96 protein-coding genes and 2 riboswitches (2 of these 98 only partly in view) are annotated in these 115,343 nt (G+C 37.1%); of the genes, 57 read left to right on the top strand and 39 right to left on the bottom strand.

Annotated elements, in window-relative coordinates; all coding sequences use genetic code 11:
* The 4 genes from B5X55_RS14485 to B5X55_RS14470 all read right to left on the bottom strand — a co-directional run.
* Window positions 1-802 carry the 5' portion of an aminodeoxychorismate synthase component I gene (locus tag B5X55_RS14485; RefSeq protein ID WP_079513349.1) on the bottom strand. The gene continues 173 nt to the left of window position 1, outside the view, so 802 of the gene's 975 nt are visible here — the first part of the coding sequence; it begins with the start codon at window positions 800-802; its stop codon lies beyond the left edge, outside the window.
* Between the two features lie 26 nt (window positions 803-828).
* Window positions 829-1,443, bottom strand: a complete 615-nt coding sequence (locus B5X55_RS14480) for a deoxynucleoside kinase (protein ID WP_079513348.1) — start codon at window positions 1,441-1,443, stop codon at window positions 829-831.
* Window positions 1,444-1,586: 143 nt separating this feature from the next.
* Complete coding sequence (locus B5X55_RS14475; RefSeq protein WP_394332847.1) at window positions 1,587-2,255, bottom strand: response regulator transcription factor; 669 nt, start codon at window positions 2,253-2,255, stop codon at window positions 1,587-1,589.
* An 8-nt stretch (window positions 2,256-2,263) separates the two neighbouring features.
* Window positions 2,264-3,700 (bottom strand): sensor histidine kinase, encoded by a 1,437-nt coding sequence (locus B5X55_RS14470; protein WP_079513346.1) that lies wholly within the window; start codon window positions 3,698-3,700, stop codon window positions 2,264-2,266.
* A 125-nt stretch (window positions 3,701-3,825) separates the two neighbouring features.
* Here B5X55_RS14470 and B5X55_RS14465 point away from each other — a divergent pair, with 125 nt between their 5' ends.
* From B5X55_RS14465 to B5X55_RS14430, 8 genes are all read left to right on the top strand, one after another.
* Entirely contained in the window at window positions 3,826-4,194 is a 369-nt protein-coding gene (locus B5X55_RS14465; protein WP_079513345.1) for a hypothetical protein, read from the top strand.
* A 260-nt stretch (window positions 4,195-4,454) separates the two neighbouring features.
* On the top strand, window positions 4,455-5,711 hold the full coding sequence (metK, locus tag B5X55_RS14460; protein ID WP_079513344.1) for a methionine adenosyltransferase: 1,257 nt from the start codon (window positions 4,455-4,457) through the stop codon (window positions 5,709-5,711).
* Window positions 5,712-6,164: 453 nt separating this feature from the next.
* Entirely contained in the window at window positions 6,165-6,371 is a 207-nt protein-coding gene (locus B5X55_RS14455; protein ID WP_079513343.1) for a hypothetical protein, read from the top strand.
* 406 nt (window positions 6,372-6,777) lie between these two features.
* Complete coding sequence (locus tag B5X55_RS14450) at window positions 6,778-8,718, top strand: CocE/NonD family hydrolase (protein ID WP_079513342.1); 1,941 nt, start codon at window positions 6,778-6,780, stop codon at window positions 8,716-8,718.
* 91 nt (window positions 8,719-8,809) lie between these two features.
* Window positions 8,810-10,432 (top strand): sulfatase family protein, encoded by a 1,623-nt coding sequence (locus tag B5X55_RS14445; RefSeq protein WP_079513341.1) that lies wholly within the window; start codon window positions 8,810-8,812, stop codon window positions 10,430-10,432.
* A gap of 302 nt (window positions 10,433-10,734) precedes the next feature.
* Window positions 10,735-10,838: riboswitch (SAM riboswitch) on the top strand.
* A 119-nt stretch (window positions 10,839-10,957) separates the two neighbouring features.
* Window positions 10,958-12,232 (top strand): O-acetylhomoserine aminocarboxypropyltransferase/cysteine synthase family protein, encoded by a 1,275-nt coding sequence (locus tag B5X55_RS14440; RefSeq protein ID WP_079513340.1) that lies wholly within the window; start codon window positions 10,958-10,960, stop codon window positions 12,230-12,232.
* Window positions 12,233-12,332: 100 nt separating this feature from the next.
* The gene (gene thrA, locus B5X55_RS14435) at window positions 12,333-15,719 is read left to right on the top strand and encodes a bifunctional aspartate kinase/homoserine dehydrogenase I (RefSeq protein WP_079513339.1); all 3,387 of its coding nucleotides are present in this window, start codon (window positions 12,333-12,335) and stop codon (window positions 15,717-15,719) included.
* Window positions 15,720-15,787: 68 nt separating this feature from the next.
* Window positions 15,788-16,960 carry a trans-sulfuration enzyme family protein gene (locus tag B5X55_RS14430; protein ID WP_079513338.1) on the top strand — a complete coding sequence of 391 codons (1,173 nt, stop codon included), beginning with the start codon at window positions 15,788-15,790 and terminating at the stop codon, window positions 16,958-16,960.
* A gap of 67 nt (window positions 16,961-17,027) precedes the next feature.
* Here the strand turns inward: B5X55_RS14430 and B5X55_RS14425 are convergent, their stop codons facing one another.
* On the bottom strand, window positions 17,028-17,555 hold the full coding sequence (locus tag B5X55_RS14425) for a hypothetical protein (RefSeq protein WP_079513337.1): 528 nt from the start codon (window positions 17,553-17,555) through the stop codon (window positions 17,028-17,030).
* Between the two features lie 88 nt (window positions 17,556-17,643).
* On the opposite strand from B5X55_RS14425, the gene B5X55_RS14420 reads away from it, so the two are divergent.
* From B5X55_RS14420 to B5X55_RS14320, 21 genes are all read left to right on the top strand, one after another.
* On the top strand, window positions 17,644-18,057 hold the full coding sequence (locus tag B5X55_RS14420) for an RrF2 family transcriptional regulator (protein WP_079513336.1): 414 nt from the start codon (window positions 17,644-17,646) through the stop codon (window positions 18,055-18,057).
* A 198-nt stretch (window positions 18,058-18,255) separates the two neighbouring features.
* Entirely contained in the window at window positions 18,256-18,519 is a 264-nt protein-coding gene (locus B5X55_RS14415) for a DUF2061 domain-containing protein (protein WP_079513335.1), read from the top strand.
* Between the two features lie 14 nt (window positions 18,520-18,533).
* Complete coding sequence (locus B5X55_RS14410; protein ID WP_079513334.1) at window positions 18,534-19,157, top strand: phosphoadenosine phosphosulfate reductase domain-containing protein; 624 nt, start codon at window positions 18,534-18,536, stop codon at window positions 19,155-19,157.
* Between the two features lie 45 nt (window positions 19,158-19,202).
* Window positions 19,203-20,153 carry a sulfate adenylyltransferase subunit CysD gene (gene cysD / locus B5X55_RS14405; protein ID WP_079513333.1) on the top strand — a complete coding sequence of 317 codons (951 nt, stop codon included), beginning with the start codon at window positions 19,203-19,205 and terminating at the stop codon, window positions 20,151-20,153.
* A 105-nt stretch (window positions 20,154-20,258) separates the two neighbouring features.
* Complete coding sequence (locus tag B5X55_RS14400) at window positions 20,259-21,506, top strand: sulfate adenylyltransferase subunit 1 (protein WP_079513398.1); 1,248 nt, start codon at window positions 20,259-20,261, stop codon at window positions 21,504-21,506.
* A gap of 116 nt (window positions 21,507-21,622) precedes the next feature.
* Complete coding sequence (locus tag B5X55_RS14395; protein ID WP_079513332.1) at window positions 21,623-23,713, top strand: ferredoxin-like domain-containing protein; 2,091 nt, start codon at window positions 21,623-21,625, stop codon at window positions 23,711-23,713.
* 1 nt (window position 23,714) lies between these two features.
* Window positions 23,715-24,569 carry a uroporphyrinogen-III C-methyltransferase gene (gene cobA, locus B5X55_RS14390; RefSeq protein ID WP_079513331.1) on the top strand — a complete coding sequence of 285 codons (855 nt, stop codon included), beginning with the start codon at window positions 23,715-23,717 and terminating at the stop codon, window positions 24,567-24,569.
* A 121-nt stretch (window positions 24,570-24,690) separates the two neighbouring features.
* Window positions 24,691-25,752 (top strand): NAD(P)/FAD-dependent oxidoreductase, encoded by a 1,062-nt coding sequence (locus tag B5X55_RS14385; protein WP_079513330.1) that lies wholly within the window; start codon window positions 24,691-24,693, stop codon window positions 25,750-25,752.
* 156 nt (window positions 25,753-25,908) lie between these two features.
* A riboswitch (SAM riboswitch) is annotated at window positions 25,909-26,017 on the top strand.
* An 80-nt stretch (window positions 26,018-26,097) separates the two neighbouring features.
* Window positions 26,098-27,099, top strand: coding sequence for a homocysteine S-methyltransferase family protein (locus tag B5X55_RS14380; RefSeq protein WP_079513329.1), 1,002 nt, complete (start codon window positions 26,098-26,100; stop codon window positions 27,097-27,099).
* A gap of 14 nt (window positions 27,100-27,113) precedes the next feature.
* Entirely contained in the window at window positions 27,114-29,825 is a 2,712-nt protein-coding gene (gene metH, locus B5X55_RS14375; RefSeq protein WP_079513328.1) for a methionine synthase, read from the top strand.
* A gap of 183 nt (window positions 29,826-30,008) precedes the next feature.
* The gene (metF, locus tag B5X55_RS14370; RefSeq protein ID WP_079513327.1) at window positions 30,009-30,962 is read left to right on the top strand and encodes a methylenetetrahydrofolate reductase [NAD(P)H]; all 954 of its coding nucleotides are present in this window, start codon (window positions 30,009-30,011) and stop codon (window positions 30,960-30,962) included.
* 122 nt (window positions 30,963-31,084) lie between these two features.
* Window positions 31,085-32,182 (top strand): acyloxyacyl hydrolase, encoded by a 1,098-nt coding sequence (locus B5X55_RS14365; protein ID WP_079513326.1) that lies wholly within the window; start codon window positions 31,085-31,087, stop codon window positions 32,180-32,182.
* A gap of 1 nt (window position 32,183) precedes the next feature.
* Window positions 32,184-33,017: a head GIN domain-containing protein gene (locus tag B5X55_RS14360; RefSeq protein ID WP_079513325.1), complete on the top strand. Its 834-nt coding sequence runs from the start codon at window positions 32,184-32,186 to the stop codon at window positions 33,015-33,017.
* Entirely contained in the window at window positions 33,014-34,147 is a 1,134-nt protein-coding gene (locus B5X55_RS14355) for a serine hydrolase domain-containing protein (protein ID WP_079513324.1), read from the top strand. The genes B5X55_RS14360 and B5X55_RS14355 overlap by 4 nt, the downstream gene beginning before the upstream one ends.
* 73 nt (window positions 34,148-34,220) lie before the next feature.
* Window positions 34,221-35,543: a hypothetical protein gene (locus tag B5X55_RS14350; RefSeq protein ID WP_079513323.1), complete on the top strand. Its 1,323-nt coding sequence runs from the start codon at window positions 34,221-34,223 to the stop codon at window positions 35,541-35,543.
* A gap of 67 nt (window positions 35,544-35,610) precedes the next feature.
* Entirely contained in the window at window positions 35,611-36,108 is a 498-nt protein-coding gene (locus B5X55_RS14345; RefSeq protein WP_079513322.1) for a hypothetical protein, read from the top strand.
* A 271-nt stretch (window positions 36,109-36,379) separates the two neighbouring features.
* Complete coding sequence (locus tag B5X55_RS14340; protein ID WP_079513321.1) at window positions 36,380-37,207, top strand: prephenate dehydratase; 828 nt, start codon at window positions 36,380-36,382, stop codon at window positions 37,205-37,207.
* Complete coding sequence (locus tag B5X55_RS14335) at window positions 37,204-38,349, top strand: pyridoxal phosphate-dependent aminotransferase (RefSeq protein WP_079513320.1); 1,146 nt, start codon at window positions 37,204-37,206, stop codon at window positions 38,347-38,349. Before B5X55_RS14340 ends, B5X55_RS14335 begins: the two co-directional genes overlap by 4 nt.
* A 4-nt stretch (window positions 38,350-38,353) precedes the next feature.
* On the top strand, window positions 38,354-39,214 hold the full coding sequence (locus B5X55_RS14330; RefSeq protein ID WP_079513319.1) for a prephenate dehydrogenase: 861 nt from the start codon (window positions 38,354-38,356) through the stop codon (window positions 39,212-39,214).
* A gap of 10 nt (window positions 39,215-39,224) precedes the next feature.
* On the top strand, window positions 39,225-40,307 hold the full coding sequence (locus tag B5X55_RS14325) for a bifunctional 3-deoxy-7-phosphoheptulonate synthase/chorismate mutase type II (protein WP_079513318.1): 1,083 nt from the start codon (window positions 39,225-39,227) through the stop codon (window positions 40,305-40,307).
* A 157-nt stretch (window positions 40,308-40,464) separates the two neighbouring features.
* The gene (locus B5X55_RS14320) at window positions 40,465-42,555 is read left to right on the top strand and encodes a DUF5723 family protein (protein ID WP_079513317.1); all 2,091 of its coding nucleotides are present in this window, start codon (window positions 40,465-40,467) and stop codon (window positions 42,553-42,555) included.
* A gap of 62 nt (window positions 42,556-42,617) precedes the next feature.
* On the opposite strand, the gene B5X55_RS14315 is transcribed toward B5X55_RS14320, so the two are convergent.
* Window positions 42,618-43,058, bottom strand: a complete 441-nt coding sequence (locus B5X55_RS14315; protein ID WP_079513316.1) for a hypothetical protein — start codon at window positions 43,056-43,058, stop codon at window positions 42,618-42,620.
* Between the two features lie 188 nt (window positions 43,059-43,246).
* The gene (locus B5X55_RS14310) at window positions 43,247-44,059 is read right to left on the bottom strand and encodes a hypothetical protein (protein ID WP_079513315.1); all 813 of its coding nucleotides are present in this window, start codon (window positions 44,057-44,059) and stop codon (window positions 43,247-43,249) included.
* Window positions 44,060-44,159: 100 nt separating this feature from the next.
* On the opposite strand from B5X55_RS14310, the gene rsgA reads away from it, so the two are divergent.
* From rsgA to B5X55_RS14245, 13 genes are all read left to right on the top strand, one after another.
* Complete coding sequence (gene rsgA, locus B5X55_RS14305; protein WP_079513314.1) at window positions 44,160-45,113, top strand: ribosome small subunit-dependent GTPase A; 954 nt, start codon at window positions 44,160-44,162, stop codon at window positions 45,111-45,113.
* Window positions 45,110-45,562: a D-aminoacyl-tRNA deacylase gene (dtd, locus tag B5X55_RS14300; protein WP_079513313.1), complete on the top strand. Its 453-nt coding sequence runs from the start codon at window positions 45,110-45,112 to the stop codon at window positions 45,560-45,562. Before rsgA ends, dtd begins: the two co-directional genes overlap by 4 nt.
* Complete coding sequence (locus B5X55_RS14295) at window positions 45,562-45,888, top strand: nucleotide pyrophosphohydrolase (protein ID WP_079513312.1); 327 nt, start codon at window positions 45,562-45,564, stop codon at window positions 45,886-45,888. Before dtd ends, B5X55_RS14295 begins: the two co-directional genes overlap by 1 nt.
* Window positions 45,889-45,925: 37 nt before the next feature.
* On the top strand, window positions 45,926-47,155 hold the full coding sequence (locus B5X55_RS14290) for a 3-phosphoshikimate 1-carboxyvinyltransferase (protein WP_079513311.1): 1,230 nt from the start codon (window positions 45,926-45,928) through the stop codon (window positions 47,153-47,155).
* Between the two features lie 79 nt (window positions 47,156-47,234).
* The gene (gene queA / locus B5X55_RS14285; RefSeq protein ID WP_079513310.1) at window positions 47,235-48,284 is read left to right on the top strand and encodes a tRNA preQ1(34) S-adenosylmethionine ribosyltransferase-isomerase QueA; all 1,050 of its coding nucleotides are present in this window, start codon (window positions 47,235-47,237) and stop codon (window positions 48,282-48,284) included.
* Window positions 48,285-48,382: 98 nt separating this feature from the next.
* The gene (gene rlmN, locus B5X55_RS14280) at window positions 48,383-49,426 is read left to right on the top strand and encodes a dual-specificity RNA methyltransferase RlmN (RefSeq protein ID WP_079513309.1); all 1,044 of its coding nucleotides are present in this window, start codon (window positions 48,383-48,385) and stop codon (window positions 49,424-49,426) included.
* Between the two features lie 168 nt (window positions 49,427-49,594).
* The gene (locus B5X55_RS14275) at window positions 49,595-50,572 is read left to right on the top strand and encodes a polyprenyl synthetase family protein (protein WP_079513308.1); all 978 of its coding nucleotides are present in this window, start codon (window positions 49,595-49,597) and stop codon (window positions 50,570-50,572) included.
* A 149-nt stretch (window positions 50,573-50,721) separates the two neighbouring features.
* On the top strand, window positions 50,722-51,285 hold the full coding sequence (locus tag B5X55_RS14270; protein ID WP_079513307.1) for an RNA polymerase sigma factor: 564 nt from the start codon (window positions 50,722-50,724) through the stop codon (window positions 51,283-51,285).
* Window positions 51,272-52,021, top strand: coding sequence for a hypothetical protein (locus tag B5X55_RS14265; protein WP_079513306.1), 750 nt, complete (start codon window positions 51,272-51,274; stop codon window positions 52,019-52,021). The genes B5X55_RS14270 and B5X55_RS14265 overlap by 14 nt, the downstream gene beginning before the upstream one ends.
* A gap of 115 nt (window positions 52,022-52,136) precedes the next feature.
* A complete protein-coding gene (locus B5X55_RS14260) occupies window positions 52,137-53,210 on the top strand; it encodes a porin family protein (RefSeq protein WP_079513305.1) in 1,074 nt (357 codons plus the stop codon).
* Between the two features lie 313 nt (window positions 53,211-53,523).
* Window positions 53,524-53,775 carry a transposase gene (locus B5X55_RS19315; protein ID WP_079513304.1) on the top strand — a complete coding sequence of 84 codons (252 nt, stop codon included), beginning with the start codon at window positions 53,524-53,526 and terminating at the stop codon, window positions 53,773-53,775.
* Between the two features lie 634 nt (window positions 53,776-54,409).
* Complete coding sequence (locus tag B5X55_RS14250; RefSeq protein ID WP_159447552.1) at window positions 54,410-64,447, top strand: SdrD B-like domain-containing protein; 10,038 nt, start codon at window positions 54,410-54,412, stop codon at window positions 64,445-64,447.
* Between the two features lie 24 nt (window positions 64,448-64,471).
* Window positions 64,472-72,598 carry a malectin domain-containing carbohydrate-binding protein gene (locus B5X55_RS14245; RefSeq protein WP_234999749.1) on the top strand — a complete coding sequence of 2,709 codons (8,127 nt, stop codon included), beginning with the start codon at window positions 64,472-64,474 and terminating at the stop codon, window positions 72,596-72,598.
* Window positions 72,599-72,768: 170 nt separating this feature from the next.
* Here B5X55_RS14245 and B5X55_RS14240 read toward each other — a convergent pair whose 3' ends face one another.
* The gene (locus B5X55_RS14240) at window positions 72,769-73,011 is read right to left on the bottom strand and encodes a zinc-ribbon domain-containing protein (protein WP_079513302.1); all 243 of its coding nucleotides are present in this window, start codon (window positions 73,009-73,011) and stop codon (window positions 72,769-72,771) included.
* A gap of 75 nt (window positions 73,012-73,086) precedes the next feature.
* Here B5X55_RS14240 and dnaG point away from each other — a divergent pair, with 75 nt between their 5' ends.
* Complete coding sequence (dnaG, locus tag B5X55_RS14235; RefSeq protein WP_079513301.1) at window positions 73,087-75,066, top strand: DNA primase; 1,980 nt, start codon at window positions 73,087-73,089, stop codon at window positions 75,064-75,066.
* 70 nt (window positions 75,067-75,136) lie between these two features.
* On the opposite strand, the gene B5X55_RS14230 is transcribed toward dnaG, so the two are convergent.
* Together B5X55_RS14230 and nadE are read right to left on the bottom strand one after the other, a co-directional pair.
* The gene (locus B5X55_RS14230) at window positions 75,137-75,766 is read right to left on the bottom strand and encodes a response regulator (RefSeq protein ID WP_079513396.1); all 630 of its coding nucleotides are present in this window, start codon (window positions 75,764-75,766) and stop codon (window positions 75,137-75,139) included.
* Between the two features lie 162 nt (window positions 75,767-75,928).
* Window positions 75,929-76,717 (bottom strand): NAD(+) synthase, encoded by a 789-nt coding sequence (gene nadE, locus B5X55_RS14225; RefSeq protein WP_079513300.1) that lies wholly within the window; start codon window positions 76,715-76,717, stop codon window positions 75,929-75,931.
* A 70-nt stretch (window positions 76,718-76,787) separates the two neighbouring features.
* On the opposite strand from nadE, the gene gldB reads away from it, so the two are divergent.
* Both gldB and gldC read left to right on the top strand, forming a co-directional pair.
* The gene (gldB, locus tag B5X55_RS14220; RefSeq protein ID WP_079513299.1) at window positions 76,788-77,765 is read left to right on the top strand and encodes a gliding motility lipoprotein GldB; all 978 of its coding nucleotides are present in this window, start codon (window positions 76,788-76,790) and stop codon (window positions 77,763-77,765) included.
* Complete coding sequence (gene gldC / locus B5X55_RS14215) at window positions 77,766-78,101, top strand: gliding motility protein GldC (RefSeq protein ID WP_079513298.1); 336 nt, start codon at window positions 77,766-77,768, stop codon at window positions 78,099-78,101.
* Window positions 78,102-78,111: 10 nt separating this feature from the next.
* On the opposite strand, the gene B5X55_RS14210 is transcribed toward gldC, so the two are convergent.
* On the bottom strand, window positions 78,112-78,771 hold the full coding sequence (locus B5X55_RS14210; RefSeq protein ID WP_079513297.1) for a hypothetical protein: 660 nt from the start codon (window positions 78,769-78,771) through the stop codon (window positions 78,112-78,114).
* A 359-nt stretch (window positions 78,772-79,130) separates the two neighbouring features.
* Between B5X55_RS14210 and B5X55_RS14205 the strand changes: the two genes are divergently transcribed.
* Entirely contained in the window at window positions 79,131-79,367 is a 237-nt protein-coding gene (locus B5X55_RS14205) for a hypothetical protein (RefSeq protein WP_079513296.1), read from the top strand.
* A gap of 26 nt (window positions 79,368-79,393) precedes the next feature.
* Here the strand turns inward: B5X55_RS14205 and B5X55_RS14200 are convergent, their stop codons facing one another.
* The 16 genes from B5X55_RS14200 to B5X55_RS14130 form a co-directional block, all read right to left on the bottom strand.
* Complete coding sequence (locus B5X55_RS14200) at window positions 79,394-79,981, bottom strand: hypothetical protein (protein WP_143814507.1); 588 nt, start codon at window positions 79,979-79,981, stop codon at window positions 79,394-79,396.
* Between the two features lie 48 nt (window positions 79,982-80,029).
* Window positions 80,030-80,890, bottom strand: coding sequence for a phytanoyl-CoA dioxygenase family protein (locus B5X55_RS14195; RefSeq protein WP_079513294.1), 861 nt, complete (start codon window positions 80,888-80,890; stop codon window positions 80,030-80,032).
* 97 nt (window positions 80,891-80,987) lie between these two features.
* Window positions 80,988-81,623, bottom strand: coding sequence for a transglutaminase-like domain-containing protein (locus tag B5X55_RS14190; RefSeq protein ID WP_079513293.1), 636 nt, complete (start codon window positions 81,621-81,623; stop codon window positions 80,988-80,990).
* Window positions 81,624-81,777: 154 nt separating this feature from the next.
* Window positions 81,778-82,164 (bottom strand): hypothetical protein, encoded by a 387-nt coding sequence (locus B5X55_RS14185; RefSeq protein ID WP_079513292.1) that lies wholly within the window; start codon window positions 82,162-82,164, stop codon window positions 81,778-81,780.
* Window positions 82,165-82,203: 39 nt separating this feature from the next.
* Complete coding sequence (locus B5X55_RS14180; RefSeq protein ID WP_079513291.1) at window positions 82,204-82,608, bottom strand: group III truncated hemoglobin; 405 nt, start codon at window positions 82,606-82,608, stop codon at window positions 82,204-82,206.
* Window positions 82,609-82,617: 9 nt separating this feature from the next.
* The gene (locus B5X55_RS14175; protein WP_079513290.1) at window positions 82,618-82,962 is read right to left on the bottom strand and encodes a cupin domain-containing protein; all 345 of its coding nucleotides are present in this window, start codon (window positions 82,960-82,962) and stop codon (window positions 82,618-82,620) included.
* 103 nt (window positions 82,963-83,065) lie between these two features.
* Window positions 83,066-83,449: a DoxX family protein gene (locus B5X55_RS14170; RefSeq protein WP_079513289.1), complete on the bottom strand. Its 384-nt coding sequence runs from the start codon at window positions 83,447-83,449 to the stop codon at window positions 83,066-83,068.
* A gap of 160 nt (window positions 83,450-83,609) precedes the next feature.
* Window positions 83,610-83,690, bottom strand: coding sequence for a DUF2314 domain-containing protein (locus B5X55_RS19310; RefSeq protein WP_394332849.1), 81 nt, complete (start codon window positions 83,688-83,690; stop codon window positions 83,610-83,612).
* Between the two features lie 10 nt (window positions 83,691-83,700).
* Window positions 83,701-83,883 carry a hypothetical protein gene (locus B5X55_RS14165; RefSeq protein ID WP_079513288.1) on the bottom strand — a complete coding sequence of 61 codons (183 nt, stop codon included), beginning with the start codon at window positions 83,881-83,883 and terminating at the stop codon, window positions 83,701-83,703.
* 100 nt (window positions 83,884-83,983) lie between these two features.
* Window positions 83,984-85,264 carry a dicarboxylate/amino acid:cation symporter gene (locus B5X55_RS14160; protein ID WP_079513287.1) on the bottom strand — a complete coding sequence of 427 codons (1,281 nt, stop codon included), beginning with the start codon at window positions 85,262-85,264 and terminating at the stop codon, window positions 83,984-83,986.
* A gap of 270 nt (window positions 85,265-85,534) precedes the next feature.
* Window positions 85,535-86,041: a YegJ family protein gene (locus B5X55_RS14155; protein ID WP_079513286.1), complete on the bottom strand. Its 507-nt coding sequence runs from the start codon at window positions 86,039-86,041 to the stop codon at window positions 85,535-85,537.
* Window positions 86,038-86,220: a hypothetical protein gene (locus B5X55_RS14150; protein ID WP_079513285.1), complete on the bottom strand. Its 183-nt coding sequence runs from the start codon at window positions 86,218-86,220 to the stop codon at window positions 86,038-86,040. Before B5X55_RS14150 ends, B5X55_RS14155 begins: the two co-directional genes overlap by 4 nt.
* Window positions 86,221-86,313: 93 nt before the next feature.
* A complete protein-coding gene (locus tag B5X55_RS14145; RefSeq protein WP_079513284.1) occupies window positions 86,314-87,057 on the bottom strand; it encodes a zinc-dependent peptidase in 744 nt (247 codons plus the stop codon).
* A 6-nt stretch (window positions 87,058-87,063) separates the two neighbouring features.
* Window positions 87,064-87,558: a P-loop nucleotide/nucleoside kinase family protein gene (locus B5X55_RS14140; protein WP_079513283.1), complete on the bottom strand. Its 495-nt coding sequence runs from the start codon at window positions 87,556-87,558 to the stop codon at window positions 87,064-87,066.
* Window positions 87,559-87,649: 91 nt separating this feature from the next.
* Complete coding sequence (locus tag B5X55_RS14135; protein WP_079513282.1) at window positions 87,650-90,892, bottom strand: DEAD/DEAH box helicase; 3,243 nt, start codon at window positions 90,890-90,892, stop codon at window positions 87,650-87,652.
* A 161-nt stretch (window positions 90,893-91,053) separates the two neighbouring features.
* Window positions 91,054-91,923, bottom strand: coding sequence for a DUF4145 domain-containing protein (locus B5X55_RS14130; RefSeq protein WP_079513281.1), 870 nt, complete (start codon window positions 91,921-91,923; stop codon window positions 91,054-91,056).
* Between the two features lie 191 nt (window positions 91,924-92,114).
* Here B5X55_RS14130 and B5X55_RS14125 point away from each other — a divergent pair, with 191 nt between their 5' ends.
* Complete coding sequence (locus B5X55_RS14125; protein ID WP_079513395.1) at window positions 92,115-92,492, top strand: GTPase; 378 nt, start codon at window positions 92,115-92,117, stop codon at window positions 92,490-92,492.
* On the opposite strand, the gene B5X55_RS19305 is transcribed toward B5X55_RS14125, so the two are convergent.
* The 6 genes from B5X55_RS19305 to B5X55_RS14095 all read right to left on the bottom strand — a co-directional run bounded on the left by B5X55_RS19305 (window position 92,485) and on the right by B5X55_RS14095 (window position 98,822).
* Window positions 92,485-92,964 (bottom strand): DUF2975 domain-containing protein, encoded by a 480-nt coding sequence (locus tag B5X55_RS19305; protein ID WP_079513394.1) that lies wholly within the window; start codon window positions 92,962-92,964, stop codon window positions 92,485-92,487. The genes B5X55_RS14125 and B5X55_RS19305 overlap by 8 nt on opposite strands.
* Before the next feature lie 357 nt (window positions 92,965-93,321).
* On the bottom strand, window positions 93,322-94,437 hold the full coding sequence (locus B5X55_RS14115) for an FG-GAP repeat domain-containing protein (RefSeq protein WP_079513280.1): 1,116 nt from the start codon (window positions 94,435-94,437) through the stop codon (window positions 93,322-93,324).
* A gap of 51 nt (window positions 94,438-94,488) precedes the next feature.
* Window positions 94,489-95,283, bottom strand: coding sequence for an ATP-binding protein (locus B5X55_RS14110; RefSeq protein ID WP_079513279.1), 795 nt, complete (start codon window positions 95,281-95,283; stop codon window positions 94,489-94,491).
* A 92-nt stretch (window positions 95,284-95,375) separates the two neighbouring features.
* The gene (locus B5X55_RS14105; protein ID WP_079513278.1) at window positions 95,376-96,971 is read right to left on the bottom strand and encodes a serine hydrolase domain-containing protein; all 1,596 of its coding nucleotides are present in this window, start codon (window positions 96,969-96,971) and stop codon (window positions 95,376-95,378) included.
* A gap of 182 nt (window positions 96,972-97,153) precedes the next feature.
* Window positions 97,154-97,831: a DUF6090 family protein gene (locus B5X55_RS14100; RefSeq protein WP_079513277.1), complete on the bottom strand. Its 678-nt coding sequence runs from the start codon at window positions 97,829-97,831 to the stop codon at window positions 97,154-97,156.
* Window positions 97,832-98,045: 214 nt separating this feature from the next.
* A complete protein-coding gene (locus tag B5X55_RS14095; RefSeq protein WP_079513276.1) occupies window positions 98,046-98,822 on the bottom strand; it encodes a DUF6090 family protein in 777 nt (258 codons plus the stop codon).
* A gap of 223 nt (window positions 98,823-99,045) precedes the next feature.
* On the opposite strand from B5X55_RS14095, the gene B5X55_RS14090 reads away from it, so the two are divergent.
* Window positions 99,046-99,963: a hypothetical protein gene (locus tag B5X55_RS14090; protein ID WP_079513275.1), complete on the top strand. Its 918-nt coding sequence runs from the start codon at window positions 99,046-99,048 to the stop codon at window positions 99,961-99,963.
* Window positions 99,964-100,092: 129 nt separating this feature from the next.
* Here the strand turns inward: B5X55_RS14090 and B5X55_RS14085 are convergent, their stop codons facing one another.
* The 6 genes from B5X55_RS14085 to B5X55_RS14060 form a co-directional block, all read right to left on the bottom strand.
* Complete coding sequence (locus tag B5X55_RS14085; RefSeq protein ID WP_143814505.1) at window positions 100,093-100,869, bottom strand: hypothetical protein; 777 nt, start codon at window positions 100,867-100,869, stop codon at window positions 100,093-100,095.
* 231 nt (window positions 100,870-101,100) lie between these two features.
* Window positions 101,101-101,862 (bottom strand): DUF6090 family protein, encoded by a 762-nt coding sequence (locus tag B5X55_RS14080; RefSeq protein ID WP_079513273.1) that lies wholly within the window; start codon window positions 101,860-101,862, stop codon window positions 101,101-101,103.
* Window positions 101,863-102,021: 159 nt separating this feature from the next.
* Entirely contained in the window at window positions 102,022-103,185 is a 1,164-nt protein-coding gene (locus B5X55_RS14075) for a serine hydrolase domain-containing protein (protein ID WP_079513272.1), read from the bottom strand.
* A gap of 240 nt (window positions 103,186-103,425) precedes the next feature.
* Window positions 103,426-103,986: a hypothetical protein gene (locus B5X55_RS14070; protein ID WP_143814504.1), complete on the bottom strand. Its 561-nt coding sequence runs from the start codon at window positions 103,984-103,986 to the stop codon at window positions 103,426-103,428.
* Window positions 103,987-104,527: 541 nt separating this feature from the next.
* Window positions 104,528-105,145: a ribosome biogenesis GTP-binding protein YihA/YsxC gene (gene yihA / locus B5X55_RS14065; RefSeq protein ID WP_079513270.1), complete on the bottom strand. Its 618-nt coding sequence runs from the start codon at window positions 105,143-105,145 to the stop codon at window positions 104,528-104,530.
* 12 nt (window positions 105,146-105,157) lie between these two features.
* Complete coding sequence (locus B5X55_RS14060) at window positions 105,158-105,922, bottom strand: alpha/beta fold hydrolase (RefSeq protein WP_079513269.1); 765 nt, start codon at window positions 105,920-105,922, stop codon at window positions 105,158-105,160.
* 261 nt (window positions 105,923-106,183) lie between these two features.
* On the opposite strand from B5X55_RS14060, the gene B5X55_RS14055 reads away from it, so the two are divergent.
* The 9 genes in view from B5X55_RS14055 to murG are tightly spaced (at most 32 nt apart) and all read left to right on the top strand, a layout consistent with a single transcriptional unit that may run on beyond the window.
* The gene (locus B5X55_RS14055) at window positions 106,184-106,657 is read left to right on the top strand and encodes a division/cell wall cluster transcriptional repressor MraZ (protein WP_079513268.1); all 474 of its coding nucleotides are present in this window, start codon (window positions 106,184-106,186) and stop codon (window positions 106,655-106,657) included.
* Window positions 106,647-107,549: a 16S rRNA (cytosine(1402)-N(4))-methyltransferase RsmH gene (gene rsmH, locus B5X55_RS14050; protein WP_079513267.1), complete on the top strand. Its 903-nt coding sequence runs from the start codon at window positions 106,647-106,649 to the stop codon at window positions 107,547-107,549. Before B5X55_RS14055 ends, rsmH begins: the two co-directional genes overlap by 11 nt.
* Window positions 107,536-107,877 carry an FtsL-like putative cell division protein gene (locus B5X55_RS14045; RefSeq protein ID WP_394332845.1) on the top strand — a complete coding sequence of 114 codons (342 nt, stop codon included), beginning with the start codon at window positions 107,536-107,538 and terminating at the stop codon, window positions 107,875-107,877. Before rsmH ends, B5X55_RS14045 begins: the two co-directional genes overlap by 14 nt.
* Window positions 107,878-109,884 carry a PASTA domain-containing penicillin-binding protein gene (locus B5X55_RS14040; protein WP_079513266.1) on the top strand — a complete coding sequence of 669 codons (2,007 nt, stop codon included), beginning with the start codon at window positions 107,878-107,880 and terminating at the stop codon, window positions 109,882-109,884.
* Window positions 109,881-111,344, top strand: a complete 1,464-nt coding sequence (locus B5X55_RS14035) for a UDP-N-acetylmuramoyl-L-alanyl-D-glutamate--2,6-diaminopimelate ligase (RefSeq protein ID WP_079513265.1) — start codon at window positions 109,881-109,883, stop codon at window positions 111,342-111,344. Before B5X55_RS14040 ends, B5X55_RS14035 begins: the two co-directional genes overlap by 4 nt.
* 32 nt (window positions 111,345-111,376) lie before the next feature.
* On the top strand, window positions 111,377-112,597 hold the full coding sequence (gene mraY / locus B5X55_RS14030; protein WP_079513264.1) for a phospho-N-acetylmuramoyl-pentapeptide-transferase: 1,221 nt from the start codon (window positions 111,377-111,379) through the stop codon (window positions 112,595-112,597).
* Window positions 112,598-113,932, top strand: coding sequence for a UDP-N-acetylmuramoyl-L-alanine--D-glutamate ligase (gene murD / locus B5X55_RS14025; RefSeq protein WP_079513263.1), 1,335 nt, complete (start codon window positions 112,598-112,600; stop codon window positions 113,930-113,932).
* 1 nt (window position 113,933) lies between these two features.
* Window positions 113,934-115,136 carry an FtsW/RodA/SpoVE family cell cycle protein gene (locus B5X55_RS14020; protein ID WP_079513262.1) on the top strand — a complete coding sequence of 401 codons (1,203 nt, stop codon included), beginning with the start codon at window positions 113,934-113,936 and terminating at the stop codon, window positions 115,134-115,136.
* Window positions 115,123-115,343 carry the start of an undecaprenyldiphospho-muramoylpentapeptide beta-N-acetylglucosaminyltransferase gene (murG, locus tag B5X55_RS14015; RefSeq protein WP_079513261.1) on the top strand. 868 nt of this gene lie beyond the right edge of the window, so only the first 221 of its 1,089 coding nucleotides appear in the window; the start codon lies at window positions 115,123-115,125; the stop codon falls past the right edge of the window. The genes B5X55_RS14020 and murG overlap by 14 nt, the downstream gene beginning before the upstream one ends.

Raw genomic sequence — 115,343 nt, 5'->3', positions numbered from 1 at the left:
CAGTGTAAAATCCGCGAGGCATAATTTCAACATGCTCAATAATATCTATCGTTTTCTTTTTTGGAGCTCCGCTTATAGATCCAGCGGGTAAAGTCTTCAGTAACAAATTTGCGAAATTATCTTTCCAGTTTTTGGGTAGCTCACCTTGTATCTCGGAGCTAGTTTGCAGTAGTTCTTGATTGCCTTTTTTTATTTTTTCAATATATCTAAATTTATTGACCTTTACTTTTTTAGCAATTATAGAAAGATCGTTTCTAATTAGGTCTACAATAGTATTGTGTTCGTATTGTTCCTTTTTATTAGAAAGTAGTAATTCTTTTGCGTTTGGTATAGCGCTATTTATTGTCCCTTTCATGGGGTACGAGAAAATAGCATCGTTCTTGATTATTAGATAACACTCTGGTGAGAAAAGCACGAATTTATCTTTGTATAGTAGCTTGTATGGCGCTGATGCTTTTCGATAAATCTCTTTTAAATTTGCTGTTGTATTAAGAGTAGTTGGGAATGTAAGGTTTAGTAAAAAGCTATTGCCAGTATTCAATTCCTTTTTAACCGTGTCAAAAGCTTTCTGATAGATTTCTTTTGAGATAGGTTCAGGGTGTAAATTTATCAGACTGTCATCTAGTATTCTAGAGTCTAGATGATTGTCGTTTCCTTTTCCTTTAATATTGAAATAGATGTTTTGTTCGGCTGCTTCCTCAAGTGAATACACCAGTTTTTTAGACTTATTAAAGTCTATTATAAATAAAAATGGTTTTTCTTCGTGAAGAAAGTCGGTAACCTTCTTTTCAAAATCTTTCAATGAATTTGAGCTTAGATACGGTGAGTTTAAAAAAGGCCGTTGATTTCAGCGTCAATTTTGTTTAGTATAATTCCTAAATCTTCAGGGTTGTCAACGAAATCTAAATCATCAACATCGATGATAAGTAAGTTTCCTTTTTCATAGCCATGAACCCATGCTTCATATCGCTCGTTCAAACGGCTTAGGTAGTCAATAGAAATAGTGTTTTCGTATTCACGACCACGCTTATGTATTTGTTTTACCAAATTAGGAATAGAGCTTCGTAAATAGATAAGAAGATCTGGCGGTTCAACAAAACTCTCCATCAAATCGAATAGACTAGAGTAGTTTTGAAAATCACGATTTGTCATCAAGCCCATGGCATGAAGGTTGGGGGCGAAGATATGTGCATCCTCGTAAATGGTTCTATCCTGTATAACTTCTTTGCCGCTTTCTTTAATTTGTAAGATTTGGCGGTATCGACTATTTAAAAAGTAGATTTGAAGGTTGAAACTCCATCGTTCCATTTGATTATAAAAATCATCTAAATATGGATTCTCGACAACATCCTCAAAATGCGCTTCCCACTTATAATGTTTTGAAAGTAATCTGGTTAGGGTTGTTTTACCTGCACCAATATTTCCAGCTACGGCAATATGCATTTTGAGTTTATTTAACGGTTAGTTAAGTGAAAATTATAACGCACAATATACAAAGTAAATTATGCATTAAGAAAAATAGTATGTCCTTTTGGACGAATGACATGTTTAGTATTTAATCACTAATAATGAACAGGCTTGTCTAATCAGCAAATCAGTTTATATCCGATACCACGTATGTTGATTATTTGTATAGTATTATCCTTTTTTAGTTTTTTTCTTAACTTAGTGATAAAGACATCCATACTACGGGCATTATAGAAATCATCATCTCCCCAAATTTTATTTAAAATAAAAGTTCGCTCTAAAATATCATTTCTGTTTTTGCATAAATAAAACAATAATTCTGACTCTCTGTGTGTAAGGCTTATAGAAACTTCATCCTTTACTAATTGTTGTTTTATGTGATTAAACGTATAGCTGCCAATTTTTATGTTTTGTTCTATAGATTTCCTCGTTCTTCTGTTTAATAAAGAATGTATTCTAACAATAAGCTCTTCGATACTAAAAGGTTTTTTTAAGTAATCATTGGCACCCAATTCAAAACCTAGGACCACATCTTTTGTTTGAATTTTTGCGGTAAGGAAAATAATGGGGACATTTTTGTCTTTTTGTCTTATTTCTTTAGCCACGGTAAATCCATCCTTTTTAGGCATCATGATATCTAGAACAATAATGTCTGGGTTTTTAATATCGAAAATTTCCAAAGCATCATCCCCATTATTACAATGAAGTACCTCAAAATCTTTAGACTCTAAGCTCTCTTTGACTATTAAGGCTAATGATTCTTCATCTTCAGCATATAGTATTTTCATCTTTTGATTCATATGGTGATAATAAATTCAGTAAAATCTTCCATAACTTTTAGAGTAATTGTACCACCATGTTTTTCGACAACTTTTTTAGAGAAATAAAGTCCAATACCGCTACCCGCTGCATCATGATTGTTTCCCGTTGCTTTTCGTGAAAATTTATCAAAAATATAAGAGGAGTCAGTTTGATTTAAAGAATTTCCATTATCTCTAATAGAGATATTAGTTGAATTAACATTTTGAGTAATTTTTATTTCAATTTTTCGACCTCCATATTTTTCAGCATTATCTAAAAGATTAGAAATAGCACTAGAAAAGTAGAATGAATCAACTTTCAGTTTTAGAGAACTTACATTGGTATTTAATTTAAATTCTTTCGTGTTTGTTATTAGTTCGTATTTAGTCAATAGTTTTTCGATAAGGGGTACAATGTCAACTACGTGTTTATTTAGTTTGACATTATTTTCATCAAGTGCCGAAGTCTCAAGAAGTTTTTCTACCATAACATCTAACTTTTTTAATTGTTGGTTAGATATAGTTAAATAGGTGTTAGTTTTTTCTTTATCCTGTATAACGTTAAAGCTACCTAATGCCTCAATAGCTGCAGAAACCGTTGCTATTGGTGTTTTAAATTCATGAGTTATATTACTGATAAAATCATCTTTTATTTTTGAAAGTTGTTTTTGTTTATTTATCGTTTTAATTAAATAGTAGATGCTGAAAAGAATACCAAGAGATAAAATTAAAGAAAGGATAATACCAGTAAGACTTTTAAAAAATGCTTGTTTTTCAGTATTATTGAATTCAAGTTCTAAGTTTTGAAGATTGGGGATGTAATTAGAAGTACTAGAATATTCAATTAGACCTGTTTTGTTTGTTAGAACAATATCACTTCCAAAAATTGTATCTTTTTTGTAGTGTAGCACGTTATAAATGCTTTTTATTTTCTCTTTTAGAAAAATACTATCTGTGATTTTCCTAAGTAATTTAAAATCTATAGAGTCTCGAGTTTGAGTAACTGTAATATTGTTGAATTTTAATTCTGCTAAAACATTATCATCCATTGCAGATTTTCCTGTAACTAATAAAAAGTTATTTTCAGTCTGTGAGGAGTCAATTATTTCCCTAAAGTCAATTGATTCTGTATTGGAGTTTTTTTTAAAGAATGTAGACATTTCCTTTAAAGGGTTTTTATTTAAAAACTGTACTCCGCTTAAGCTGTCATTTTTATTAGTAAAATCGGTGTCCAAAATGGTTAACACATCAGATTTGCCTAGCTCAAAGTAGTATGTTTCAATAGCATCTTCAAAAGCTTTTTCAACTTTGAAAACATATTGTGATTTGTTAGACGCAAACATTTCAAAATTCCAATACAATTGCATTGCAACGATTAAGAGAGTGATAATTATGGTAACTAAAAAGAAGGGCTTGTAGTTTTTATTGTCCATATAGTAAAGATAAATCCATTTTCGAGGTTAAATAGCTTTGTGTTAACACTCGTTAACGTTAATTAACCAAATGTGTTCGTCCTGATTGCCATATTTGTGAAATAATAATTAAAAAACAGATATAGATGAAAACCTTACAAGCACTTTTTACAGTAATTGCTTTGTCAATCACTTCTACTATTTTTTCTCAAACCAAAAGTTCAAAAATTGAAAGATTTGAAATTCACGAAATAGGGATTACGGTTAATTCTCTTGACGAATTGAAAACGATTGATTGGGATGATTTTTTTAGCGTTTTTGAATTAGATGAAATTAATTCAAAAATCACCTTTTTTATTGAATTAAAGGATGTTGATGTTCAAGATAAAAGTAATAACGATGTGCATTTTTCTCAATTAAAATTTACAGTTTCTGGCTATGAAAGTGAAAAATATGAGATGCAAAAACAAATGTTAACTATCACGAAAAAACTATTGAAAAATTATAAAAGTTAAAATAATTCTAAGCTATTCTATAAACCTTTTTTTTAATAGGTTTATTAGTAGATATGTTGCAAGCAAGCTTAAATTACATACTTTTGTGTCATTATTAAAGAGGAAGGATTTGTCTGATTGCAACCTCGGGGCCTTAAGCTAGTTTTAAGGATAAAAATGCTAAAGCAGTTTATTCCAAATATAATTTGGATTCTCTTTCATAGAGACTCATAAACTTCTTCCCGTATATCACCAAATCCATTACTGTCAAAAATATTGTAATGGCTTATTTATTTACATCAGAATCTGTTAGTGAAGGACATCCGGACAAAGTTGCGGATCAAATTAGTGATGCATTATTAGATAATTTTCTGGCATTTGATCCAGAAAGTAAAGTTGCTTGCGAAACCTTGGTGACTACTGGTCAAGTAGTATTGGCTGGGGAAGTGAAGAGTGATACCTATTTAGATGTGCAGAATATTGCCCGTGAGGTCATCAATAAAATAGGGTATACGAAAGGAGAGTATCAGTTTAGTGGTGATTCTTGTGGCGTTATCTCCTTAATTCATGAGCAATCGCAAGATATCAACCAAGGTGTTGACCGTGGTTCTAAAGAGGAACAAGGTGCTGGAGATCAAGGTATGATGTTCGGGTATGCGACGAGCGAAACCGAAAACTATATGCCTTTAGCATTGGATATATCCCACAAAATTCTGCACACATTGGCAGAAATTAGACGCGAGAATAAAGAAATCACCTATCTAAGGCCAGATGCTAAAGCTCAGGTTACGATTGAATATTCCGATACCAATGAGCCACAACGTATAGATACGATTGTTGTGTCAACACAGCATGATGCCTTTGATAAAGACGATGAGAAAATGTTGGCTAAAATTAAGTCAGACATTATTTCTATACTTATTCCGAGAGTAAAAGCTCAATTGCCTAAGGAGACGCAAAAGTTGTTTGATAACCAAATTAAGTACCATATAAACCCCACCGGAAAGTTTGTAATTGGTGGTCCTCATGGAGATACAGGTTTAACAGGTCGTAAGATTATCGTTGATACTTACGGTGGTAAAGGTGCTCACGGTGGTGGCGCTTTTAGTGGAAAAGACCCAAGTAAGGTAGACCGTAGTGCGGCTTACGCCGCACGTCATGCAGCAAAGAATTTGGTTGCTGCTGGGGTAGCAGATGAAATTTTAGTACAAGTGAGTTACGCAATTGGGGTAGTAGAACCAACTTCTATTTATGTAGATACATACGGAACAGCAAAAGTACAATTGAGCGATGGCGAAATAGCAAAGAAGGTGGCTCAGTTATTTGATATGCGACCATTTGCGATTGAAGAGCGTTTGAAGTTAAGAAACCCTATTTATTTAGAAACTGCAGCTTACGGACACATGGGGAAAACACCAGTAACCATTACTAAGGTTTTTGAATCACCATATAATGGCCGTATTGAAAGAGAAGTGGAATTGTTCACCTGGGAAAAGCTGGATAAGGTAGACGAGATAAAAAAGGCATTTAATATTTAAGATCATTGCCAGCATTGCGAAGCAATCTGTTGATTATTGTTTAGTATATAAATGCTTCGTGTTTCACGAAGCATTTTTTTTGCCATCTATGTAGACTTATACATTAAGCTTCATTTTGAAAATACTAGAGTAGGCTATGTAGAGTAGCAATCTTTAAAGCACGAAATTTAAATTTACATCACAAGCCAATTAACATCCCTTCACAACAACTTATAATCATTTGACCACAAAATTTTATTTGTAGGAAAAAGATTACATACATTTGAAATGTAATAATTGGAGAATCCCAAATCTCGCCACCTAAAAGATGAAATATATAGTACGAGTACAAACAAAAAATGGATAGTAACAAATTCAAGTTGAAGCCCCAAAATTCAGCTTAATTTTAATCCTGTTTAAAGATATGGAGTCTTTGAAAAACCTATTTAGAAAATAACTTAACCTACAAATGCCATGTTAAAACCCCACAGAATTCCCTTTGCAATTTTAGTATGCATTCTATTGCAATCTTGCTCAAAAGAAACTGACCTAATTTCTGAGTTTGTTGTTTTAGATGCTACAAAGACCGAGTATCGTTCAATGAAATTTAATCTAGATTTTGAAATTGAAAAATCTAAAAGGGCTGTTGAAACAGTGAGTATATTTCCCTATTTTGACTAAATATTAATCCTACCTAAAAGCCCTTTTAATGAAAAATCAAATACTCAAAGATTCTAAAATTCAAGTATACAACAACGATTTCTTCTCAGGCATTCTAATGCTGGCAAGAAAGTTATTCATGATATAGTGTTAAATTTAATTGCGAGCAATGCTGCCGTTAGGCTCTATATTGAGAAGCAATATGTCTATTTAGAACACGCCATTTTCTTTTATGTCAAACTAAGCCTGTTCACATTGTTTAGGGCGTATTCTAAAGCCTACTGCTTCTATTTTTGGCAGACTAATTTGTGTTGTATTGAGCGCAGTCGAAATGCTTTTGTTCTTTTTTCTATCGTAATTCCAAGCATTTAAAAAACCTAATAATCAAGTAAACTTTCTTAGCTTTAAGAATTCAAAATCTTAAGCCATGCCGAAGTTTACCATCAAACACCTTTTCACCCTTATTTTTCTTTCTACACTAATTATTTCCTGTAGAAAAACACCCAAAGTAGCAGATGCTGAAATCTCAGAAACTTATGTTTCGGATAACTACACTAAAAGCGAGGTCGACATCACCATGCGTGACGGCATAAAACTCCACACCACAATTTATTCGCCAAAAGATAGTTCAAAAGAATATCCTATAATCATGCAGCGAACGCCTTATAGTTCGCAGCCTTACGGTGCGGGTAACTTCAAGGAGAAAATTGCACCAAATATCCATATGATGAAAGATGGCTACATCGTCGTCTACCAAGATGTTCGTGGTCGTTGGTTGAGTGAAGGGCATTATGAAAATATGCGTGCTTATAATCCAAATAAAACTACGGATGCCGATATCGATGAAAGTTCAGATACCTATGATACCATAGATTGGCTGGTGAATAACGTTGAAAACAATAATGGTAATGTAGGTATTTGGGGAATATCTTATCCTGGGTTTTACGCCACATATGCGGTAGTAGATGCACATCCGGCATTGAAAGCGGCATCGCCACAAGCGAGTATAGCAGATTTCTTTTTTGATGATTTTCACCATAACGGAGCCTATTTATTGAGTTATTTTAGAGCGACCTCTTTATTCGGTACACCAAGACCAAATGGCGATAAGCCAATCGATACCGCTTGGTACGTGTTGCCAGAATTACCGACCGAAGATCAGTACCAATTCTTTTTAGATGAAGGTCCGTTAAAGAATTTAGACCATTTCTTTGAATATGAAACTGCTGATACGCCACGTATGGCGAAAGAAGGTGTTACCGATGATTACTTCTGGAACGAATTAAAAGAACACCCCAACTACGATGAGCTTTGGCAGAGTCGCGGATTGATTCAGCATTTAAAAAATGTAAAGCCTACAGTGGCGACCATGGTGGTTGCAGGGGAGTTTGATGCAGAAGATTTATACGGACCGTTAGAAACCTATAAGAATATTGAAAAGTACAATGCCGATAATTATAACACCTTGGTTTTCGGACCGTGGGATCACGGTGGATGGGCTCGAAGTAAAGGTCAGAATACCGTTGGGAACTATTACTTCGGAGATTCTATTTCTGAGTTTTTTCAAGAGAAGATAGAAAAGAAATTCTTTGACCATTTCTTAAAAGGAAATGGTGGTAAGAATAGCGGATTGCCAGAAGCCTATGTTTTTGATACCGGAAGAAAAGACTGGAAAACTTATGATACATGGCCTCCAAAAGGAGTTGTAAAAAAGGACATGTACCTATCTGCAAACCAACAATTGACTACAGAACCCAAGAAGGTCGAAGGCGTTCAGTTCATTAGTGATATTAAAAAACCGGTACCGTATTCTGAGGATATTAAAACCGTATTCACGCCAAGAAAATACATGACCGATGACCAGCGTTTTGCGGCTCGCCGTAGTGATGTATTGGTTTTTGAAACTGAAGTTATGGAAAATGACTTGACTTTAGCGGGTGATATTCTAGCCAAGTTAAAAGTCGCAACTACAGGTACAGCGGCAGATTGGATTGTAAAAATTATCGATGTTCACCCAGCCGATGAGCCGGATTATGAAGGCATGCAAGACCATTTAAAAATGAGCAATTACCATTTAATGGTACGTAGCGAAGTATTGCGTGGGCGTTTTAGAAATAGCTTCTCAACCCCAGAACCTTTTGTGCCGAACCAAAAGACCGATGTTACCATTAAATTGCAAGATGTTTTTCATACCATTAAAAAGGGACACAAATTACAGGTACAGGTACAAAGTACTTGGTTTCCACTTATAGATTTAAATCCGCAAACCTATGTTGAAAATATTTTTGAAGCAGATGAGTCGGACTTTAAAACCCAAACCCATACCGTATTTACAGATTCTAGTATTGAGTTTTCGGTATTGGAGTAGGGGTTTTGTAGCATCAGGAAATATCTAAGCCCATAACTCAGGAATTATATACTTTTAGTAGAAATCAAACTTACCAAACAACAACAACAAAATGAAAAAAGTAATCCTAGCCGTAGCAGGTATTTTGTTCCTTTTACCACTAAACACAAAAGCGCAAAAAAGTAAAACCAAAAGGCCAAATATTATTTTCATCATGTCAGATGATCATGCGTATCAAGCGATAAGCGCGTATGATGATAAATTGATACATACACCAAATATAGACCGACTGGCAAAAGAGGGTATGCTGTTTACCAATGCGAGTGTCACCAACTCTATTTGTGCGCCTTCAAGAGCTACAATTCTCACAGGTAAGCACACGCATATTAATGGAAAAGTAGATAACTATTTTCCGTTCGATACTACGCAAGTGACTTTTCCACAAATCTTTAAAAAGAACGGCTATAAAACGGCAATGTTCGGCAAGCTTCATTTTGGGAACAACCCCAAAGGAGTAGATGAATTTATGATTCTACCAGGTCAGGGAAATTATATTAATCCCGATTTTATTGTGACCAACGGTGATACCATTAGAAAGGAAGGTTACGTAACCGATATCATAACCGATGTATCCCTCGATTGGTTGAAGAAAGAAGCAGCCGACGACGAACCTTTTATGATGATGTATTTGCATAAAGCTCCTCATCGCCCATGGTGGCCAAGAGCAGATAAGTTTAAAGAGTTTACTAAGAAAAGATTCCCAGAGCCAGCTACCCTTTTTGATGATTATAAAAATAGGGGTACAGCTGCTAAAACAGCCGAAATGAATCTGTTGACCCATATGATGTACAGTCATGATAGTAAAATAAGACCAGAGACTTTGGCGAAAATGGAGGGGAAAGTATTTCCGGTAGTGGAGGAATATCCGAATGGATTTTATGGTCCGTATAATCGAGCTACGGCAGAGCAAAAAGCATTGTATGATCCTGTACTGGATTCCATCAATGATTTTTTCTATGAGAATTGGCCAAAAATGAACGATACCGAGAAAATGAAATGGAAATACCAACGATACATGCAAGATTACTTGGGTAGTATTTCTTCGGTGGATGATAATGTAGGTAGGCTTTTGGATTATTTAGATGAATCTGGATTAGCAGCGAATACCATTGTTATCTATACATCTGATCAAGGTTTTTATTTAGGTGAGCATGGTTGGTTCGATAAGCGATTTATTTATGACGAATCTTTTAAAACTCCGTTATTGGTACGTTGGCCAAATGTAGTGAAACCAGGTTCTGTTGAAAATGAAATGGTGCAGAATTTAGACTTTGCACAAACCATGTTAGAAGCTGTTGGTATTAAACCACCAAACGATATGCAGGGCGAAAGTCTAATTCCGCTACTAAAAGGAAACAAAAAAGACTGGACACGTGATGCGGTGTATTATCAGTATTATGAATATCCATCGGTTCATATGGTAAAGCGGCATTACGGCATTGTAAGCAAAGAGTTTAAGTTAGTTCATTTCTATTATGATGTTGACGAATGGGAATTGTACGATAGGTTAAACGACCCTAATGAAATGAACAATGTATACAACGACCCAGCCTATGCAGACACAGTTAAAAAATTGAAGAAAGATTTAATCGCACTACGTATAAAATACAAAGACTCCCCAGAGCAGGATCAAAAATATATTGATAAGTACAAAAGTGCGGGGATGATTAAATAGCTGAATTCGCTATGCTTTTTATCTAAACGTATTATCAGTTCGAGTAAGTTCTTTCTAATTGTCAATTTAGAAAGAACGTGCCTACCTGCCGTATAGCAGGTATCGAGAACCATTCGAGGTTAAGATGTTTTTCTGAAAGATGAACAAAAAACTAGCGATATTGAGCGATTATTTACACAATTAGTTATAAACAGCCCCTTAAAATACACAACTTGTTATTTTATATGATTTTTTAAAAATCATTAGGTTTTTAAAATCCTCTGCCCTTATATTTGCAGGGCAAAGTTCAAACACATATTGAATAGTTATCAAGAAAGGTGGAGGGATTAGACCCTTTGAAACCTTAGCAACCCTTTGTTCCATACAAAGAAGGTGCTACATTCTACCCTTACGGGAAGGATAACAGTAATCGATTTTTTTTCGATATTACTTTCTTATAACTTTTTGATTTTACCTACCCACATTTTATGTCGGTCGAGGATGAGCTTTTTAATTATTTAAATAATATTTAAAAACAACAAAATCATGAGTGATTACAAATTAGCAACAAACGCATTACACGCAGGGCACGACACAACTACCAATGGTGGTACTAGGGCTGTGCCAATTTACCAGACATCATCGTATGTATTTAAGGATACGGATCATGCCGCCAATCTTTTTTCGTTAAAAGAACTTGGTTTTATTTACACTCGTTTAAACAACCCAACAAATCAAATTCTACAAGATAGATTAGCCGCTGTAGAAGGTGGTATAGGTGCGGTAGTGTTTGCATCAGGTACGGCAGCAATCTCAACAGGATTATTAACCTTGTTAAAAGCAGGTGATCACATCGTAGCATCGAGCAGTTTATATGGTGGTACGTTCAACTTATTGAATGTGACACTACCAAGATTTGGTATTACAACAACATTTGTAGATGCTTCAGATGCTAAAAACTTTAAAGATGCGGTACAAGATAACACGAGGGCGTTTTTCGTAGAATCTTTAGGGAATCCGAAATTAGATGTATTGGATTTGAAAGCAATTTCAAAAGAAGCAAAAGCAGCTGAGGTACCTTTTATTGTAGATAACACAGTAGCTACTCCAGCATTGTTGAATCCGATTGAACACGGTGCCAACCTTGTAATTCACTCTTTGACAAAATATATTGGCGGACAAGGAACTTCTTTAGGTGGGGCCATTGTAGATGCCGGTACTTTTGATTGGACCAACGGAAAATTCCCAGAATTTACAGAGCCATCTGCCGGATACCACGGTTTAGTATATAGCGAAGCATTAGGTGCTGCTGCTTTTACCTTTAAATTAATATTAGAAGGATTGCGTGATTTCGGAGGTGCATTGAGTCCGTTTAACGCATTTCAAATCATACAAGGTTTAGAGACTTTACCGGTGCGTATTAAGCAACATAGTGCAAATGCATTAGAATTGGCTACGTGGTTAGAGGGTAGAGAAGAAGTGGCATGGGTAAATTACCCAGGATTGAAGAATAATAAATACAATGCTTTAGCTAAAGAATACTTGCCAAAAGGACAAAGTGGATTGGTTACCTTTGGGGTAAAGGGAGGCTTTGAAGCTGCGAAAAAAGTGACAGATGCTACCAAAATATTTTCATTGTTAGCGAATATTGGTGATACCAAATCATTGATTATTCACCCGTCTAGTACAACACATCAACAGTTGAACGCAGAGCAACAGGCTAGTGCAGGAGTTGGTCAAGATTTAATTCGTTTGTCTGTTGGTTTAGAGGACATCGAAGATTTAAAATCAGATTTGGCACAGGCATTCGAAAGCCTTTAATAATTCTATTTATTTTTATATAATAAGTTGGCATTGGTGGAGAAAAGGAAACTTTTACTTTTTTCCACCGATTAACACATACTAGTAATTTTTTCTACGGATGCTACATCAATTACAAATTAAAAAATACAAGACACTAAGCGGTGCAACTCAAGATATACAGTTATCGTATCAGTTGTTCGGGAAGAAATTACATACGGCACCCATAATCTTGGTGAATCATGCCCTGACGGGAAATTCGAATGTAACCGGAGAAGATGGTTGGTGGTCTGCACTTATAGGTGAAGAAAAATGTATCGATACTCAGAAATACACCATACTAGCTTTCAATATTCCTGGTAACGGACATGATAAATTTGTCATTGAAAATTACAAGGATTTTGTTGCGGGTGACGTGGCGAGACTCTTTTTATTGGGTCTGGAGCAACTAAAGGTTGAACGTTTATTTGCTATTATAGGTGGGTCATTAGGAGGAGGGATTGCTTGGGAAATGTCTGCAATAAAGCCTAATCTAGCTGAACATTTAATTCCCGTAGCATCCGATTGGAAATCTACTGATTGGCTAATTGCCAACTGCCAAATACAAGAGCAGTTTTTGGTGAATTCGAAACAACCTGTTCATGATGCTCGTATGCATGCGATGTTGTGTTACCGAACGCCAGCGTCCTTTAAAGAGCGTTTCAAAAGAAGCACCAATGAGGAGCTAAAGGTTTTTAATGTAGAAAGCTGGTTGATGCATCATGGCGATAAGCTTCAAGAGCGTTTTCAACTATCGGCTTATAAACTGATGAACCAGTTGTTGAAGACTATAGATGTAACAAGAAGTGGAGAACAGAATTTTATCAATCTTCAGAATAGTAATACGAACATTCATATTATAGGTGTGGATTCTGATATGTTCTTTACCGCACAAGAAAACAAAGATACCTTCAAGCAATTGGCACAAGCGAAAAGCAATGTTACATATGGGGAGGTACAATCCTTACATGGTCATGACGCTTTTTTAATTGAGTTCGACCAGATGGAAAAATTGCTGACAGGTATTTTCAATACCAATGGCAATATCAAGAAAATTAAAATCTTGAAGTTTGGGGGTAAATCATTAAGCAATGGTGAGGGACTTGAGCGCGTGTTGGATATTGTTCAGAATAAGGTGAATAATGATGAGAATGTAGCCATCGTGTTATCCGCAAGAGAAAAAGCTACGGATCAGTTAGAGAATATTCTAGAGAAAGCTGCCAAAGGCAAAAATTACAAAAAAGATTTTGAAGCATTAGAAAAGTATCAAAAGCATACCTACTCTAATATTAGCCTATCGGCAGAGTTTAAAGGCTTGGCGAAGTTATATGAGGGTGTGTCGTTATTGGGAGATTATAGTGCTAAAATTAAAGATGAGGTTTTGGCTTATGGGGAGTTGATTTCTGCGAAATTGGTAACCAAATTATTGATTGGAAAAGGCATAAAAGCCAAAATGGTAGATACCCGAGATATTTTAAAAACGGATAATACCTTCGGTGATGCTAAAGTGTTGGAGGCTGAATCGAAAGAAAAGGTCTTATTGAAATTTGCAGAAATTCCAAAAGATACCGTAGCTGTAGTTACGGGATTCATCTCTTCTACAATGGATGGTGAGACGACCACATTGGGTAGAAATGGAAGTAACTATTCCGCAGCTTTATTGGCGAATTTTTTAGATGCAGAAGAATTACAGAACTATACCCATGTTGATGGTATATACACTGCAAATCCTGATTATGTGCCTGAAGCGAAAAAGCTTGCTAATCTTTCTTATGCAGAAGCTAATGAGCTTGCGAATTTTGGAGCGACAATTTTACACGCCAAAACCATTATTCCACTTATAGAAAAGAACATTCCACTGCGTATTTTGAATACGTATAATGATGATAATGAAGGAACCTTAATTAGCGCGAAGTCAAGTAAGGAAGGTATAAAATCACTTTCGGTTATTGAAGATGTAGCGATGATTAATATCGAAGGACGTGGGTTGCTTGGTAAAGTAGGTGTCGATGCCCGTATTTTTAAAGCTTTAGAAGCTAGCAATATTAGTGTCAGTATTGTGTCTCAAGGTTCTTCGGAAAGAGGTATTGGACTAGTAGTAAAAAAGGATAAAGCGAAGAGGGCCAAATTGGCTTTGGAAAATGAGTTTAGTCACGATTTTGAGTCGAAAGATGTGAATATGATTACGGTTATGGACGATGTATCTATTATATCAATTGTAGGTCAAGATTTAAGTACGTTTCATAAACCGTTCAATTCTCTGATTAAGAATCAAATTGTACCCTTATTATTCAATAATACAGTATCGGGCAAGAATGTAAGTTTGGTCGTTAAGAAAGCTGATTTGCACAAGGCAGTCAATGTAATGCACGGGCAAGTTTTCGGTATCAGTAAGAAAATCAATGTTCTTGTATTCGGACATGGTAATGTTGGTGGTACGTTGATAGACCAAATATTGAAGTCTACCAAAACAATTAAGGAGCGTAAGAAATTAGACCTTAGAGTATTCGGTATCGCCAATTCTAAAAAGATTTTACTGAATGAAAAGGGAATCACGAAGAGTTGGAAAACGAATCTAAAACATAAGGGGAAATCGTATAAAATTCAAGATGTTTTTGATTTTGCAAAGCGTCATCATTTGGAGAATCTAATTGTTATTGATAATACGGCAAGTCAAGATTTTGTAGCCAATTATTTTGACTTCGTGGATCATGGTTTTGATATTGTATCATCCAATAAAATAGCAAATACATTGCGTTATGATTTTTATCAATTGTTGCGTGAAGAATTGCAGAAGAACCAAAAGCAATATTTGTATGAAACAAATGTAGGTGCCGGTCTTCCATTAATAGATACAATTAAATTATTGCATTTATCCGGAGAAAACATCACTAGAATCAAAGGGGTATTTTCAGGTTCGTTAAGTTATATTTTCAATACGTTTTCTGAAGTAGATGTGCGATTTTCATCAATATTAAAGGATGCGATGCAACAAGGATTTACAGAGCCCGACCCAAGGGAAGACCTATCGGGTAATGATGTGGGTCGTAAATTATTGATTTTAGCACGTGAACTCGACTTGCATAATGAGTTTTCAGATATTCATATTGATAACCTTATCCCGAAGAAGTTACAAGAAGGTGATGTGGATTTCTTCTTGGAGAATTTAGAGGTATTGGATGCGAAGTTCGATGAAATTAAAAAGAATCAAAAACCTAATCATGTACTTCGCTATGTAGGTGATTTGCATGGAAATCTGCAAAAGGAAAAAGGGGTGTTAGATGTGAAACTAATATCTGTACCAAAAGAAAGTGCATTGGGGCAGGTAAAAGGTTCAGATTCTATTATAGAGATTTACACGGAATCATATGGCGAGAATCCGCTTGTTATTCAAGGTGCTGGTGCCGGTGCAGCTGTAACTGCACGAGGAGTATTTGGAGATATATTGAGAATTGCTGAGAAAGGGTAACTTCGGCTAAGTTCAGTTACTGAATAGTGAAATAGTAAGAGGTTTTAAGAAGAGGAAAGAAAATAGAGATGAAAGAGAACAATAATAAGTTTGAAACAAACGCAATACGTACACAATTAAAACGAAGTGAGAATCTGGAGCATTCTGTTCCGTTGTATTTGACCTCTAGTTTTGTATTTGAGGATGCGGAAGATATGCGGGCATCATTTGCAGAGGAGAAAGAGCGTAATATTTATTCGAGATACTCCAATCCGAATTCATCTGAGTTTATAGAGAAGGTATGCCAAATGGAAGGTGCTGAAAACGGATTCGCATTTGCATCGGGTATGGCAGCAGTTTTTTCAACGTTGGCAGCATTGCTGAATAGTGGAGACCATATCTTATCTGCTAGAAGTATATTCGGTTCAACGCATTCATTGTTTAACAATTTCTTTCCAAAATGGAATATTGATCATTCGTATTTCAAGATTGATGAATTAGAGACGATTGAGAGTCTTATAACTCCGAACACCAAAATACTGTATGCGGAAACACCTACAAACCCTGGTGTAGATGTATTGGATTTGGAGGAATTAGGTAAGATTGCTAAAAGAAACAATCTTATTTTAATCATTGATAATTGTTTCGCTACACCTTATTTACAGCAACCAATAAAATTCGGCGCCGATTTGGTTATCCATTCTGGTACTAAGTTGATGGATGGTCAGGGTAGAGTTTTGGCGGGTATTACAGTGGGTAGTGCTGAGTTGATGGATAAAGTATATCGTTTTTCTCGTATTACAGGTCCGGCATTATCACCATTTAACGCATGGGTACTTTCCAAAAGTTTGGAAACTTTGGCGGTTCGTGTTGATAGACATTGTGAGAATGCATTGAAATTAGCAGAATATTTAGAAGGAAACGAGAATATTAATTGGGTTAAATATCCATTTTTAAAATCGCATCCTAAATATGAGATAGCCAAAAAGCAAATGAAGGCTGGTGGTTGTGTAGTCGCATTTGAGGTAAAAGGAGGTTTAGAAGCTGGTAGGGAATTTTTCGATTCCATTAAATTGTTATCCCTTTCGGCCAATTTAGGAGATTCAAGAACGATAGTTACGCATCCGGCATCAACTACGCATAGTAAATTGAGTGTAAAGGAGCGTGCTGCTGTTGGTATTTCAGATGGAATGGTACGTATATCAGTAGGATTAGAGCATATCGATGATATTATTGCAGATATTGAGCAGGCATTGGGTTAACTTCGATTTTAATCATAAAAAAGCCCGGTATTGACCGGGCTTTTTTATATACTAAACTGGGAATAGTTTACTTTGTCAATGTCATATTATAAGTCGCGCTAACACTTGTTGTTGCTCCAAATATTTCTAGAGTCTCATCTAATTTATAGCGAAGTGACATTTTAGAATCGGTAAGTGCTATAATAGTAAAACCTACTTCTTCTTCACCAGTACCAAAATAAAGGGTACTGCCATCTAATCTCCATTCATCAGATTGAAAAAAGTCTTCACCTTCTTCCTCCTCTGTTGATGTTTCGCCCATTATTGTAGTTGTAAGTACTGTGGTGTACGAACCTTCACTTGTTACAATTTGTGGTTCTTCTGAAAACGTGACAATCGAATTGAAATCTTTTCCTACTGCACTAAAAGTTGTAGGGATAGAAGTTCCATCAAAATTCGTATCAGATCTTCCATCTGTTGCTTCTAATGCTGTTAAATTCCATGTGCCAATAATTGAGGCTTCGCTAGCGTTAGAAACACCATCTTCATCTTTAGAACATGATGAGAATACCAGTGTTAATACGGTGAAAATTGATAATAATAAATATTTTTTCATGAATTGTTTTTATGGATGAATGTATGAACGTTAAAATTGTGCCCTAAAGTATATAAGCGATATTTTTATATTTGGTTATCTTAGCATTATGCTCTCCAAAAAGACAAAATACGGGTTAAAAGCCCTTGCTTATTTAGCTTCACAGAAAGATAAAAAGCCTGTACAGATTTCAGAAATTGCTGAGAAGGAGAACATATCTCAAAAATTCTTAGAAAGTATTCTGTTAAGTCTTAGAAAAACTGGCTTTTTAGGTTCTAAGAAGGGAAAGGGTGGAGGCTATTATCTATTAAAGACACCAGAAGAAATTTCAATGACCGATGTAATGCGTGTCTTAGAAGGTCCTATTTCAATGGTGCCGTGTGTAAGTTTGAATTTCTACGAAACATGTGATGACTGCCCCGATGAACAAGCCTGTTCGGTGCATAAATTGATGCTTCAGGTGCGTGACAGCACTTTAGAGGTTTATCGAAATAATACTTTAAGAGATATTATATCCAAGTAATTCCTATTTAATTTAATCCTTCCGCAGGTAATATATACCATATTGCGAATTATTAAATTTTCAGTCCTATTTATTATTAATCTACTAAATCTATAGGGTAATTTATATTTTTTGAAATTTAATGCACCTACTTTGAAAATATATGCTATTTTTGAAAACTCTATTAATTTAGTAGGGTAATAAAAATTGATTTAGAAGATGATTGCGGATCAACTTATTTTAAATAATAAAGAGAACAAAACAACGTATCAAGATGATAAAACGTCTGAAAAACCTATACGTAGTATCGCCAAAGCTTTTAGTTGGAGAGTGATAGGTACTGTAGATACGTTGATAATATCTTATATACTTACTGGTGAATTTTCGGTTGCTGCCTCAATAGCATCGATAGATTTTGTTACAAAAATGATATTGTACTTTTTTCATGAGCGTTTTTGGAATTTAATTAAGTGGGGTAAATAATAAAGAATAACAAAATGGCATTAACAGCAGCACAAGTTCAAAAATTAAATGTTCAGTTTAAAGGTATACCGCCAGAAGAAATTATTTCATGGGCGGTGAAACATGGTCAAACTCCTGTAGTGACTACCAATTTCAGACCTTATGAAGTTGCTATTCTACATGCGATATCTGAAGTTAGAGGTGATATTCCGGTAGTTTGGTGCGATACAGGCTACAATACGCCAAAGACCTATAAGCATGCTGAAGAATTAACAAAAAGATTGAACTTGAATATTCAATTGTATGTTCCTAAACAAACAACGGCGCATAGAGATGCGGTTATGGGAATTCCACAAATTGATGATCCTCGCCATGCGGAGTTTACTGAACAAGTAAAGTTGGAACCTTTTAAAAGAGCAATGGCAGATTTTAAGCCAGATGTTTGGTTTACGAATCTTAGAAAAGGCCAGACAGCTTTGCGTGATAGCCTTGATATTTTAAGCTTAAGTAAAGATGGTGTTCTAAAGGTGAGTCCTTTTTATCACTGGAACGATACACAGCTAGATACCTATTTAAAAAAATATAAACTCCCTAACGAGCATAACTATTTTGACCCGACAAAGGTGTTAGAGAATAGAGAATGTGGATTACATAGTTAATACAAGGGAAAAAAAGAATAAAGATAATTTATCTAAAAAAGCATAATGAGTAATACAAGCACGGAATTGGAAGTAACACCAACCCAAAAACTTTTAAAAGATACATCCCTTATAAATGCACTTGAGAATGAAGCTATTTATATTATAAGAGAAGTTGCAGCTCAATTTGAGAAGCCTGTTCTTTTATTTTCTGGTGGTAAAGATTCTATTACATTGGTTCGTTTGGCTCAAAAAGCATTTTGGCCTTCAAAAATTCCTTTTCCTTTAATGCATATCGATACAGGGCATAATTTTCCTGAAACAATAGAATTTAGAGATCGATTGGTAAAGGAGCTAGGCTTGGAGTTAATTGTGCGTAATGTGCAGGATTCTATTGACCAAGGTAAGGTTAAGGAAGAGTCCGGTAGATATTCTAGTAGAAACAGTTTGCAAACGACCACTTTGTTAGATGCTATCGAAGAATTCAAATTCGATGCCTGTATAGGGGGCGCACGTAGAGATGAGGAAAAAGCAAGGGCCAAAGAGCGTATATTTTCGGTACGTGATGATTTTGGTCAATGGGATGAACGTAATCAGCGTCCAGAATTATTCGATATGTTGAACGGTCAAATAGAATTAGGTCAGAATGTGAGAGTATTTCCAATATCTAATTGGACGGAATTAGATGTTTGGTCCTATATCAAAGATGAGGCTTTTGAAATCCCTTCTATATACTTTGCACACAAACGTAAAACCTTTTTAAGGGATGGTATGATTTGGTCTGCTGAAGATGATATTGTTTTTAGAGAAGATGATGAGGTAGTAGAAGAACGTTTGGTTCGTTTCCGTACGGTAGGTGATATGTCTTGTACAGCGGCAGTATTGTCTGATGCGGTAAGTATAGATAAAGTGGTTGAAGAGATTCGAGATTCTTCAATTTCTGAGCGTGGCGCACGTATAGATGATAAGCGCTCTGAAGCAGCCATGGAAAAAAGAAAACAACAAGGATATTTCTAGAATTTTATTCTGAAAATTAAGCCCTTAGCTTTTAGAGAATGGGTACTAGTAAAAAATAATATTTAAAAAGCCAATAGCGTTTAGCGAATGGCGAACAGCTTTAGAATGGAAGTACTGAAAATAGCAACAGCAGGTAGTGTAGATGACGGTAAAAGTACCTTGATTGGGAGAATACTGTACGACACAAAATCATTGACCAGCGATAAATTAGCCGCGATTGAAAAGACAAGTAAGCAAAAGGGATATGATTATTTAGATTTCTCTTTGGCGACGGATGGTTTGGTAGCAGAACGTGAGCAGGGTATAACTATAGATGTTGCCCATATTTATTTCTCTACAACAACGAAAAGTTACATCATTGCAGATACACCTGGTCATGTAGAATATACGCGTAACATGGTTACGGGGGCTTCTACTTCTCAAGCGGCGATTATTTTAATCGATGCACGTAAAGGAGTTATTGAGCAGACGAACAGACACTTTTTTATTAATAATTTATTACGCATTAAAGATGTTGTAGTGGCGATTAATAAAATGGACTTGGTCGATTATTCTGAAGAAACGTATAATGCGATTAAAGCCGATTTTGAAGAATTGATGGCCAAGCGCGATTATCAAGATCAAAAAATAACCTTTATCCCTGTGAGTGCTTTGAAAGGCGATAATGTGGTAAATAAATCTGAAAAGATGGCTTGGTATAAAGGTCAGTCACTTTTAGAGCATTTTGAAGCTTTGGATAGAAAAGATATTTTTAATGTGGGTACACCTCGTTTTCCTGTGCAATATGTTATTCGTCCAAAGACTGATGAGCATCACGATTTTAGAGGATTCGCCGGTAAAGTGTATGGTGGAGAATTAAGTGTAGGTGATGATGTTGTTGCGCTTCCGTCACAAACGCGCTCTAGAATAAAAGATATTTATTTCCATGACAAGAAATATAAAACTGCCTCAAGAAGGTCGTCGGTGACGATAACATTAGATGATGAAATTAATCTAAGCCGTGGCGACATGTTAGTGAAAGTTGGTGACTTACCTACTGTAGATAAGCATTTTACTGCCACTATCTCTTGGATGGATTCATTGCCTTTGGCGGCTGGAAATAAATATATCGTGCAGCACGGTGTCAATAAAGTATTGGCTAAGGTTGAACAGGTTCATCATAAAATTGCGCCAGATTATTCGGGTATCGATACAGAAACCGATTCGTTGGGCATGAATGATATTGCCCAAGTAAGTTTCCGTTTAAATAAACCAATTTTTTATGACCAATTCAAAAATCATAGAACAAATGGATCATTTATCTTGATAGATACAAAATCAAATAGTACCGTAGGAGCAGGTTTTATTAGTTAATAAACGTATTAAACGGTTTATAGTAAGCAAGACTTTTAATTTTAACCTATTTAGTCCATAGGTAAAATAGATAATAAACTTAGTACAGATTATTCAGTACTAAATACTAGAAAAGAATGCAGAGTTTTAGAACAGAAATAGAAAATCAAGTAGTTGCAAAAGATATTCTTGAATTAGAACGAAAAATTCATGAGTTTCATGGCGGCAAATTAGATGAGGAAAAGTTTAGGAGCCTTCGTTTGGCACGTGGTGTATATGGCCAACGTCAAGAAGGGGTTCAAATGATTCGTATAAAATTACCCTATGGTAAAGTGACTTCTAAGCAATTGCTGCGTATTTGTGATGTGTCTGACGAGTATTCTACCGGTAGATTGCACATTACGACACGTCAAGATATTCAAATTCATTATGTGGATTTGAACAGAACTCCTGAGCTTTGGTCACAATTAGAAAAGGATGATATTACGCTAAGGGAAGCTTGTGGTAACACGGTTCGTAATATAACGGCTAGTGAAACGGCAGGAGTTGATGTAGATGAGCCTTTTGATGTATCTCCATATGCGCATGCCTTGTTCCAGTATTTTCTAAGAAATCCTGTGAGTCAAGAAATGGGACGCAAGTTCAAAGTTTCTTTCTCTGCAAGTGATGCCGATACCGGACTTTCATACATGCATGATTTAGGATTCATAGCTAAACTTCAAAATGGAGAGCCAGGCTTTAAGGTAATGTTAGGCGGTGGTTTAGGTTCTCAACCTAGGCATGCTGATGAATTATACAGTTTTTTACCTGCAGACCAAATTATTCCTTTAATGGAAACGGTAGTGCGTGTTTTTGACCGTTATGGTGAGCGTAAGAGTAGGGCTAAGGCTAGAATGAAATTCTTATTAAAGGATTTAGGGTTAGACGGATTCAAAGAATTATTGGCTGCGGAGAAAACAGCAGTTCCTTTTGATTCGTTTCCGATTGATGCAGATGCGTATCCGAAAATCAAGGTTTCTAATCTAGAAGTTCCAGCCGTAGAGATTACAGATGCTAAAGAATTTGAGCAGTGGAAATCTACCAACGTGGTGCCACAGAAACAACTAGGCTATTTAGCTATCGGTATCAAGGTTTTATTAGGAGATTTTTATACGGATAAAGCTAGATTATTGGCAGGTTTGGTTCAGAAATATGCTGCCGGAGAGATTCGATTATCATTACGTCAGAATATTTTAATTCCGTTTGTAAAGGAAGAGAATATAGAGTTTTTCTATACTGAATTGAAAAAATTTGGTTTCACGGAAGCTGGTTATAACAAGGCGTTGGATATTACAGCTTGCCCAGGTACAGATACATGTAATTTAGGTATTTCAAGTAGTACAGGTATTGCAGAAGAATTGGAACGTGTAATCAAAACAGAATATCCAGATTATATTAATAACGAAGATGTCGTTATTAAAATTAGCGGATGTATGAATGCTTGTGGTCAACACAACATGGCCAATATAGGTTTTCAAGGAATGTCTGTTCGTACAAAAGATAAATTAGTTGCACCTGCGCTTCAAGTATTATTAGGAGGTAGCAATGATGGAAATGGTCAAGGGCGTTTTGCTGATAAAGTAGTAAAAGTGCCAAGTAAAAGAGGCCCAGAAGCATTACGTTTAATCTTGAATGATTTTGATGCCAATGGTGGCGATTTATCGTTCCCTGATTATTACGCGGAAAAAGGTCAAATGTATTTCTATGATTTTCTTACGCCATTATCTTCCGTTGATGATTTAACGGCAGATGATTTTATTGACTGGGGAAATTCAGAACGATATGAAAAGGCAATTGGTGTTGGTGAATGTGCCGGAGTTGTAATTGATTTGATTGCAACCCTACTTTTTGAAAGTGAAGAAAAAATTCAGAATGCACAAGATATGTTAGACGCTGAAAAATGGTCGGCAAGTATCTACCACGCATATTCTTCTATGGTGAATTCAGCGAAAGCGATGTTGACTTCAGAAAATACAAAGGTCAATACACATGCAAGCATCATTAAAGATTTTGATGAGAAGTTCGTAGCCGATGGAAGAATAGCCGTTGCTCGTGGATTTGAAAATATGGTGCTTCAGTTGAATAAAAACGAACCTACAAAAGCTTTTGCGGAATCGTATTTGAGTGATGCAAAGTTATTTTTAGAAACTGTCGCAAAATTCAGACAACAAGAATTAGCAGAGGTATAATATGCAAATCAATAATTTATCCAATCAAAAAACAATCAATTCAATAGTTGACACTCCCTCGCAGCACAAAGGGAGGTTAACTGTTGTTGGCGCAGGGCCTGGCGACATAGAACTCATCACTTTAAAAGCCATCAAGGCTCTAGAAAATGCAGATGTAGTGTTGTATGATGCCTTGGTGAATAAAGAGCTTTTAGAGTATGCTAAGAATGCAGAATTGATTTTTGTAGGCAAGCGTAAAGGATGTTATGCATACCAGCAAGAGCAAATTAATGAACTTATTATAAGTCGAGCAAAATCTCACGGACATGTCGTACGATTAAAAGGAGGTGATCCTTTTGTTTTTGGTCGTGGGTCAGAAGAAATGGAATATGCAGCTTCCTTTGGCTTAGAAGTAGCTATGGTGCCTGGTATTTCATCTAGTTTGAGTGTACCGGCATATCAAAATATACCAGTAACAAAAAGGGGTGCATCAGAAAGTTTTTGGGTGATTACAGGTACAACCAAAGAACACAAATTATCAACCGATGTTGCATTGGCTGCTAAAAGTAGCGCAACCGTTGTAATCTTAATGGGGATGTCTAAACTACCGCAGATTGTAGCATTATTTAAAAGTGAAGGCAAGGCCGACACACCAATTGCCATCATTCAAAATGGTACACGGGAAAATGAAAAATTAGGAATAGGCACTATAGAAACAATTGTTGAGGTTGTGGCGAAAGAAGAATTATCTAATCCGGCTATTATTATAATCGGGGAAGTGGTGAGGCATAGAGAATCATTGATGAAGGCAAAGCTTGAATATTCAAGTGATGAAAATGTCAGGTTGAGCGCAGTCGAAACCTTTAATGGTAAATAGTGAAAAGTATTAAGTAAGTAGAATATAAAGTCGTAAGTAAAATAAAGAGTAGTAGTAAGCGAATGATTTTTGAGTGGAGGCTCAGTACTCAAGACTAACTACTCAATACTAAAGAAGAATTATGATTAAAACAGATATGCTCATAATAGGAGCGGGACCAACCGGATTATTTACGGTGTTTGAAGCGGGATTATTAAAATTAAAAACGCATTTAATCGATGCCTTGCCACAACCAGGTGGTCAGTGTTCAGAGATATATCCTAAAAAACCTATTTATGATATTCCGGCGTACCCAGAAATTTTGGCGGGTACTTTAGTAGATAATCTAATGGAACAGATTAAGCCTTTTGAGCCAGGATTTACTTTGGGTGAAAGAGCGGAAACCTTAGATAAATTAGAAGATGGTTCTTTTGTGGTTACTACCAATAAAGGAACTCAACATAATGCACCGGTAGTTGTAATTGCTGGTGGATTAGGTTCTTTTGAGCCAAGAAAGCCACCCATTTCCAATATTGTAAATTTTGAGGATACTGGTGTTTCTTACATGATTAAAGATCCTGAGGTGTATAGAGATAAAAAAGTAGTCATTGCCGGTGGTGGTGATTCTGCTTTAGACTGGGCAATTTTCTTAACCGATGTAGCTTCTGAAGTTACGTTGGTGCATAGAAGAGATGAGTTTAGGGGAGCATTAGATTCTGTTGAAAAAGCATCAGAGTTAGCGAAACTGGGCAAGATAAAATTGGTAACCAAAGCTGAGGTAAAGGAGTTACATGGTAAGGATCAGCTTGAAGCGGTAGTGCTGAAGCATACCGATAAAGAAAAAGCAGATACTTATTTAGAAGTTGACCATTTTATTCCCTTATTCGGACTTTCTCCTAAATTAGGACCAATAGGTGGATGGGGATTAGAAATAGAGAAAAATGCAATTAAGGTCAACAATGCAAGAGATTACCAGACCAATATACCTGGGGTGTATGCGATTGGTGATGTGAATACGTATGAAGGCAAATTAAAATTAATTCTTTCAGGTTTTCATGAAGCTGCAGTAATGTGTCAGTTTGCATATCAGCAAATCAATCCAGGAAAACGTTATGTCATGAAATATACTACCGTAGGTGGTGTTGAAGGATTTGACGGTTCTAAAAAAGAAGCTAAAAAAGAAGTCGTACAAAGTATAGCATAAGACTTTGATAGTATAAAAGAAACTTCTGATGCTTTAATGTTTCAGAGGTTTTTTTATGACATATTTATAAAATTTCGTTGGCTAAAAAGTCCAGCGAAGTTTTGGATTAGAACGGGTAGTGCCGTTACTTTGCAATTCGTTCATAAATAGATTGAAACGTTATCAAGAAAGGTGGAGGGATTAGACCCTATGAAACCTTGGCAACCCTTTCCCTAACGGATAAGAAGGTGCTACATTCTATCCCTTTTTTTGGGACAGATAACTCAAGAAAGAACACTTTCCTATCCTTTCCTTCCTTGGTATCGTATTAATTTTTAATGAACGTAGAACTTTTTACAGCGTAAAATGAAGGATATTAGGGAAATTTTAAAAGAACGAATTTTAGTGTTAGATGGTGCAATGGGCACTATGCTTCAACGCTATAAGTTTACCGAAGAGGATTTTAGGGGAGAACGCTTTAAAGATTGGAAACACCCTTTACAGGGTAACAATGATTTATTGTCCTTAACACAACCCGAAGCAATTGCTGATGTTCATCGCAAATATTTTGCTGCTGGTGCTGATATTGTAGAAACTAATACATTCTCAAGCACCACCATTGCCATGGCAGATTATTACATGGAAGATTTGGTGTACGAGCTAAATTATGAGTCAGCCCGTATTGCTAAAATGGTTGCCGATGAATTCACCGAAAGAGAGCCGAATAAGCCACGTTTTGTAGCTGGTAGTATTGGTCCGACGAATAAGACAGCAAGTATGTCGCCAGATGTAAATGATCCTGGCTATAGAGCAATTTCTTTTAACGAATTAAGAATAGCTTATAAACTACAGGTTGAAGCATTGTTAGATGGTGGGTCAGATTTACTGCTCGTTGAAACCATATTCGACACCCTGAATGCAAAAGCAGCTTTGTTCGCCATTGAAGAAGTGAAAGAAGAACGAAATATCGATGTTCCTATCATGGTTAGTGGAACGATTACCGATGCATCGGGTAGAACATTATCTGGACAAACAGCAGAAGCATTTTTAATTTCCATTTCCCATATTCCAATTTTATCCGTAGGCTTTAACTGTGCCTTAGGAGCCAGTCAATTAGTGCCGCATTTAGAAGTGTTGGCAACGAAAAGCGAACATGCAGTTTCTGCACATCCAAATGCCGGTTTACCTAATGCTTTTGGCGAGTATGATGAAACTCCGGATCAGATGGCAGAACAAATTAGGGAATATGTGGAAAAAGGTTTGGTGAATATAGTGGGAGGCTGTTGTGGTACCACACCAGAGCATATTACTGCGATTGCCAATTTGGTAAAAGATTTCAAACCTAGACAATTTTCTGTTTTACATTAAGAACATTAGAAGTTATGAGCGGAAAAAACGAACAACGATTTCTAAAGTTAAGTGGCCTTGAGCCATTGATTGTAACCCCTGAAACGAATTTTATTAATGTTGGTGAACGTACCAATGTTGCTGGTTCTAAAATGTTTCTTCGATTAATTAAAGAAGAGAAATTTGAAGAAGCTTTAGTCGTAGCGAGGGAGCAGGTAGAGAATGGAGCACAGGTAATCGACATTAACATGGACGATGGTCTGATTGATGGTAAAGAAGCCATGGTCAAGTTTTTAAACCTTGTAATTGCCGAGCCCGATATTTCTCGAGTTCCTATCATGATTGATAGCTCTAAATGGGAAATCATAGAGGCTGGTTTGCAAGTGGTTCAAGGAAAATGTGTAGTGAATTCCATTAGTTTAAAGGAAGGTGAAGAACAATTCATGCATCAGGCTAAATTGATTAAACGCTATGGCGCCGCTGTAATAGTTATGGCTTTTGATGAAGTAGGGCAAGCCGACAATTATGAACGTCGAATCGAAATTGCTAAGCGTTCGTATGATGTTTTAGTTGATAAGGTGGGTTTCGCACCAGAGGATATCATTTTTGACCTTAATATTTTCCCCGTTGCTACGGGAATGGATGAGCATAAGCTCAATGCCTTAGATTTTATAAAAGCTACTAAATGGGTACGCGAAAATCTTCCTCACGCAAGTGTAAGTGGTGGAGTGAGTAATGTTTCTTTTTCATTTAGGGGAAATAATCCTGTTCGTGAGGCTATGCATTCAGTATTCTTATATCACGCTATTAAAGCGGGAATGAATATGGGTATTGTAAACCCGAGTATGTTAGAGGTTTATGATGATATTCCTAAGGATTTACTGGAGCGTGTAGAAGATGTCATTTTAAATAGGAGGGACGATGCAACGGAACGTTTACTCGATTTTGCGGAATCGGTTGTAGGTAAAACAAAAGAAAGTAAGATTGATTTATCATGGCGAGAGGAGCCATTACAAAATAGAATTACACGTGCCTTAGTAAAAGGTATTGACCAATATATTGTTGAAGATGTTGAGGAAGCAAGACTAGCTGCAGATAAGCCAATTCAGGTAATTGAAGAGAACCTGATGACTGGTATGAACGTTGTCGGAGATTTATTCGGAAGCGGAAAAATGTTCTTGCCACAGGTAGTAAAGTCTGCTCGGGTTATGAAAAAGGCCGTGGCGTATTTGTTGCCGTATATAGAGGAAGAGAAATTACTGAATCCGCAAGAAGGAGATTCTGATAATGCCGGTAAAATTTTGATGGCAACCGTAAAAGGAGATGTTCATGATATCGGTAAGAATATCGTGGGTGTTGTTCTGGCGTGTAATAATTATGAGATTGTTGATTTAGGGGTTATGGTGCCACCAGAAAAAATAATCGCAGCCGCCATTGAACATAATGTAGATATTATAGGGTTAAGCGGGTTAATAACACCCTCTTTGGATGAAATGGTACACATGGCCAAAGAGATGGAACGAAAGAATTTTAAAATCCCCTTATTGATTGGTGGTGCAACAACGAGTAAGGCGCATACAGCGGTAAAAATAGATACGCAATATAACGAAGCTGTGGTTCATGTAAATGATGCTTCAAGGGCAGTTACTGTAGTAGGCGATTTACTTCAAAAAGAAACGTCTGTCGGATATAAAAAGAGAATAAAGGAAGATTATGATGTTTTTAGAGCCAAGTTTTTAAACCGCTCTTCCAGTAAAACATACAAGACGATTGCTGCTGCGCGCAGAAATAAGTTTAAGATAGATTGGAACAAAAGTGAAATTTTTAAGCCTAACAAATTAGGAATTCAAGTTATTGAAGATTTAGATTTAAATCTTTTGGTGCCTTATATCGATTGGACTCCATTTTTTAGAAGTTGGGAACTGCATGGTAAATACCCTGCAATATTAACCGATGATGTAGTAGGCGCTCAAGCGACCGAATTATTTGCCGATGCAAAAGAAATGTTGAAGCAAATTATTAGGGAGAAGCAGTTAAAGGCAAAAGGAATTTTTGGGCTATTTTCTGCCAATTCAATCAACCAAGATGATATCAATGTTTCCTTGAGCTCAGTTCAAGGGCGAGATGAAGAAAGCTACATATTTAGAACACTGCGTCAACAATTACAGAAAAGAGAAGGGGTTGCGGATTATGCTTTGGCAGATTTTATTGCACCTCAAGAAAGTCGAAAGCAAGATTATATAGGTTGTTTTTGTGTGTCCACCGGTTTCGGTACTGCAGAGTTGGCTGGGAAATATGAAAAGAATTTAGACGATTATAACTCCATTTTGGTAAAAGCATTGGCAGATAGGTTGGCCGAAGCATTCGCTGAATACTTACATAAAGAGGTTCGTATGAAACATTGGGGTTATGCGGCTAATGAAGAATTGAGCAATGAAGAATTGATTCACGAATCCTATAAAGGTATTCGTCCGGCACCAGGCTATCCTGCTTGTCCGGATCACTTGGAGAAATTGACCATTTGGGATATTTTAAAAGTTAAGGAAACAATAGGTGTAGAACTAACGGATAGTTTGGCGATGTGGCCTGCGGCATCAGTTAGTGGGTATTATTTTGGAAACCCCGAAGCACGTTATTTTGGATTAGGTAAAATAAAGGAAGACCAGGTGAAAGACTTTGCGGATAGAAAGGGAATAGCTTTCGAAAAAGCTGAGAGATGGTTGTCTCCAAATATTGTAGATGCCTAATTTGCGTTAGGGATTGAAGCGGCATCTTTTCTATTTTTGCTCATGTTTGCCAAAATGAAAATAGGGTTTAGAAATAGAAAAAATATAGCGTAAAGCCCGACCGTTAGGTAACGCCCAAAAAAGGAATAAAATAAAAGTTTAGAAGTAAAGTCGATTACGTATAAAACGACCAACTTAATTAAAATGAAAGTAACAGACCATATCACCAACGCACAAGGAAAGACCTTATTTTCTTTCGAAATTGTACCACCTGTGAAAGGGCGAAATATACAAGAACTGTATAATAACATAGATCCATTGATGGAGTTTAAACCTCCGTTTATTGATGTGACCACATCTAGGGAAGAGACTATATATGTACAGAAAGAGGGACTTTTAGATAAGAAAACAACACGTATGCGACCTGGTACCGTGGGTATTTGTGCATCAATTCAACATAAGTATAATGTTGATACCGTGCCGCATGTTATCTGTGGTGGTTTTACCCGTGAAGAAACGGAATATATGTTGGTTGATTGTCATTACCTAGGTATCGAGAATGTAATGGCGTTACGGGGAGATGCACGAAGTGAGCAAAAATATTTTGAACCTACAGATGGCGGACATCCATTTGCAATTGACTTGGTGAAACAAATTCAAGATTTAAACTGCGGTAAATATTTACATGAAACAATAGAGAGCGAATACTCAAGCGAATTCTGTATTGGTGTAGCAGGTTATCCTGAAAAACATCTAGAATCACCTTCCTTACAATCAGATTTAAAACGATTGAAGGAGAAGGTAGAAGCAGGTGCCGATTATGTAGTTACACAGATGTTTTTTAACAACCAGAAATATTTTGAATTTGTTGAGGCTGCGAAGAATATAGGGATTACAGTTCCAATTATACCAGGTATAAAACCTATTGCGGTAAAGCGTCATTTGCAATTGTTACCACAGGTTTTTCGAATAGATATTCCTCAAGATTTAATTGAGGCGGTAGACGGTTGTACTTCAAATAAAGATGTGCGTGCTGTTGGTATAGAATGGGCCATTCAACAATCTAAAGAATTGAAAGAAGCTGGCGTGCCTGTTTTACATTACTATTCAATGGGAAAATCAGATAATATAAAGGCGATTGCTAAAGAACTTTTTTAGTTATAAAATAGAATCGGGTAAGGAGTACAAGGTATATGTCGGTATTGGTTTGAAGATGATAGAATAAAAGAACTTAATACTAAATACGCTCTACTAAATTCTAATATCTATTTTTGCTTTCAATGAATTTTAAGTTTCTTTTCTTCTTACTCTTTTCTATAACCTTTTGCTTTTCACAAGAAAGGTCAGAGCTTAATAAATACACGCTAGACGTAAATCAATTTTACGGGTCTATTATCCTGCATAATCCAGATATTTCGCATTTGATTGAAGAACACCCAACTGGTGTAATATTGAGCTATAATCGTAAGACCTACGGCTCTAAGGATTGGGAAGAACTATATAATTATCCTGATTTAGGGTATTCTTTTATTTACCAGGATATGGATAATGAGACCTTAGGAAAGAACTATAGCTTATATGCCCATTATAACTTCTATTTTTTTAAACGAAATATACAACTAAGAGTAGGTCAGGGAATTGCTTACACAAGCAATCCGTATGATAAAACAAGCAATTTTAGGAACAACGCCTATGGGTCCGATTTTTTGAGTTCGACCTATCTAATGTTTAATTATCATAAAGAGAATATTTTTAAAGGATTAGGTTTTAAAGCGGGTATTTCAATAATTCACTATTCTAATGCTAATTTTAGGGCGCCTAATACATCGACAAATACCATGGCGTTAAATGCTGGATTGGTGTATGACCTTGATGGCGGTACGGAAATTGAATATATCCACAGAGAAAAGGAAAAGGTCACGGAACCTTTACGATATAATTTTGCAATTAGAACCGGATTGAATGAAAGTGATGTTATAAATTCAGGTCAATATGGTTTTGTTGTACTTTCTACTTATGCTGATAAGCGCTTAGGGCGAAAAAGCGCTATTCAGATTGGAGCAGATGTCTATTTCTCAAATTTTTTAAAGGAATTGATACGCTATCAAAGTATCGCGTTTCCTGAAAATAATGTTGCTGCAGATGACGATTATAAAAGGGTGGGAATTTTTGTAGGTCATGAACTGTTCATTAATAAAATGTCTATAATATCTCAATTGGGATATTACGTGTATTATCCTTTTGACTTTGAAGGGCGTATGTATAATCGTATGGGACTAAAGCGTTATTTTGGTGATAATGTTTATGGGGCAATAACCTTGAAATCGCACGGAGCAAAGGCAGAAGCCGTTGAACTTGGTGTTGGAATAAGATTATAAGATGTCAGAAATTAGAATTCATACTATTGTAACTTGTCAAATCGAGTCAGTCTTGAAGGTCGGAAGGCGCAGTAGATACCTTTTTGTTTTGTTTACTATTCTATTCTTAAGTATATCCTTCAATTCCTGCGACTCTGAAAATGCAGCGGATTGTTTTCAAGATACTGGAGAAATTATAAGGAATGAAGTTGAGGTACAGGAGTTTGAAAAGATTACTGTTTTTGAAAATGTAACCTTAGTAATAAAGCAAGGAGATACACAAAAGGTAGAAATTGAAACCGGTGAAAATTTGCGAGTTGAAGTTGATGCCGTCGTTGAAGATGGCCGTTTACTGCTTACGGATACGAACGATTGTAATTATGTACGAGCTTACGGCACAACAATAGTCTTTGTGACAACACCAAATTTGACAGAAATACGCAGTAGTACAGGTTTTCCTATTCGTAGCGATGGCGTTTTAAGCTTTGATCGTTTAAACTTACTATCTGAAAGTTTTTCGAATCCTGAAGCAGAGACTACAGATGGGGAGTTTAATTTAGATTTAGATATTACATCTTTAAGTATTACAGTCAATGGAATTGCCTATTTCAACTTAAGGGGAAATGTAGAAAATTTGAATATCAACATTGCAGCCGGAGATTCTAGAATCGAGGCTGAAGAGTTGGTAGCCCAAAATGTAAATATTAATCATAGAGGCTCGAACGATGTACTTATTAATCCGCAATTAAAAATTTCGGGTGTGCTTCGAGGTACAGGCGATGTTTTAAGTTATAACAGACCTGCTGAGATCGACGTTCAAGAATTGTATAATGGCAGGCTTATTTTTGTGGAATGAATCCCATACTTAGATATTTAAAAAATGTATTTGCTGCTAAACGAGTTTTAGGCGAAAATCTTGAATTGATGGGTTTGGTAAAAGCAGATTCGCTTTTACAAGAGATGTATGCAAAAAATAAGTTTCCAGGTTTAGCAATTACCGTTCTAAAAGAAGGAGAGACCATTTTTCAAAAAGGGTTTGGTTATGCCGATACAGAGCAAAAACAGTTCATAGATCCACGAAAATCTATCTTTAGAATAGCTAGTGTTTCCAAACCTATTGCTGCAACGGCATTAGCACATATGGTGCAAGATGGATTAATTGATATTAATGAGTCTTTCTACACCTATGTTCCTGATTTCCCTAAAAAACGTTGGGATTTTACAATACGACAATTAGCAAGTCATACTGCGGGTATTCGAGCCTATAAAGGAAAAGAATACGGATTGAATGAGCCGTATAGTATAAAAGATAGTTTAACCGTTTTTAAAAATGACCCTTTGTTATTTGAACCGGGTAAAGGATACTTGTATAATAGTTTTGATTGGGTGATGATTTCAGCAGCAATGCAAGAAGCAAGCGGTATTCCTTTTGAGGAATATGTTCAGGAAAAAGTATTGAATCCTTTGGGTATGATAAATACATGTATTCCAAAGTGTCATCCTGAGGGCAGTCGAAGGTATGATGGTACTAAGGTGAAAGAGATTACAGAAATCAAAGCGACTAAAAACGTTGCTACCTTTTACACCAAATGTTTGGCAGGTTTTAGAAAAGCAATTCCTGTAGATAACTTTTACAAACTAGCAGGTGGCGGATACCTTTCCACATCAAAAGATATTGCCAAATTCGGACAAGCATATTTAGAAAAGAGAATTGAGGTTAAAGCAGAATTCCTTGATCAATTTTTAACTTCTCAAGAAGTTAACGGTAAACCGACATACTATGGTTTGGGTTGGCAGGTTAGTGAAGATACTAAAGGAAGAAAATTTTATGGACATGTAGGTAACGGAGTAGGAGGCTATTCTAATTTCTTTGTATATCCAGAAGAACAGCTAGTTTTTTCAATTCTGATTAACTGCACGGACCCTAAAATTCAGCCGGAGTTAGATGCTGTTATCACTTGTTTTTTTAACGAGGTTGATGCTTAGTGATTTAATTATTTTTTAAGTTTTAAAGAAAGGGTATATTAGTCTCACCAACTATTGAGATTTTGAATACCCTATGAGTCAACCAACAGAGACCTCCCAAGTTTTAGAAAATAAAAAAACCATAAAATGGCTTCAGCGGTTAAAAGACGAAAGCTGGGAAGCAGAATTATTGGTCTCCGCCATTGCCATATTCGGTACGTTTCAATTATTCGGTCTGGTAGAATGGATTACGAACAGGTACATTGAACTTTTGCCAGTAGAGCAATATAAATATGGATATTTCATAGTCTTTATGGGGCTATTGGCCGTTAGTATATTGGTTTCAATGTTTGTTATTCACTTTTTTTTACGAGCCTATTGGATTGGGTTAGTAGGTCTTAATTCAGTTTTTCCGGAATATGGAGTAGAGGATAGTGCCTATTCTAAAATCTACACTGAAAAAATATTAGGGATATTACCTAAACAAGAAGAAACAATTCAAAAAGTAGATGAGCTGTGTAGTGTCATATTTTCTGCTGCTTTCACCATATTACTGATATATTCTTATTTAGCGCTTACACTAAGTATTTATATGCTGATTTATAATTTGTTGTCAGAATATGTGAATACGTATATACTTTTAGCACCTGCGGTATTAATTGGTGTATTATTAGTATTCCAAACCATCTTCGGTATTATTGGAAATTTAAAGCAGTTTAAGAATAATGTTGTTATTCAGACTTGGTTGTTTAAGGTAGTGAAATGGGTGTCAATGGTAACTTATGGTCCGTTATACAAGTATTTGTTGCAGGTTTCAATGGTTTTTGGTTCAAACTTTAAGAAAAAGAAGTCATTGGTGTATTTGGTTTTATTGTTTTTTGTTTCAGGAATGTGTGTAGCAGTTGTTAAAGTGAATGACACTAATATTTTCTATTTGATTAAACAGGATGTCCACTATGCGGATCAAATGCATTTAAGCTATTATTATGACCAAAATCCAGACAATTTCTTTTTGGTCACACCACAAATTCAGTCCGATATTATAGAAGGTAAGACAGTTAAATTATTTATTCCCATTTTTAATAATGAGCGTAATTATCAAGATAATGCCTGTGGAGAATATGTTGATGATAAACAACAACAGATGGTAAAAAATAAGATTCTTGCTCGTAAATTTTATTTAGAACGCTACCACAAATACCATACAGTCAAGTTGAATGGTGCTATTGTAAATATCAATTTTCTTAAGAAGAATCATCAGACTTCAGAGCAATTTGGTATGGTTGGTTTTATCGATAAGGAGCTATTGCAAAAAGGGAAAAATACAATTGAAGTAACCAAAACCTTAGGAGATGTTCGAGAGTATAATTGGTCTATTCCGTTTTATTTTCAACCGAGTTCAGGTATTTCTCAATAGATTTATGCGAGATTATTTTTAATAGTAATTTTTGATTTATTTTCTACTTTAGATAAAAATTAAAACTATGAAATATTTAAAAGTGAAACTCTTTTTGGTCCTGTTTGTAGTCGTAATTGCGAATAGCATGGCGCAAGAGATTACGTCTTTTGCAAGCATGTGGGGTATGGAATATTATCAAGATGATCAAAAAATAACCAAAAAGGATGTTAAAGACCTTTTCTCCAAAAACGAGGAAGTATATATGCACTGGAAAAAAGCAGACACCAAGGAAGTGGTGGCTGGCGTCGCTTTACTTGGTCAATTTGCAGTCGGTATTTGGGGTATATCAGAATTAATTAACGATGACCCTAATTTATCGAACCGTGACAAAGCTAAAAATGCAATAGGACCATTAGCGGGTAGTTTGGGTGCTGGTATAATTGGAGCTATTTTTTTGAATAGTGCCAATAAATCTAGAAAACGAGCAATCCTATCTTATAATAAACAGTTCGATAAAAAAACAACATTTAGGTTAGAACCGGTTGCTAATGGATCGGGGTTTGGTTTGGCAATCAAGTGGTGATAATTTTAGGTATTTAACACAAAAGCTTCAATATTTGAAACAGAAATTGAATTTTTCAAAAAAATAATAGCTAAAACAACCATTTTTAAATATAATTACTACTTTAGCCAAAGTTTACAAGAGCAATGACAAAACAATATTTCTGGACAGGTTTTTATTTCTACTTCTTTTTTAAGAGAGGTACGGGACTGTTCTAGCATATTTTAAAAATAAAATAGAATTAAGTTCCGATATATGTCGGAACTTTTTTTTTGAAATTAATTGAGTAAAAGTGAGTTTAAAAATAGCCATACAGGGAATTAAAGGTTCCAACCATCACCAAGTAGCAAAAGATTGTTATGGAGATGATATAGAGCTTGTCGAATGCCTTTCGTTCGATGAGTTGGTTGATAAATTATTATCGAAAGAAGCGGATCAAGGGGTGATGGCTATAGAGAATTCGATTGCCGGATCAATTATCCCAAATTATGCTCTTGTCAACCATAACGACTTACATATTATAGGGGAATATTACTTAAACATTCATCATAATTTGATGGTGCTGAAAGGGCAAAAAATTTCAGATATTTCTGAAGTGAGTTCACACCCTATGGCATTATTGCAATGCAAGGAATATTTTAGACAATATCCGCATATTAAATTGGTAGAAGATGTCGATACTGCTGAAACGGCAAAACGTATTCAAGAACAAAAATTAGCGCATGTAGCAGCCATTGCACCAAAAGTTGCGGCAGAATTATATGGTTTGGACATCGTAGCAAATGACATACAGACTATTAAAAATAATGCAACCCGTTTTATCATTGTACAAACAAAAAACGATGCGTTGCCAGAGGCCGAAATTACGAAGGCTTCCATTCGTTTTATTACCGACCATAAAAGGGGCAGTTTAGCTGCTGTGCTTAATGTTATGAGCGATTGCAGATTAAATTTAACGAAAATACAATCATTGCCAGTTATAGAAACACCTTGGAAATATGCCTTTTTTGTGGATGTAACTTTTAACGATTTTGCAGATTTTACAAAGGCAAAAAGTCTATTGAACATCATGGCAGAAGATTTTAAGGTTTTGGGTGAATATAAAAATGTGAGAGGATGATACAGACCGCTGATAGACTTAAGACTGTTCAGGAATATTACTTCTCTAAGAAATTAAGAGAGGTGCGCGGTTTAATGGCGCAAGGTAAACCTATCATTAATATGGGGATCGGGAGTCCAGATTTGACTCCTTCAGAACATGTATTGAAAGCGATACAGAATTCTGTGTTTGAAGCTGGTGCACATCAGTATCAAAGCTACCAAGGCTTACCTCAATTAAGAGAGGCTATAGCAAGTTTTTATAACAAGAGATTTGACGTAACTGCAGATCCTGCCACTGAAATTCTCCCATTAATGGGGTCTAAAGAGGGTATTATGCACATTAGTCTTGCATTTTTAAATGCAGGTGATGAGGTGTTGATTCCGAATCCTGGGTACCCGACATATACATCGGTAACTAATTTGGTAGGGGCTGTCCCAACATATTACGACCTTACAGAAGAGAATGGTTGGTTTCCAGATTTAGAGGTGTTGGAGGAGCAAGATTTGTCTAAAGTCAAAATTATGTGGTTGAGTTACCCACATATGCCAACAGGTGCTACCGCAACTAGAGAACAATTTGTGAAAATTGTAGCCTTTGCAAAAAAGCATACTATTCTGTTGGTAAATGACAATCCATATAGTTTTGTGCTGAATACAGACCCAGCAAGTATTTTAAGCATACCTAATGCTAAAGATGTTTGTTTAGAATTGAATTCATTAAGCAAAACCTTTAACATGGCTGGTTGGCGTGTAGGTTTTGTTCTAGGAAGCGAAGAACATATCAATGCTATTTTAAAGGTCAAGAGTAATATGGATTCGGGTATGTTTTACGGCATTCAGAAAGGAGCAATAGCGGCATTGGAGAGCAGTGATGACTGGTTCGTTGAATTGAACAAGGTATATAGTGCACGTAGAGAATTGATTTTTCAATTGGCAGATACGCTTGGCTGTTCTTATGATAGAGATGCTGTTGGCTTGTTTGTTTGGGCAAAATTACCTGAAGGTAGTGTGGCATCCGAAGCATTTATAGATCAGATATTATATAAAAAGGATTTGTTCATAACACCAGGAACCATTTTTGGTAGTAATGGCGAAGGGTATATCCGCTTTTCACTATGTATTACTGAGGATAAAATTAAAGAAGCAATCGCAAGATTTTAGTTTAATGAATGTATTTGTAATCGGTATAGGTTTAATTGGAGGTTCTTTAGCGAAAGACATAAAGTCTACGCAAGAAGATGTTACCGTGTATGGTATAGATTCTAATGACACACATTTGGCAGAAGCCAAAGAATTAGGAATTATCGATAAGAAAGCGACCTATCAAGATTTACAATTGGCAGATATGGTGATTGTAAGTATCCCTGTAGATGTGATGGTGACCGAGATTCCAAAAATATTGGATGCCGTACCTGAAGATTGTGTTGTATTTGATGTGGGGTCAACGAAAGCTTTAATTTGTAAAACGTTGGAGAGCCATCCGAAGAGAAGAAATTTTCTAGCATGCCACCCAATATCAGGAACAGAATTTTCTGGTCCGTCGGCAGCGATAAATGATCTGTTCAGAGATAAGACGAATATTATTTGTGAAGTTGAGCTGACTGCCTTTAAGTTACAAGAAAAAGCTTTGCAAATTTTTCAAGCGATAGGTATGCGTATTCGCTATATGAACCCTGAAGCGCATGACAAGCATATCGCATACGTCTCTCATTTATCGCACATAAGTGCTTTTATGTTGGGTAAGACAGTAATTGAGAAAGAGAAAAACGAACGTGATATTTTTGATATGGCGGGCAGTGGATTCGAAAGCACGGTTCGTTTGGCAAAAAGTTCGCCGGCAATGTGGACTCCAATTTTCAAACAAAATAAGGAGAATGTGGTCGAGACATTAGATGAGTATATTCAAAATCTAACAGCATTTAAAGAGTTGTTGTTACAAGATGATTACGAAGGCATTTACAATGAAATGAACAATACCAATAAGATAAAAGGAATATTAAAAGGAATACCGTTAAACAAGAAATAGAATAATTAAAATGGAAAATTCAAAACAAATGAGAACATGGTTGGATGATTTAAAACTAGACCATCCACTAGTAATAGCAGGGCCATGTAGTGCGGAAACAGAGGAGCAAGTGTTAGGAATAGCACACTCCCTAAAAGATACCGATGTAAATTATTACAGAGCAGGTATTTGGAAACCACGTACTCGCCCAGGAAATTTTGAAGGTGTAGGCGCATTGGGCCTTAAATGGCTTCAAAAAGTTAAAGCAGAAACTGGCATGAAAACTGCGACGGAGGTTGCAAACCGTGCACATGTAGAATTGGCTTTAGAGCACGATATCGATTTATTATGGATTGGTGCAAGATCAACTGTTAGTCCGTTTATCGTTCAAGAAATTGCAGATGCATTAAAAGGAACTGATAAAATTGTGTTGGTAAAGAATCCTGTGAATCCAGATTTAGCTTTATGGCTAGGAGCTGTTGAACGTTTGGCTACTGCAGATATAAAAAATTTAGGGGTAATTCATAGAGGTTTCTCAACGTATGAGAAAACTAAATATAGAAATATTCCAGAATGGCAAATGCCAATTGATTTGCAGACTAAATTTCCAGATTTACCTATCATTAATGATCCTTCTCATATTACAGGGAATAGAGATATGATCTTTGATGTATCGCAAACTGCTTTGGACCTTAATTTTGATGGTTTAATGATTGAAACTCATCATGATCCAGACAATGCTTGGAGTGATGCTGCACAGCAGGTGACACCATCTGTATTGGTGCAAATCATGAAAGATTTGAAAATACGTAAAGAGGATAACACTGAAACGGAATACAAGGCTAAATTGAACAACTTAAGAGCGAATATTGATATTTTCGATAATCAATTACTTGAGACTTTAGGTAAGCGTATGAAAACTTCAGATGCAATTGGCGCTCTTAAGAAAGAGAAGAATGTTGCTGTTTTACAGAGTACACGGTGGAACGAGATTTTAGGAGCAATGATTTTAGAAGGGGAAACCAAAGGACTTAGTGAAGAATTTGTTCTTCGTATGTTTAAAGCGATTCACCAAGAGTCTATTCGCCATCAAGAGAAAATAGTGAACGGGTAAGTTCTGCTTAACTTTTAGATAAAAAAACATCCGTGACACACGGATGTTTTTTTTTGCTTAAATACTATAAAGTAGGAAAAATTACACAAAATTACAATATGAAGAAAAGTCAGTCGTTAGGGCTATAATAAACCGATAAATAATCAAACTTTAGAGTATGAAAAAATATTTACTTATTACGATTATGCTGATAGTATCCTTACCAGCAAAAGCACAATCTTATATAGGGTATTTGACTGACAATTATAGTGGTGTTAATGGTGTAATTGCCAACCCGGCAAATATTGCCGATTCACGTTTTAAAACCGATATCAATTTAATAGGCGCAAGTGCTTTTTTTGCAAATGATTACTTAGGTGTAGGGTTTTCAGATTTAACATCAAGTAATTTTGAATATGATACAGATGCAAAATTGTCGCTATCAAACAATAATAATTTTTCAGGAACAGTAGATGTTTTAGGTCCTTCATTTATGTTTAATGTGGGTAAAAAATCTTCAATTGCCATATTTACTAGAGCAAGAACGGTTATTTCGGGTAATGAATTTAATGGTAAAAGTATTGATGACCTTGATGATAGTATAGATGAAAGTCAAGATTTTTTAGTAGATGAAGGTGATTTCTATGCGGCTGGTAATGGTTGGGCTGAAGTAGGGTTTACCTATGCCCAAGAGTTAATGAATAAAGAACAACACTTTTTAAAAGGCGGTCTTTCTTTGAAATATCTAAAAGGATTCGGAAACGCATATGTTACTGGTAGAAATGTGACTATTAATTATGATGCCAGTGGCGCTACATTACCTGATAGTTCAACAATCGGTACATTAGAATCAACAGGCGATTTGTCTTATGGTCGTGCAGATGGTTATGATAGCGATAATTACGATTACGAAGTACCTGATGCTAAGGGTTTTGGAGTCGATTTAGGCTTTGTTTATGAATGGAGGCCTGATTATGCCGATTATGTAGTTACTGGTACTGATGGCGTAAAAACCGTCATGAAGGATAAGAATAAGTACAAGCTTAAGCTAGGGTTGTCTCTTACAGATGTTGGATCGGTAAATTATAAAGGTGGTTTAATTGATAGCTACAATATCAATAATACGATTACCCAAGATGATTATGACAATATCGAAGATTCTGATGATTTGCAAAACTTATATACGTTTACGCAGGCAACTGAAGATATTAAAGCTGGTTTACCAACAGCGCTTCATTTTAATGCAGATTGGAATATTAAGAATCATTTTTATTTGAATTTGAATACAGATTTGTCAATGCGCTCTGCAGGTGAAAATGTAATGAGAACTGCTAATGTAATCTCGTTAACGCCTCGTTTTGAGAGTAAGTGGTTTAGTTTTTACTTGCCAGTAAGTAGCTATCAATATAGCGGAATGCAAATAGGAGCAGGTTTAAGAGCAGGGCCACTTTATATAGGTTCAGGGTCGCTAATTTCTACATTAACGAGAAGCGAGATTAAAGGCGCAGATATTTATGCAGGTTTAAAAATACCTGTTTATTACAGCCAGCCAAAAGATTCTGATGGAGATGGAATTCCGAATAAAGAAGATAGTTGTCCTAAAGATTTCGGACCTATTGAAAATAATGGCTGCCCTTGGGGAGATACAGATGGTGATACGGTTTTAGATAATGAAGATGATTGTGTTGATGAAGCCGGTCCAGTTGAAAATGGTGGTTGCCCTTGGATTGATACCGATGGAGATTCTTTAATGGATAATGAAGATGAATGTATTAATGAAGCGGGACCAGTTGAGAACAACGGATGTCCTTGGCCAGATAGTGATGGTGATTCAGTTCTTGATAAAGATGATGAATGCCCTAACGAAATGGGAACGGTTGCTAATAACGGTTGCCCAGAACCCGAAATGACTGCTGAGGTTCAAAAATCATTGAATGAATATGCACGTACCATTTTATTTACTACGGGTAAGTCAACTATAAAAGATGAATCTACTCCGGTGTTAGTTGATATTATTAGCATATTGAATGAGTACCCAAATGCAAACTTTACAATTGAAGGTCATACCGATAGTATAGGTTCTGTTCAAACCAATCAGAAATTATCAGAAAACAGAGCTCAGTCTGTATTGAAGTTTTTAATTGATGGAGGTATTGCACCCGCCCGTCTTAAAGCGGTAGGTTATGGAGAGAGCAAGCCTATTGCTACAAATATGTATAAAGATGGAAGACAGAAAAATAGACGTGTAGAAATCAACTTGGTGAAGTAAATTGAAACAATCTTAATAAAAAAAGCCCGGTCTATTGACCGGGCTTTTTTTTATTTTGTTTTTTATCTCTTAAAAATATATCGGGTAATAAATATACCAGAAGAATCACCTTTACCGCCATCACTTTCTACAGCACTGGTTACAAAGGCTAGTTCCCAACCATCTGCTACCATTGCGTTGATTTTAGAGGTGATTATGGCATCATTAGCGGCAATATTTTGAAAACGGATACCACCAATATTAAAGAAATTCAACAACTTAGTTTCATCAAAGTCTTTTACCCTAATCTCGTCTCTTTTCGATTTGTTACGGGTATTGTCATCTTCGGTTTGGGTAGAGGTAAATTCTGCATAGTCCTTTTCCTCATTACCATCTATAATTCTAGAGCGACCTAATCCGCTGGATACTATAGATTCAACGCTAGTAATTACTTTAAACTCCTGTGCACTTAAACTTAGTGCGCCACTAAAAATTAATAAAATACTAAAAATGCTTTTTTTCATGATTTTGGTTTTTTAATAATTGGTCATCTTTTAGATGATTATAAAATACTAACACTTCAAAACATGTTAAATTGTATAAAATAGTCTGAAATATAATAATGTATCAATTTGTGACTAAGCAAAAATGAGCTTAAGAAATAAAAAAACCCGATGTATTTACATCGGGTTTTTTATAAGAAGTGTATTTTTTATTGAATAGAGAAATCAAATACAGATTGATTATCTCTTCCTTGTGGTACTTGTCCTTGGTAGATAAAGCAATATTCACCTGGCTCTAAAGAATCAGGAGTAACCTTAAACTTGTTACCTTCAATTTCTTCAATTGCAAAGTTCAAAGCATATTTTGGGTCAATGCCGCTACTGCTAGTAATCCAGCTTTCTTTTCCTGTAATAACTTCTCTAAGGTTTTTCTTTTCTTTTACAGTAAGTTTTACCAAAACAAATTCGTTCGGGTTACTAGCCATTCTAAACCACCAGTTAAAAATACCAGAATCACTACCTTGGTTGTTTTGCATATTGTCAACTTCAGTAACACTTGGGTCAAAAATAAAAGTAAACTCAGGCTGACTTTGACGTATGATATTATTCGATTGAGTTTTTGGTAGTTGTGCTTTTTGTTTTGAGTTTATTAAACCAGAAACTAATTTTTGTGCTACAGCATTTGAATTTGCTCCAGAAAATACACTTGGTTGAACCAATTTGTCTTCTCCACTAGCATCAGTAAAATAAATTCCCGTTTTAGATTTTGTGTTCTGTTTAGATTTCTCCATAATTAAGGACAAAATTTCAGAAGAAACACCTGCATTTTTCATTTCACCTAAAGCAGAAATAGAAGCATCGAATTTTACATCAGAGGTGTTTATTTTATCGATGATCATATAATCGTCGAAACCTAACTCTACCATCTGTACTACAGATTCGTTCGTGATTGTTTCTTGTGCGAAGCCGATAGTGGTAATCGCAAATACCGTAAATAAGAATAGTTTTTTAATCGTTTTCATTTTCAAGTTATTGGTTAATGTTCTACGTTGTAATTCAAATTTATAGTATTTTTTGTATTGAAAGCAGTTACTTTGTATAAATGGAAGGTATTTTGCATAAATGGTAGGAATTGTATACAAATCTACAGGTAGTTGGTACACGGTTAAATCAAATAATGGTGATTTCTATAACTGTAAGATTAAGGGGAAATTTAGAATAAAAGGTATAAAAAGCACGAACCCAGTGGCAGTGGGTGACCGAGTTCACTTTGAGGTGGAAACTATTGGAGATGATACTATTGGGATAATTCATGAAATTGAAAAACGTAAAAATTATATTATACGTAAGTCGGTAAACCTTTCAAAACAGACGCATATTATAGCGGCTAATCTTGATCAGGTTTTTTTGTTGGTTACATTGAATAATCCACCAACCTATCCTGTTTTTATAGACCGATTTTTAATTACGGCAGAAGCTTATGAAATTCCCGCAGTACTTCTTTTTAATAAAGTAGATACGTATACTCCCGAGGAAACTGACGAAATTAAATTTTTAGCGGCGCTATATCGAAATATTGGGTATACCTGTATCGGTATTTCTGCGGTTACAGGAAAAAATGTAGATACGGTAAAAGAGATGATGATAGGGAAAACTTCCATGTTTTCTGGTCATTCAGGTGTAGGCAAATCGACATTGGTTAATGCAATAGAACCTACTTTAGATATTAAGACAAAAAAAATATCAGAACAGCATCTACAAGGCCAGCATACTACCACCTTTGCCGAAATGTTCGATTTAAGTTTTGATGCACGTATCATAGATACCCCAGGTATTAAAGGTTTCGGTATTGTAGATATGGAGAAAGAGGAAATAGGAAATTATTTTCCTGAATTTTTTAAATTAAAGCAGCACTGTAAGTTCAATAATTGCATACACATAGATGAACCTAAATGTGCTGTAAAAGATGCCCTAGAATCTGGCGATATAGCATGGAGTAGATATCAAAGTTATTTGCAAATGGTAAAAGGCGAAGATGAGAATTATAGGGTTGATATACATGATGAGAAAAAATGAGGGTAGTTATACAACGTGTTACCAAGGCTAGTGTTACAGTAGATGAAAAGCAAATTAGCGCTATAGAGTCTGGGTTACTTATTCTTGTAGGTATTGAAAATTTAGATTCACAAGAGGATATTGACTGGTTATCAAATAAAATAGTAAACCTACGTATTTTTAATGATGACCAAGGTGTAATGAATAACTCACTTCTTGAAAGTAATGGCGATGTAATTGTTGTGAGTCAATTTACACTGCATGCGTCTACTAAGAAAGGAAATAGACCCTCGTATATAAATGCTGCTAAACCAGAAACAGCTGTGCCAATCTATGAAGCTTTTGTAAAGGCTTTAGAGTTGAAACTTGGTAAAAAGGTAGGTACTGGTATATTTGGTGCAGATATGAAAGTAGAGTTGTTGAATGATGGTCCGGTGACTATAGTTATTGATACAAAAAACAAAGAATAATGAACATTGAAAATGCACAAGTAGCCGTAGATGATTGGATAAAGGAACATGGCGTTCGTTATTTCAACGAATTAACGAATATGGCACAATTGACCGAAGAGGTGGGCGAGGTTGCCCGTATTATTGCTAGACGCTACGGAGAGCAAAGTGAAAAAGAATCTGATAAGAATAAAGATTTAGGTGAAGAATTGGCCGATGTACTATTCGTAGTGTTGTGTTTGGCGAACCAAACAGGTATCGATTTACAACAAGCTTTTGATAAAAAGTTAGATTTAAAAACAAAGCGTGATCATGACCGCCACCACAGCAATAAAAAGTTGAAATAGCCGTATATTTGGCGTTCTATTTTTAATTCTATACGCTTTGAAACTTCACTTAACTGGTCCATCAGATAAACATCTAAACGAAACTATTACTATAACGGGTTCTAAAAGTGAATCTAACCGTAGTCTGCTATTGGCTGCGTTGTATCCAGCGATTAGCATAGAGAACTTATCGAATTCAGATGATGCTCAGGTGATGGAGCAAGGGTTGAAAATTACGGAAGGCACCGTAGATATACATCATGCAGGTACTGCGATGCGTTTCTTGACAGGGTATTTTGCTTCACAAGAAGGGAAGGAAGTTGTGCTTACAGGGTCAAAAAGAATGACCGAAAGACCCATTGAAATTTTAGTCGATGCTTTAAAATCGTTGGGCGCAGATATCTCTTATGTGCAAGATGAAGGGTATCCGCCTATAAAAATTAAAGGGAAGCGTATTGTTAAGGATAAAGTTAGTTTGCCTGCTAATGTAAGTAGTCAATATATTTCGTCTTTATTACTGATTGCACCAAGTCTAGAAAACGGATTAGAATTAGAGTTGGTTGGTAAAATTACATCAGTACCTTACATAAAAATGACATTGGCATTGCTTGAAGAGATAGGCGTGAAAACTTCATTTGAAGGCAATAGAATCAAAGTTTCATCTCAAGATAAAGTTGCGTCTAGCACACTTGTTGTAGAATCTGATTGGAGTTCTGCTTCCTATTTCTATAGCATATGCGCACTTTCAGACCCAGGCACCGAAATAACCTTATCCGCATATAAAAAAGAAAGCCTTCAAGGTGATAGTGTGCTAGCTAAAATTTATACCTCTTTTGGTGTTGAAACTACTTTCGGAGAAAATATAATCACTTTAAAGAAGACAGATAAAAAAGTTTCCACAGAAAATGAGTTCGATTTGGCTAATGCGCCAGATATTGCCCAAACCATTGCAGTTACCTGTTTTGGTTTAGGTGTTGGTTGTCATTTAACAGGATTGCATACTTTAAAAATTAAGGAAACCGACCGATTAGAGGCATTGGATACCGAACTTTCAAAATTAGGGGCATCTATTTCGGTAACCGATAAAACACTTACTCTTTTGCCGACCAAAGCAATTACTGCTGATGTTTCCATTGACACCTATAATGATCATAGAATGGCTATGGCATTCGCTCCGTTGGCAATGCGCACCACTCTTTTTGTGAACAATGCAGAGGTGGTTTCTAAGTCATATCCAGATTTTTGGAATGACCTTAAACAGCTTCATTTTACCATAAGAGAATTATAATTAGCGTTTTACTTGACAAGGCCTATCTGCAGATTGTATCTTTGCAGCCGCAATTTGCTACATTAACAAAATCAGCTACATGAAATTATCAAATTTTAGTTTTGAGCTTCCAAAAGAATTATTGGCAGAGCATCCTTCTGAAAATAGAGATGAGTCCAAATTAATGGTAATCCATAGAGATACTGGAAAGATTGAGCATAAGATGTTCAAAGACATGATCGATTATTTTGAGGAAGGCGATGTCATGGTTCTGAACAATACAAAAGTATTCCCAGCCCGTTTATATGGTAACAAAGAAAAAACCGGTGCACGTATCGAAGTTTTTCTTTTACGAGAATTGAACGAAGAGCAACGCTTATGGGATGTTCTTGTAGATCCAGCACGTAAAATACGTATTGGTAATAAACTATATTTTGGCGATGATGAAACTCTAGTTGCTGAGGTTATTGATAATACAACATCAAGAGGAAGAACTTTACGTTTTTTATATGATGGTGCATATGTTGATTTTAGAAGAAAACTTAGGGAATTAGGTGAAACACCTTTGCCAAAGTATATAAAAAGAGAAGTTGAAGCTGAAGATGAATCACGCTATCAAACTATTTATGCTAAGCATGAAGGTGCGGTTGCTGCCCCTACTGCTGGTTTACACTTTTCTAAACACTTATTAAAGAGATTGGAAATTAAGGGAATCGACTTTGCAGAATTAACATTGCATGTTGGTCTTGGTACTTTTAATCCAGTAGAAGTTGAAGATCTTTCTAAGCATAAAATGGACAGTGAAGAACTGTTTATTGATGAAAAAGCTACACATATTGTAAACAATGCGAAGTTGAAAAAACGTCGTATTTGTGCAGTAGGTACCACTGCTATGCGTGGTTTAGAAAGTGCAGTTTCTTCAAAACATACATTGAATACCTTTGAAGGTTGGACAAATAAATTCATTTTCCCTCCGTATGATTTTAGCCTTGCCAATGCCATGATAACCAATTTCCATTTACCTAAATCAACATTATTGATGATGGTATCTGCATTTATGGGTCATGATTTAATGAACAAAGCTTACAAAGAAGCTATTTTGGAAAACTATAAGTTCTATTCTTATGGTGATGCCATGTTAATTATATAAGTACGAGTCATTCCTTATACTTAAGGAAATAATATTGAATCCCGCTTTATCTAACTATTTAGAAAGCGGGATTTATTTTAATAACTACCTTTAAAACTATGGAAGAGATAAAGAAAAAAGATATCCGAGCACTAACGCGTGAGCAGCTTAGGGATTTTTTCGTTTCCAATGGGGATAAGGCCTTTCGCGGAAACCAAGTTTACGAATGGCTTTGGCAAAAGGCGGCCTATTCTTTTGATGTGATGACAAATCTATCAAAAGAAACTCGGGATATGCTAGAGGCTAATTTTGTTATCAATCATATCAAGGTAGACCAAATGCAACGCAGTTCAGACGGTACTATTAAAAATGCGGTACGTTTGCATGACGATTTAATTGTAGAATCAGTACTGATTCCCACAAAATCAAGAACTACGGCGTGTGTATCTAGTCAAGTGGGTTGTAGTTTAGATTGTAGATTCTGTGCTACTTCTAGGTTAAAAAGAATGCGAAATCTAAATCCTGATGAAATTTATGATCAGGTAGTGGTCATTGACAATGAAAGTCGTCTTTATTTTGACCGACCATTAAGTAACATTGTGTTTATGGGCATGGGAGAGCCTTTAATGAACTACAATAATGTGTTGAAAGCGATAGATAAAATAACATCTCCAGATGGGTTAGGTATGTCGCCAAAACGTATCACGGTATCAACATCAGGTGTGCCTAAGTTGATTAAGAAAATGGCCGATGATGAAGTTAAGTTTAAGCTGGCTGTTTCACTTCACTCTGCAATAGATGAAATTCGTACTTCTATTATGCCGTTTAATGCCAAGTTTACTTTAAGTGATTTACGAGAATCATTGCAGTACTGGTATGAAAAGACTAAAAGTAGAATTACCTATGAGTATGTTGTTTGGGAAGGAATCAATGATGCCCAAAAAGATGTAGACGCTTTGGTAGCTTTCTGCAGATTTGCACCTTCTAAGGTGAATTTGATAGAGTATAACCCTATAGATGATGGTGAGTTCAAACAAGCATCAAATGCAGCTATAGATCGTTACGTAAGTACGTTAGAAAAAAACAACATTGTAGTCACTGTCCGTCGTTCTCGTGGTAAGGATATTGATGCTGCCTGTGGTCAGCTGGCGAATAAATCTTAAATAGAAGCAAGTAATCACAATCGCTTTTTTCAAAATCATATTTTTCTTAATTACAATCAAACCCTTTATTGAGCGTAGCCGAAGTAATCGACCAATAAACGATAACTGCCTGCTGAGTACTGTTAACTGCATGCTTTTCGCTAATTTTGAGATTCTAAGAAAGAACACCTGAAAATAGTATCACAAATAAAGGAACCTGTCTACCAGGAAATGGAGTTGTTTGAGTCCAAGTTTAGGGATTCAATGTCATCTAAGGTTGCGTTACTTAATAGAATTACCCATTATATAGTCAATAGAAAAGGGAAGCAAATGCGCCCCATGTTCGTATTTCTCACCGCCAAATTATTGAATAATGGCGAGGTTAATGAACGAACGTATCGAGGAGCTTCAGTAATTGAGTTAATCCACACCGCTACTTTAGTTCATGACGATGTTGTTGATGAAAGTAACAAACGCAGGGGTTTCTTCTCTATAAATGCACTTTGGAAAAATAAGATTGCTGTTTTAGTGGGTGATTATTTATTGTCTAAAGGACTTTTGTTATCGATTGATAATAATGATTTTGATTTGTTAAAAATCATATCGGTAGCCGTACGTGAAATGAGTGAGGGTGAGTTGCTTCAAATAGAAAAGGCAAGACGACTAGATATTACGGAAGACATCTACTACGAAATCATCCGCCAAAAAACAGCTACACTTATTGCTGCCTGTTGTTCGCTAGGTGCTTGTTCGGTAAAACCGGAAAGTGTTGATGTGGAAACTTTTCGAAAATTCGGAGAGCTTTGCGGTATGGCCTTTCAAATCAAAGATGATCTTTTCGACTATGGTGCTCAGAAAATAGGAAAACCTACAGGAATTGATATTAAGGAGCAAAAAATGACACTCCCTTTAATATATGCCCTTAATCATTGTACTAAGAAGGAGAAAAACTGGGTTATCAATTCCATTAAAAATCACAACAAAGATAAACAGCGGGTAAAAGAAGTTATTTCTTTTGTCAAAGAAAAAGGCGGATTGGATTATGCGGTTAGTAAAATGCTACACTATAGAGATGAAGCCTTAAAGATTCTTAGTGCCTATCCAGAATCAGATTATAAAAGCGCTCTAGAGTTGATGGTGAATTATGTGGTTGACCGTAAGAAGTAATCTCGACCATAACCTTATATTTTAATTTTTAATTCATTTTAGAGAGCTGATATACAGCGGTTTGAAAATAAATTTTAAAATTTATTTATATTCAGGCAACTATTGTAACTACTTCTGCGTCTAGTATAATAGAAGACCAAACCATTATTTTGAAAATAATTCCATTTTATAAAAACGAAAAGCAGCTCATTAAAAGGGCAATCTCAGGTAATAGAGATGCTCAAGAGCGTTTGTATAAAAAGCATGCTCCAAAAATGTTGGGTGTCTGTAGACAATACATCAAAGATGTTCATTTCGCCGAAGATGTAATGGTTCAAGGCTTTTTGAAAATGTTCACTAAACTTGAAACATTTAAGTTCGAAGGTAGCTTTGAAGGCTGGTTAAGAAGAATTATGATTCGAGAAAGTATCTCTTATTTAAGAAAGCAACAATTTGTAGTGTATGACGATGAGATTTACGAAAAAAACCAATCAGAAGAAATCTCTCAAAGTACCGATTTAGATACAGAACATATACAGCAACTGATAGATGCGTTACCGCAAGGGTATAAAATGGTTTTTGTTTTGTATACCGTAGAAGGGTATAAGCATCAAGAAATAGCAGAAATGCTTTCTATCTCAGAAAGTACTTCAAAAACACAATTATTAAAAGCCCGAAGATTGTTACAAGATCAATTAAGGCAACAAAATATTATAGGGTATGGAAACCGATAAATTTGAAAAACATATAAAGTCCCAGTTTAAGGATCGAGAAATTCAACCGTCAAAGAATGCTTGGGAAAAAATTTCATCTGAATTAAATTCAGATACCTCAAAAAAGAAACCTGTGTATTTATGGATGGGTATTGCGGCCAGTGTTATGGTTTTAATAGGTATTGCACTATTCTACTTCAACGGTAGCGATGATGTAAATGAGATTCAGTTCGAAGTTGTTGAAACTGATAAAAAAGAAGCATTAGAAGAGAAAAAAAGTACTGAGTCCGCATCATTTTTAGAGAAAGAGCCAGAAGTAGTAGTAAAAAATGATGTTGAGAAAATTAATAGTGGTGTAGCTATGAAGCAAGAGTCAATAAAAAATAAAGAAATCATAACTGTTGAAGATGAGATTGAAGTTGCTTCTTTAGAGCATATAGTGCTTGAAAAGAAAGGTGATGAATTAGAAATTTCTGATGATATTATAAACACAAAAGTGGCGGGTATCGTTGCTCAACTTGATGTCTTAGAACAATATAGTACTGTGACTGATGCAGAAGTAGATTCGTTATTGAAAAGGGCGCAACAAGAAATATTACAGGAGAAAATTTTTAAAACAGATAAATCTGTCGATGCTTTGGCTTTGTTGACAGAGGTTGAGGGTGAACTTGATCAATCCTTCCGAGACCAAATATTTAACTCATTAAAAGCCAGTTTTATCAAAGTGCGAACGGCTGTCGCTGACCGCAATAATTAATCAAACAAAAATCGTTTTATCCTTCATCGCTATAAATTACTATGGGGACAGGGACTGGAGTTTTATTCATCAACTGATGCTGAGGTTAAACAAGGTGTCATAAATCAAAATCGAAATGAGAACAATTACAATGTATTTATTGGGTTTAGTAACCCTACTTATGATTCAAAATTTATCTGCTCAAGAGGAGTATGAAAACAAAATTGAAATATTAAAGGAGCAAAAAGCTAAAATAACCCAACAAGAAAAGGAAGCTTTAAAGTACGAAGTTGAGAATATTAATCAGCGCCTACAAGATGGCAACCTAACTGAAGAAGAAGCTAATTTGTTAAAACAAAAAGCAGCTGAGAAAAGGGCGTTAAATATAGAGAACAGAATTGCTATTGTTGATAATCAAATAAATTTATTAGAGCGTAACCAGGGTAAAATGCTGGTGTTAATGGAGTTAGATACGCTTACGGGACAAGGTATTCGTTTAGGGGTTGATATTAATGGCAAACCTGCAATTTTATTCAAAACAAATAATTGGAAAAGGGAAATCGTTTATGATAGAAGAACCTATTCAGATTTTGTAATGGCAGTGGGGTTAAATAATGCCATTGTAGAGGGGAAATCTCTTAATGATTCACCATATAAAATAGGAGGAAGTCGATTTTTTGAAATGGGATGGCAATGGCGTAGGCGACTATTTAAAAATTCAAATTTTGTGAGGTTGAATTATGGATTTTCATTCCAATTTAACGGATTGAAACCTAAGGATAATCAATACTTTGTTGCGCTTGACAATGGTCAGACCGAATTACAAGAATTTGAGTTTGATTTGAATAAATCAAAATTTCGTATGGATAATCTTGTGTTTCCAATGCATTTTGAATTCGGACCATCAAAATTGAAAACTACTGAAGAAACCATGCGCTATTCATTACGAAATCAGTTTAGATTAGGATTAGGTGGCTACGCTGGTTTTAATATGGGTACACGACAAAAATTGAAGTATGATCGTAATGGAGACAACGTCAACGATAAATTAAAGCGTGGTTATAACACCAATGATTTAGTGTATGGTTTAAGTGCCTATGCTGGCGTTGACGGAGTTCTTCTGTATGTGAAGTATGATTTGAACCCTATTTTTAAAAATGCAGCTGTGAATCAGCGTAATGTCTCTTTAGGACTTCGATTCGATTTGTAATTCGCGGAATATTTGATATAAAAAATGGTCTATTTATAACCATAGGCCACATCGAGCTAAGTCAAGATGCTTTGAACCTTACTAGTATGTTCTTCTCGAGTATTATTGAATTCAGATTTGAATGGGCTTTTTAGAAAGCTTCTTTATTTTAGAATAATAATCGCCCCAAGACTTACTTTTGCATATAGAAAAACAGCAATATTTTACTTAAGTTCAAGTGCTAATAAGCATAGGAGCCATAGGGTTTCGCTACTGTTTTATCATTTAGTTTGTTCCAGTAAATTTTGTAGTTAGGATATTGTTCTGAACATGTTTGGATATCCAATACAATTATAAAATTCAGTTTTTGAAAAGAGAAACTCACAAGGACCATTTACATTTTTTGATTAGGAGTGTTACCATTAACAGTTTTAAGAAAATCGTAAGGATATTGAAAAATATAGCCGCCATCGAGATATTCTTTCATGCCCTTGAAGTTAGTATGGTATTAGGCGGAGGCTCGTTTGGCGAGGTATTTTACTACAAAGTTAGGAGTAGCTATAGTGATGAAAAGAGCATATTGTAGTAAAGAAAGAAAGAAAAAGGAGTTTAAAGTTTTACCTAAGAATAGAAAACTAAGATAATCTCCTAAAAAATCGGTCAATTAACCGAAAAAAGCAGCGCTTAGTCGAAATTATTGGTAGTTATATGCGTGTTGTCCAATTTAAAAATGAACTTCAATAATTATAAGAATCAAAAATTGGAGTAATTAAAAGTGTTTAATATTTTTTTCTAATTTTCCTACAGATTAGCCTAAAAATAAAAATATTTTAAGTTCCCCCCCCCCCCCCCCCCCCCCCCCCCCCCCCCCCCCCCCCCCCCCCCCCCCCCCCCCCCCCCCCCCCCCCCCCCCCCCCCCCCCCCCCCCCCCCACCATTTTTTGTACTTTTTAATAGAGATTTATACCCCAAATCCCTATGAATATCTGCTTGGTTATAGTTGAAACCAAACTGAGTTTATATGATTGAAAATTACTTTAAGTAACATTTAGAATTGTCTTCTAATTCGTCTCACGTCTTTTACAGATTGTGGATTGAAGTTGCATTTTCATTTCTATATATCAGTTTCGGTACACTTAGGAAAAAAGGAAACTTTCCCCTATGGTTAAGAATATTTTATATGTCAAAAAAAAAGTAGTAGCCAAACTAACATCCCACATTATGCAGATTTTTACATCCAACTACATTACCAAGTCAATAAGTTCGTTGATACTTGTTATTCGCCATTTAAAGACCCTTGTTTTATTAAATAGTACGGGTAGGCAGGAACCTATACCCAGGAAATCCTGGCTTTTTGTATCAGGAATGAAAACACTTTCCCTGTTACTGCTTTGTTTGTCTTTGGGCTTTACTGGTTCTGTTTTTGCGCAGGCTAATTTTGTAGCTTCACCGGCCTCCGTCTCAATTAATCCCGGAGACCCTTTCTCTGTGACCATAGCATTACAAACAGTGAATGATCAAGCGGTAGATGGTGCAGAAATACATTTGGATTTTGAACCTTCCATATTACAGGTAACCAATGTAACCGCTTTGAGTAATTCTCAGCTTCCAACCGAAATATTAGGAGCTCCAACATTTGACAATTCTACGGGTACCATAAGCTATGTAGCAGGGAATGTTTCATCTCCTCCTCTGGCCAATTTTGATTTTTTACAAATTGATTTCCAAGCCATTGGAAGTGTAAATACAAGTATTGATTATGATTTTACATTTCCTTTTAGTTTTACAGATATTACATTGGCAGGATCCAGTGTATTCGGAACAGCGGCGAGTATTCCGGTAACTATCGTAGGGATTAACCAACCTCCTGTCTTTAATAATACCATAGCGAATCAAACAAATAACGAGCAAGATATTGTTGTTGCACTTGATGCGAGCGCTAACGATCCAGATGGAAATTCTATTAGCTACGAAGCTACGAACCTACCTGCCGGGCTCTCCATTGACGCCAATGGATTCATATCTGGAACAATTGACCTAGGAGCCTCAAATGGCGGTTCTCTTAATACAGGGGTTTATGCCGTTGTTATCACTGCGACTGACGATGGGGCATCACCTTTAAGCAATTCACAAAACTTTCAATGGACCGTAACTACGCCTACAGTTCCTACTTATACAATCACGGCAAGTGCTGGGGATAACGGGAGTATCGATCCTTTAACCGCGACGGTAAATGAGGGGAGTGATCAAACATTTAATTTTACTCCGGATGCTGGTTTTGAGGTTTCCGAAGTTTTGGTTGGTGGCACCCCTGTTTCTCCTATTCCAACTACTTCTTATACTATTACAAACGTAACTGCAACCACAAATATTAGTGTGAGTTTTAGTTTAATAGCAATAGATACTGCACCAGAAATTACGTTGGCTGCAACAGCCACTTTAGGTGAAGGAGGAACTATAAATGTACCCTTATCCATTTCCGACGCGGATGGGGATAATCTTACGGTAAGTATTACTTCTGTATCTAATGAGCCACAGGAGTTACAGACAACAAATGCAGGAGTACAAACCGATCCTTATCCTTTTGATGCGACTAATTTTTTAACTGAGTCTTCGGTGAGTAATGCTCCGGGAAGTTATTCTTCATCCCTTGATTTTACACCTCAGTTTGGGGATGGTGGGTCAAATGGGGATGGTAGTGGCGTTTATACGGTTACGGTCCAGGTAGACGATGAAGATGGGAATAGTATAACAAAAAATATTGATGTTACGGTAACTGATGTAGCACAATTTATAACGGATACAGGTATAACCCGGCTTGAAGCTGAATCCTATGACGATCAGGGGAATTCAGCCGGAGGAGATGGTATTGGCGTAGAAGTAGGAATAATTACGAATATTGGATTTACCACCAATGGCGATTTTGCGGAATACATGATTGATGTGCAAACTGCCGGGACCTACCAATTTGATTTTTACGTTTCAAAAAATAGTGCTACCACGCATACGATGACTATAAATGGTGGCCCGGCATTCATTACAGTACCTAATTATAACGATTGGGCAGATTATAGCAATGTGGTAAGTGCTAATGTTATTCTGTCGGCAGGATCCCAGACCTTAAGATTTGATTGGACGGGAGCAGCAGGTAATTACTTTAATATAGATTATTTTGAGGCAACCAAAGTAACGGACGAGCCTTTTCAATTATGTATCGCCTCGGGAAATAACGACCTAACGGCTTATGGACGCTCATTTATAGGAGATCCAAACGATACGCCTCCAACAGGTCTTGGATTTGCCCGTACCAATGGAAAAGCTTTTGGCAATGGTGGTGCCATTGTTGCCGGGACTACCCCTGGGAGTGGAGAGGAAACCCTGTACCGTCAAGAGATCTACGGGGGTGCTGGCGTAGGCAACCCAAGTTATACATACGATATCCCGGTGACTAACGGGGTTTATCAGATTGATCTATATTTTGCTGAGGTTTATGGGCCAATTACCAATCCAGGGCAACGCGTTTTTGATGTTATTTTGGAAGGGAACCCGATTCTAGATGAATATGACCTCTTAGACCCGATCAAAGATGGCTTACCCAACAAGCTTACGGCAATTATCCGTACTTACAATGTAGAAGTGACCGATGGCTCTTTAAGCTTGCAAATGGGTCCTGCGAGTGTTGATAACGGAAAACTTTCTGGAATCTGTGTTACTGAAGTTAGTAGTGCGAACCTGCATCCAGTAACCGCCATAGGGGATCTTACGTATGATGCTTTGGTAGCTGTTGCAGACCCGTTAAATATCGTGGATCCTGAAAATGATGAGCTTAGTATCGTATTCAATGGTTTGCCCGCTTCTTTATCTTATGATCCAACTACAAATCAAATTCAGGGAACACCATTGGCTACGGATGCCAATACCTATACCATAAATGCCATCATTTCTGATGGTACCAATTCTCCGGTAACGGAAGAGTTTACTTTGGTCATAAATCCGGTGGTAGGAGATAATCCCCCAACTATAGATGCCATTGCAGACGTGGAAGTAAATGAAGGAGAACTGTTATCTCAGGCCATTACGGTGACGGACGATAATCTTCCAGCTGCAACCATTGAAGTATTTGATGTGAGCGCTGGAGGTACCAATAATCCTTTTAATCCAACTACATCAGTAGCCGTAGGTACTTTAGATGACAATACCGGTGGTAGTTATACCTTCAACTGGACCCCTGATGCAGGAACAGGCCGGTCTTACCTGGCCAGGGTAACTGCTGCTGATGGTGTGAACGCCCCTGTAATCGAGGAGTTTAGAATAAACGTAGCCCAGCAACTACCGGGAACAATTTTAGCGCGCACTTTTAATAATCCAGTTCCTTGGTACGGCTCTTCCGCCCCTGACGCTAGTAATGGATATAGTGTGGCAATAGAAACTTCCCCAGCCCAAAACATTGGTTATATAGATAATGGAGATTTTGTAGAATACCTGGTAAACGTACCCGTACCGGGACTTTTTGACCTGGAAGTCCAGGCCGCCAAAGGGAATGCCGGTACCACGACCGTAACTTTTTCTGAAAATTCTGGCGGTGGATTCACTCCGATCGGATCTGTCGGGGTTGTTAATAACGGTGCAGGCTGGCAGGACTTTGCGGCCTATACCACCCAGGTCACTTTCCTGAATGCGGGATTGCAGACGTTGCGCCTCGATTTTAGCGCTGGTGCAAACATTGCCCAATTTAGCTTTACCGCGGTTAGCGGCAATACGGCTCCGGTGGTGGCGATCACCAGCCCAGCAGACGGTATATACGCTACTTCCGACGCGGGCCTGAGCTTTACCGGAACAGCCAATGACCTGGATGACGGGAACCTTTCGGCCAGTATCAATTGGGATTCCGACCTTGATGGATCCCTGGGTACCGGTTCGACAATAACTCCCACGCTCTCAGTGGGAACCCATGTCATCACCGCCTCGGCGACTGACCTGGATGGTTCCAATCCGCAGACCGGCCAAGCGAGTATCACGATCAATATCGTCGATCCTGCGCCTTTCTGTGCCATGCCGAGTTTCCGCGTGAATGCGGGTGGGCCCATTGTATTCTCGGCCAATGGGGATTTTGAGGAAGACCAGAAAGCGACCGGCCCGACCAATGGGACGGCCCAGCTCGGAACACCCTCGCCCTACCTGGACCTTACCGCTCCCGCTGAGGATACGACTTTTGGTTCTAACGCACCTCTGGTATCTAATGATACTGGGTACCCAGACTATCTGTTTCAGACCGAGCGTTACAGTCAGGTTGCCAATCCGGACAACATGAACTGGACATTTCCTATCGGGAACGGGGTATATGAAGTCAAGATGTTGTTCAATGAAAACTGGACCGGGGAGATCAACAGCCCTAGGGTCTTCGATGTGGAGATCCAAGGGAATCTCGCTCTGGATGATTATCGCCCGTCGGGCCCAACCGGGTCTGATGTGAACGTTGCGAAGGTGGAGACCTATACCGCCACTGTCACTGACGGTGTTTTAAATATCAATTTTATCAAAGGAACCCAGAATCCTTCTATTAAAGGATTTGATATTTGCTTTGTGTCAGATCTACCAACAGATACCCCTCCGGTGGTTAGCATTAGTTCACCAACGGATAATACAACTCCTATTAGCATTAACCGTCTGGTTTCAAACACTTTTACTGCTGCAGTAGTTGATGCGGAAGATGATGATACCACGCTAACAAATGCACTGGTATGGAGTATAGACCCTTTTGAAGCAAATTTTGCAGGAAACGGTGGTACTTTTGACGAAACCTTATTTGTGCCTGGCGTATACACGATTCGGGCAACTAGTACGGATATCGACACCAATGTAGCCTTCGACGAAATTCAAGTAACTGTACTTGGGCCGGATGTGAATTTCACATCTCCTGCTGAGAATGCAGATGTAGCTACCACAGACGTTCAAGTAACCTGGTCGGCCACTAACATGAATTATGAAGGTACTACACCAGAACATTTTCACCTTTGGGTGAACCCGGCGGATCCTAATAACTTGGTTGCAGAAGACCGAATTTCAACAGCAAGTGTTCCAGGACAATTATTCTGGGACCTGACCGCTGCAGATGGTATCGTGGAAGGACCGAACAAAGTAGTTATTATCGCGGCCGATAATGGGCATTTAGAGTTTTTAAATGCTGAAGCAAGGGATGAAGTAAACTTTACTGTGTTAGGGGATACTACTGATCCAACCATTACTTGTCTAGCGAACATTGTAGTGGAAAATGATCCTGGTTTATGTGGAGCAGTTGTTACGTTTACGGCACCTTTAGGCGAAGATGATCGCCCAGGGGCCATTACCACACAAACAGCAGGTTTGGCCAGCGGAGATACTTTCCCAGTTGGTACAACCACACAGACTTTCCTGGTAACAGATGCTGCGGGTCTTACAGCCACATGTAGTTTTGATGTTACGGTAAATGATACCGAAGATCCAGTTTTGACATGTCCTACAGATGATGCGGTTGATGTGGATATAAACGGAGAGTTTATATTGGCAGACTACACTAGTCTTGCTGCGGTGAGTGATAATTGTGACAATAGTTTTACGGTTACACAATCTCCGGTTGCAGGAACTACACTTTCTGCTGATACCCAGGTAACTTTGAGTGTAACTGATAACGCAAGTAATACAGGTAGCTGTATATTCAATGTGACCATTTCAGATGATACTACAGATCCGGTTATTTCATGTCCGGCTAATATTGTAGTGGACAATGATCCTGACCAGTGTGGCGCAGTGGTTACGTTCACAGCACCGGTAGGAACGGATGATCGCCCGGGAGCAATTACTATACAAACAGTAGGTTTGGCCAGCGGAGATACTTTCCCTGTTGGTACAACCACACAGACCTTCCTGGTAACAGATGCTGCTGGTCTTACAGCCACATGTAGTTTTGATGTTACCGTTAATGACGAGCAGGCTCCGGATATTACTTGTCCGGCAAATATTACTCGAACCAGTCTAAATGGAAACCCATTAGTGATTTCTGATTTAGGAACTGCCACTGCCCCGGACAATTGTCCTGGTGCAGTAAACATAGCCGGTGTGACTCTAATAGGTGATCTGCCAATACCGGATACTTTCCCGGTAGGGACTACACAAATTAAATGGACTGCGATAGATGCAGCGGGTAATGTTGCACAATGCATTCAAAATATCACAGTAAACTTTACAGCATCTTCCGAGAAAGCCATTACTGCTTTTTCACTACCAAGCCAGGTTGGACCGGAGGTAATAGCTGGGACTTCAGTTAATCTTACTGTGGCAGCGGGAACAGATCTATCTGTGCCAATTGTCCCGGAAATTTTTGAAATCTCTCTAAATGCGACAATAAGTCCTGCCGCCAATATCCCACAAATTTTTAATGTGCCTGTTCAATATACAGTTACTGGCCAGGATAATAGTGCTCAGATTTGGACGGTAAATGTTATGGTTGAACCTGATACAGAAGACCCTGTAGTTACTTGTCCTGGAGCTATAACAGTAGCCAATGATGCCGGAGTTTGTGGCGCAGTGGTTACATTCGATGATGCAACTGCTACCGACAATGTGGGAGTGGTATCGCTTAGCTATTCTGTACCTAGCGGATCCTTGTTTGCTGTAGGAATCACAACGGTTGTCGTAACAGCAACAGATGCTGCAGATTTAACCGCAACATGTAGTTTTGATGTAACGGTGAATGATATGGAAGCACCAGTTGTTAGCTGCCTCGTAGATCAAACCGAGCTAGGGGATATCAACGGTAGTTTTGCAATTCCGGATTATACTGGTCTTGCAAATGCACTGGACAATTGTGATAGTTCAACCTTGATAACTCAAAACCCGTTACCAGGAACAATAATTTCGGGGACAACCCTAGTAACGTTAACTTCAGAAGATACTGCAGGAAACTCTGGTTCATGTACATTTAATGTGGTTGTAGGAGCATTATCAGCGGCTTCCCTTGGTAGTTTCGTATGGAATGACCTTGATGCCAATGGTGTACAAGACGCAGGCGAGCCTGGTATTCCAGGAGCATTGGTAACGCTGTTGGACGGCGCCGGTAACCCAACGGGTCTGACCGATACAACGGGTCCTAACGGTGAGTACCTCTTCTCTGGCCTTGCACCAGGTGAATACATTGTACGATTCGGTACGCCTACCGACTTTAATTTCAGCCCTGCCAATCAGGGTGGTAATGACGCCGCAGACAGCGATGCTGTTGGCGGTGAGACAAGCGTAATTACGCTGACATCTGGTGAAAATGATCTTACGAACGACGCTGGCTTTTATATGTTTGCTTCTTTGGGCAACTACGTTTGGGAAGACACGAACAGAAATGGTATCAACGATGAACCAGCTTCTGCTGGTGTTGAGGGGGTAACCGCTAACCTGCGAGATGAAAATGGCAACGTAATTGCTACTACCACAACTGGAATAAGCGGTTTATACGAATTCACTGCTTTGACTCCTGGTACTTACAGCGTTCAATTCTTGTTACCTAATGGCTTTAATTTTAGTCCTTTCAATCAGGGTGGTGATGATGCTCTAGACAGTGATGCGGATCCTGCAATGAATGGAGGTACCGCAGATACTAACTTAGAGTCTGGTGAGAATAATGAGACCGTAGATGCGGGAATTAGGTTGTCTACGCCATCACAACTAATTATTACGCCATCTTCGATCTCCCGAACTTTAAATGTTGGGGCATCTACTATGGTAACTTATGTGGTGGATTCAGATGATGCAAGTACCTTACTAACACCAGCGGCAATGTCTATTATTGATAATGCAACTAATAATCCGGCGACTTGGGCATCAACCACAAGTGCTGCAAATCAAGCAACTTCTTATGAAGTGAATTTAGACGCCACAGGATTAGCACCAGGTACCTATAACGCAACACTTACCGCAGGTCCGGTTAGCGGATATACAGATGCCAGTATTCCAATTACATTGATAGTGGAAGCTATACCAACGGTACTTTCCGTGACGAGTTTCACCTTGGTAAATGCAGATAATGAGCAGGATATCATGACCATTACTAATGGGATGACAATTAATGTTGCTACATTACCTACGCTAAATTTGAATATCAGGGCAAATACTACTGCAGATGTAGAGAGTGTTCAGATGCAACTTACTGGTTCATTGTCTCAAACCGTAACCGAAAATTTTGCGCCATATGCCTTATATGGAGATAGTTCGGGTAATTATGCGGCTAAGGCCTTTGTAATTGGTAATTATAGCTTAACCGCTAACCCATATTCGGGCAGTAGTCTTGGGGGAACGCTTGGAAATGTGTTAACCGTTAGTTTTGAACTTTCAGATCAGAATACACTTTGCACCAGTTTCAACGCCAGTTTAACGGCTGTTACGAGTCCATCCACATGTTCAGGGGTTGGAAGTGCCACCGCTGTGCCTTCGGGGGGCGTTTCACCGTACACCTATCAATGGGATAACGGGGCAACTTCTGCTATAGCGAATAACTTATCCGTAGGGCCGCATAGTGTTATTGTTGGGGATGCCAATGGCTGTACCAAAACACTGACCTTTAATTTGACGGGTCCTACACTTCCTACGGTAACTTTGGCACCATTTGCAAATGTGTTGAATACGGATCCTGCATTCACATTGACCGGTGGTTTGCCTTCAGGCACAAACGGGACATATTCAGGTCCAGGGGTTGGGGTAAACGGTACTACCTTTAACCCTGCTAACGCCGGGGTTGGAACGCATCCTATCACCTATAGTTATACTGATGCGAATGGTTGTACTAACTCGGCCACTCGTAACATAACCGTTACCACCGCAATCGGCAATTCTGCATTGATAGTGCTTGATGCCACTACGGATCTGCCTTTGTTCGCCTTGACCAATGGCTTACAGATCAATAAAGCAGATATTGGAAATACGCCATTAGGGATCATATATAAAGCAAGCCTCAATCCTAGCGGGGTACAATTTAACCTTACAGGACCTATTAACGAAAGCAGGTATGAAGGTCCGTCTCCTCATTCTTTGTTCGGGGATATAGGTGTTAATATTCTGGGGAAACCCTTCCCAATAGGCAATTATACGTTGATAGCCACTCCTAAAATAGGTTCAAAGATTACGGTGAATTTCTCTGTAACCGATGTGAACCCGCTTTGTGCCAACTTTGACGCAAGCCTATCCGGTGTCACGAACCCATCCACATGTTCAGGTGTAGGAAGTGCTACGGCAGTTCCGTCCGGTGGTGCCTCACCGTTCACGTATCAGTGGGATAATGGAGAAACTACTGCTACGGCCAACAATTTAGTTGTAGGGCCGCATAGTGTGATCGTTGGGGACGCCAATGGTTGTGCTAAAACATTGACTTTTACCTTAACGGGACCACCGCTGCCTTCTGTAACGTTAACACCTTTTGCAAGTGTGTTGAATACAGATGCAGCATTCACCTTGACCGGAGGGTCGCCTGTAGGGGGAACTTATTCAGGTCCCGGGGTAATCGGTAATACGTTTAACCCGGCTATTGGGGTTGGTACGTATGCAATCACCTATAGCTACACCGATTCAAACGGTTGTTCTAACACCGCGACTCAGAGCATAACAGTGACGACAGAAACCAGTAATTCGGCCTTATTAGTGCTCGATGCAACAGATGATTCCGTGTTATTTGCATTGACCAATGGTTTACAGATCAATAAAGCTGATATTGGAAATACACCCTTAGGTATCATTTATAATTCTAGCCTTAATCCAGGTGGCGTGACTTTTAGTCTTTCAGGACCTATCAACGAAAGTAGGTATGAAGGCCCGTCTCCTCATTCATTGTTCGGGGACATAGGTGAAAATATTCTGGGAAAACCCTTCCCAATAGGCAATTATACGTTGATAGCCACTCCTAAATCAGGTCCAGTGCAGACGATTAGTTTCTCTGTAATTGACGGTCTGGCAGGCAATCAGTCACCTTTGGTCGCTAAGAGGGTAGTAAATGAGATGAGTATTGCTCCAAACCCAGCCAATGTGGCGGTTACCATATCTTTTGATGAACCCATTCTGGTAGAAGAAATTTTAATCTTTGACGTAACTGGAAGACTCATCAAGACTATTAGGGAACCCTTGGGGCTTGACAGTAGAACGATTGACTTTAATGTAATTGACCTTCCTATTGGAACGTATTTCATAAAAACTATGGATAGCAAGGGAACGTCATATCAAGAACAAATGTTAATAAATCGATATTAACTGACCAAAGAAAATTTATAGGAAATGAAAAACTATTTTTTAAATAATAGGATGGAAGTTAATGTCCAGAAAGAAGGAATCCAATATCGAGATTCAATTAAAACAGGAGGTTTAATTACAAGTATAACACTGCTGTTGTTTCTCTTTCTTGCATTGCATATGCAAGCGCAGAGTTTTACGCAAACTAACTTGGATTTAAATGGCCAAGGCTCCATTGACAGTGGAACATCTTTGATGTATGGCCCTGATGGTCGTCTTTATGTCTTAAGTCGTAATGGGAATGTTGATATCTTCACAATTCAGAAAAATGGCGATAACGATTACATCGTAACTAACGGCGAAGAGCTTACCCAAGTAGCTAATATACCCAACCATAACGATTTCGGCGCAAGTGCTGGAGGTGGGCGACAAGCCACAGGACTAACGGTAGCTGGTACAGCAGCTAGTCCTATTATTTACGTAACGTCATCCGATGCGGAAATTGGGGGACCTAGTGGAGATGAGGATTTAGATACCAACTCAGGCGTTATTACCCGATTTACTTGGAATGGTTCATCTTGGGCGGTAGTGGATATTGTTAGGGGTTTACCGCGTTCTGAAGAAAATCACGCTACCAATGGTTTAGAGTTCGTAAAAGTGAATGGAAATGACTATCTGATTGTAGCTTCGGGAGGGTTTACAAATGCAGGTGCACCTTCTGATAATTTTGCGTGGATTTCGGAATATGCACTTTCAGCGGCAATTTTGTCCGTAGATCTTACTGCTATTGAAGCTTTGCCAATTCAAACCGATCCCTCATCAGGTCGATTTTTTAGTTATGATATTCCAACACTGGATGATCCAACGCGCCCTAACGTTAATGGAGTGATTGATCCCGACGATACAGATTATGACGGAATTGATGTTGGCGATCCGTGGGGAGGAAACGATGGCCTTAACCAAGGAATGATTGTTATAGACGAGCCCGTTCAAATATTTTCCGCAGGATACAGGAACAGCTATGATTTGGCAATTGGTCCTAATGGAAAGGTATATGCGACCGACAACGGAGCCAATGGTGGTTGGGGTGGATTACCTTTGAATGAAGGGAACCCCGCAACGGTAAGTAACGATTACCCTCCCGGAGAACCTGGTAGTTCCTCACCTCAAGATGGTGAACAGGTAAATAATGCAGATCATTTAACCAAAATCACTGACAATATTTCATCCTATTCATTTGGAAGTTTTTATGGGGGTCATCCAAATCCGGTAAGAGCAAATCCCGCGGGCGCAGGACTTTTCACAAATCCAGGAACCTTAGGTAAAAACACCCTTTCTGGTGCTGTTTTTAGAACTCAAGTTTATGATCCTAATGGGTCAACTCCCGGGTCAACAACTGATCCAGATATAGGTTTACCCGCCAACTGGCCTCCCGTGCCATTGTCATTGGCAGACCCACAACAGGCAGATTGGAGAGGCCCTGGCAGTGATAACCTTGACGGCCCTAATGATGTACTCATCACTACATGGGGAACTAACACAAATGCATTGGATGTATATACCTCTTCAGCTTTTAATGGTGCCATGCAAGGTGACCTTATTGCAGGTAAGAATGGTGGCGTATTGCGTCGTGTAGATTATGATCCACTCGATGGAAGCTATACGCTTATTAACACGTTTGCTTCGAACCTTGGTGGAAACGCACTCGGCGTAACGTGCAACAGTGATACTGATCCTTTCCCTGGCACGATTTGGGTGGCCCCTTTCAACGGAAATATTATCGTTTTGGAACCAGATGGATTCGTACTCGAATGTTTTACCTCCGCTGATGGTGAATTTAATGAAAATGAAGATTATGACTTCGATGGCTACACCAATAAAGACGAAATTGATAATAAGGACGACATACAAACAGAAGCTGAAGTTATCTGTAACGGTGGTTCACAACCTAACGATTTTGACAAAGCTGCAGGCGGGACCTTGGTTTCTGACTTCAATGATCCAGACGATGATAATGATGGAATTGATGATGTTAATGATCCTTTCCAATTAGGAGATCCCCTTGATTCAGGAAGCGATGCGTTTGATCTTCCGGTTTTGAATGAACTCGATTCAGATAATCCTATCCTGAAAGGATATTTAGGTCTTGGATTTACGGGACTAATGAACAATGGGGATCCCAATGATGACTGGTTGAATTGGCTTGACCGCCGAGACGACCCGAGCGATCCCAATCCCAATGATCTTCTTGGTGGTGCCATTGGTGCTATGACCATGCAAATGACTGCAGGAACTGCTTTGGGAAGTTCCAATACTCAAGAAAAAGCGTTCCAATACGGTGTTAATGTTGATCAAAGTACAGGCGGCTTTGCTATTGAAGGAGCCCTACTAAGCTTTGATGACCCACTTCAGCTCTATGGTGCTTCTGCACCAACTACGGGCGAAATTGGCATCTTCATAGGCGATGGAACACAGAGCAACTACATTAAATTTGTGATCAACCAATCAGGACTTCAGGTTCGCCAGGAGGTGGGCGATGTAGCTCAAACACCAATTGATGTGGCCATCGCTATCGGAGATAGGCCCATAGCAGTACAATTTCGCTTCAGTGTGAACCCCACAAATGGGGAGGTAAGTGCCGACTACCGATTTGATAATGTGGGTAGTTTTCAAAATGCAGGAACCATCACCGCTACAGGTTCCATTTTATCCGCCATTCAAACGGCCAACGAGCCTCTTGCTGTAGGATTAATTGGATCATCGAACCAAGCAGGTACCGAAGTAGAAGGTACCTGGGACTACCTATATGTACAGACGAGTCAACCTACTGTGGAACAAGAAATGCCTAATGTGGCCGCACTAATTGATGGTCCTAATGTCTTTTTTGAGCTTGACGAGTTTTTTACCGATGACGGTGGTGATGAGAATTTTACTTTTTCGGTGGCAGGCAATACAAATCCTACTGCGATTGATGCCTCCATTAGCAACAATACGTTGACTATCGTAATTCCTTCATCTGCGGCAACCGCTGACATTACCATTAGAGCTACCGACGCAAACGGCTTCTTTGTTGAGCAAACATTTACCGTTAACGTTAACGATGAACCGGTACCTATTTTACGTATCCGTGCAAATGGAGCAGCGATTACCGCTACAGACGCACCAAATCCCAATTGGATCGCAACAGGAGGTACTGGAGCTCAAAGTGGAACCTTCAACGGAATAAATTGGAGCGTTAATACAGGAAATTCATCAACGCAAAATATTTCGGGACGTGATGATTCCGTACCGGCTTATGTTCCGCAAGAACTTTTTGCTGTAGAGCGATGGGATCCTGCTGGTGCAGCTCCGGCAATGGAATGGACTTTTGAATTACCAAACGGTAATTACATCATTCGCTGGTATGCCGGAAATGGTTTTGCTGGAACCAGCGCTCCCGATCAACGCGTGTACGACATATTGATAGAAGGTGATTTGGTACAAAACGACCTTGACCTCTCTGCTACCTACGGGCACCAAGTCGGTGCAATGCTAGAATTCCCCGTGACTCTTAATGACGGAATCTTAAACATTAGTGTCGCCGCGGTTACGGAGAATCCAACCATGAACGGAATTGAAATTTTGCAGGTTGGAGGAGAATTTACGCCACCGGTGGTGGTAGAAGCGATACCAAATCAAAATAGTGAAGCAGGAGACTTGATAAACTTAGCTGTTTTGGCATCGGGTGGTGTTACTGGTGAACCCTACCAATTTTCGGCTACAAACTTGCCACCTGGGTTACAAATAGAACCTACAACAGGTTTGGTCTTCGGAAACATTGACGCAGGTGCCGAAACAAATAGCCCATACTCCGTTACCATTAGTGTTGGTCAAGCATCCAACGTTGCTACTGACATTGCATTTCTTTGGAATGTTGGTTCCCAAGATTTTTGGAACGACCAGACCGATGATGAAAATTATACGGCCCGGCACGAATGTTCTTTCGTGCAAGCCGGGGATAAATTTTATCTCTTTGGCGGAAGGGAAAATCCGACTACCCTAGATGTTTATAATTACCAAGCTAAGACCTGGAGTCAAATTCCTAATTCCGCTCCCCAGGAGTTTAACCATTTCCAGGCATTGGAGCACAAAGGATTGATTTGGGTTATTGGCGCTTTTAAAACCAATACCTTTCCTAATGAACTTCCAGCGGATAATGTGTATGCCTATAACCCGGTAGAAAATGTTTGGATTCAGGGCCCTGAAATTCCATCAGGAAGAAAGAGAGGATCAGCTGGATTAGTAGTTTACAATGATAAATTTTATATAATTGCTGGGAATACAATAGGGCATAATGGCGGTTTCATTCCTTGGTTCGATGAATTTGATCCTGTTACCGGAGTATGGACTAGCTTACTGGACGCTCCAAGGGCAAGGGACCATTTTCATGCTACCGTTCTTGACGATAAATTGTACGTGGCTGGTGGACGCCTATCAGGAGGAGATGGTGGTACCTTTGCGCCGTTGATTGCCGAAGTAGACGTCTACGATTTCACCACGAAAACCTGGTCTACCATACCAGATTTGCCTACACCCAGGGCGGCAGCTTCCGTAGCCACATTTGAAAATGAACTATACGTTATTGGTGGGGAAATTCAAGTAGACTTGCAAGGTAATTCCGTTGGTGACGCCGTAAATGTTACCGAGGCATTTAACCCTTTAACGGGAAGCTGGACGACAAAATCTAGTTTGCTTATAGAACGCCATGGTACTCAGGCCATAGTATCTGGAGATGGTATTCATGTTGTAGCTGGATCTGCAAGCCTTGGTGGCGGTGGCACTATGAAAAATATGGAATTCTACGGTAGCGATAATCCGACAGGAGTAGTACTTACAGCCAGCCAGCTGGTAGTTTCAGCGTCAGAAACTATTCCAACGGGAGGTGGTTTAAATGTTCCTGTATCAAATACGGGCGGAAATGTAGGAATTATCATTACAGATGCGCAATTAACTGGGGCCAATGCGGCAGCTTTTAATATTGTAACCGATGCATCATTTTTACTTATTGGACCTGGCGAAACTTCAAATATTGTAGTAAATCATAGCGGGGCGGCAGAAGGAGAAGTTGCATCCCTTACGCTAAGCTATGATGATGGTTCCACCTCAGTGGTTTCCCTTGTCTCTGGAGTAGCTACACCAAATGTTTTATTCCGTGTGAATACTGGAGGAGCGTTAGTAGCTGCAACGGACGCGCCTAATCCAGATTGGACAGAAGATCAGTCTACCGCAACTGCCAATGGCACCGCCAACGCCGGTACACCATCTTCCTATATTAATCTTGTTGCGCCGGCGGCTGATATTACTTTTGGAGTTGCAAGTTTTACAGGCACAAATAATACGGGGTATCCAAATAATTTATTTACAACGGAGCGCTACAGTAACGTCGAAAACCCAAATAACATGCAGTGGAACTTCGATGTTCCCAATGGCGATTATACCGTAAATTTAATTTTTGCCGAAGTCTGGACAGGAGCCCAAACCAATGGAATACGTGTATTCGACGTAGAAATTGAAGGTAATCCAGTATTGACTGATTTTGACCAAACAGCTGCTTATGGCTGGAATACAGCCGGAGTAGAAACATTTAACGTAACTGTTACCGACGGAAATTTAGATATTGATTTTATCAAAGGCATCGAAAATCCAAATATAAAAGCTATCGAAATTTTAGGTGGTACGATATTAACAACAAATTCACCGCCTATTGTAAGCAATCCTGGAATACAACAGAGTATAGAAGGTGATGTGGTAGGCTTACAGGTTATTGCCACTGATGACGATTTGGATGAATGTGGGGATATTACGTTTTCGGCAACAGGGTTGCCCCCTAATTTAAGTATTGATCCAACTACCGGACTAATTGCCGGTACTTTGTTAGAAGGTACGGGTACAGGAACTGCCGGAGCATTTATTGAAGAGAATGGATGGGTTACCATAGAAGCTGAGACTGATTTTGAGGATACGGCCGGAGGGTGGGATATATTAGATGAATCTGGTAATGTTTATATGGTGGCGAGCTCAGATCACTTTGGGAATACAAACGGACAAGCTGTACCATATGATATGGTCATAACCACTCCAGGTGTATATCGCTTCTATATGAAAAGTGCGTTTTCGGGAACGAGTAGTTCGGATGCCAATGATACCTGGTTTAAAATTGAAAACACGCAGGATGTGCACTTTTTTAGTGTGCAAGGTACAGGTGGTACCGCTACGCATACGTTGGATAATACATCGCAGTTTGAGGATATTCTAAACGGAATTAATCCGGCAAACAAAAGCATCTATTACCCAGCTGGTAATTCTGAGGGAAGACCGGATCACGGTACTGAAAATCCGGGGGTAAATGGGTATTTTAAAGTATTTCGTACTGGTGGTACACCAGGTACAACTAATTGGATAACAAGAACTATAGACAATAACAGTTTCACCGTCTATGCTTATTTCCCTAATCCAGGTACTTTTACTATATCGATGTCTGAACGATCGGCTGGCCATAAAATTGATCGTTTTGTGCTGGCTCATATAGATGATGTTTCAACCAATGCATCCAATACTGCATTAGATAATGCTCCGGAATCACAACAAGTTCTGGGCGGTACTCCCGGAGCTGCTGATAATAGCCCTTATAATGTTACGGTTTCTGCAGCAGACGCATGCACACCTTCGCTAAACTCAGAAGTTGAGTTTATCTGGAATGTGTCAGATACGCCTGCATCGGGTAGCCCCGCGGCCCTTATTGAAATAACACCTGATGGTCCACTTGGTGCGAGTACTTATGGAGGCAGTAGCCTTCAGCTCACCAATACCTCAACGGGTAATGTTAAAATAACCGGAATAACCATAGATATCAGTACAAGTATATTGCCCGATATGGTTTTTGACCCGGTTGGGGCAGGGGGAGACGAAACTGCAAGTTGTCTCACAGCCAATAGTGGAGCAGCAACTGTAGGTTTTGTTAGCCCGGCTAATCCATGTGTAGATCCGTTTACAGGACTGCGAAATGGAGGTTATGATGTAATGGCAATGAGTTTTACAGATTTTGATCCTGCTGAAAAGTTTGATTTTACAGTAGATATTGATCCAAATAGTATCAAGGATGTCCCCGGAGCTGGCGGGGCAGGTGCCGTATCTGGTTTTGAGTTAATAGGAGCGACAATAACAATAACCTTTAGCGATGGTTCAACCGTGGTATCTAGCTTGTACGAGGATGGAAGTCTTGGTGGTGGGCAGGCTGTAGTAGCTCCAAATGCCTTAGCAACGCCTTCAATTGCAGCAGTAGGTATTCCTGAATCACCGTCATGTGTGGAAACGCCTACTCAAACAATTGAGGTGAGCGGGACACCTGGTGCTAATGTTTCATTACTGGTAATGGACAGTCGTTTGTACATTCAATCCGGTGCACCTCCATTTAATGTGCCTGATGATACCTATTATGCCAACGAAGCTATAGCAAAAGCTCTGTTTACTGGTATTATTGGGAATGATGGGACAGTACAGATACCCGTAACGCTATTGGAAACTGTTGGAGCAACAGGTACGCCTAACGGAGGGTTGAATTATATTGTTGCTGTCGTGTCAAATACGCCATATGCAGTAGACCAACAAGTAAGCAGGACTTCTAATGTACTAGTATTAAAAGTTGATCCGCCATGTGCAGGAACAACGGCTGATATAAACATATCTACAACCTTGCAATCCAGAACCGATCATAGCGGGGACTATAGCGTTAAATTATATGATGTTGGTTCAACAACAGCGGTTTATGACTTAACGGCAACGGCTGATGCAGCAGGTAATATGACAATTGATGGTACGGTTAATACTATTGCCCCGGGGACCTATCAATTAGCCGTAAAATATCCGAATTCGTTACAAGTTGTGCAAACTGTGACTTTAGCGGCCGGAGCTAATTCGGTATCCATGGGTATATTGCCGATGGGAGATGCCAACGATGACAACTTTGTAACTTTATTGGACTTCTCACTATTGGCAAGTACATTTAATACGGATGTAAGTGAGACCCTGGATGGTAGGGCTGATTTCAATGGAGATGGCTTTGTAACACTTCTGGATTTTTCCATACTAGCTTCTAACTTTAACACAGGAGGACAGGAACCAAGTACTCCGTAAGAGTGAATGAAATCAATTAAATGTCAATAAAATGAATAAGGAGGCCCCTAATAGGGCCTCCTTTATTTAAGAGGGTAAACGTCAATACGTGTCTCACCTGAGGAAAATTAGTTATCTTAATCGGTAACTGTTTTATCCAGAAACAAAAATGTCAAAACGTTTTTGTTGCTTTACTTTTTTAAAGCCCTGATCATTTCTTCTGTAAACTCATTTTCATAGTATGTACGTTTACAATGACTACATTCAATAATGGTGTTACTAGAAATTTTAAAGAGTTTTATCCAAAATACATGAATAAAGTTTTTTTGAGAAACTGCTGTTAAAGTTCCTTGTTGATGACAAAAGGAGCAACTACTGTTTAAAAGCGTTTTAGTTTCTGGCTTTCCGGGTCGAGTTCCAAAGAAAAGAATCATATATTATTAATACATTTGATATGCTAAATTAAGTAATTACAAATTCCCTTTTTTTAGGGATTGCAGAACGCCCAAATGATTTCAAAAAATACCATAGATCAAGTTTATGAAACTGCTCGTTTAGAGGAGGTAATTGGTGATTTTGTACAATTAAAGAAATCGGGTTCGAACTTTAAAGGATTGAGTCCGTTTACAGATGAGCGTTCTCCAAGTTTTATGGTGTCTCCGGTAAAACAGATTTGGAAAGATTTTAGTAGTGGAAAAGGTGGTAATGTAGTAGCCTTTTTAATGGAGCATGAACACTTTACCTATCCTGAGGCTATAAAATACCTAGCTAAAAAATACAATATAGAAGTAGAGGAGACAGAGCAATCTAATGAAGATAAAGAGCACGCCAATGAGCGCGAAAGCATGTATTTGGTATCTGAGTTTGCCCAAACACATTTTAAACAAATGCTTTGGGAGTCAGAGTTAGGAAAAGCGATAGGTCTAAGTTATTTTAAAGAGCGTGGTTTTACAGATGAAACCATCAAAAAATTTGAATTAGGATACTGTTTAGATCAGTGGGATGGTTTTACTACCGCTGCCTTAGACAAAGGATATAAATTAGATTATCTAGAAAAAACCGGATTAACCATTGTTAAGGAGGATCCTAACAATCCGAATAGTTCTAGAAAGTTCGACCGTTTTAAAGGTAGGGTGATGTTTCCTATTCATTCATTAAGCGGCCGCGTATTAGGTTTTGGTGGTCGTATTTTAACGAATGATAAAAAGGCGGCTAAATACCTGAATTCGCCAGAAAGTGACATCTACCATAAGAGTAAAGTCCTATATGGAATCTACAATGCCAAACAGTCAATAGCCAAAGAGGATAATTGCTATTTAGTAGAAGGCTATACCGATGTTATTCAATTTTATCAAAGAGGAATCCATAATGTGGTGTCATCGAGTGGTACGGCTTTAACTTCAGAACAAATTCGGTTAGTTAACCGATTGACCAAAAATATTACGGTACTATTCGATGGTGATGATGCAGGGTTAAGAGCTTCGTTAAGAGGTATAGATATCATCTTAGAGCAAGGTATGAACGTACGGGTTTGTACGTTTCCGCAAGGGGAGGATCCAGACAGTTTTGCCAAGAATAATGAATTAGAAGATATAGTTTCTTATTTAGAAAAAAACTCCAAAGATTTTATTCAGTTTAAGGCATCGTTATTAGTAAAAGAAGCATCTAACGACCCTATAAAAAGAGCAGATACGGTAAGAGATATTGTAAATAGCATTGCAAAAATTCCTGATCGTATAAAAAAGGAAATTTACATACAAGAGTGTGCGCAGATAATGAATATTTCTGAAGCTGTGTTATTTAATACCTTGGCACAAATAGGCAAGAAAGAGACCGCCGATGTTCAAAAGCAACAAAAGGAAGAGCAGAAAGCTTTTGAAGTTGTCCGTAATGAAGAGGAACGTGAGAAGGTAGATGTTCAATATATATTAGAGCGAAAAATTATAGAATCGCTTATGCTTTATGGTACCCATAAAGAAGAATTTGAAGATTTGGTACTTAAGGAAAATGAATCGGGAGATTTGATATTGGAGCCTGAATCCATGCAAATAAAGGTGTACGAGAAAATTTATTTAGACCTGCAAGAAGATGAGATTGAGTTGGCAAATGAAGATTTTCGTAAAATGTATACCAAGCTCATAGAAGCATTGAACGAAGAAGAAGAATTTTCGATTACAAATTTTGTAAATGGGCTTGATCAAGAAATGGCAAATCAGATTTCTTCTATCTTAATGGAAGAGGAGCGCTATAAGTTAGATAATTGGGAGAGCAAGGAAATTTATCCGAAGAAAAAGGAGATAGGGGTGGCCCAGTTGGTAAGTGAAACTATTTTGACCTTACGCTGTTATCTTATTAAAAAGCGAATGGGCGCGTTGCAGAAAACAACTGAACAGTCGAATGATGATAATCGTGAAGCTCTTGAAGAGATTATGAACTACATTCAATTGAACAAGCTTCTAAATCAGAAACTAAATAGAGTATTGTCATAATATAAAAGCACCATAAAAAAAAGACCCACCATTGGTGGGTCTTTTTTTGTTTTATAACAGTTGTAAGAATTTAGTACAATTCAAGCGCTTTTGCCTGTTGTAGTAAATCTACCATATTATCCACATTTAATTTTTTCATTAAACGCGCTTTATAGGTACTAACTGTTTTTTCGTTTAGGTTTAAACCTAAAGCAACCTCTTTATTTCGTTTACCACTAGCTAAAAGTTTTAAAACTTCTATTTCTCTAGTAGACAGTTTTCTAAAGAATCTTCTTGGTTTTTTAGTGCCTTCATCAAAAGCTAAGCGTTGTGCCAATTCATTGGTGATGAACATGCTACCTTCACTTACTTTTGTTACTGCTGCTGTAATATATTCTATGCCAGATGATTTTGATAAATAACCAAAAGCACCAGCTCTAATAGCACTAAGGGCATATACATCTTCAGATTGACCGCTATACATAAGCACTTTTACGTCAGCGTAATCTTTTTTGATTTTTCGTAATGCTGCTATTCCATTTATTTCAGGAATATCCATTTCTAGCATGACAACATCGGGGGTTGTGTCTTTAAGTTTTTCGAAAAGTTCATCGGTAGTTGCTACCTCATCAATCAATTCAAAACCCTCAGCGGCTTCTAGAACCTTCCTAATTCCCATTCTTATTATAGGGTGGTTGTCCGCTATTAAAACTTTAATCATTAATTTTATTTTTATAGATTTTAGGAACCTATGTGTCAAAAAGACTACATGCAATGTAAGGTTTAAAATTCTAAATTAGAAGGCTAAGTTGCACTATTTTGCTGCTAACGAATAATTTAACGTATTTTATTCGACTTAATTACTTGATTCTTAGTTGAGTTGTTATTTAAGGTGTTTTGGAATCTCACAAACAGGTATTGGTAGCATCTTATGTTGGTTTATAGTGTTCAGTCTCATGAAGATAGCAAAGACTTCTTGTTTTCTACCTTCAAAATCATCGATTGTTTTGCCTTCATCTTTCATGTTCATAGCCCATTCTAGTTCAGGGTACGAGGCACCAATTTGGTCTTCATCAGTTCTATCATCACCCCATAGTCCGTCTGTAGGTGCTGCCTTAATAATTTCTTCATTAATGCCTAAAACTTTGGCGATGTTATATACTTCAGTCTTCATTAAATCGGCTATCGGACTTAAATCAACACCACCATCACCATATTTAGTATAGAAACCTACCCCAAAATCCTCCACTTTATTTCCTGTACCTGCGACTAAATAGCGCTCTAATGCGGCAAAATAATATAAGCTCGTCATACGAAGTCTTGCCCGCGTGTTGGCTAAAGACATAAAACGTTCTTCTTCGTTCTCAACAGATGGGAATGCATCAACAAGACTGTCGAATACAGGAGTAAGGTTTATCTCACGTCTAGTAACGTTTTTGAAATTTTTCTGTAACCATTCAATATGTCTTGATGCTCTGTCAGATTGGTTTGCTGCTTGGTGTATCGGCATTTCTAAACATAATAGGTCTAAACCTGTTTTGGCGCAAAGTGTTGAAGTGACTGCAGAGTCTATTCCTCCAGATATACCGATGACAAAACCTTTTTGTTTTGCATTCGTAGCATAATCCTTTAACCATTGTACAATGTGGTCAATTACCTTTTCAGTCTGCATACCGTTCCAATTATTTATTAAAATCAATTAACTTTGCCTTAAAAATAAGTTGAACACCGTGAATAATAAAATGTATTGTAAAATACTTGCTAGGGTCAAACCTATTTTTATACTATTATCAGTTTTTCTCATTCTTTTTAGCTGTAATGATAGTGATAAGGTAGCGCAAGAAATAGAAGCTGTACCGATAGACCTTAAAATCGCGAGATTTGATCGAGAGTTTGCATCGGCAGGTGAAGAAGGTTTGCCAGCATTACGCAAAACGTATCCATATCTATTTCCAGCGCCAGATAGTGTTTGGATTGCTAAGATGGAAGATTCACTTCAGGTAGAACTTTTTCAAGAAGTAGGTAATGCATTTCAGAGTTTTGAAGAAGAGGAAAAAGGTTTGGTGCAACTATTTAAGCATATCAAATACTATTTTCCTGAATATGCTGTACCAAAGGTTATTACGGTAACTAATGATGTCGATTACAATAACAGAATTATATTAATTGACAGTATATTATTTGTGAGCCTTGACAATTACTTAGGTCCTGAGCATAAGTATTATGGAGGTTTTCAGCGTTACATAGCGCAATCTTTAGATCGTAATTATTTGGTGAGTGATGTTGCCAGTGCGTTTGCTAAACAAGTAGTACCACGACCAAGAGATCGAACTTTTCTTGCCCGAATGATTTATTTCGGTAAAGAATTGTACTTGAAAGATAAGTTGATGCCTAATGTAGAAGAGCGTAAAAGAATTGGCTATTCTGAAGAAGATTTAACATGGGCAATTGCCAATGAAGAACCGATGTGGCGAAATTTCATTGAAAACGAATATTTATATAGTACTGATAATAAATTGAACCAACGATTTTTAGAGCCTGCTCCGTTTTCTAAATTCGGATTAGAGCTTGATAATGAATCTCCAGGAAGACTGGGGAGATATGTTGGCTGGCAAATTGTGAAGGCGTTTATGGAAAACAATTCTGTGACCATGAAGCAATTACTGACAATGCCAGAGGATGAAATATTTAAGAAATCAAATTACAAACCAAGAAATTAAATGGCAGATTTACATACATCAGAAATTACATTACGTGTAGGATTAGATGAAAATAGAATTCCTGAATCATTGAACTGGTCTGCTCAAGATGGTGGTATCGAAAATGAAGAGGTAAAAGCAATGCTATTGTCTGTATGGGACAGTAAGAATCAAGAGTCCTTGAAAATTGACCTTTGGACGAAGGATATGCCTGTTGATGAAATGAAAACTTTTTTCCATCAAACATTGGTTTCTTTAACCGATACTTTTTTGAAGGCTACACAAGATGAAAAAATGACTGCTACCATGAAAGATTTCTGTGATTACTTCGCAGAGAATTTAAACCTGAAGGAATAGGAACAGCGTATTACGCTTTTTTCGGCTTCAATTTTCCTTTTACTTTTTTAATCCAGTAGATAATATAGATGGTTCCTAAAACGGTAGGGATCATCCATGCCCATAAATTGTCGTATTTCATACCCGCTACTAAGAATGCGGTGATAGATGCTATAAGGGCGCCCAGCATTCTACTTAAATGGGTAATCAGCCAAAGCTTTCTGTTTTCTAAAGTTTTAGAGAACAATTTATAATCACCGTAAGGCAAGAATATGCCGAATGCTCCAAAGAATACGAACAGTATACTTTGTGAATACCCATGAACGAGTCCGTTGATACCAAAACCGAGCATAAATAATGCACAGACGACCATAACACCTGAAACCATTTTGTCAATTAGGTTAGCCTCTGTTTTTTTAGTTGATTTAAAAGTAAGTGCCCTATTACCTGCTAATACCATATAAATGGTGAACATGCCTATTAAAAATAAAAAGTTGTTGATGTGATTGGGCATTCTTGCGACTACCAAAGAAATGACCGAACTGATGATCATAGACCAGGTAAACCATTTACCTAAACGTTTGTGATTTAGATTTCCTTTTCTTACTACAATACTTCCTATTCCGGTAATAAGTCCTAATCCCCCAAAAAAGGCGTGAATGTAAATGAAAATTTTAATGGTGTTCTCCATGGTCGGTTGGTTAATTGTTACTCAAAGATGTAGATTTCTCAAGAAGTATTGAAATCTAAAAAACTGAACTGTTGATTTTGGTGGCTGAAATGGAATTTAGATATGTCGTAAATTCATTTGAATAGATTTATGTTCATATACTCTTTCCAGAAGCCCTTATATGATTAGAAACCTTCATAGCAGTATCGATTAACGACACCTTTTATCGCTATGGTGATTTATGGCCCTATGTCGTTTATCGACAAGATTTTGCACTTTAACTAGGTACGTGTAACGTAACGAGTAAAAAGTGTTTTTGGGCGGTTTACAACCTAGTATAAGAAGGTCTGCTGCGTTCTATAAGTGTAACAACGCAAGTCATGAAAACAATAGCAACAATCATCTTTATCATCTTCTTAGGAATCACTGCTCAAGCACAAACAGCTGGTACCGATGTAAAAGTTGAAACTGTTGAAATGACTATCGCTACTGAAAAAACATACGAGTTAAGCCTTGAAGCTAAAACTGAAGTAGCTCGTTTATACAAATCAAAAGATTCTAAAATAAAAAAGGAATTGAATTTCATTACTAAGGCTAACAAACCTAAAATGGCTTAATTCAATAGAAGTTGATTAATAAGTACTTAGTCTTTTGATTTTTTAGGCTTACAATTAAGGCAGAAATCTGATAACGATTTTATCTCTTGTTTTACCTTTTCGTGTTCTTTTTTCAGCATCACATCATCTTTACCAAAATTGGTGGCTTTGAAAACTTGTGCGCTAACCATGTTCATTTCTTCTTGAAGTTCATTGAAAATGGGTTGAAAAAACTTCACATCTGTAAAGGCTCCTTTTTCCTCATATATTTTCTTGCGAATTTTACGGGAATACAGCTCTACCAAATCAAAATCGTAACGCCCAAAACGAAGCAACTGATTTGCGGTCAAAGAATCAGGAGCAATCAATACCGCCAAGTTCTTCTGAAAAACAGCTTTTATTTTACTATTGAAATTTTTGGTGAACATAAATGACACCGAGTTCATATTAAAACTGAAATCGATTTTAGAACCTGAATAGATAGAATAGGAGGTAAGCGTTGAATCAATCTCCGAATCGGTAGATTGGTAATCGCTAAGTTGTAGTTCATAATCTGAATTCCATTCCATCGGTTCTTGGCCGAAAAGGAACACAGTAGAACATAAAAAGTATAAGAATAAAGTATATTTTTTCAAGGAATGAAGCTTTTATATATGTGCCGAAAATACAGAAAAAGGACATCCCTAAATGATAATATTATCCCAATTCACTATGTCGTTATGTGAATGCGTAAAGCCAATGGAACGTTCTTTTGCTATGGTGTCAATATCTCTATATGCAGCAACATAGGTCTTACGCCATTCTTTCGATTCATTACCTGCAGAGCCATGTACAATACGTTCGTCATGTATGGTAATGCTACCTCTTTTTACGGGTAGGTATACAATTTTATCATCTTCACGTTCTTCAATCACTAAGGTGTGACTTTCATCTCGTGAAACCTTACCATCTTTTCTTTCGTTACTATACGATTTTGGGAAATGCTTACGCAATTCTGGCTCTTTATTTGTGCCAGGTAATACCTGTAAACATCCATTGATAAGGTCAGAATCTGTTAGCGCTAAAGAAAAGGTAGCTGTCCAGGTATTTTCTGTTTTAGGCCAATAGCCCAAATCTTGGTGCATGGCAAATTCAGCACCTTTTTTACTTGGTTTTTTAGCTAAGAATTGCTCATAATCCATCGCCGATTTTCCATTTTTATATAATTGGTCGGCTAAAAGTTGAGTGATTTTATGGTAGACATTATTTTTTAATTCTTTGCAGTAGGTACTAGGTAGCATAGCATTTACCAGTTGAAAATCTTCCATGGGTGTACCGTAGGGTTGCGACATATCACAGAAATCTTTCTTCATATCTGCTGCTTCTTTGCCTAAAACGAAATGGTCGAACCATGGGTCTAGAAACTGCATCTCTTCTTCGGTCAATACATCATTTAAAACCACATAGCCGAGCTCATTAAACTGCTCAATTTCTTTTTCATTAATAATATAATTGTTGCCTATTCTGCGATGACTTCCAGAATCTGGATTGGTAATGCGTTCCATGCCAAGTATTTTTTTAGTTGAGGATTCTAAAGTTACGAAATTTGAGATTTCATTTGTATGGATTATAAATTTTTTAGTGATGAAGGTCTGTCAAAACCTACAATTCAAATTCCGTTTGGGTGGGGTTTGCATCAAAAATATGGGGGTAGTGTTCACGAGCATTTTTAACCATAAACTCAATAGGCACATCTTCAAAATGGCCATAATCTTCTAAGTATTCCATAAACAAGTTGCCTTCCTTATTGAATTCTTGTAAAACAGCATCTTTTTCGCCGTCGAAATCTAAAGGGGCTACGTTGAGCATGATACATAAAGATGTATTAAAAGTAGGTGAAAGTTTAAGCCACTTATCATTGATATAGGCATCTACCATACCGTGAGGCGTTAATTCGTTAGAGCCGAATTTTTCAGTTAGGCGTTCTACTCCAATATGATTTTTGACCTTAGCCAAGTGAATTCTTGCAGGGATACCCACAGCGCGAAGGCAAGCAATTAGAATAATAGATTTATCGATGCAATGCCCTTTTGTTCTTTTAGCAATTTCACTAGCTCTGTAATTCTCTTTGGTGAAACTTAAGCTATAGGGATTATACAGCCATGAATCGCGAACTTTTAAATAAAGTTGTATGGCTTTTTCTTGTTCAGTAACGGAGTCTAATTTAACATCGGCAACTAGATTTTGAATCTCTTTGGTTTCGTAATCAAAGAAATAGGTAGGTGCTAGATATTTCATGGTACTGGTTTTAATCTTTGGTTACATAAAACTAGGAAATCTTACCGTTGTAGCGATACATATGGTCTACTTTTTAAAAAAAAGCTGTTTAAATCTATAGCCCATTTGCTTCGAAAGGCTAAATTTTTTAGGTCATGAAACGCTAGGTTGATTTTTAAATAGTACTGTAAATAATCAATACACCCAATAGTAATGCGAACGGAGCCAGTAACTGCATAACTAATGGCTTTAGTAGGTTGGCGCATTTCATTGAAAACGCATGGTGCAGTTTTTTAGGCGCCAAATAAAGCAATAGCGCAGTAATACTCATAAACCAGCCAAAAATTGAAAAAGCTTCTGGGAATTTGGCATTTGCCGAGTATGCCACAAGAGCGATACCAATAATCAATCGAAACGTTATTTCACCATAGTTGATGAAGTTCGTGCTTCCCGCTTTTTGCAACATTAATCTTGCTTTCTCGGGTGTGAAAAGCATACGAAAACCAACAGCTATAATAAATCCTCCAAACAAGAGAATAATCAATTTAGCAGCTGTTATCAATGTTCTGGTTTTTTATGTTACCCTACAATATATGTAGAATTACCCATTTCTATATTCCTCAGGTCTATTTTGCCAAATATGAATATACTGACCCGTAGACATTCTGCGAGCCATATCTTTTGCATTAGTGGCCAATTCACCTTCGTATAGTTCGTCAATCGTTTCAAACCAAAGCTGTAACCATTGTGCAAAATGGTCTTGCGAGATGGTGTGGTTGAGGTTTTTATCGACGTTAACATGTTTGGCAGACGGACTCCCTCTAAACGTGCGGACACCAAAAAGGTTCGATTCCCAAAAATCAGTGAGTTTGCTCAGGTGGGCCGGCCATTGTTCATCAGTAATGTGGCCATTAAAAATAGGGCCTAGCATTTCGTTTTCTCTTATTTTGCCGTAAAAAGCATGTACCAATATGCCTACATCTTCTCTATTGGTGATATCGTTCATAGTATTCGTTTATGAGTGTGCTACAACGTCTTTTACACGGTCGGCAGTATCTTGTTTTGAAAGCGTTAATCGTACGATACTATCTGCTTTTGCAGTTAGATCATGCGGTACATTTCCTTCAAGGGTGAGCATAGCTCCTTGTTTTAAATCGTGTACGTTACCTTCAACGCCAAATGCGATTTCACCCTCTAAAATATGAACAATAATAGGAAAGGGCGCTTTGTGCTCTTTCATTACCTGACCTTGTTTCATTAAAATGCGAATCTCTTTTGAAAATGAAGTTTCCAAAAGTACCTTAATGACCACTTTAGTGTCGTTGAAATCTAGGTTTTCGGTAAAAGATGTTGAGTTCATAATAGTATTTTGGTAATGATAAGAAGAACCACTCCATCAAACTATGATACTTCTCATGGTATTAAAATACATTCGGTCGAAACTATTAAATCACACCTTTATATTAACACAATGCGCGCAACTTTTCACTTCTCAACCAAATGGCGACCCACATGATGATTCCGAATACTACAGGGATGAAAATGTTGGTCAATGGGTCATTATGAATTAGATGGGTAGCGACTGCACCACCAAGCCAAGCGGTAAGTAAAAGTGCACCAATAAAGGTGGTTTTAGGTATAGCGTACAAAATAGTGGAGACTAATAAAATGAGACCCATGTACAGCACTGTATGTTCAGGATAGCCAAATTCAACGGCACCTTCTACAGCCATTTCAGTTTGTAAAACATTATTTGCTGCGCCCATTAAGAAGAGTAGAACAACGATGCCTTGTAGAATATACGAAGTGTACAAAACACCTTTAGATACTTTTTTATCGGTTTCCATAGTGGTATGATTTTGATTTGAATGTTAGCTACAAATTACGGTAAATTTCTAAATACTAGTGTTTTAAATATACTAGGTCTGGGTTTATTTTGAGCTATTTTTAAATGATACGATGGAATAAAATACGCTAGTAAATACTAAAGGGTTATTTAAATAGGAGTCAGTTTTCGGCGTCGAATTGTGCTTTTTCTTCATCTGATAAGTCATCGCGTAGTACTCGAATGGTATATCTGCCTACAATCAGGTTATTTTTATTTGGTAGTTGTCTTCTTAATCATGAATCCGATGGAAATCAGAAAGCCGATGAGGTAGACTAAGGCCAATAAAGGTTTTTCAACGGTCATATTTTGAAAGTCGATTTGTTTGAATAATGCTGCCCCAATAATAACGGCTAAGATTACAGCAATAACGTTGGGTACAATTTTAAACTTCATAGGTGGTCTTTTTTGAAATTTAGAAAATCGACACTTTTATTGTGTATCAACATTGCAACCAAGACAACATTTAGCACACCAGTATGGCATAAAATTTAAGTTACAGTATTTCTTCAGTTTTCGGGATTTTGATTTTGCTTGCTACCATCATTGATACTGCGGCATCTCCACTGACATTAATGACCGTACGGCACATATCGAGTGGGCGGTCTATGGCAAATATCAATGCGAGGCCAGCTTCAGGTATTCCCGCTTGGGCCAGGACAATTACTAGCATGACCATTCCTGCTCCTGGCACCGCAGCTGAACCTATGGAGGCAAGGGTGGCAGTGGCAATGATGCCGAGTTGGGTAGCCAATGAAAGTTCCATTCCAAAGGCTTGGGCAATAAAGACAGCTGCTACAGCCTGATACAAACTGGTACCATCCATATTGATCGTGGCACCGATGGGCAATACAAAACTTGCGACTTCTTTTGGGACGTGCAGATGTTCCTCTACCCGTTCCATCGTCACTGGTAAAGTAGCAGCGCTAGAACTGGTTGAAAAAGCAAGCAGTTGTGCAGGCGCAATGCCTTTAAAGAAGAAGCTAGGCGACTTTCGCGTAAAGACCCAAACAATCGCTGCATACACACCGAGCATGCATAGTAGTCCTATGAGAATTGTTATTGCATACAAGGCCAATGCCGAAAAGAGATCAACACTTGGTGATTCTACTACCAAGGCCGCCAACAATGCAAAGACTCCATAAGGTGCCGTCGCCATAATCAGGTCAATAATCTTAAGGATGACATCATTAAATCCGTCGAAAAACTTTTTGACTGGTTTAGATGATTTTTTTGGGATTAAAATAAGTGCAATCCCAAATAGTATCGCGAAAAAAATGACCTGCAACATACTGGTGTTGTAACTGGCAGCATAAAAAATATTATCGGGGACGATGTCAATCAATGCCTGCAAAGGACCGCTTTCTTCTTGTGCTATTGCCATGTCGATTCGTTTTGAGGCGTCGTCCTTGTAGCTGCTTAAAAGTTCCATTCGGGTTTCTTCGGAAATGGCATTACCAGGTTTCAGGATATTGACGAGCCCTAAACCGATAGAAACCGCCAGTACGGTAGTCAGGATAAAAGTGACAATCGTTCGGGTACCCATTTCAGAAAGTTTTGAAATATCTTTCAGGTCCGAGACACCTTTGATAAGTGACGCCAAAATCAACGGGACGGCGATGAGTTTTAAACAGTTGATGAAAATGGTGCCGAAGGGCTTTATCCAATCCCGAACCAATTGTGGTCCCCAGCTAAAATTTGTGAACAGCAGTGCAAAAAGCACGCCTGCGGCCATTCCGATAAGTATCTGCCAGTGCAGGGCTAATTTTTTATTCATTCGCTCAAAAGTTTAATCAAAATGTAGTGTGACAGTGTGTCTAGGAAAGGAAGTTTTTGTTTTGTACATGCGCCCCGAAGCTTCCATGTTCCCTATAAAAATCAGAAGTTAGCGAACAAAGCAACGCCCAGAATGCGGGGATAAATGTAGTAATTATTTGAATATGTTAATGGGGGGTGATTTGATATTTTAATTGGGGTTTGAGCGTTTTTTGACGATGGGTTTTTGAATGCTTGTGTCGAAAATAGAATTCTCGAAGGTGACATCCATTTATTTAAAAAGGAGTCCGTTTTCAGCGTCGAATTGCGCTTTTTCTTCCTCTGTTAAGCCATCGCGTAGTACTCGAATGGTATATCCGCCTACAATCAAATTATTTTCATAATACATCCAATCACTAATTTTGGCGGGGTCGACAGTAATCGTATCTCCTAATTCTATCGCATTGGTATACACCGGTTCGTTACCGACAATGCCTATAAAATCGGAGTCAATCAACTGAATGTCTTGTATCCAAATATGTTCACTACCACCATCACTGGTTTCAAATTTCTGTTTTAGGGCAAAAAAATCGAAATCAGGATTATCGCTTTCAAGCGCAGTTGTAAATTCTTGAATCGAACTTTTAGCTTTCTCAATAGCTTCGTTCATTTTGGCGTCGTCATTTTCTACATTGTAGACATTAGGTTCACCAGCACGTTCTACTTTTGAAGGCCTATTTTCTTTGCACGAAGAAAGCGCTAGAAGTGCGATTGCTATGTAGGTACCTATTGTTTTCATTTGTTTTTTGTTTTTTTTATCATGAACCCGATAGAAACCAGAAAGCCGATGAGGTATACTAAGGCCAATACGGGTTTTTCAACGGTCATATTTAGAAAGTCGATTTGCTTGAATAAGGCTACCCCTATAATAAGAGCTAAGAGTACAGCAATAATGTTAGGTACTATTTTATACTTCATAGGTCGCTTTTTTAAAATTCAATGTTCAGCACGTAGAACGTTTTCAATTCTACGAAAAATTTGAGGGGTATAAACGCTTTTGAGTTGCTTCGGTTACCCATTTCTTAATTCCTTCGGGTTTTTGCTATTACGTGGGTCTTGTTGCAATACTTTCGCTGTCATACGATAAAATGTAGGCGAGTAGGAGTAAAACTCATGTGGTTGCTCAAAGAAGGTTTCTATGGTGATGGAAAATAGCTCCATTAAATTGGTGCCACCATATTCCCTAAAAATTTGATACTCACCGGCTTTAACTGCTGGTATTTTTTTAATGGCCAATGCCTTCCATGTGTTAAGGTCAGTTTCGTTGAACGTGCGTGCTAGATAATTGCGTTTAGCGTTTTCGATAATTAGGCAATGACCGAATTCGTGAATGGCAATATTTAAACCATCATCGGTTATGATAAAGCCTTTTTCTACCGCAGGCCACGAAAGATTTACACGTTGGGTAAACGGGTTTACATCACCGTCGTAAAAGATAGCTCTACCAGCGTAGGAGTAGGAGGTCGGTGTAACAAAAACTTCATTGAATATATTCAGCACATCTTGTCGTAAGCCAAAAGTAATTTGCACAAAGGCACTACAGATCACCAGTTTCATTTCTAGGGTGAGTTCAAAACCTTCTTTAGCGTCAAAATCGGTGGTGTGCAGAAAGAGTAATGTTCTCACCACAAACGATTTTTTATTGGGTATTGATAGCCCTGTGTAGTAGGTGCTCCATTTGCTTAGAATGCTATGGCATTCTTGTTTGCTTTTCTGTCGTAGAAAAAGACTAATAAATCGGTGTTTTATATTCAAATGAAATTAGGGTTTCTCGGTAATGACGATACCGCCAACAAGTTCTTCTTTGGTCGGTGGCTCGAACCAATTTTGCATGAAGTTAAAGTTTTCTTGGGTTACCTCAAATTCGAACGTATCGCCTTTTTCGGTGTTTCGTTGTTGTATGCGATGCCAACGCGTTTCTTTAGAAATATCTAAAAAATGAAGTTTTATTTTGAAGCCATTGGCTGCGGCAAATTGCCGAAATTTTTCTCGGTGGGCATATTTCGAAAGCCCTAAGTCTAGAATGCTGTCGGTGTTCGATTGCTCTAGCTGCTGCACCAAGTTCATGATAATGTTCTCCGACCGTTCTATGCGCTCTAAAAACCAATCTAAGCCGTCGGTTGGACTTTTGTCTGGTAAAAATAGGGTCTTGTTCCACGTATCGATTGAAAAGAGTACCCCCTTGGTTTTCTTTTTCAATGCATTTGCATAGGTGGTTTTACCTGAGCCTGTATTTCCAACGATGAGGTGTAGCATGGGTTTTTTATTTAATAAGCTAGCATAATGGTTAAAACATATAATCTTCTAGGTTGCTTCGATTTTAAACAAGTTTTCGCAACTGTCTATTTTAGCTTGAATAAACTTTAAGTTCGACATTGCCTACGGTATGTAAATAATGATGTGTATTTCCAAGAAGTAGCATAATATCATCTGATCCTTTCCCTTTCACCAAACTTGGTTGAACAATATAAATGTGAAACTTCATCTCCTTAGTCCATTTAGCTGCATTCAATAATAGCTCTAAATCATCCTGAGTACCCTTGATAATTCTACTACAAGTATCTCCTTTTTTAGTTTTTGTCACCCTTCGTAAAAGATGATTAAAGAACTCTTTTCCATCACGATATTTCCAATTAAGAGATTTTTGAGCTTGACCACATACCTCATAGAAGTTTCCAATATCGTTTCCAGTACGTCCATCTTTAGCATACTTCAAATGATATAGATGTATATCTATTACCTTATCTCCGTCATTGATTCCTATCACATCAGCAATCTCGCCCTTACCGTCATCATCATAAATGATTTCGAAATCTTCTTTAATCTTTTCTATGAAATTATATTGAATTGATTCTTTTTTATAAGGAGCAATACCTTGTGCTTCGTCTTTTATAGAAACATCATCCCAATTCATTGTGGTTATACTATCCAGTGAAATACCATCTACCCTTTCTTTAGGAACAACGTAGCTATTTTGAAATAATTGACCGCCATTCACAAACCAAAAGGTAGGTGTAAATACTTGCAAGAAGTCCTCTAGATTCTCACTGTTATTTCCATAAGAAATTACAGGGTTATCCCTAGAGAGTTTTTTGATTTGGTAAAAAGCCACTTTTTCACCATCAACCATATTAAAACCTAGTACTAATTCAAACTCTATGTTATCATCTTCAGTCTTGAAACAAAAACGCAATGGGGCGTCACCTGGACTATCAACAATGTTTAATTCTGAATTAGATAGGTTATAATGACTCCCATTTACACTTAGCACATATCTATTCTCCGAATATTTAAACATCTCATGGTGCCATTCAATTGCAATTGGAACAACATTTGGTTTTTTAGTAATTGTTACTGGAACAAGAGTATTTTCTAATACCGTATTTGGATTAATAGTAGGGTCAACAAGTACATCCCCAATATCCCTACACCATTGAGTTAACTCATTTAAATTGCCTCTTAAATACGACCATACTTTACCCTTCACAGAGCAGCCTAAAGAAACCTTCTCTCCTTCTTTAAAACCAACACCAAATACATTGTTCTTAATTAGAGTTCCTTGCTCTAATAGCTTTAAACCATCTTGTACACCTCTTCCAAAAAAGGATTGAAAACTTATATCACGCCCCGTACCTTTTCTAGCTCCAACATTATATAGGGTTAGTCTCTTAACCTCATGGAAAATCTTAAACATATCCATGCCTTTAATTTGGTTGACCTCATCTCCAAATATTGCTTTAACGAGCTTAGTAGATGATAAGTTTTTTAATGAAGTGTGGACAAATACCAAATTCTTTTTTGGCCTTAGATCCCAATGAATTACAATCATATTCCAATCCATGTTTTGAACCACATCAAAATCTCCCCATTCAACTTTTTCTATTTTACCTAAAATGATTACTAATGTACCTTTCTCTCTATTGTGCTTACTAAATTGATGTTCATACGTTCCTATGTTGTTAATACCTTCTCTCCAATTATTGGGGTTCCAATCTTCCCCCTTATTTTGATAAGCTACTGAACTCATAGCAGGATTAATATTTTGAAAAGGAATCTTTGAATTTTCTAAGTCATTAAAGCCATCTAAAAATTCTTTAAAGTTAATTTCCTTATCGGTAGCCCCTTCGCTCATGCTTGGAAGCAAAAGGTTCCAATCTGCATTTTTAGCATAAAGAAGATTTAGCTCCTCTTTAATTGGAGGGTATGCAGCGTTTGTTATGAAACTTGCATTTCCAAGACTATTATAAGAAGTCCTAGTAAATCTACCGACAAATTGAAGTGTAATTGGCAAACTTTGCCTTTCATCATGTATTGCTGCAATCTTTAACTCTGGAAGGTCAAACCCCTCTCCCAACATATTTACACAAACAATAATACTATGCTTCTTTTCCTTTATTGCTTTAATCTTGTCCTTTAAACCTGCTACTCCTGTGTAAACGAGTACAGGGTTTAAGTCTCCATATTCTTTATAGTGCTCAAAGACTTCAATAGCTCTATTCTTAGAATAGCACCTTGCCATGATTATGTGTGGATAGCCATCAGCAATATCTTCTCTTAATTTAGCTACTGCCTTAATTGCTATCTTTTTATCTGCCTCTTCCTTATCATACTCTCTTATAGGCAAGAAGTTTATTTTTTTATAGTACCCTTGCTTTTGCGCTTCTTTAAGAGAGAAGTTAAAAATGAATTTTCCATCTAAATTCTGACCATCGTTTCTAAAAGGAGTTGCCGTAAAAAGAAACACCTTCTCCTTATCAAATCTTTGTATGAATTTTTTCCAAGTACTTGCTTCGGAATGATGTGCCTCATCAACAAATAAATGACTAAAAAATTTAGAGAAAGCCATTTGATGTTGATAATTACTACCACCAAGAATACTCATAGTGCTAACTACTACATTCGTTTTAGAAACAAACTCCAAAAGATCTTCTTCACTTTCAAACTTTTCATGGATTACACCTACTATTGGATTGTGACAAGTTTCATCAACCATTCCGAATTCTCTTAACAACCCAAGATTAATAAACTTGTTTGATAGTTGGGTACGCAATGAATCAGATGGAACGGCTACTAAGAGCTTCTTACACTCATTTGCTATTAGGGTTGATAGCATTGTTTCTGTCTTCCCTGTTCCCGTAGGCATCACAACAATCCCTTTGTCTTCGGGGTTTTGCACATGAGCTAATATCGAATATAAAGCCCCCATTTGAGGTGGTCGTAATCCTTTAATGTCATTATCAAAATCTTCCTTTATAAATTTAAATTTACCCTGCCATGAGTTTACTACATCTTGAGGAGTCAAATCTTGAAATAAAGGGTGTTTTAACCATCTTTTGAATTTAATAGAACTAGCTTCAAAATCTTTCTTTGAAGGTTTTTTTGTGGTTAAAATAGCATAATTACAATTTTCGGGTATTATGTCTTCAGGCTTACTAGTGATGAAGTAAAATTCCTTTTTTGAAGAAATTATAAATGGGGTGCTTTGAACAAATTTAAAATTTTCAATTGGAGAGTCATTATAAAACTGTTTTATGAAATTACTTCCATTCGTGTAAATGAGCTTTTCAATTTTTGGTAGGTTTTTTTCCATTTATTCAGATAAATAAGTTTTTAATTTTTGGGGACGGGTTTGTATTTGATAAATAACCCAAGAACTAGTAGGTTCATTTTATATTATTTTGTGAATAAGAAAGAACCTTTCGGTTTAACAATTAAAATTCATGTTTTAAATATTTGGATGGACACAGTTATTTACCAATTAAAACTTAGTTCGGGCACTTTTAATATTTTATAATTTTTGTCTTTTGTGAGATTTATAAAATCATATTTATTCTCAACGGCATCTTTCTCTAAGATTTTCTCAAATTCGGCAATTTTTGATTTATCAATTAGTCTCTTGGATTTTCCTAAAAGGTCATCCAATTTTAATTCCTTACTTACTAATTCTTTAGAAATTAGATTTTTAATTAGAACAATAAAATCTTCATATGTGTCTATTATAGTGTCAACTTTTCCTTTAATGATCTTATCGTTAATAAAAAGGTTAGCTAAAAGATGATTGATTATTTCAAGTAAGAGATATAGATGCTCTTTTTTAGGCATCGCAATCTCGTGTAAAGCATCATTGCCTAAAAATCTAATAGAATGCACCCTTTTTGATTCACTTAGGGTTAAATGTCCTTTTTTGTAAAGTGTATCAATTCTTTTTTCTAGGTTGTCTTTTTTGATTTTTAGATGATTGCAAGTTGCTTCAATAATAGCTCTTAGCCCACCAGCAGTTAATATGTAAGAATCTGCCTTGAATGCAGATATAGTTTCTTTGTAAATGATTTTTATAGAGTCTGGCAGGTGATGTGAATATTTCATTTCATCACCTCGGTCTAAGTAGTAAGGAAAAATAGTTTCATCAAAATAAAATTCTTGATGTCCGTCATGATTGATTTCATACATAGTAATATCTCCAAAAATTTTTAAGAATGAAATATTCTCACATCCAAGGCATTCAATTACTATATATTTTTCAATCCATACATAGCCTTCATCATCACCTCTAAGTTTTTTTTCAAACAACTCTTTATGATTTCTTTTTCCTTTACAATTATTACAATGCCATTTACTCATTTTTCCCTAATTGTACTAAACGTTTGCATATACTTATTGGTAAGTATATTTCTAATATTAACACATAAAACGTACCCTCCAAGATACCACTAAAGAATAAACCTACAAATTGCATTTCAAACGACATTACGGAAAACCATAATCAGTCTAAAATCATGTATGGTTTGTTTTATTTTTACGACAAAAAGGTCATGTCAAAGAAAATCCTCTTTATTTATAATGCCAATAGCGACACCGGTAGTAAACTATTCGATTTCGCCCATAAAATAATAAGCCCCGCAACGTACGACTGCGCGCTCTGCTCGTTAACCTTCGGTAGCTTTACCGAGAACAAGCAATGGAAAGCGTTTAGAGAAAGCCTATTAGCCAAAGGCTACGAGCTAGAATTCTTACATAAAGACGAATTTCAAAAAAGCTATAAAAGCAAATTTGGTCATGCCTTTACCTTTCCTATTATATTAGTAGAAACAGCGCATGATTTAGAGGTCTTGGTAACGACAGAGAAATTAAATGGCTTTGAAACGGTAGCCGAGTTGGTGGCTGCGGTTCAGGGTTCGGTCTTCAGTTAGAAGGTTTATTTTCAGATTTTATAGCTATGACATTCTGTACGATCATTTCAAATACATTCGCAGTGGTTGCGATTACAATAGAAACAAAGACACTTAAAGCACAAATAGCAAGAAAACCCGCAGGATCGTCATCTAGATTGTGGAATAATCTGATATATACCCCTGCCATTGCAATTAAAATGCTGAGTACGATTGCACAATATTTTATACTCTTTAATATTTTAATAGAGCTTGATGAGAATACCCTATGCTGCCCGATGTAACTGAGCAACTTGAACACTTTGTAGAGGATAATAAAAAAAGCGATCGATGCAACGTATACATACAAAATGAACGGGTCAGAGTAAATACTGAACGCATCTAAATTTGTGGCTCGACCTTCGGTCAATGGAGTCCAAATCAAAAAAGTAAGTGCTACAATACCGATAAGCACGATGACTGCCTGAAGAAATAATATTGAAATTCTTTTCATCATGATCTTTCGAAATGTAGATGATGTCTAAATTTTCAATGAAGGTATAACTTTATCCTAAAGAGCGAATGAACATGCCCAGCATTTTAATTGTTCGTTGTTATGTTTCAGTATTCAGTATTCAGTAGGCAGTTTGTTTTAAGTACAAGGTAAAAGGTACGAGGTACGAGGTACGAAGTGATTTCCCGAGAAAGCGGGAATCTATTGGTTAGTCATAATGAAGCACAAAGTCTAGTATAAGAATAGTAGCGAATTGATACACACTAACTTTTCGGTTAAACACAGACTTTTTTTATATTTACTTACTTTCGTTTTGGCGATTAAACCGCTATTATTTTTATACTTTGTTGCCCACAGTTAATTCTTTCGAGTTCTGTAATATAAATTCCAAGTTCCAGAATTCGATTCCACAATATCTGGAAATCCATCGTTATTTAAATCTCCTATTTCTATGTTATAAGTATCGTCTTTTAAGTCCTCTCGCAATCCAATTTCTATAAATTCACCATTTTCTAGACCTAAATAAACATAATTTCGTTCCTCCGAATTTCCCTCAATAATGTCTAAATATCCATCCTTATTCAAATCTGCAACTTTAATTGATAGCGTTGAACGCTCTGTTTTGAAATCATAAACTCGATTAAAATTCAAATTTTTGTCGCCAAAATAAATACTGTTTTTTGAATCTAAATTTCCTACTACTACATCTAAAAATCCATCATTGTCAAAATCTGCAAGGTCAATGGAACGAGATTCATCTTCTTCATTGCCAAATTCTATTACTTTTGAAAAATTCTGTTTTCCGTCATTTATAAAAACTTTATTTTTACTCTGTCGCTCTGCTGTAATTAAGTCCAAAAATCCGTCTTTGTTTATATCTACTATTTTAGTTTGAATTGTTTGGTCAGATTGGTTACCATAAGTGATGATATTTTTAAAGTTGCCCTTTCCATCATTTAGGCAAATTTCGTTTTCGAATTTTCTATTTGAGAGTATTAGGTCAAAATCTCCATCATTGTCAATATCAGCAATTTCAAGATTTCGTGAAGGTGATATTAAGCCAAAAGAAAATTCTTTATCAAAATTTTGATTGGCTGAACCAAAATATATTTTATTCTCAACGTTGTCATTGGCTACTACAATATCCATAAAACCATCATTGTTTAAATCTGCACTTTTCACAGAATAGGAAGCGTCAAGGAATTTTCCAATAGGTTGGGCTAATTTGAAGCCTCCATTTCCGTCATTGTAGTAAACATAATTTTGTTCTGCCCAATGCCTTCCATTAGCTACAAGTGCATCTAAATCTCCATCTTGGTCAATGTCTGATAATGTTATTGAAGCAGTTCGGTTTGATTGCGTTCCAATTGAAAAAAATCCATCAGCATTAAAAAATGACACTTCTTGAGAAAAGCCTTTAAACGAGATTGTCAAAAAAGCAAGTAATATTATTTGTGTTCGTATTTTTTTCATAATTGTAGGTAACGGTAGTCTAAACTGCGTTTTAGTACAGTTTAGGCTTTGTTATGCTTTCGTTTTATATTCACGTCTTATACCTGTCATTAATTCTTGTTTGGTCACCACTGTATCGTTTCGTTTTACGACCGATAATGCGCAATAGCGCGCAATATTTATAATGGATCCTCCTGTCAATTCATAATCTTCAGCAATTTGATGGACATCAATACCCGGATCTAATGTACAGTTAGCTGAAAACACATTTTTCCATAACTGTAAACGTTCTTCGGGTTGTGGAATGGGGAAATGGATCATGGTTTGGAATCTTCTGCTAAAAGCTTCATCTATATTAATATTTAAATTGGACGCCAATATTACAACACCCGTAAAATCTTCAATGCGTTGCAATAAATAAGCTGTTTGCTGATTGGCAAGTCGGTCATTCGAAGAATCTGTTGCAGTTCGCTTACTAAATAGGGCATCCGCTTCATCAAAGAAGAGTATCCATTCCTTATCTTGAGCCATATCAAATATCCTCGCCAGGTTTTTCTCGGTTTCACCAATATATTTTGATACGATTATTGAAAGATCAACTTTATAGACATCTCTGTTCGACGTTTTTCCAAGTAACATTGCCGTTAATGTTTTCCCTGTTCCCAGAGGCCCATAAAATAAAGCACGATAGCCTGGTTTAATCATTTTTTTCAAACCCCATTCATTCATTATTTTAGATCCATAATCGAGCCAATTCTTAATCTCCATCACCTGATCTAGAACTCCTTCATCAAGAACGATATCATCCCATTCCATTTCGGTGGAAATTAGTTTTGCTGGAAAAGTAGAATTTGACTCTATTGGCATCTCTCAGGTTTTAATTCTCTATTAAGCATAACCCATATTAAACGGTCGTTTTAATGCCGTTTATTATATGTTATGCACATTTATTAATCTGGTTATATTATTTTTTTTTCAGATGGTTCAAACGAGATGTCTAATTGTTGAATTTTTGGTTGTTTCTCTGGTGTTAGCGTAAAGAAGATGTTAATTACACCATTCTCCGCTTCAATGCTAAAACTGCCTCTGAGTTGATTATTTGGTTTCACCTCATTGGTAGTTTGAATAGCTCCGGCTTTATTCAACACTTCTTGTATTTCAGAAACACGAATTTCCCGTGATTGATCCATATAAAAATTTTCAGCCAAAATATTAGCTTCTAATTCAGGGTTCCAATTTTGAATCAATTCCGTGATCTGCTTTTGCCTTTTTATTAAAATATCTGAAACCGGTAGTTGTCTGGGTTGAAGGCCAATTGTTTCAAAAAGCAATTCTCCAATCTTTTTCCTAGGATATGCTTCAGTATAAGTAAGATTGCAGAAAGCCATAATGCCAACTCCATATTCAGGAAAAAAACAATAGTAGCTTCCAAATCCGGGAAGTGCGCCCCCATGACTTACCTGTTTTAAATCATTACAATAAGTGGTAATACCTAGTCCAAAGCCATATCCAGAAATTAATGGGCAAGGTTCATTGCTAAAGTCAGTAGCTTTCACATTCAAATTTGCGAACTGTGGTGTTTGCATTTCGCGAAGCGAACTCCTTTTAACCGGTCCAGTATCCTCATCATTTCTTGCAGGCCATGCGGAAAGGTGAAAACTAACATATTTGCTAAAATCTTCAATAGAAGTGATCAATCCTCCCATTGCACCATAAGCGCCGTCATGAAGCATTGGTTCTGACTTCCATTGCTCTTCTTCCCAACGGTATCCCATTACCAATTGCTCCTTAGGCACATTACCGTATTCCCAATACGTCTGTTTCATGTCTAAAGGCTCCAATATATTGGTCGTAATATAATTTTGATATGGAACACCTGAAACTCTTGAAACAATAGCTCCCAATAGGGCATAACCGGTGTTACTGTACTCAAAATCAAAAGAAGAAGGATTGGAAAAGGATACTCCTTCTCTAATAAGATCAATTAACATTTGGTCAGATTCATCTAATTGACGATCACCCCATGGATTGTCTTCTGGAAATCCAGCAGTCATTGTTAAGAGGTTTTTAATATTAATAATCGGTGAATCTTCAGTAAGGTATTCCAGAGTAGCCATTTCAGGAATATACTTACTAACTGGATCGCTCAAGTTCAGTTTTCCTTCATCCCTAAGTTTCAAAATCGCCAAAGCCGTAAAACTTTTGGTCATAGATGCTATGCGAAACGCTGATAAAGGTGTAGCAGGTATTTTCTTCTCAAGACTTATATATCCCGTGGCACCAGAAACCACTAACTCGTTATCGACAGTAATACCGTAAGCAATGCCAGGTATATTTTTGGTCTTAGCATGCTCCTCTATTAATTTCTGTAATTCAGGAGCAATCTTTTTAATCTTTTCCATTCGCTCATCAGGAGTAAAAACGGGTGCTTTGTATGAAGACGAATATGAGTGAGAAAAACTAACAGTATTTTTATCGGGTGATTGTTTTGAATTGCAGGAGATAAGGGTTATTGCTAAACAAATACAAGATAAACAGGAATATAAGTTTTTCATTAATTGTGTTTTAAATTGTGCATGACGGTTTGTGTCTGGTTAGCAGCTTGGTTAAGCAATTAATTTAGCAAATAAATCACAGATAGAATATTCAACAGGAATGTTCGTAAGTCGGCAATGACCAAGCAATGAATTATACACGTCTTAAGTTTGATTCTCATTAAATTGTTTATCTATAAAATTCAGTCATTGTTATTTATTTCCTTATCAACAATATTAATGACATTCTTTATCTGATCTATATTTTCTTTTGATATTTTTGTATAGACTATGTTTTGATGCATTAAGAAGTCCATTTGATTATAAAATTCACTATCCAAAACAGACTCCCAAGATTTAATTTGTTTTTTATTAGGGTTATAAAATTTGCTTTTTTCCCAATCCACTTTACCAACAACACCATCCAATATTTCACCATTATAAACTAACCGCTTGTAATAATGATTGTAAAGGTTTGTAATCATATATTTTAAACTATCGTTCTTTATGTTTTCAATTTTACCTGATGCTATGCCAGAGTCATAAACACCAGTAGTTGGGAAAAATGTTGGGTTTACAAATTGTGTACTTACAAAAACAGAATCGATTTCTGATTTTTTATCAGAATTCCCTTTTTGAATTAATTGCATTAGATTTTTTAAAGTCTCACCCTTCTTTGCCTGTATTTCATATGAATTGTTTAGTTGACTTAAATCACTTTGTAATTCATTTCTTAAGTCCTTTAAAAATCTTTGTTCCCATTGTGCATTTTTTTGATTTTCATTCCAATTATTAATACTCAATGCAATTAGAATTCCAATTACGACCAATACAATTTCACCTATGGCATATTTAAAGTATTTGCCAGTTTTGTTTTCCATAAGTGAATTTTGTCTGATTATTCTAAAGAATTTTATCATATGGTATAGTGGTTGGTCATAATGAAGGCTAACGGTTGAGCTCGTATGTTTGATTCTAAGTTTGAAGATAAGATATTTTGAATAATCAATTAGTTTAAAAGGAAGGGTGATTTTCCGTATGAAAATCTACCACAATGAATTATAGCCTTTGTTGGGCGTTGTAAGAAATATGGTATTAATTTTTAATCTGTTCTAGGATTTTTTCGATATGGCTAGCTAAGGTATAAGATTGAATATTACTTAGATTATGAACCATTATTGCAAATCCCAAGTGATCTTCAAAATCTTGACTTGTCATGAGATCACTTAGATCAATTTTTTCTCGAGAGTTTCCAATCCGATCATTAAATTTTTCCGATTTATCCATTAATACTGTTCGCATCATTTCGAGATCTAACTGAACACCATTATATAAATTACGTGCTTGAAAATGCGAAGTTAAAAAGGGTAAATATTGTTTATCTCTATAAGTTACCCATTGTAACTCTTCTTCTACAAGTTGATCAACTTGACTTGGCCAAGCCGCTAAAAGTACTCGTAATGAATCATTTTTAATAAGACTTATATCTCGCGCAGAAAAAAAGTCAGAAGAATTTGTATTAAACGTTGGAATAAAAATAGTTCTTTGCAAATGATACACTATTGAGTCGGAATTATTTATATCACCTTGGTCAAAATTTACAAGAAGTGTTTTCGCGGATTTAACAATATTTTTACGTTGATCAATCTTGTCATTTAATTGATCTAAATTAGCAGAGAATTCTTGCCTGAGTTGGCTTAATAGAATTACTTCCTTATTTCGATTTTGTCTGTTTTCATTCCAATTATTAATTTGTAATGCAATAAGAATTCCTATCACAAGAAGAAGAATTTCTCCAATAGCATATGCCATATATTTACGTGATTTCTCTCCTCCAATTAATTGTTTTCTTAGATTTTTAAAAAGTCTCATTTCAGAAGTTAGTTGTTATTATGCCCAACGTTTGGTGTAAGGATAGTTGCGTGGTTCAGCAACTAACTTACTAAAAATGGACCGAACCAGAGGGAAATCCGTAGGATTTTCCGAGTAAGCTAGACCCAAGTAATTAATTATACACCTTGTTAGCCTTTCGTTATTTATTGTAACAATTAGTGCAAATAGGTGTCTTTATTGAAACTATAACAATTATAATATAATGAAAATCAACAATTTTTTTTTGGCTTTTCTAAGTTTAATCTTTCCACTGATGCTTTCTGCACAGGTTGAATCAGTATTTAATGACATTCGATTGAATCAGTCATTGCAAGTTGTAACTCAAAAATTAAGCGAAATATCCGAAAGTTCAACTATCATTTCCATAGATGAGACGAATTTTCCATTAGCGATTAGCAAAGAAGAACATTTAGTTTGCTCACAAGTTAAAACAGATAATGGAATAATTAATAGCGTTGTATTCACTTTTGCTGATGACAAGCTTAAATATATAGAAGCAAGAGGAAATGCACGCAAGACCTTAACTAAAACGCTTACAGATACCACAAGAACGTATCTCGATTATGATGTCTACGTTGCTTTAAAATTATTTTTAAAGCAAAAGGAGGATGCTGCTTGGATACTAACTCAAGAGGGAATGCATACTGGTTTGTTCGCTTGGGAAAATCCATATTTACATCTAGGTTATAAGAATGAAACAAAGTCTAAATCCTCCAGTCAAATACCAATATTTATTAAAATGGGTGCATCCCTTGATGAATTGAAGCCAGTATTAGAAGCTAATAGTAATTTTACAAACACTGAAAAATTAGATGGAACTGATCCAAATGCCCAAACTCAAATCAACTGTTTTGGCGTTGATTATTTAGGGTTTCCAAGAAAAATCGAAGCTCGATTTGGGAATAATATTTTAAATGTAGTTTGGCTATTAACTGGAAAAGAAGAAGAAGACAGAATTAGAAAAGCCTTGACTAATCAGTATGGTAAGCCAATTTTTGTTAATGATGTTTGGGAAGTATTTAATAATTGGCAGGTTGCTTTAAGAAAAGATAAGCCTGAAGTATTACTTATGGAAAAGAAAATAGGATTAGAATATAAAACCAGCTATTTTAAACAGTAATTTTCAACAAACTAATTCAAAGAATTTTATTGAGGCAATGTAGGCGAGATCAAGCAATTACTTATAGCCATTGTTGTGCTTTCGTTATTTTTTTCATTTTAACTACAGTCAATAATCTTCACCGTTTTTTTATACATCACTATTTAATTCTTTGTCAATTAATGTCATTATTGTTTGCATTTCTTTTTCAAAATAGGGGTATTCGCTTCTTTGTAGTGCATACCCAAAACCTATAAATTGAAAAATATAGTTCTCAAATTCCTTAGACCGTAACAAGTTTTTATTTCCTTTAGAATTTACAGAAATGTCGATTCCCAGTATTTTTGAATAACCCAAATCTTCTGATAATCTTCTAAAATCACCATTTTCATAAAGATAATTTTTAAGACTTTCAGTAGCTTGGGCAACCTGATTTTCCTGTAACCGCACACGATTTATTTTTCCTTCCCACGAAGCTATTAATCCGCTTATACTGTCATTCTTTATCTTATTTATCCCCCCAGAATAAATGATTTGGTTTAAGGCACCATTCTCATAGTTTATTACAATGTCAGAAAGAAAAAACTGATTGAGTAATTGTGATAAATCTGGTTCAGTCAAATTATTTAACAAACTATCATTATTCATAATGTTGAGAACTTTATAGGCATTCTCCATTTTTTCTGATAGTTGATTATTTTCAACGAAGAGCGATTTAAGGTTGCTAGCCATCTCCTTTTTTACCAACTTTAAATAATTTTCCTGTTGCTTTTGAAAGGTGTATGTTTCTTGCTGGTTATTTAAATATAGAGCAATTAATATTCCGATTACAACCAAAACAATTTCTCCAATTGCATAAAGTAGATATTTACTGAACTTATTTTCAGTCAACATTTTTTGTCTAATTTTTCTAAAGAATTTTATCATTGTTTAGTGGTTGGTCTTAATGAAGCACAACGTCTAGGCTATTGCAAGTAGGGCAGGCAAGGAAAATTTTCGTTTCCGTCTGGTCTGCGAGCCAGAGCTTTTTGTTTTGTAATTATTTTTCTTTTTTAATTGCCAAATCCAAAAGATTTGGCGACTTTATAAATATACACAGACCTTTTAGTTTTGCCCTAAAGTCCGCATTACGTTTAGGTTTTGTTGTGCTTTCGTTATTTAATCTGTAAGCTCTTTTTCAATTATTTTTAAAATAGCGTTAATTTCATCTTTCATTGGCTGATAAAATGCAGTATTTGTGGCTATTGAAGTCCCGCTAAAAAGAAACAATCTATTTTCAAACTGTTTGGATTTGAATAAATCAAAACTGGTGGTGTTTGCAAATCTAGATTCCCATTCGAAATTTGCTCCGATATCTGAAAACATCCTTCCTACATTTCCATACTGAACATGCATCTCTTCTACGATGTGTCTATGCCTCAGTACTTCTTCTTCTTGATGCCTAATAAACTCTAACTTGTTTACAAAAGCGGCGAGCTTATGTTTCAATTCTTGATTGTTAACTAGCTTTAAATTCCCTGAACTAATAATTTCAGTTACTACTCCAGTGCTTGGATTAAAATAAATTTCTTCAGCAGTTGCTTGTACTATATAACGACTAATCGTTTGTTGAGAAAGAGTATCAAATACCTTTTTGTCAAAAAAGCTTGATAATTTATCAATCCCATTAATTATTTCATTATTGAGTGAAATGGTTTTATCTAATATTTGTAAATTATTTTTGAATTCGTTTTGTAGCGAACGAAGATATGTTTGTTCAATCTTATCATCCTGTTTTTGTATGTTTTGATTGTTTATTTGAAGCGCAATTAAAATCCCGATAACCACAAGTACTATTTCCCCAATAGCATATTTCAAATACTTTCCAGTCTGTCCTTCTGAAAGTAATTTTTGTCTAATTTTCCTAAAGAATTTTATCATTAGTTAATGGTTGGTTATAATGAAGCACAACGTTTCGGCTATGAGTAGTTGCGTGAGTTAGCACTTAACTCTGCAAGTACGCACAAAACTTAAAATCCGCGAGGATTTTCAGAAGTAGGCGAGAACAAGCAATTACTTATAGCCATTGTTGGCAAATCGTTATTTAGTTTTAAGGCTAGTATAGACTTCTTTTTCAAAAAGACGATAAAAATCAACTGTTTCTTTATCCGCATATGGGAAAAAATTGGTAAAATAAACTATAGCAACATCTTTTTCTTTATCTAATGAATAATAAGAATTAGCTAGTCCTGACCAATATGCCGAACCTTTGCTTCTTAGAAGTTCATCCTCACTATCCTCAATTGCCCATGCCAATCCATGTGTATCTGATTCCATTGATTTACCTCCCGCGTTAAGAGTGAGCCCATTAGGTAGTTGATTGTTAAACATCAACTCAATCGTTTCGGAATTTAATATTTGACCACCATCATATTTCCCATTATTTAGCATGCATTTAAGAAATGTGAGGTAATCCTTTGGTGACCCAAACAAACCTCCTCCTGCGCTGTATTCAATAACTGGTCCAGCCGGAAGACGAGGGTGCTCTTGAAATCCCGTTGAATCACGAGTCCCCCAAGAAACAATATTATCTTGCAGATTTTCAGGCACATTAAACCAGGTACTATTCATTTTTAATGGTCCTGTAACATTTGTTCTCAAGTAAGTTTCAAGATCTTGACCACTTATTTTTTCAATTATTTTACCAACCCAATCTAAATTAGTTCCATATTGCCATCGTGCACCTACCTCAAATAACCTTGGGAGATCATCATATTTCCATCCAGATTTATCGAATGCCTGAAGCCGAGGATCCATAAATTCGTATCCAAATCCTGCTGTATGTGTCAATAAATTTCTCAAAGTGATCGAATTCTTGGCTTCAACAAGTTCTCCTTCTTCAGTTAGAATAGGAATAGTTGTCATTTCTGGCATTAATTCGTCTAAAGGGTCATCTAGACCAATTAAACTCTGTTCAACAAGTTGCAATACCGCAACAGATGCAATAGCCTTTGTCATTGAATAAATTCTGAAAATATTGTTTTCATTTATCGTGTCTTTTCCACCCCAAACTGATGGTCCAAACGCATACCAGCCCATTTTCCCTTCTCTGGTACTATAACCCATAATGGCAGCAGGAAGATCACTTTGTTGAAAAAAGGCATTCAGTGGTAATTGATCAATTACCATTATATTTCCTTCTTTTTCAGTTTTGCATCCTGTTAATATTGAGATGATAACTAGCGCAAATAATAATTTTTTCATAATTGAATGGTTTTGGTTCCTTTAATGTTTGCCAACGTTTAGGCTATGTAAAGTAGGGCAGGCAAGGAAACTTTCCGTTTTCGTCTGCGCTCGTATCCAAAGCTTTTTATTTTGTTTTTATTTTTTTCATTTTAAAAGCCAAATCCAAAAGATTTGGCGGACTTAGTAAATAAACCCAAGCCTTTAAATTTAGCACTTTATGCCCTATTTGCTATAGGCATTGTTACAGCACGTATTTTTCTACGCAATCTCAATTAATATCATTTTCTCTATAATCCACTTGCCGTTTTCTTTTTTAATGAAAATCCGAAATCCTGTCCCGCATAATTTTCCGCAGCCAAATCCGCTGTGCAGGATTCCATATGATTTGGTCGTATCGAATTGAATTCTTGAAAAACCGGTTGTTCCTGATAAATTGAAATCATATTCTTCGCTCCAGATTTCACTACCCGCTGGAAATTCAGACCGATATTTGAATTTTAGTTTTGGGTCTGCCTTGAGGCGGTTAAGTTTAATTTTATAATTTTTTGTTTGATTCGAAGTGTCTAAAATCAAATTTTTGTCTGAAAAGTACTTTAGTAGTTCTTCCCGTTCCTCTTTTTTCAACAATCTAGTACTATCATCAACGGCTATTACCAATTTCACGGAATCAGCCTTAAATCCCGCAAGTTGCATTTGCCATTCGGTCATTGTCCTTTCCGCCATGATCGTATCATATCCAATCAAGTTTTCATTGGCATCGTAGATTGGTGCCGGAGGTGGTGGCGGTCCGAGCCTTGTATCGTAATGGAGTTCGTCCATCAAAGCCGGGAATATTTCATATGCAACCGATTGTTCAAATTCCAAATTCGTCTGCGTTTTTTCGCAGCTCGAAAAAAGCAGAAAGATTGAAATTATTACAAAGGCTTGTCTAAAAGTCATATGTGTTGTAATGTAAAGATATACGTACCATGGTATGTTTATTTCTGTTATTTACCAGGTAAAACGTACCCTCTAAGATACTATTAATCAATAAACCTACAATTTGCAATCTATCTATAATTAGGGCATGCCTTTACTTATTATATTGGTAGAAACCCCGCATGATTTAGAATAGCTGGTAACGACAGAGAACTTGAGTGGCATTGAGACAGTAGAGGAGTTGGTTACTGAGGTTGAGTTTTCAGTTGGCAGTTTTCAGTTTTCAGTAACAGTTTTCAGTAACAGTTGGCAGTAGGCTGTTTGTTGGTACGCCTTTACGAGAATCTTTTCATGACCAAGTCCATCGTCTGAAATAATTTACCGAAAATAAGAAAGAGAAAATCTGCCTACTGATGCTACCAACTTAATACTTAAAAAACAATTACTTCTTCGTTGCTTCGAAAAATTTTGCGTTGATGTCGTCAATAAAGTTTAATAGCTCGTCGCGGCCGCTACGGTGGCTGGCGCTAGTGACGAAATGTTGCGGTGCTTCTTCCCACATATCGGCGGTAAGCGTATCTAAATACGTTTTAACATCGCGTTCGATAGCCTTGGGTTTAAGCTTATCAGCCTTGGTGAATATAATGGCAAAGGGTATTCCGTTTTCACCCATCCACTGCATAAACTCCATATCTATAGGTTGTGGCTCGTGGCGTATATCTACCAGTACAAAAGAACAAACCAGTTGCTCGCGTTGTAGAAAGTAATTGGTAATGTATTTCTGAAATGTTTTTTTATCGCGTTTAGACACACGTGCATACCCATACCCAGGTAAATCGACCAAAAACCAATTTTCATTGATTTTAAAATGATTAATCAATTGGGTTTTACCAGGTCTACCCGATGTTTTTGCCAAGCCTTTACGCTCGGTCAACATATTAATTAATGAAGACTTGCCCACATTAGAGCGACCAATAAAGGCATACTCAGGTATAGACTCATTAGGGCATCGAGCAACATCAGAGTTGCTAATTACAAAGTCGGCCGACTTTATTTTCATTCGTAGAAAATTTTAATACTTATTTTTCTCTAACCAAGCATCAAGAATGGCGTTGAATTCGTTTGGGTGCTCCATCATAGGTGCGTGTCCACATTTATCAATCCAAAATAAATCTGAATTCGGTAGCAGTTCATCAAACAGTTCTGCTACATCTGGCGGAGTTACACTATCGTTCTTTCCCCATATAATACAGGTAGGCGTTTTCATTTTTGGCAAGTCTTGCGCCATATTATGACGTATAGCACTTTTAGCAATCGCTAAGGTCTTCACTAATTTCACTCTATCATTAACTGTAGCGAAAACTTCATCTACAATTTCTTTAGTAGCAATTTCTGGGTCGTAAAAAACATCTTGTGCTTTCTTCTTAATAAACTCATAATCACCACGCTTAGGGTAACCATCGCCCATGGCACTTTCGTAAAGTCCAGAACTACCGGTAATGACCAAGGCCTTTACTTTTTCTGGATACATTTTAACATATAGAAGCCCTATATGGCCGCCTAAAGAGTTGCCTAAAAGAATAACATCGTCCAATTTTTTATGGTCAATAAATTTTTTGAGGTATTTGGCAAAATTCTTCACCGTGGTTTTAAGCATCGGCATAGCATATAGCGGTAATTCGGGAATTAACACCTTATAGCCTTTTGGTGGAAAATGGGAGGATACGCCCTGAAAATTACTAAGACCACCCATAAGACCATGAAGGATGATAATGGGTTTGCCTTCACCTACTTCAATGTATTTAAACGTACCGTCGTTAATTAAATCGTTTTCCATGCACACTGCTAATCATAATTGCCCAAATATAGGTAATTACCGAGAATAGCAAACAACTCTTTTTAATTAGGTGGTCCCTTAAATCGTTGGGATTTCAATTTTTATAGAATTATAGGTCAAGTGGTAGAATTAACTTCAAAAGAAGACTTAGGTGTTAAAAGGTGTTCAAAAGTGGGGTAATTTATTAACAAAGTGGATTTTAGTGGTAAAATGTGGTAATAATATTTATATATTTGAGTTATATAAATAAAACCGACCATTTTGGACATTTATTTTTTTGGGACATTTAACTGTAAGGCAGACGCTAAGGGGCGTATTATGCTACCTGTTGCCTTGCGTAATCAAGTGGCTCCGATATTGAAAGACGGTTTTTTTATTAAAAAATCATACCTGAGCGAATGTTTAGAGCTGTACCCAGCTTACGAATGGCACAGAGTAATGGCAGAATTGAACGAAAAGAGCAGGTTCGATGAAGAGAACCTACAATTTATAAGAATGTATACGGCAGGCCTACGACAAGTAGAAGTAGATGCCACCGGTAGATTATTGATACCAAAAGATATTATTTCATTGGCGGGCATTTCTAAAGAAGTGGTGATTGCGCCTATTGGAAAACGATTAGAAATTTGGGACAAGAAGGCATATGATGAATCTATCAGTGCAACGAAAGAGGAGAAAGTGAAGTTAGCCAAGCGCGTAATGTTAGGTGAAAAATCTGAAGGAGATGTATCATAATCCGGTATTGCTGAAAGAATCAATAGATGGCTTGGACATCAAAGAGAATGGTGTTTATGTAGATGTGACATTTGGTGGAGGCGGTCACTCTAAAGAAATATTAAAACGATTGGGTGCAGACGGCAAATTGTTTGCCTTCGATCAAGATGAAGATGCGCAGGCAAATACCTTAGGTGATCCACGATTTACGCTAATAGTAGAAAATTTTAGGTACATCGCTCAGTTTTTAAAGTTCTATGGCATTCGGAAAGTAGATGGAATCTTGGCAGATTTCGGAGTTTCATCGCATCAGTTCGATCAGGCCGAAAGAGGGTTTTCTACCCGTTTCGATGCAGATTTAGATATGCGAATGAGTAAGCGTAATACGCTTTCTGCCTATGAAGTGGTGAATAAGTATACGTATGACGATTTGCGTAAAGTATTGTTCGATTACGGTGATATTAGAAACGCCAACGCCATGGCAAAAGTACTAATTGCGAGTAGGGAAGTTGAGGAGATAAGAACGACCGATGCTTTAAAACAAGCCTTAAAGCAGTTTTTGCCAGAGCATAGGCAACATAAGATTTTAGCTCAGATATATCAGGCGATTCGTATAGAAGTGAATCAAGAGATCGAAGTGATCAAGGAGTTTTTAAAGCAGGTGCCAGATTTATTGAATCCGAAAGGGCGATTGAGTGTAATTAGTTACCACTCTTTAGAAGATAGATTGGTAAAACGATATATACGAGCCGGACAGTTTGAAGGTGAACCAGAGAAAGACTTTTATGGAAACATAGAAGTACCCTTAAAGAAGGTTGGCGGATTGATAGTTCCGTCTCGAGAAGAAATAAAATTAAATAACAGAGCACGTAGTGCCAAATTGAGAATAGCAGAGCGTAATGACGAAAAATAAAGTGAAAACTGGGGTCTTAGACCTGTTGAAAGGCAAATTTTTGGTGAGCGGAGACTCACCCAAGAATTGGCTGTTCATCATTTTCATTTCTTTTTTGGCAACGGTAATGATCAGTAGCTCGCATAGCGCAGATCAGAAAGTACACCAAATCGCTTTATTGAACGAAGAAGTAAAAGAGCTTAGAAACGAGTTTGTAGACATGCGGTCAGATGTGCAGCAGTTGAAACTAGAATCTAACATTACAGGTAAGATTTCTGAGAAAGGATTGTATCCTTCAGAAACACCGCCACAGAAAATTAGGGTCAAATCTTTAAATGAGAAAGAATAAATGGCCGCAACAGATAAGAGTATACTTAAACGACTTTATATTGTAACAGCGCTTCTTGTGCTGTTCGCTGGTGCCGTGCTTTTTAAGTTGGTGTCTATTCAGATTATAGATGGCGAAAAATATAAGGCCTTAGCAGAAACACGTACGTCTCACATATTTACGATTGAACCGAACAGAGGTAACCTGTATTCGGATGATGGAAGTCTTTTGGCAACATCGGTTTCTAAATACACCATTCGTTTTGATGCGGTTACAGTAAATGATATTGATTTTAAGCAGAATATAAAGCCGTTATCAGATGCATTGGCGAAGCAATTCGGTAATACATCTTCTCATTACCAACAGATTCTTAGAAAAGCCAAGGAGAATAAAAATAGATATGCGCTAATAGTGCGCAATCTAGACTACTCTGAATACATGGCTGTAAAATCATTCCCGCTTTTTAATAAAGGAGCCTATAAAGGAGGATTGATTATTGAGCAAAAAACGAAAAGAGAACATCCGCTAGGTAAAATCGCTGAACGTAGTGTTGGGTATGAGCGTGTAGATGAAAATGGCTACCGTACCCGTGTGGGTATGGAAGGTGCTTTTGGGGAATATTTAAGAGGTGTAGAAGGAAAACGTGCCAAGCAAAAAATTGCAAAAGGACTTTGGAAACCGATTGGTAGCGATAATATGATTGAGCCTAAAGATGGTTATGATGTGTATTCTACCATCGATATTAATATACAAGATATCGCACACCATGCTTTATTAAAGCAATTAGAGCTTTACAAAGCAGACCACGGTACCGTAATCGTAATGGAGGTGAAGACCGGTGAAGTAAAGGCAATCGCGAATCTAGGTCAAACACCTGAAGGTAAATACTACGAGCGTCTGAACTACGCTATTGGTGAATCTCATGAGCCAGGTTCTACATTTAAGTTAATGAATTTAGTAGCTGCCCTAGAAGATAAGGTAGTTGATACCAGTACCGTAATTGATACTGAAAAAGGAAGTTGGAAAATATATAGACACTGGGTAAAAGATACCAAGCGTGGCGGACATGGTAAAATATCGGTAGCCAAAGCTTTTGAAGTATCGTCGAATGTGGCGTTTGCTAAAATGATACATAATGGGTATAAGAACGATCCAGAGAAATATGTAAACCGCTTGATGGGTATGGGTATTCATAAAGAATTAGGGTTGCCGGTTCGTGGAGAGGGTAAGCCAGTGCTTAGATATCCAGGAGATAAAGGATGGTCAGGATTGTCTTTGGCGCAAATGGCTTACGGTTATGAGGTTTCTATGACACCATTACAAACATTGTCATTCTATAACGCCATTGCGAATAATGGAGAAATGGTGAAGCCAAGATTATTGAAAGAAGTTAAGGAGTGGGACAAGACCATTAAAAAGTTCGATAAGAAAGTATTGAATGCGGCAATATGTTCTCAAGAAACGGTAAAGAAAGTACAGAAGATTTTAAAAGATGTAGTAGAGAGTGAACATGGTACAGGCCACGGCATGTATTCGAAAAACTTTTCTATGGCTGGTAAAACAGGTACTACACAAACCAATTACATTTCTAAGGATAAGAATAAATACGAATATATTTCTTCGTTTGCAGGCTATTTTCCAGCAGATAATCCGAAATACTCCTGCATTGTAGTCATTCATAAGCCAGACAAGAGTGTTGGGTATTATGGTGCCGATGTATCGGGTCCGGTATTTAAATCTGTAGCACAAAAAGTATATGCTACGTCGCCATTAACAAGTGAGGTCGATGTAAAGCATATGTTGATCGCCAGTGCAGATAATTCTTACCAAAATTATTACAAGAATGCCCAGCAGGTGTATGCGCAAGTGCCTAATGTAAAAGGTATGAGCGGAATGGATGCCGTTGCAATTCTTGAAAATTTAGGAATAGAAGTAGAGGTAAAAGGGAATGGAACGGTAAAACACCAGTCTATCTCTAAAGGAACCGATATTAAAACCGTAAAGAAAATTGTATTAGAATTAATATGAAGTTATTGAAAGACATATTATATGGAGTGCATCTTACCGCAGTTAGTGGTACGACCTCTTGTGATATCGCTTCAGTTCGTTTCGATTCTAGAGAAGTACAAAAGGGTGATGCCTTTGTTGCTATAAAAGGCACCTTGACCGATGGTCATAACTATATTGATGCTGTAGTAGCAGCTGGTGCGAGAGCTATTGTGTGTGAACAACTACCTACGAATATAGTAGAAGGTGTTACGTATGTTGAGGTAGAAAACGGTAATCAGGCGTTGGCTTTAATGGCTTCTAATTACTACGATACGCCTTCAAAAAATTTAAAATTAGTAGGGGTAACCGGTACCAATGGTAAAACAACCGTATCGAGTTTGTTATATCAGCTGTTTAAAAAAGCAGGTTATAAAGTAGGATTGTTATCCACCATTAAAATAATGGTAGATGATACTGAATACAAAACAAAACATACTACTCCCGATGCATTGACCATCAATAAGCATTTGAAGTTAATGAACGATGTTGGTGTTGAATTTTGCTTTATGGAAGTGAGTTCGCATGGTATTCATCAGAAAAGAACAGAAGGTTTGGTTTTTGAAGGAGCGATTTTCACGAATCTATCTCACGATCATTTAGACTACCATAAAACATTTGCAGAGTACCGTGATACCAAAAAGATATTGTTTGATCAGTTGTCTAAAAAGGCATTTGCATTGACCAATATCGATGATAAAAATGGCTTGGTGATGTTGCAGAATACCAAGGCTAGAAAGTATACGTACGCTTTAAAAAATTATGCAGATTATCGTGCACAGGTTTTAGAAAATCAGTTCGATGGTCAGTTATTGAAAATCAATGATAACGAACTGTGGATTAAATTAATAGGTCAATTCAATGCCTATAATATGTTGGCTATTTATGCCACTGCAGAGTTATTAGGATTAGAGAAATTAGAAATTCTTCGCTTGTTGAGTGAGTTGGATAATGTAGATGGAAGGTTTCAATATTATATATCAAAAAATAAAATTACGGCTATAGTTGATTATGCCCATACGCCGGACGCCCTTAAAAATGTGCTTGAGACAATCAACACGTTGAGAACTGGAAATGAAAACGTCATCACCGTTGTGGGGTGTGGTGGCGATAGAGACAGATCAAAGCGTCCGGTAATGGGCAATATCGCTTCCGAAATGAGTAACAAAATCATTTTTACTTCAGATAACCCTCGTACAGAATCTCCTTCTGAAATTATTGCAGAAATGGAAGCAGGGGTTGAGCCACAGCATGTAAAAAAGGTATTATCGATTGAAAATAGAGAGCAGGCTATTAAAACAGCATGCCAGTTAGCAGCTGACAACGATATTATTTTGGTAGCAGGTAAAGGTCATGAGACCTACCAAGAAACCAACGGAGTACGAATAGATTTTGACGATTTTAAAATTGTAAAAGAGCTTTTAAATAGCTTAGATAAGTAACATTGGCTTGAGAACGCCATAATGAAAAAACTATGTTAACCTACCTGTTCGAATATTTAGAAAAACAATACCAGTTTCCTGGGGCTACGCTGTTTCAGTTTAGTACGTTCCGTGCGGCTATGGCTATCCTGTTATCTTTAATAATCGCAACAGCTTTCGGAAAACGTATTATACTTTTTCTACAAAAGCAGCAAGTAGGTGAAACTATTCGTGACTTGGGTCTTGAAGGTCAAAAACAAAAAGCAGGTACACCTACCATGGGTGGTATCATTATTATTTTGGCGACATTAATACCTGTAATCTTATTTGCACGACTAGATAATATTTACATCATACTTCTGATATTCACTATGTTATGGATGGGTGCTATCGGTTTCTTAGATGATTATATTAAAGTATTTAAAAAGAATAAAGAAGGATTAAAAGGAAGGTTTAAAGTTCTAGGTCAGGTTACACTAGGTCTTATCGTTGGTGCAGTACTTTATTTTCATCCAGAGGTGACCATGCGTGATCATGATAAATCAATTATCACAAGCGAGTTTGTAGTAGAACAAGTAAAGGGAGCAGAAATTAAGTCGACCATGACTACGGTTCCTTTTTTTAAGAACAACGAATTTGATTACGGTATTTTAATTGACTGGGCAGGCGATGGAGCGCAAGAATATGCGTGGTTGATTTTCATTCCAATGATTATTTTAATCGTAACGGCAGTATCTAACGGAGCAAATCTAACAGACGGTATTGATGGGTTGGCAGCAGGTAATTCTGCAATCATCGTATTTACGTTGGGTGTTTTCGCACTAGTATCTGGTAACGCAGTATTCTCTGACTATTTGGATATCATGTACATACCAAGAGTTGGTGAATTGTTGATTTTCGTGACCGCTTTTGTAGGTGCTTTAATTGGGTTTTTATGGTACAACGCTTTCCCAGCTCAAGTATTTATGGGAGATACCGGTAGTTTAACTATTGGTGGTGTTATTGCTGTAATCGCAATAATTGTACGTAAAGAATTATTGATACCAGTATTGTGTGGAATATTCTTTGCCGAGTCACTTTCAGTGATGTTGCAAGTAGGTTATTTCAAGTATACAAGAAATAAATACGGGGAAGGCAGACGCATATTTTTAATGTCGCCATTACATCACCACTATCAGAAAAAGGGATATCACGAAAGTAAGATCGTAACTCGATTTTGGATTGTAGGAATTCTATTGGCCATTGTAACTATAGTGACCTTAAAAATTAGATAGATGGCATTGTTGGTAGTTCTAGGAGGAGGAGAAAGTGGAGTAGGAACAGCCATTTTAGGATTGAAAAAGGGATATAAGGTTTTTGTATCCGATAAAGGAAAAATTAAAGAGAAGTATAAAAACGTTCTTGAACATTTTGGAATTGATTGGGAAGAAGAGAAGCATTCTGAAGACCGCATTTTAAAAGCCGACTTAGTAATGAAGAGTCCGGGAATACCTGATAAGGTACCCTTGGTAAAGCAGTTGGTTGAGAAAGGCATTCCTGTAATATCTGAGATTGAATTTGCATCAAAATATACCGATGCTAAAATCATAGGCATTACGGGTAGTAATGGAAAAACTACTACCACCATGCTTACGAACCACATACTCGCCAATGGCGGATTAAAGGTTGGTATGGCGGGTAATATCGGTGATAGTTATGCGAAGATGGTCGCAGAGAATGATTTTGAGTATTACGTGCTCGAGATAAGCAGTTTTCAATTAGATGGCATTGTGGATTTTAAACCTCATATCGCCGTCATCACGAATATATCGCCAGATCATTTAGATCGATACGAGTATTCATTTGAAAACTATATCGCTTCAAAATTCAGAATAGCGGAGAACCAAGACGAAAACGATTATTTGATTTATGATGCAGATGATACGGTTTTGGTGAAATGGCTTAATGAGCACCCGGTCAAATCAAAATTAATCCCCTTTTCATTGAACAAAGTATTTGAAGAAGGAGCATTTATAGAACAAAACGAGATAATAATAAAAACAACAACAGACACTATTAGCATGATTAAAGATTCTTTGGCCTTAGAAGGTCAACACAATGTAAAGAACACGATGGCAGCTGCCACTATTGCAAAATTAGTCGGTATCCGTAAGGAAACGATTAGAGCTTGTGTGTCAAATTTTCAAGGGGCTCCCCACCGTTTGGAGAAGGTGTTGAAAATTCATCATGTAGAATATATAAACGACTCAAAGGCAACTAATGTAAATGCGGCCTACTATGCTTTAGATAGCATGAAATCACCAACGGTTTGGATCGTAGGTGGTGTAGATAAAGGCAATGAGTACATGGAGTTGATGCCTTTGGTACGTGAGAAAGTAAAAGCGATTATTTGCTTGGGTGAGGATAATGAGAAAATTAAACATGTATTCGGTAATGCAGTGGATCTTTTGGTAGAAACATTTGCAATGGAAGAGGCAGTGAAAGTGGCTTATAAAATTGCCGAACGTGGAGATACTGTTTTGTTATCACCAGCTTGTGCAAGTTTCGATTTATTTAAAAATTATGAAGATCGCGGAGATCAATTTAAAAACTGTGTAAAAAACCTATAGGGTGCTAAAAATATTTCAAAATATAAAAGGGGATAAAGCCATTTGGGCCATTGCGGCACTCTTGGCCTTGTTTTCATTTTTACCAGTGTACAGCGCTAGTAGTAACTTGGTGTACGTGGTGGGTAGTGGTACTACTGTTGGGTATTTGGTAAAACATGCCATTCTATTGTTTTTAGGTTTTGGAATTATTTACGGTATACATAAAATACCTACGCATTTTTTTAAAGGGCTTTCTATGATTGCATTGCCCATTGTATTGGTACTGCTCATTTTTGTTTTAGCGCAAGGTACTTCGGGTGGTGGAACAAATGATAGCCGTTGGATACATCTTCCAATTGTCGGGTTTGGTTTTCAACCCTCAAATTTGGCCGCTGTTGTTTTGATGATTTATGTGGCGCGATATTTTTCTAAGGTTAGGGAGATTAAGATTACGTTTAAAGAGAGCATAGTGCCGTTATGGCTACCTGTTTTCTTGGTGGTTATACTCATATTACCCGCTAACTTTTCCACTGCAGCCATTATTTTCTCTATGGTGTTGGTTTTGTGCTTTTTGGGAGGATATCCTATTAAATATTTATTTGGAATTGTTGCTACGGGAATTCTTTGTCTCACTATTTTTATTTTGACGGCAAAGGCATTTCCAGATTTATTTCCGAATAGGGTAGATACGTGGATGAGCCGTATCGACAGTTTCTCGAACCCTGAAGATACAGAAGCCAACTATCAAATAGAAAAAGCGAAAATTGCAATTGCAACAGGTGGTATTGTCGGTAAAGGCGCTGGCAAAAGCATACAAAAGAATTTTCTACCACAGAGTTCATCAGATTTTATTTATGCCATTATTGTTGAAGAGTATGGGTTAATAGGTGGTTTTGCTTTAATGTTCTTTTATCTGTTTTTACTCTTTCGTATTGTAGTAGTAGCGAATGGCGCCACTACCATATTTAGTAAGTTATTGGTTTTAGGTGTTGGCTTGCCGATTGTATTTCAGGCACTAATCAATATGGCGGTAGCGGTAGAATTGTTTCCGGTAACGGGTCAGAATTTGCCCTTAATCAGTAGCGGAGGTACATCGAGTTGGATGACCTGCTTGGCGATAGGCATCATATTAAGTGCAAGTAATAAGAGTATAGTGCAGGAGAGTACTTCTGCTAGCGATATTGATGAAACGAACCCATTAGAGATTTTAAGTGGGCAATTATAGATTCATCTTATCGGGAGGTGGTACAGGCGGACATATTTATCCAGCCATAGCGATCGCAAATGAATTGAAAAGAAGACATCCTGATGCCGAATTTTTATTTGTAGGCGCGAAGGATAGAATGGAAATGGAAAAAGTGCCACAAGCTGGGTATAAAATCGAAGGATTGTGGATTACGGGGATACAACGGAAACTGACCCTTAAAAATTT

Origin of the sequence: Maribacter arcticus, from assembly GCF_900167935.1 — a bacterium.
Lineage (GTDB): Bacteria > Bacteroidota > Bacteroidia > Flavobacteriales > Flavobacteriaceae > Maribacter > Maribacter arcticus.
This window is presented reverse-complemented; position numbering and strand designations above follow the sequence as displayed.

Excerpts from the sequence above, each read along its gene's own strand:
- B5X55_RS14480 (WP_079513348.1), bottom strand. The coding sequence starts at position 1,443 with ATGCATATTGCCGTAGCTGGAAATATTGGTGCAGGTAAAACAACCCTA.
- B5X55_RS14475 (WP_394332847.1), bottom strand. The coding sequence starts at position 2,255 with ATGAAAATACTATATGCTGAAGATGAAGAATCATTAGCCTTAATAGTC.
- B5X55_RS14470 (WP_079513346.1), bottom strand. The coding sequence starts at position 3,700 with ATGGACAATAAAAACTACAAGCCCTTCTTTTTAGTTACCATAATTATC.
- B5X55_RS14465 (WP_079513345.1), top strand. The coding sequence starts at position 3,826 with ATGAAAACCTTACAAGCACTTTTTACAGTAATTGCTTTGTCAATCACT.
- metK (WP_079513344.1), top strand. The coding sequence starts at position 4,455 with ATGGCTTATTTATTTACATCAGAATCTGTTAGTGAAGGACATCCGGAC.
- B5X55_RS14455 (WP_079513343.1), top strand. The coding sequence starts at position 6,165 with ATGTTAAAACCCCACAGAATTCCCTTTGCAATTTTAGTATGCATTCTA.
- B5X55_RS14450 (WP_079513342.1), top strand. The coding sequence starts at position 6,778 with ATGCCGAAGTTTACCATCAAACACCTTTTCACCCTTATTTTTCTTTCT.
- B5X55_RS14445 (WP_079513341.1), top strand. The coding sequence starts at position 8,810 with ATGAAAAAAGTAATCCTAGCCGTAGCAGGTATTTTGTTCCTTTTACCA.
- B5X55_RS14440 (WP_079513340.1), top strand. The coding sequence starts at position 10,958 with ATGAGTGATTACAAATTAGCAACAAACGCATTACACGCAGGGCACGAC.
- thrA (WP_079513339.1), top strand. The coding sequence starts at position 12,333 with ATGCTACATCAATTACAAATTAAAAAATACAAGACACTAAGCGGTGCA.
- B5X55_RS14430 (WP_079513338.1), top strand. The coding sequence starts at position 15,788 with ATGAAAGAGAACAATAATAAGTTTGAAACAAACGCAATACGTACACAA.
- B5X55_RS14425 (WP_079513337.1), bottom strand. The coding sequence starts at position 17,555 with ATGAAAAAATATTTATTATTATCAATTTTCACCGTATTAACACTGGTA.
- B5X55_RS14420 (WP_079513336.1), top strand. The coding sequence starts at position 17,644 with ATGCTCTCCAAAAAGACAAAATACGGGTTAAAAGCCCTTGCTTATTTA.
- B5X55_RS14415 (WP_079513335.1), top strand. The coding sequence starts at position 18,256 with ATGATTGCGGATCAACTTATTTTAAATAATAAAGAGAACAAAACAACG.
- B5X55_RS14410 (WP_079513334.1), top strand. The coding sequence starts at position 18,534 with ATGGCATTAACAGCAGCACAAGTTCAAAAATTAAATGTTCAGTTTAAA.
- cysD (WP_079513333.1), top strand. The coding sequence starts at position 19,203 with ATGAGTAATACAAGCACGGAATTGGAAGTAACACCAACCCAAAAACTT.
- B5X55_RS14400 (WP_079513398.1), top strand. The coding sequence starts at position 20,259 with ATGGAAGTACTGAAAATAGCAACAGCAGGTAGTGTAGATGACGGTAAA.
- B5X55_RS14395 (WP_079513332.1), top strand. The coding sequence starts at position 21,623 with ATGCAGAGTTTTAGAACAGAAATAGAAAATCAAGTAGTTGCAAAAGAT.
- cobA (WP_079513331.1), top strand. The coding sequence starts at position 23,715 with ATGCAAATCAATAATTTATCCAATCAAAAAACAATCAATTCAATAGTT.
- B5X55_RS14385 (WP_079513330.1), top strand. The coding sequence starts at position 24,691 with ATGATTAAAACAGATATGCTCATAATAGGAGCGGGACCAACCGGATTA.
- B5X55_RS14380 (WP_079513329.1), top strand. The coding sequence starts at position 26,098 with ATGAAGGATATTAGGGAAATTTTAAAAGAACGAATTTTAGTGTTAGAT.
- metH (WP_079513328.1), top strand. The coding sequence starts at position 27,114 with ATGAGCGGAAAAAACGAACAACGATTTCTAAAGTTAAGTGGCCTTGAG.
- metF (WP_079513327.1), top strand. The coding sequence starts at position 30,009 with ATGAAAGTAACAGACCATATCACCAACGCACAAGGAAAGACCTTATTT.
- B5X55_RS14365 (WP_079513326.1), top strand. The coding sequence starts at position 31,085 with ATGAATTTTAAGTTTCTTTTCTTCTTACTCTTTTCTATAACCTTTTGC.
- B5X55_RS14360 (WP_079513325.1), top strand. The coding sequence starts at position 32,184 with ATGTCAGAAATTAGAATTCATACTATTGTAACTTGTCAAATCGAGTCA.
- B5X55_RS14355 (WP_079513324.1), top strand. The coding sequence starts at position 33,014 with ATGAATCCCATACTTAGATATTTAAAAAATGTATTTGCTGCTAAACGA.
- B5X55_RS14350 (WP_079513323.1), top strand. The coding sequence starts at position 34,221 with ATGAGTCAACCAACAGAGACCTCCCAAGTTTTAGAAAATAAAAAAACC.
- B5X55_RS14345 (WP_079513322.1), top strand. The coding sequence starts at position 35,611 with ATGAAATATTTAAAAGTGAAACTCTTTTTGGTCCTGTTTGTAGTCGTA.
- B5X55_RS14335 (WP_079513320.1), top strand. The coding sequence starts at position 37,204 with ATGATACAGACCGCTGATAGACTTAAGACTGTTCAGGAATATTACTTC.
- B5X55_RS14330 (WP_079513319.1), top strand. The coding sequence starts at position 38,354 with ATGAATGTATTTGTAATCGGTATAGGTTTAATTGGAGGTTCTTTAGCG.
- B5X55_RS14325 (WP_079513318.1), top strand. The coding sequence starts at position 39,225 with ATGGAAAATTCAAAACAAATGAGAACATGGTTGGATGATTTAAAACTA.
- B5X55_RS14320 (WP_079513317.1), top strand. The coding sequence starts at position 40,465 with ATGAAAAAATATTTACTTATTACGATTATGCTGATAGTATCCTTACCA.
- B5X55_RS14315 (WP_079513316.1), bottom strand. The coding sequence starts at position 43,058 with ATGAAAAAAAGCATTTTTAGTATTTTATTAATTTTTAGTGGCGCACTA.
- B5X55_RS14310 (WP_079513315.1), bottom strand. The coding sequence starts at position 44,059 with ATGAAAACGATTAAAAAACTATTCTTATTTACGGTATTTGCGATTACC.
- rsgA (WP_079513314.1), top strand. The coding sequence starts at position 44,160 with ATGGTAGGAATTGTATACAAATCTACAGGTAGTTGGTACACGGTTAAA.
- dtd (WP_079513313.1), top strand. The coding sequence starts at position 45,110 with ATGAGGGTAGTTATACAACGTGTTACCAAGGCTAGTGTTACAGTAGAT.
- B5X55_RS14295 (WP_079513312.1), top strand. The coding sequence starts at position 45,562 with ATGAACATTGAAAATGCACAAGTAGCCGTAGATGATTGGATAAAGGAA.
- queA (WP_079513310.1), top strand. The coding sequence starts at position 47,235 with ATGAAATTATCAAATTTTAGTTTTGAGCTTCCAAAAGAATTATTGGCA.
- rlmN (WP_079513309.1), top strand. The coding sequence starts at position 48,383 with ATGGAAGAGATAAAGAAAAAAGATATCCGAGCACTAACGCGTGAGCAG.
- B5X55_RS14265 (WP_079513306.1), top strand. The coding sequence starts at position 51,272 with ATGGAAACCGATAAATTTGAAAAACATATAAAGTCCCAGTTTAAGGAT.
- B5X55_RS14260 (WP_079513305.1), top strand. The coding sequence starts at position 52,137 with ATGAGAACAATTACAATGTATTTATTGGGTTTAGTAACCCTACTTATG.
- B5X55_RS14250 (WP_159447552.1), top strand. The coding sequence starts at position 54,410 with ATGCAGATTTTTACATCCAACTACATTACCAAGTCAATAAGTTCGTTG.
- B5X55_RS14245 (WP_234999749.1), top strand. The coding sequence starts at position 64,472 with ATGAAAAACTATTTTTTAAATAATAGGATGGAAGTTAATGTCCAGAAA.
- B5X55_RS14240 (WP_079513302.1), bottom strand. The coding sequence starts at position 73,011 with ATGATTCTTTTCTTTGGAACTCGACCCGGAAAGCCAGAAACTAAAACG.
- dnaG (WP_079513301.1), top strand. The coding sequence starts at position 73,087 with ATGATTTCAAAAAATACCATAGATCAAGTTTATGAAACTGCTCGTTTA.
- B5X55_RS14230 (WP_079513396.1), bottom strand. The coding sequence starts at position 75,766 with ATGATTAAAGTTTTAATAGCGGACAACCACCCTATAATAAGAATGGGA.
- nadE (WP_079513300.1), bottom strand. The coding sequence starts at position 76,717 with ATGCAGACTGAAAAGGTAATTGACCACATTGTACAATGGTTAAAGGAT.
- gldB (WP_079513299.1), top strand. The coding sequence starts at position 76,788 with ATGTATTGTAAAATACTTGCTAGGGTCAAACCTATTTTTATACTATTA.
- gldC (WP_079513298.1), top strand. The coding sequence starts at position 77,766 with ATGGCAGATTTACATACATCAGAAATTACATTACGTGTAGGATTAGAT.
- B5X55_RS14210 (WP_079513297.1), bottom strand. The coding sequence starts at position 78,771 with ATGGAGAACACCATTAAAATTTTCATTTACATTCACGCCTTTTTTGGG.
- B5X55_RS14205 (WP_079513296.1), top strand. The coding sequence starts at position 79,131 with ATGAAAACAATAGCAACAATCATCTTTATCATCTTCTTAGGAATCACT.
- B5X55_RS14195 (WP_079513294.1), bottom strand. The coding sequence starts at position 80,890 with ATGGAACGCATTACCAATCCAGATTCTGGAAGTCATCGCAGAATAGGC.
- B5X55_RS14190 (WP_079513293.1), bottom strand. The coding sequence starts at position 81,623 with ATGAAATATCTAGCACCTACCTATTTCTTTGATTACGAAACCAAAGAG.
- B5X55_RS14180 (WP_079513291.1), bottom strand. The coding sequence starts at position 82,608 with ATGAACGATATCACCAATAGAGAAGATGTAGGCATATTGGTACATGCT.
- B5X55_RS14175 (WP_079513290.1), bottom strand. The coding sequence starts at position 82,962 with ATGAACTCAACATCTTTTACCGAAAACCTAGATTTCAACGACACTAAA.
- B5X55_RS14170 (WP_079513289.1), bottom strand. The coding sequence starts at position 83,449 with ATGGAAACCGATAAAAAAGTATCTAAAGGTGTTTTGTACACTTCGTAT.
- B5X55_RS14165 (WP_079513288.1), bottom strand. The coding sequence starts at position 83,883 with ATGAAGTTTAAAATTGTACCCAACGTTATTGCTGTAATCTTAGCCGTT.
- B5X55_RS14160 (WP_079513287.1), bottom strand. The coding sequence starts at position 85,264 with ATGAATAAAAAATTAGCCCTGCACTGGCAGATACTTATCGGAATGGCC.
- B5X55_RS14155 (WP_079513286.1), bottom strand. The coding sequence starts at position 86,041 with ATGAAAACAATAGGTACCTACATAGCAATCGCACTTCTAGCGCTTTCT.
- B5X55_RS14150 (WP_079513285.1), bottom strand. The coding sequence starts at position 86,220 with ATGAAGTATAAAATAGTACCTAACATTATTGCTGTACTCTTAGCTCTT.
- B5X55_RS14140 (WP_079513283.1), bottom strand. The coding sequence starts at position 87,558 with ATGCTACACCTCATCGTTGGAAATACAGGCTCAGGTAAAACCACCTAT.
- B5X55_RS14135 (WP_079513282.1), bottom strand. The coding sequence starts at position 90,892 with ATGGAAAAAAACCTACCAAAAATTGAAAAGCTCATTTACACGAATGGA.
- B5X55_RS14130 (WP_079513281.1), bottom strand. The coding sequence starts at position 91,923 with ATGAGTAAATGGCATTGTAATAATTGTAAAGGAAAAAGAAATCATAAA.
- B5X55_RS14125 (WP_079513395.1), top strand. The coding sequence starts at position 92,115 with ATGTCAAAGAAAATCCTCTTTATTTATAATGCCAATAGCGACACCGGT.
- B5X55_RS19305 (WP_079513394.1), bottom strand. The coding sequence starts at position 92,964 with ATGAAAAGAATTTCAATATTATTTCTTCAGGCAGTCATCGTGCTTATC.
- B5X55_RS14115 (WP_079513280.1), bottom strand. The coding sequence starts at position 94,437 with ATGAAAAAAATACGAACACAAATAATATTACTTGCTTTTTTGACAATC.
- B5X55_RS14110 (WP_079513279.1), bottom strand. The coding sequence starts at position 95,283 with ATGCCAATAGAGTCAAATTCTACTTTTCCAGCAAAACTAATTTCCACC.
- B5X55_RS14105 (WP_079513278.1), bottom strand. The coding sequence starts at position 96,971 with ATGAAAAACTTATATTCCTGTTTATCTTGTATTTGTTTAGCAATAACC.
- B5X55_RS14100 (WP_079513277.1), bottom strand. The coding sequence starts at position 97,831 with ATGGAAAACAAAACTGGCAAATACTTTAAATATGCCATAGGTGAAATT.
- B5X55_RS14095 (WP_079513276.1), bottom strand. The coding sequence starts at position 98,822 with ATGAGACTTTTTAAAAATCTAAGAAAACAATTAATTGGAGGAGAGAAA.
- B5X55_RS14090 (WP_079513275.1), top strand. The coding sequence starts at position 99,046 with ATGAAAATCAACAATTTTTTTTTGGCTTTTCTAAGTTTAATCTTTCCA.
- B5X55_RS14085 (WP_143814505.1), bottom strand. The coding sequence starts at position 100,869 with ATGATAAAATTCTTTAGAAAAATTAGACAAAAAATGTTGACTGAAAAT.
- B5X55_RS14080 (WP_079513273.1), bottom strand. The coding sequence starts at position 101,862 with ATGATAAAATTCTTTAGGAAAATTAGACAAAAATTACTTTCAGAAGGA.
- B5X55_RS14075 (WP_079513272.1), bottom strand. The coding sequence starts at position 103,185 with ATGAAAAAATTATTATTTGCGCTAGTTATCATCTCAATATTAACAGGA.
- B5X55_RS14070 (WP_143814504.1), bottom strand. The coding sequence starts at position 103,986 with ATGGACGAACTCCATTACGATACAAGGCTCGGACCGCCACCACCTCCG.
- yihA (WP_079513270.1), bottom strand. The coding sequence starts at position 105,145 with ATGAAAATAAAGTCGGCCGACTTTGTAATTAGCAACTCTGATGTTGCT.
- B5X55_RS14060 (WP_079513269.1), bottom strand. The coding sequence starts at position 105,922 with ATGGAAAACGATTTAATTAACGACGGTACGTTTAAATACATTGAAGTA.
- rsmH (WP_079513267.1), top strand. The coding sequence starts at position 106,647 with ATGTATCATAATCCGGTATTGCTGAAAGAATCAATAGATGGCTTGGAC.
- B5X55_RS14045 (WP_394332845.1), top strand. The coding sequence starts at position 107,536 with ATGACGAAAAATAAAGTGAAAACTGGGGTCTTAGACCTGTTGAAAGGC.
- B5X55_RS14040 (WP_079513266.1), top strand. The coding sequence starts at position 107,878 with ATGGCCGCAACAGATAAGAGTATACTTAAACGACTTTATATTGTAACA.
- B5X55_RS14035 (WP_079513265.1), top strand. The coding sequence starts at position 109,881 with ATGAAGTTATTGAAAGACATATTATATGGAGTGCATCTTACCGCAGTT.
- mraY (WP_079513264.1), top strand. The coding sequence starts at position 111,377 with ATGTTAACCTACCTGTTCGAATATTTAGAAAAACAATACCAGTTTCCT.
- murD (WP_079513263.1), top strand. The coding sequence starts at position 112,598 with ATGGCATTGTTGGTAGTTCTAGGAGGAGGAGAAAGTGGAGTAGGAACA.